Source organism: Mesorhizobium sp. WSM4848 (genome assembly GCF_055811375.1).
This window is the reverse complement of record NZ_JBVVPX010000001.1, coordinates 309954-419606: the sequence shown is the minus strand read 5'-3', so window position 1 is coordinate 419606 and position 109653 is coordinate 309954. Positions and strand designations below refer to the sequence as shown.

The 109653-nt window shown below is 62.5% G+C and carries 114 protein-coding genes and 5 pseudogenes (1 of these 119 cut by a window edge); 66 read left to right on the top strand and 53 right to left on the bottom strand.

Going from position 1 to position 109653, the window contains the following annotated elements:
- From AC0L16_RS02040 to AC0L16_RS02010, 7 genes are all read left to right on the top strand, one after another.
- Positions 1–134, top strand: partial view of an SDR family NAD(P)-dependent oxidoreductase gene (locus AC0L16_RS02040; RefSeq protein ID WP_473618680.1) — the final stretch only. 757 nt of this gene lie to the left of the window's left edge; only the last 134 of its 891 coding nucleotides appear in the window; its start codon lies off the left edge, out of view; it ends in the stop codon at positions 132–134.
- A 258-nt stretch (positions 135–392) separates the two neighbouring features.
- The gene (locus AC0L16_RS02035) at positions 393–1577 is read left to right on the top strand and encodes a cell wall hydrolase (protein ID WP_473618679.1); all 1185 of its coding nucleotides are present in this window, start codon (positions 393–395) and stop codon (positions 1575–1577) included.
- 242 nt (positions 1578–1819) lie between these two features.
- A complete protein-coding gene (locus AC0L16_RS02030) occupies positions 1820–2218 on the top strand; it encodes an AtpZ/AtpI family protein (RefSeq protein WP_023799399.1) in 399 nt (132 codons plus the stop codon).
- Between the two features lie 69 nt (positions 2219–2287).
- Positions 2288–3046, top strand: coding sequence for a F0F1 ATP synthase subunit A (locus AC0L16_RS02025; protein ID WP_077381387.1), 759 nt, complete (start codon positions 2288–2290; stop codon positions 3044–3046).
- Between the two features lie 82 nt (positions 3047–3128).
- Entirely contained in the window at positions 3129–3353 is a 225-nt protein-coding gene (locus AC0L16_RS02020) for a F0F1 ATP synthase subunit C (protein WP_023799397.1), read from the top strand.
- 77 nt (positions 3354–3430) lie between these two features.
- Positions 3431–4030: a F0F1 ATP synthase subunit B gene (locus tag AC0L16_RS02015; protein ID WP_473618677.1), complete on the top strand. Its 600-nt coding sequence runs from the start codon at positions 3431–3433 to the stop codon at positions 4028–4030.
- Between the two features lie 10 nt (positions 4031–4040).
- Positions 4041–4532 (top strand): F0F1 ATP synthase subunit B, encoded by a 492-nt coding sequence (locus tag AC0L16_RS02010; protein WP_473618676.1) that lies wholly within the window; start codon positions 4041–4043, stop codon positions 4530–4532.
- Positions 4533–4777: 245 nt separating this feature from the next.
- On the opposite strand, the gene AC0L16_RS02005 is transcribed toward AC0L16_RS02010, so the two are convergent.
- Together AC0L16_RS02005 and AC0L16_RS02000 are read right to left on the bottom strand one after the other, a co-directional pair.
- Positions 4778–5473 (bottom strand): ribonuclease HII, encoded by a 696-nt coding sequence (locus AC0L16_RS02005; RefSeq protein WP_473618675.1) that lies wholly within the window; start codon positions 5471–5473, stop codon positions 4778–4780.
- A gap of 156 nt (positions 5474–5629) precedes the next feature.
- Positions 5630–6784 (bottom strand): PA0069 family radical SAM protein, encoded by a 1155-nt coding sequence (locus AC0L16_RS02000; RefSeq protein ID WP_473618674.1) that lies wholly within the window; start codon positions 6782–6784, stop codon positions 5630–5632.
- Positions 6785–6934: 150 nt separating this feature from the next.
- On the opposite strand from AC0L16_RS02000, the gene AC0L16_RS01995 reads away from it, so the two are divergent.
- The 5 genes from AC0L16_RS01995 (at position 6935) to AC0L16_RS01975 (ending at position 11303) form a co-directional block, all read left to right on the top strand.
- Positions 6935–7441 carry a glycosyltransferase gene (locus AC0L16_RS01995; RefSeq protein WP_473618673.1) on the top strand — a complete coding sequence of 169 codons (507 nt, stop codon included), beginning with the start codon at positions 6935–6937 and terminating at the stop codon, positions 7439–7441.
- Positions 7442–7547: 106 nt separating this feature from the next.
- A complete protein-coding gene (locus AC0L16_RS01990; protein WP_473618671.1) occupies positions 7548–7817 on the top strand; it encodes a type II toxin-antitoxin system Phd/YefM family antitoxin in 270 nt (89 codons plus the stop codon).
- 298 nt (positions 7818–8115) lie between these two features.
- Positions 8116–9051, top strand: a complete 936-nt coding sequence (locus AC0L16_RS01985; RefSeq protein WP_473618670.1) for a cyclase family protein — start codon at positions 8116–8118, stop codon at positions 9049–9051.
- Between the two features lie 192 nt (positions 9052–9243).
- Complete coding sequence (locus AC0L16_RS01980; RefSeq protein WP_473618669.1) at positions 9244–10071, top strand: MBL fold metallo-hydrolase; 828 nt, start codon at positions 9244–9246, stop codon at positions 10069–10071.
- 257 nt (positions 10072–10328) lie between these two features.
- On the top strand, positions 10329–11303 hold the full coding sequence (locus tag AC0L16_RS01975; protein WP_473618667.1) for a phytanoyl-CoA dioxygenase family protein: 975 nt from the start codon (positions 10329–10331) through the stop codon (positions 11301–11303).
- Positions 11304–11348: 45 nt separating this feature from the next.
- On the opposite strand, the gene moaB is transcribed toward AC0L16_RS01975, so the two are convergent.
- The 6 genes from moaB to AC0L16_RS01945 form a co-directional block, all read right to left on the bottom strand.
- The gene (gene moaB / locus AC0L16_RS01970; RefSeq protein ID WP_473618666.1) at positions 11349–11906 is read right to left on the bottom strand and encodes a molybdenum cofactor biosynthesis protein B; all 558 of its coding nucleotides are present in this window, start codon (positions 11904–11906) and stop codon (positions 11349–11351) included.
- Entirely contained in the window at positions 11893–12795 is a 903-nt protein-coding gene (locus AC0L16_RS01965; RefSeq protein ID WP_473618782.1) for a 4-(cytidine 5'-diphospho)-2-C-methyl-D-erythritol kinase, read from the bottom strand. The genes moaB and AC0L16_RS01965 overlap by 14 nt, the downstream gene beginning before the upstream one ends.
- A gap of 25 nt (positions 12796–12820) precedes the next feature.
- Positions 12821–13006 (bottom strand): hypothetical protein, encoded by a 186-nt coding sequence (locus AC0L16_RS01960; protein WP_077381693.1) that lies wholly within the window; start codon positions 13004–13006, stop codon positions 12821–12823.
- Positions 13007–13088: 82 nt separating this feature from the next.
- A complete protein-coding gene (locus tag AC0L16_RS01955) occupies positions 13089–13955 on the bottom strand; it encodes a S49 family peptidase (RefSeq protein ID WP_473618665.1) in 867 nt (288 codons plus the stop codon).
- An 85-nt stretch (positions 13956–14040) separates the two neighbouring features.
- Entirely contained in the window at positions 14041–14841 is an 801-nt protein-coding gene (locus AC0L16_RS01950; RefSeq protein ID WP_473618663.1) for a tRNA1(Val) (adenine(37)-N6)-methyltransferase, read from the bottom strand.
- Positions 14841–15065 (bottom strand): putative signal transducing protein, encoded by a 225-nt coding sequence (locus AC0L16_RS01945; protein ID WP_023799382.1) that lies wholly within the window; start codon positions 15063–15065, stop codon positions 14841–14843. Before AC0L16_RS01945 ends, AC0L16_RS01950 begins: the two co-directional genes overlap by 1 nt.
- Positions 15066–15227: 162 nt before the next feature.
- Here AC0L16_RS01945 and AC0L16_RS01940 point away from each other — a divergent pair, with 162 nt between their 5' ends.
- Positions 15228–16244 carry a polyprenyl synthetase family protein gene (locus tag AC0L16_RS01940; protein WP_077381375.1) on the top strand — a complete coding sequence of 339 codons (1017 nt, stop codon included), beginning with the start codon at positions 15228–15230 and terminating at the stop codon, positions 16242–16244.
- A 137-nt stretch (positions 16245–16381) separates the two neighbouring features.
- Here AC0L16_RS01940 and AC0L16_RS01935 read toward each other — a convergent pair whose 3' ends face one another.
- Complete coding sequence (locus AC0L16_RS01935) at positions 16382–16903, bottom strand: helix-turn-helix transcriptional regulator (RefSeq protein ID WP_473618662.1); 522 nt, start codon at positions 16901–16903, stop codon at positions 16382–16384.
- A gap of 151 nt (positions 16904–17054) precedes the next feature.
- Positions 17055–17390, bottom strand: a complete 336-nt coding sequence (locus AC0L16_RS01930; protein ID WP_473618661.1) for a hypothetical protein — start codon at positions 17388–17390, stop codon at positions 17055–17057.
- A gap of 419 nt (positions 17391–17809) precedes the next feature.
- Here AC0L16_RS01930 and AC0L16_RS01925 point away from each other — a divergent pair, with 419 nt between their 5' ends.
- A complete protein-coding gene (locus tag AC0L16_RS01925) occupies positions 17810–19585 on the top strand; it encodes a tetratricopeptide repeat protein (protein WP_473618781.1) in 1776 nt (591 codons plus the stop codon).
- A gap of 66 nt (positions 19586–19651) precedes the next feature.
- Here AC0L16_RS01925 and AC0L16_RS01920 read toward each other — a convergent pair whose 3' ends face one another.
- The gene (locus tag AC0L16_RS01920) at positions 19652–21487 is read right to left on the bottom strand and encodes a patatin-like phospholipase family protein (protein ID WP_473618660.1); all 1836 of its coding nucleotides are present in this window, start codon (positions 21485–21487) and stop codon (positions 19652–19654) included.
- Between the two features lie 423 nt (positions 21488–21910).
- Between AC0L16_RS01920 and AC0L16_RS01915 the strand changes: the two genes are divergently transcribed.
- Positions 21911–22963, top strand: coding sequence for a glycine--tRNA ligase subunit alpha (locus AC0L16_RS01915; protein ID WP_473618658.1), 1053 nt, complete (start codon positions 21911–21913; stop codon positions 22961–22963).
- Positions 22964–23372: 409 nt separating this feature from the next.
- Entirely contained in the window at positions 23373–25838 is a 2466-nt protein-coding gene (glyS, locus tag AC0L16_RS01910) for a glycine--tRNA ligase subunit beta (RefSeq protein ID WP_473618657.1), read from the top strand.
- 42 nt (positions 25839–25880) lie between these two features.
- Here the strand turns inward: glyS and AC0L16_RS01905 are convergent, their stop codons facing one another.
- Positions 25881–26336: a hypothetical protein gene (locus AC0L16_RS01905; protein WP_473618655.1), complete on the bottom strand. Its 456-nt coding sequence runs from the start codon at positions 26334–26336 to the stop codon at positions 25881–25883.
- Positions 26337–26510: 174 nt separating this feature from the next.
- Between AC0L16_RS01905 and AC0L16_RS01900 the strand changes: the two genes are divergently transcribed.
- The 3 genes from AC0L16_RS01900 to AC0L16_RS01890 all read left to right on the top strand — a co-directional run bounded on the left by AC0L16_RS01900 (position 26511) and on the right by AC0L16_RS01890 (position 29676).
- Positions 26511–27482, top strand: a complete 972-nt coding sequence (locus tag AC0L16_RS01900; protein WP_473618654.1) for an L-threonylcarbamoyladenylate synthase — start codon at positions 26511–26513, stop codon at positions 27480–27482.
- Between the two features lie 10 nt (positions 27483–27492).
- A complete protein-coding gene (locus tag AC0L16_RS01895) occupies positions 27493–28923 on the top strand; it encodes an FAD-binding oxidoreductase (RefSeq protein WP_473618653.1) in 1431 nt (476 codons plus the stop codon).
- A 183-nt stretch (positions 28924–29106) separates the two neighbouring features.
- Positions 29107–29676, top strand: coding sequence for a DUF6101 family protein (locus AC0L16_RS01890; RefSeq protein ID WP_473618651.1), 570 nt, complete (start codon positions 29107–29109; stop codon positions 29674–29676).
- Between the two features lie 204 nt (positions 29677–29880).
- Here AC0L16_RS01890 and ubiA read toward each other — a convergent pair whose 3' ends face one another.
- From ubiA to AC0L16_RS01875, 3 genes are read right to left on the bottom strand one after another with little or no spacing between them, the layout of a single operon-like run.
- Positions 29881–30864 (bottom strand): 4-hydroxybenzoate octaprenyltransferase, encoded by a 984-nt coding sequence (gene ubiA, locus AC0L16_RS01885; RefSeq protein ID WP_473618650.1) that lies wholly within the window; start codon positions 30862–30864, stop codon positions 29881–29883.
- A gap of 49 nt (positions 30865–30913) precedes the next feature.
- A complete protein-coding gene (locus AC0L16_RS01880; protein WP_473618649.1) occupies positions 30914–31288 on the bottom strand; it encodes a PIN domain-containing protein in 375 nt (124 codons plus the stop codon).
- Entirely contained in the window at positions 31288–31500 is a 213-nt protein-coding gene (locus tag AC0L16_RS01875; RefSeq protein WP_202364017.1) for an AbrB/MazE/SpoVT family DNA-binding domain-containing protein, read from the bottom strand. Before AC0L16_RS01875 ends, AC0L16_RS01880 begins: the two co-directional genes overlap by 1 nt.
- A gap of 175 nt (positions 31501–31675) precedes the next feature.
- On the opposite strand from AC0L16_RS01875, the gene purD reads away from it, so the two are divergent.
- Entirely contained in the window at positions 31676–32953 is a 1278-nt protein-coding gene (gene purD / locus AC0L16_RS01870; protein WP_077381368.1) for a phosphoribosylamine--glycine ligase, read from the top strand.
- Positions 32954–32977: 24 nt separating this feature from the next.
- On the opposite strand, the gene AC0L16_RS01865 is transcribed toward purD, so the two are convergent.
- Both AC0L16_RS01865 and AC0L16_RS01860 read right to left on the bottom strand, forming a co-directional pair.
- Positions 32978–34081, bottom strand: coding sequence for a glycoside hydrolase family 25 protein (locus AC0L16_RS01865; protein WP_077381367.1), 1104 nt, complete (start codon positions 34079–34081; stop codon positions 32978–32980).
- 166 nt (positions 34082–34247) lie between these two features.
- The gene (locus tag AC0L16_RS01860) at positions 34248–34478 is read right to left on the bottom strand and encodes a hypothetical protein (protein WP_473618647.1); all 231 of its coding nucleotides are present in this window, start codon (positions 34476–34478) and stop codon (positions 34248–34250) included.
- A gap of 204 nt (positions 34479–34682) precedes the next feature.
- Between AC0L16_RS01860 and AC0L16_RS01855 the strand changes: the two genes are divergently transcribed.
- Positions 34683–36452, top strand: coding sequence for an acyl-CoA dehydrogenase (locus AC0L16_RS01855; protein WP_473618646.1), 1770 nt, complete (start codon positions 34683–34685; stop codon positions 36450–36452).
- Between the two features lie 44 nt (positions 36453–36496).
- A complete protein-coding gene (locus AC0L16_RS01850; protein WP_077381365.1) occupies positions 36497–37249 on the top strand; it encodes a crotonase/enoyl-CoA hydratase family protein in 753 nt (250 codons plus the stop codon).
- A gap of 54 nt (positions 37250–37303) precedes the next feature.
- Here AC0L16_RS01850 and AC0L16_RS01845 read toward each other — a convergent pair whose 3' ends face one another.
- On the bottom strand, positions 37304–37543 hold the full coding sequence (locus tag AC0L16_RS01845) for a CopG family ribbon-helix-helix protein (protein ID WP_077381364.1): 240 nt from the start codon (positions 37541–37543) through the stop codon (positions 37304–37306).
- A 103-nt stretch (positions 37544–37646) separates the two neighbouring features.
- Positions 37647–38264: a pyridoxamine 5'-phosphate oxidase gene (pdxH, locus tag AC0L16_RS01840; protein WP_023799362.1), complete on the bottom strand. Its 618-nt coding sequence runs from the start codon at positions 38262–38264 to the stop codon at positions 37647–37649.
- A 40-nt stretch (positions 38265–38304) separates the two neighbouring features.
- On the opposite strand from pdxH, the gene AC0L16_RS01835 reads away from it, so the two are divergent.
- The 5 genes and pseudogenes from AC0L16_RS01835 (at position 38305) to AC0L16_RS01815 (ending at position 41862) form a co-directional block, all read left to right on the top strand.
- Positions 38305–38781 (top strand): RT0821/Lpp0805 family surface protein, encoded by a 477-nt coding sequence (locus tag AC0L16_RS01835; protein WP_473618644.1) that lies wholly within the window; start codon positions 38305–38307, stop codon positions 38779–38781.
- Between the two features lie 99 nt (positions 38782–38880).
- Positions 38881–39801, top strand: a complete 921-nt coding sequence (locus tag AC0L16_RS01830; RefSeq protein WP_473618642.1) for a DnaJ C-terminal domain-containing protein — start codon at positions 38881–38883, stop codon at positions 39799–39801.
- 29 nt (positions 39802–39830) lie between these two features.
- Positions 39831–40184, top strand: a pseudogene (locus tag AC0L16_RS01825) (DUF1194 domain-containing protein); the annotation flags it as partial.
- Between the two features lie 224 nt (positions 40185–40408).
- On the top strand, positions 40409–41227 hold the full coding sequence (gene fabI, locus AC0L16_RS01820) for an enoyl-ACP reductase FabI (protein WP_077381357.1): 819 nt from the start codon (positions 40409–40411) through the stop codon (positions 41225–41227).
- Between the two features lie 47 nt (positions 41228–41274).
- A complete protein-coding gene (locus AC0L16_RS01815) occupies positions 41275–41862 on the top strand; it encodes a histidine phosphatase family protein (RefSeq protein ID WP_473618641.1) in 588 nt (195 codons plus the stop codon).
- Positions 41863–42672: 810 nt separating this feature from the next.
- Here AC0L16_RS01815 and AC0L16_RS01810 read toward each other — a convergent pair.
- The gene (locus tag AC0L16_RS01810) at positions 42673–42936 is read right to left on the bottom strand and encodes a DUF1344 domain-containing protein (protein ID WP_031254973.1); all 264 of its coding nucleotides are present in this window, start codon (positions 42934–42936) and stop codon (positions 42673–42675) included.
- 104 nt (positions 42937–43040) lie between these two features.
- The gene (locus tag AC0L16_RS01805; RefSeq protein ID WP_473618639.1) at positions 43041–43229 is read right to left on the bottom strand and encodes a hypothetical protein; all 189 of its coding nucleotides are present in this window, start codon (positions 43227–43229) and stop codon (positions 43041–43043) included.
- Between AC0L16_RS01805 and aroC the strand changes: the two genes are divergently transcribed.
- Together aroC and ribB are read left to right on the top strand one after the other, a co-directional pair.
- The gene (gene aroC, locus AC0L16_RS01800; protein WP_473618637.1) at positions 43228–44352 is read left to right on the top strand and encodes a chorismate synthase; all 1125 of its coding nucleotides are present in this window, start codon (positions 43228–43230) and stop codon (positions 44350–44352) included. The two genes, AC0L16_RS01805 and aroC, sit on opposite strands and share 2 nt — an antisense overlap.
- Before the next feature lie 105 nt (positions 44353–44457).
- Positions 44458–45558 carry a 3,4-dihydroxy-2-butanone-4-phosphate synthase gene (gene ribB, locus AC0L16_RS01795; protein ID WP_473618636.1) on the top strand — a complete coding sequence of 367 codons (1101 nt, stop codon included), beginning with the start codon at positions 44458–44460 and terminating at the stop codon, positions 45556–45558.
- Positions 45559–45722: 164 nt separating this feature from the next.
- On the opposite strand, the pseudogene AC0L16_RS01790 reads toward ribB, so the two are convergent.
- Positions 45723–46945: pseudogene (locus tag AC0L16_RS01790) on the bottom strand (MFS transporter).
- 119 nt (positions 46946–47064) lie between these two features.
- Between AC0L16_RS01790 and AC0L16_RS01785 the strand changes: the two are divergent.
- The 6 genes from AC0L16_RS01785 (at position 47065) to dxs (ending at position 52459) form a co-directional block, all read left to right on the top strand.
- Positions 47065–47709 (top strand): TetR/AcrR family transcriptional regulator, encoded by a 645-nt coding sequence (locus AC0L16_RS01785; RefSeq protein ID WP_473618635.1) that lies wholly within the window; start codon positions 47065–47067, stop codon positions 47707–47709.
- Positions 47710–47922: 213 nt separating this feature from the next.
- The gene (locus tag AC0L16_RS01780; protein WP_473618780.1) at positions 47923–48849 is read left to right on the top strand and encodes a histone deacetylase family protein; all 927 of its coding nucleotides are present in this window, start codon (positions 47923–47925) and stop codon (positions 48847–48849) included.
- Between the two features lie 3 nt (positions 48850–48852).
- Positions 48853–49104, top strand: coding sequence for an exodeoxyribonuclease VII small subunit (locus AC0L16_RS01775; RefSeq protein WP_023799340.1), 252 nt, complete (start codon positions 48853–48855; stop codon positions 49102–49104).
- Between the two features lie 110 nt (positions 49105–49214).
- Positions 49215–49481 (top strand): DUF2277 domain-containing protein, encoded by a 267-nt coding sequence (locus AC0L16_RS01770; RefSeq protein ID WP_202364001.1) that lies wholly within the window; start codon positions 49215–49217, stop codon positions 49479–49481.
- 10 nt (positions 49482–49491) lie between these two features.
- Positions 49492–50412: a pirin family protein gene (locus AC0L16_RS01765; RefSeq protein WP_473618634.1), complete on the top strand. Its 921-nt coding sequence runs from the start codon at positions 49492–49494 to the stop codon at positions 50410–50412.
- Positions 50413–50545: 133 nt separating this feature from the next.
- Positions 50546–52459 (top strand): 1-deoxy-D-xylulose-5-phosphate synthase, encoded by a 1914-nt coding sequence (gene dxs / locus AC0L16_RS01760; RefSeq protein ID WP_473618632.1) that lies wholly within the window; start codon positions 50546–50548, stop codon positions 52457–52459.
- A 162-nt stretch (positions 52460–52621) separates the two neighbouring features.
- Here dxs and AC0L16_RS01755 read toward each other — a convergent pair whose 3' ends face one another.
- The 9 genes from AC0L16_RS01755 to AC0L16_RS01715 all read right to left on the bottom strand — a co-directional run bounded on the left by AC0L16_RS01755 (position 52622) and on the right by AC0L16_RS01715 (position 60951).
- Positions 52622–52999, bottom strand: a complete 378-nt coding sequence (locus AC0L16_RS01755; protein ID WP_473618631.1) for a DUF3307 domain-containing protein — start codon at positions 52997–52999, stop codon at positions 52622–52624.
- Between the two features lie 28 nt (positions 53000–53027).
- On the bottom strand, positions 53028–54920 hold the full coding sequence (locus AC0L16_RS01750; protein WP_473618629.1) for an adenylate/guanylate cyclase domain-containing protein: 1893 nt from the start codon (positions 54918–54920) through the stop codon (positions 53028–53030).
- The gene (locus AC0L16_RS01745) at positions 54868–56148 is read right to left on the bottom strand and encodes an NAD(P)/FAD-dependent oxidoreductase (protein ID WP_473618778.1); all 1281 of its coding nucleotides are present in this window, start codon (positions 56146–56148) and stop codon (positions 54868–54870) included. The genes AC0L16_RS01750 and AC0L16_RS01745 overlap by 53 nt, the downstream gene beginning before the upstream one ends.
- A gap of 30 nt (positions 56149–56178) precedes the next feature.
- Complete coding sequence (locus AC0L16_RS01740; RefSeq protein ID WP_473618777.1) at positions 56179–56634, bottom strand: DoxX family protein; 456 nt, start codon at positions 56632–56634, stop codon at positions 56179–56181.
- Positions 56635–56671: 37 nt separating this feature from the next.
- Positions 56672–57448 carry an HvfC/BufC family peptide modification chaperone gene (locus AC0L16_RS01735; RefSeq protein ID WP_473618628.1) on the bottom strand — a complete coding sequence of 259 codons (777 nt, stop codon included), beginning with the start codon at positions 57446–57448 and terminating at the stop codon, positions 56672–56674.
- The gene (gene bufB / locus AC0L16_RS01730) at positions 57435–58463 is read right to left on the bottom strand and encodes an MNIO family bufferin maturase (RefSeq protein ID WP_473618627.1); all 1029 of its coding nucleotides are present in this window, start codon (positions 58461–58463) and stop codon (positions 57435–57437) included. The genes AC0L16_RS01735 and bufB overlap by 14 nt, the downstream gene beginning before the upstream one ends.
- A 32-nt stretch (positions 58464–58495) precedes the next feature.
- Positions 58496–58765, bottom strand: a complete 270-nt coding sequence (locus tag AC0L16_RS01725) for a BufA1 family periplasmic bufferin-type metallophore (protein WP_473618626.1) — start codon at positions 58763–58765, stop codon at positions 58496–58498.
- Positions 58766–58984: 219 nt separating this feature from the next.
- Complete coding sequence (locus tag AC0L16_RS01720) at positions 58985–60070, bottom strand: patatin-like phospholipase family protein (protein ID WP_473618625.1); 1086 nt, start codon at positions 60068–60070, stop codon at positions 58985–58987.
- Between the two features lie 50 nt (positions 60071–60120).
- Positions 60121–60951 (bottom strand): 3-hydroxybutyrate dehydrogenase, encoded by an 831-nt coding sequence (locus AC0L16_RS01715; RefSeq protein WP_473618624.1) that lies wholly within the window; start codon positions 60949–60951, stop codon positions 60121–60123.
- Between the two features lie 147 nt (positions 60952–61098).
- Between AC0L16_RS01715 and AC0L16_RS01710 the strand changes: the two genes are divergently transcribed.
- The 5 genes from AC0L16_RS01710 to AC0L16_RS01690 all read left to right on the top strand — a co-directional run bounded on the left by AC0L16_RS01710 (position 61099) and on the right by AC0L16_RS01690 (position 64673).
- Positions 61099–62013, top strand: coding sequence for a LysR family transcriptional regulator (locus AC0L16_RS01710; RefSeq protein WP_473618622.1), 915 nt, complete (start codon positions 61099–61101; stop codon positions 62011–62013).
- A gap of 201 nt (positions 62014–62214) precedes the next feature.
- Complete coding sequence (locus AC0L16_RS01705) at positions 62215–62715, top strand: cupin domain-containing protein (protein ID WP_473618621.1); 501 nt, start codon at positions 62215–62217, stop codon at positions 62713–62715.
- Between the two features lie 92 nt (positions 62716–62807).
- Entirely contained in the window at positions 62808–64010 is a 1203-nt protein-coding gene (locus tag AC0L16_RS01700; protein WP_473618776.1) for an MFS transporter, read from the top strand.
- 49 nt (positions 64011–64059) lie between these two features.
- Positions 64060–64191: a hypothetical protein gene (locus AC0L16_RS01695; RefSeq protein ID WP_473618620.1), complete on the top strand. Its 132-nt coding sequence runs from the start codon at positions 64060–64062 to the stop codon at positions 64189–64191.
- Positions 64188–64673 (top strand): DUF302 domain-containing protein, encoded by a 486-nt coding sequence (locus tag AC0L16_RS01690; protein ID WP_128183694.1) that lies wholly within the window; start codon positions 64188–64190, stop codon positions 64671–64673. Before AC0L16_RS01695 ends, AC0L16_RS01690 begins: the two co-directional genes overlap by 4 nt.
- Before the next feature lie 164 nt (positions 64674–64837).
- On the opposite strand, the gene AC0L16_RS01685 is transcribed toward AC0L16_RS01690, so the two are convergent.
- Positions 64838–65776, bottom strand: a complete 939-nt coding sequence (locus tag AC0L16_RS01685; protein WP_473618618.1) for a LysR family transcriptional regulator — start codon at positions 65774–65776, stop codon at positions 64838–64840.
- 146 nt (positions 65777–65922) lie between these two features.
- Between AC0L16_RS01685 and AC0L16_RS01680 the strand changes: the two genes are divergently transcribed.
- Complete coding sequence (locus tag AC0L16_RS01680; RefSeq protein WP_473618617.1) at positions 65923–66315, top strand: transketolase C-terminal domain-containing protein; 393 nt, start codon at positions 65923–65925, stop codon at positions 66313–66315.
- A 528-nt stretch (positions 66316–66843) separates the two neighbouring features.
- On the opposite strand, the pseudogene AC0L16_RS01675 reads toward AC0L16_RS01680, so the two are convergent.
- Positions 66844–68744: pseudogene (locus tag AC0L16_RS01675) on the bottom strand (TPR end-of-group domain-containing protein).
- Between the two features lie 351 nt (positions 68745–69095).
- A complete protein-coding gene (locus AC0L16_RS01670) occupies positions 69096–69497 on the bottom strand; it encodes a GFA family protein (protein ID WP_473618616.1) in 402 nt (133 codons plus the stop codon).
- Positions 69498–69668: 171 nt separating this feature from the next.
- Here AC0L16_RS01670 and AC0L16_RS01665 point away from each other — a divergent pair, with 171 nt between their 5' ends.
- The 4 genes from AC0L16_RS01665 to AC0L16_RS01650 all read left to right on the top strand — a co-directional run bounded on the left by AC0L16_RS01665 (position 69669) and on the right by AC0L16_RS01650 (position 72650).
- A complete protein-coding gene (locus AC0L16_RS01665) occupies positions 69669–70457 on the top strand; it encodes a TlyA family RNA methyltransferase (RefSeq protein WP_292593940.1) in 789 nt (262 codons plus the stop codon).
- Complete coding sequence (locus AC0L16_RS01660) at positions 70454–71695, top strand: class I SAM-dependent RNA methyltransferase (RefSeq protein WP_473618614.1); 1242 nt, start codon at positions 70454–70456, stop codon at positions 71693–71695. Before AC0L16_RS01665 ends, AC0L16_RS01660 begins: the two co-directional genes overlap by 4 nt.
- Before the next feature lie 84 nt (positions 71696–71779).
- The gene (locus AC0L16_RS01655; protein ID WP_027152353.1) at positions 71780–72151 is read left to right on the top strand and encodes an antitoxin Xre/MbcA/ParS toxin-binding domain-containing protein; all 372 of its coding nucleotides are present in this window, start codon (positions 71780–71782) and stop codon (positions 72149–72151) included.
- On the top strand, positions 72117–72650 hold the full coding sequence (locus AC0L16_RS01650) for an RES family NAD+ phosphorylase (protein WP_473618774.1): 534 nt from the start codon (positions 72117–72119) through the stop codon (positions 72648–72650). The genes AC0L16_RS01655 and AC0L16_RS01650 overlap by 35 nt, the downstream gene beginning before the upstream one ends.
- Positions 72651–72749: 99 nt before the next feature.
- Here AC0L16_RS01650 and AC0L16_RS01645 read toward each other — a convergent pair whose 3' ends face one another.
- The 3 genes from AC0L16_RS01645 to AC0L16_RS01635 all read right to left on the bottom strand — a co-directional run bounded on the left by AC0L16_RS01645 (position 72750) and on the right by AC0L16_RS01635 (position 75207).
- The gene (locus AC0L16_RS01645) at positions 72750–72971 is read right to left on the bottom strand and encodes an AbrB/MazE/SpoVT family DNA-binding domain-containing protein (RefSeq protein WP_473618613.1); all 222 of its coding nucleotides are present in this window, start codon (positions 72969–72971) and stop codon (positions 72750–72752) included.
- A complete protein-coding gene (tldD, locus tag AC0L16_RS01640; protein WP_473618612.1) occupies positions 72952–74364 on the bottom strand; it encodes a metalloprotease TldD in 1413 nt (470 codons plus the stop codon). Before tldD ends, AC0L16_RS01645 begins: the two co-directional genes overlap by 20 nt.
- Before the next feature lie 237 nt (positions 74365–74601).
- Positions 74602–75207 (bottom strand): invasion associated locus B family protein, encoded by a 606-nt coding sequence (locus AC0L16_RS01635; protein ID WP_473618611.1) that lies wholly within the window; start codon positions 75205–75207, stop codon positions 74602–74604.
- A gap of 374 nt (positions 75208–75581) precedes the next feature.
- Between AC0L16_RS01635 and coxB the strand changes: the two genes are divergently transcribed.
- From coxB to AC0L16_RS01575, 12 genes are all read left to right on the top strand, one after another.
- A complete protein-coding gene (gene coxB / locus AC0L16_RS01630) occupies positions 75582–76460 on the top strand; it encodes a cytochrome c oxidase subunit II (RefSeq protein WP_473618610.1) in 879 nt (292 codons plus the stop codon).
- 37 nt (positions 76461–76497) lie between these two features.
- Positions 76498–78147 carry a cytochrome c oxidase subunit I gene (gene ctaD / locus AC0L16_RS01625; RefSeq protein WP_128172054.1) on the top strand — a complete coding sequence of 550 codons (1650 nt, stop codon included), beginning with the start codon at positions 76498–76500 and terminating at the stop codon, positions 78145–78147.
- Between the two features lie 74 nt (positions 78148–78221).
- Entirely contained in the window at positions 78222–79166 is a 945-nt protein-coding gene (locus AC0L16_RS01620; protein WP_473618609.1) for a heme o synthase, read from the top strand.
- A gap of 2 nt (positions 79167–79168) precedes the next feature.
- Positions 79169–79330: a hypothetical protein gene (locus AC0L16_RS01615; RefSeq protein WP_077381685.1), complete on the top strand. Its 162-nt coding sequence runs from the start codon at positions 79169–79171 to the stop codon at positions 79328–79330.
- An 8-nt stretch (positions 79331–79338) separates the two neighbouring features.
- A complete protein-coding gene (locus AC0L16_RS01610; protein ID WP_473618607.1) occupies positions 79339–79980 on the top strand; it encodes a cytochrome c oxidase assembly protein in 642 nt (213 codons plus the stop codon).
- A 1-nt stretch (position 79981) separates the two neighbouring features.
- Positions 79982–80863: a cytochrome c oxidase subunit 3 gene (locus tag AC0L16_RS01605; RefSeq protein WP_473618606.1), complete on the top strand. Its 882-nt coding sequence runs from the start codon at positions 79982–79984 to the stop codon at positions 80861–80863.
- Between the two features lie 82 nt (positions 80864–80945).
- Positions 80946–81332 carry a DUF983 domain-containing protein gene (locus AC0L16_RS01600; RefSeq protein ID WP_473618604.1) on the top strand — a complete coding sequence of 129 codons (387 nt, stop codon included), beginning with the start codon at positions 80946–80948 and terminating at the stop codon, positions 81330–81332.
- Positions 81329–82126: an SURF1 family protein gene (locus AC0L16_RS01595; protein WP_473618603.1), complete on the top strand. Its 798-nt coding sequence runs from the start codon at positions 81329–81331 to the stop codon at positions 82124–82126. The genes AC0L16_RS01600 and AC0L16_RS01595 overlap by 4 nt, the downstream gene beginning before the upstream one ends.
- A 265-nt stretch (positions 82127–82391) precedes the next feature.
- Positions 82392–83402 carry a 4-hydroxy-3-methylbut-2-enyl diphosphate reductase gene (gene ispH / locus AC0L16_RS01590; RefSeq protein ID WP_287217497.1) on the top strand — a complete coding sequence of 337 codons (1011 nt, stop codon included), beginning with the start codon at positions 82392–82394 and terminating at the stop codon, positions 83400–83402.
- A gap of 5 nt (positions 83403–83407) precedes the next feature.
- Positions 83408–84370 carry a homoserine kinase gene (locus tag AC0L16_RS01585; RefSeq protein WP_473618601.1) on the top strand — a complete coding sequence of 321 codons (963 nt, stop codon included), beginning with the start codon at positions 83408–83410 and terminating at the stop codon, positions 84368–84370.
- Positions 84367–84894 carry a ribonuclease HI gene (gene rnhA / locus AC0L16_RS01580; protein ID WP_473618600.1) on the top strand — a complete coding sequence of 176 codons (528 nt, stop codon included), beginning with the start codon at positions 84367–84369 and terminating at the stop codon, positions 84892–84894. Before AC0L16_RS01585 ends, rnhA begins: the two co-directional genes overlap by 4 nt.
- Positions 84895–84934: 40 nt before the next feature.
- The gene (locus AC0L16_RS01575) at positions 84935–85528 is read left to right on the top strand and encodes a histidine phosphatase family protein (protein ID WP_473618599.1); all 594 of its coding nucleotides are present in this window, start codon (positions 84935–84937) and stop codon (positions 85526–85528) included.
- A gap of 5 nt (positions 85529–85533) precedes the next feature.
- On the opposite strand, the gene AC0L16_RS01570 is transcribed toward AC0L16_RS01575, so the two are convergent.
- The 3 genes from AC0L16_RS01570 to AC0L16_RS01560 form a co-directional block, all read right to left on the bottom strand.
- Complete coding sequence (locus AC0L16_RS01570; RefSeq protein WP_473618773.1) at positions 85534–86013, bottom strand: DUF2938 domain-containing protein; 480 nt, start codon at positions 86011–86013, stop codon at positions 85534–85536.
- A gap of 90 nt (positions 86014–86103) precedes the next feature.
- Positions 86104–86604 carry a redoxin family protein gene (locus AC0L16_RS01565; protein WP_473618598.1) on the bottom strand — a complete coding sequence of 167 codons (501 nt, stop codon included), beginning with the start codon at positions 86602–86604 and terminating at the stop codon, positions 86104–86106.
- Between the two features lie 122 nt (positions 86605–86726).
- Positions 86727–87533 carry a protein-disulfide reductase DsbD domain-containing protein gene (locus AC0L16_RS01560; RefSeq protein ID WP_473618597.1) on the bottom strand — a complete coding sequence of 269 codons (807 nt, stop codon included), beginning with the start codon at positions 87531–87533 and terminating at the stop codon, positions 86727–86729.
- Positions 87534–87702: 169 nt separating this feature from the next.
- Between AC0L16_RS01560 and AC0L16_RS01555 the strand changes: the two genes are divergently transcribed.
- Positions 87703–88311: a YqgE/AlgH family protein gene (locus AC0L16_RS01555; protein ID WP_023799312.1), complete on the top strand. Its 609-nt coding sequence runs from the start codon at positions 87703–87705 to the stop codon at positions 88309–88311.
- 152 nt (positions 88312–88463) lie between these two features.
- Here AC0L16_RS01555 and AC0L16_RS01550 read toward each other — a convergent pair whose 3' ends face one another.
- The 3 genes and pseudogenes from AC0L16_RS01550 to AC0L16_RS01540 all read right to left on the bottom strand — a co-directional run bounded on the left by AC0L16_RS01550 (position 88464) and on the right by AC0L16_RS01540 (position 91688).
- On the bottom strand, positions 88464–89489 hold the full coding sequence (locus AC0L16_RS01550) for a transglycosylase SLT domain-containing protein (protein WP_473618596.1): 1026 nt from the start codon (positions 89487–89489) through the stop codon (positions 88464–88466).
- 441 nt (positions 89490–89930) lie between these two features.
- A pseudogene (locus AC0L16_RS01545) lies at positions 89931–90634 on the bottom strand (class I SAM-dependent methyltransferase); the annotation flags it as partial.
- Between the two features lie 502 nt (positions 90635–91136).
- Positions 91137–91688 (bottom strand): nuclear transport factor 2 family protein, encoded by a 552-nt coding sequence (locus tag AC0L16_RS01540; protein ID WP_473618594.1) that lies wholly within the window; start codon positions 91686–91688, stop codon positions 91137–91139.
- A 109-nt stretch (positions 91689–91797) separates the two neighbouring features.
- Here AC0L16_RS01540 and AC0L16_RS01535 point away from each other — a divergent pair.
- Positions 91798–91908: pseudogene (locus AC0L16_RS01535) on the top strand (LysR family transcriptional regulator); the annotation flags it as partial.
- Positions 91909–91948: 40 nt separating this feature from the next.
- On the opposite strand, the gene AC0L16_RS01530 reads toward AC0L16_RS01535, so the two are convergent.
- Positions 91949–92827, bottom strand: coding sequence for a LysR family transcriptional regulator (locus AC0L16_RS01530; protein WP_473618593.1), 879 nt, complete (start codon positions 92825–92827; stop codon positions 91949–91951).
- A gap of 82 nt (positions 92828–92909) precedes the next feature.
- Here AC0L16_RS01530 and AC0L16_RS01525 point away from each other — a divergent pair, with 82 nt between their 5' ends.
- Together AC0L16_RS01525 and AC0L16_RS01520 are read left to right on the top strand one after the other, a co-directional pair.
- Positions 92910–93242 (top strand): DUF4242 domain-containing protein, encoded by a 333-nt coding sequence (locus tag AC0L16_RS01525; RefSeq protein ID WP_353843503.1) that lies wholly within the window; start codon positions 92910–92912, stop codon positions 93240–93242.
- Between the two features lie 145 nt (positions 93243–93387).
- Entirely contained in the window at positions 93388–94416 is a 1029-nt protein-coding gene (locus AC0L16_RS01520) for an oxygenase MpaB family protein (RefSeq protein ID WP_473618592.1), read from the top strand.
- A gap of 154 nt (positions 94417–94570) precedes the next feature.
- Here AC0L16_RS01520 and AC0L16_RS01515 read toward each other — a convergent pair whose 3' ends face one another.
- The 5 genes from AC0L16_RS01515 to thrC all read right to left on the bottom strand — a co-directional run bounded on the left by AC0L16_RS01515 (position 94571) and on the right by thrC (position 101462).
- The gene (locus AC0L16_RS01515) at positions 94571–94978 is read right to left on the bottom strand and encodes a DoxX family protein (RefSeq protein WP_473618590.1); all 408 of its coding nucleotides are present in this window, start codon (positions 94976–94978) and stop codon (positions 94571–94573) included.
- A 276-nt stretch (positions 94979–95254) separates the two neighbouring features.
- On the bottom strand, positions 95255–98143 hold the full coding sequence (locus AC0L16_RS01510) for an EAL domain-containing protein (RefSeq protein ID WP_473618588.1): 2889 nt from the start codon (positions 98141–98143) through the stop codon (positions 95255–95257).
- 2 nt (positions 98144–98145) lie between these two features.
- On the bottom strand, positions 98146–98742 hold the full coding sequence (locus tag AC0L16_RS01505; RefSeq protein ID WP_023799303.1) for a GNAT family N-acetyltransferase: 597 nt from the start codon (positions 98740–98742) through the stop codon (positions 98146–98148).
- A gap of 15 nt (positions 98743–98757) precedes the next feature.
- The gene (locus tag AC0L16_RS01500) at positions 98758–100050 is read right to left on the bottom strand and encodes a M16 family metallopeptidase (protein WP_473618587.1); all 1293 of its coding nucleotides are present in this window, start codon (positions 100048–100050) and stop codon (positions 98758–98760) included.
- 14 nt (positions 100051–100064) lie between these two features.
- Positions 100065–101462 carry a threonine synthase gene (thrC, locus tag AC0L16_RS01495; protein WP_473618586.1) on the bottom strand — a complete coding sequence of 466 codons (1398 nt, stop codon included), beginning with the start codon at positions 101460–101462 and terminating at the stop codon, positions 100065–100067.
- Between the two features lie 127 nt (positions 101463–101589).
- On the opposite strand from thrC, the gene AC0L16_RS01490 reads away from it, so the two are divergent.
- On the top strand, positions 101590–102264 hold the full coding sequence (locus AC0L16_RS01490; RefSeq protein ID WP_473618772.1) for a hypothetical protein: 675 nt from the start codon (positions 101590–101592) through the stop codon (positions 102262–102264).
- A gap of 137 nt (positions 102265–102401) precedes the next feature.
- On the opposite strand, the gene AC0L16_RS01485 is transcribed toward AC0L16_RS01490, so the two are convergent.
- Positions 102402–103091: an HAD family hydrolase gene (locus tag AC0L16_RS01485; RefSeq protein ID WP_473618585.1), complete on the bottom strand. Its 690-nt coding sequence runs from the start codon at positions 103089–103091 to the stop codon at positions 102402–102404.
- A gap of 177 nt (positions 103092–103268) precedes the next feature.
- Between AC0L16_RS01485 and AC0L16_RS01480 the strand changes: the two genes are divergently transcribed.
- A complete protein-coding gene (locus AC0L16_RS01480; protein WP_473618584.1) occupies positions 103269–104402 on the top strand; it encodes a DNA methyltransferase in 1134 nt (377 codons plus the stop codon).
- A gap of 6 nt (positions 104403–104408) precedes the next feature.
- Here the strand turns inward: AC0L16_RS01480 and AC0L16_RS01475 are convergent, their stop codons facing one another.
- The 3 genes from AC0L16_RS01475 to mutY are packed head-to-tail and all read right to left on the bottom strand — an operon-like array spanning position 104409 to position 106592.
- On the bottom strand, positions 104409–104789 hold the full coding sequence (locus AC0L16_RS01475) for a hypothetical protein (protein WP_473618583.1): 381 nt from the start codon (positions 104787–104789) through the stop codon (positions 104409–104411).
- A 9-nt stretch (positions 104790–104798) separates the two neighbouring features.
- Positions 104799–105410, bottom strand: a complete 612-nt coding sequence (locus AC0L16_RS01470; RefSeq protein ID WP_473618582.1) for an HAD family hydrolase — start codon at positions 105408–105410, stop codon at positions 104799–104801.
- 45 nt (positions 105411–105455) lie between these two features.
- Positions 105456–106592, bottom strand: coding sequence for an A/G-specific adenine glycosylase (gene mutY, locus AC0L16_RS01465; protein WP_473618581.1), 1137 nt, complete (start codon positions 106590–106592; stop codon positions 105456–105458).
- Positions 106593–106647: 55 nt separating this feature from the next.
- Between mutY and AC0L16_RS01460 the strand changes: the two genes are divergently transcribed.
- The 3 genes from AC0L16_RS01460 to AC0L16_RS01450 form a co-directional block, all read left to right on the top strand.
- A complete protein-coding gene (locus tag AC0L16_RS01460) occupies positions 106648–107148 on the top strand; it encodes a DUF721 domain-containing protein (protein WP_091595941.1) in 501 nt (166 codons plus the stop codon).
- Between the two features lie 130 nt (positions 107149–107278).
- Positions 107279–108025, top strand: coding sequence for a DsbA family protein (locus AC0L16_RS01455; RefSeq protein WP_473618580.1), 747 nt, complete (start codon positions 107279–107281; stop codon positions 108023–108025).
- 117 nt (positions 108026–108142) lie between these two features.
- Positions 108143–109653: AAA family ATPase (locus AC0L16_RS01450; RefSeq protein ID WP_473618579.1), on the top strand; the 1511-nt coding region annotated here is incomplete at its 3' end.

Sequence of the window (109653 nt, the reverse complement as noted above, 5' to 3'; positions counted from 1 at the left end):
TGCTGCCCCTGGTCGGCCGGCTGCAACGCAGCGGCAATGATCAATGTCCTTGCGGTTCAGGTATGAAGTTCAAGAAATGCTGCGGTACCCGCCAGATCCAGCTGCGCCGGGGGCCTCGGGGAATTACCCCCTGACCGGACCAGCACGCCACCGAAAAACCTTATTGAAGCAAGAGACCGCTCGCCGACGGCGGGCCGTTAAGCATGTTCGTGGCATAGAGGAGGCTCCTCCATCTCTGAACAGCGCTCTGCGGAGTGGTTATTGCGACCGTTGGAGCCGTTCCAACAAAGCCTTTGAAATGATTGGCGCTGTCGAGCTCCGTTAACGCCCCATCAAGGTTAATGCATCATCGTGCCTCTCCAGTGGGGTCCGTTGCGTTTCTGGAGAGTTCCGTGCATCGACGTGTTTTGAAGCGGCTTGTCGCTTTCGCCGGTGAGAAAAGACGTTCCTTTCTGTCTCCTCTGGTCATTGGACTTGGCATCTGGGTCGGCTTTCCCAATGTCATCGCCTACCAGGACATGACGAGCCTGGTCTCCAGCCTCAAGGCGCCGAGCGCCCGCTGGAACGCCTATGTCGAGAAATCCGTCGCCGGCTCGGTCCATGCCGCCGAAATGCCTTTCCTCGATTCCGACACCACCGGCTCGATCTCGGGTTCCGGCGTCCGCTTGCCCGGCATCGGCGCCGTGTCGTTTCGCGGCAAGGGCAGCGTGGCCAGCACGACGCCCGACGAAGACCGCGTCATGCGCGCCGACAAGAAGGGCCGCATCATCATCGTCTCGCCGGTCGCGCCGCCGAAGAACTTCAATGCCGGCTCGGTGTTTGAGCGCACCTCCTCGCTGCTTCGCCCGAGCATGGACAGCGGCCTGAAAATGGCTTTCGCCAGGCCCGAGATCAAAGGCAAGGAGATCCAGATTGCCGCCGCGTTTCATAGGCGCGTCGACAAGAAGCCGGATCCCGGCGTGCCGGCCATGCTGGCCGCGCTGGTCAACAACGACCGCCCCGACGTCCTGGCGACGGCCTACGCAGCGGCCGCGCCTGACTATGCCCAGGCTTCGCCCTTCGAGGCCTTGCTTCAGGACGAGAAGCCGAACGATGGCCGCTTCATTCCGCCGGTGGCCAAGGGCGATCATTCGTGGATGCAAGTTCCGCTGCCGGCGAGCGTCTTCTCCAAAGCGGAACAGACTTGCCTCGCCAACGGCATCTATTTCGAGGCGCGCGGTGAATCGGTGCGCGGTCAGGCCGCCGTCGCCCAGGTCATCCTCAATCGCGTTCGCAATCCGGCCTATCCGAACTCGATCTGCGGCGTCGTCTATCAGAACGACAAATGGTTCAACCGTTGCCAGTTTTCCTTCGCTTGCGACGGCAGGAAGAAGCGCATCCAGAGTCCCGCCCACTACAAGACCGCGCAGGACATCGCCATGGCGGTCACTGCCGGCAAGATCTTCATCCCGGAAGTCGGATCGTCGACCCATTACTACGCCAACTACGTCAACCCGGGTTGGGCGCGGACGATGAAAAAAATGACCAGGATCGGCCTGCACATCTTCTATCGCACTTATGGCGGCGGCTGGAGCTGAGCGCTCCGGCAAGGCCCCGGGCGCGGCCGATCGAAGACCCGTCGCCGCAGGGATTCGGCCGCGGCACGCCAGCGGCGGTAGCGGGCACGATGTCGCACCCTGGCAAGCTCTTGATTTTCATGGGAAAAATACTTAACGCTGAAGTCCTGCCCGTGGCTTGACGGGCGCGGACCCTCTAACTATGTTGCCGGCGACTTAATAGCGGACGGACGGTGACGATCTGACCGGGCAAGGGGGTTGCGATGGCCGACAAGAATGGGCCAGACGGAACCGGAGAAACCGGCCGCGGCAAACAGCGTCAAGCCGATATCCGCGACGACGATCTTGAGCGCCGCCGGCGCGACCTTGAAGCATCGCTTGCGACAAGGCGGCCGGACCGGCTCGAGGGGAAAGACGACGCGAAAGCGGGCAGTGCGGCCGGATATGGCCAGGCGCTCAAGCTATCCAGCGAGTTCATCGCCGGGATAGTGGTTGGTGCTGGTCTTGGCTGGATCATCGACCGTGTGGCGGGGACATCGCCATGGGGTCTGATCGTTTTTCTCCTGCTCGGTTTTGGCGCCGGCGTGCTCAATGTCCTGCGCTCCGCGGGACTTATGGCGGAATTCGGACAGGGCGACAAAGCCCGCGATCCGAAAGAATGACTTGAGCGCCGCTTGCCGGCGCAGTGAACAGGACACTAAAGCCGCGCGCGGCTTTGATGGGGATTTAAAGTGGCTGCTGACAAGGTCGATCCGATCCACCAGTTCCATATCAACAAGCTGATTCCGATCGAGATCGGCGGCTACGACCTGTCGTTCACCAATTCGGCGCTGTTCATGGTCGCGACCGTCGCCGTTGCCTCGGCGTTCCTCTATCTCAGCACCTCGAGCCGCAGCCTCGTTCCCAGCCGTCTTCAGTCGGTCTCGGAAATGGCCTACGAATTCGTCGGCAACATGCTGAGGGACGCAGCCGGAACCCAAGGCATGAAGTTCTTTCCCTTGGTATTTTCGCTGTTCATGTTCGTGCTCGTTGCCAATCTGCTCGGTCTTTTTCCGTATTTCTTCACCGTCACAAGCCACATCATCGTCACCTTCGGCCTTGCCGCGCTGGTGATCGGAACCGTCGTCGTCTACGGCTTCATGAAGCATGGCCTTGGTTTCCTAAAACTGTTCGTGCCGCATGGCGTGCCGGTTTACCTGCTGCCGCTGGTGGTGCTGATCGAGGTGATCTCCTTCGTATCGCGCCCGGTCAGCCTCTCGGTTCGTCTGTTCGCCAACATGCTGGCCGGCCACATCACGCTAAAAGTGTTCTCGGGCTTCGTGGTGAGCTTGAGCGCGCTTGGCACACTCGGCATTGCCGGATCGGTCTTGCCGCTGGCGATGGCCGTGGCGCTGACGGCATTGGAATTGCTGGTCGCCTTCCTGCAGGCCTACGTCTTTGCCGTGCTGACCTGCATGTATCTGAACGATGCCCTGCATCCCGGGCACTGACCCAGTTGACCCAAGAGTTTCCGGCCCTGCTGCCGGGATAGAAAATCGCAACTGAATTTTTAGATCCAAAGGAGTTGAACACATGGAAGCAGAAGCAGCAAAGTTCATCGGCGCCGGCATCGCATGCCTCGGCATGGGTGGCGCCGGTATTGGCCTTGGCAACATCTTCGGCAGCTATCTGGCGGGCGCATTGCGTAATCCGTCGGCCGCGGATGGCCAGTTCGGCCGCCTGATCTTCGGCTTCGCCGTGACTGAAGCGCTGGGCATCTTCTCCCTGCTCATCGCACTTTTGGCCCTGTTCGGCTGAGCCCCTGTTCGGCTATCATTGGGAATTGGAAGGGCTGGCCGCAAATCGGCGGCAGGCCTGACATCAGGGGATAGTCCATGTTCGTGACATCTGCCTTTGCGCAAGAGTCCGCGCCCACGGTCGAAGGCGGCCATACCGGCACGGAAGGCGATACGCATTCCGGCACCGGTGTGCCTGCCGAGGCGCACGGCGTGTTCCCGCCATTCGATCCGGCGACATTCCCGTCGCAGCTTGTGTGGCTGGCGATCACCTTCGGGCTGTTCTACCTGTTCCTGAAGAAGGTGGTGATGCCGCGTGTTGGCGGCATCATCGATGTCCGCAACGACCGCATCACCCAGGACCTCGACCATGCCGCCAGGCTGAAGGGCGAGGCCGATGCCGCCGTTGCCGCCTATGAGCAGGAATTGGCGGAGGCCAAGACCAAGGCCAATGCGATCGGCCAGCAGGCCAACGATGCCGCCAAGGCGGAAGCCGAGGCAGCCCGCAAGAAGGTCGAGGCAGCGCTTGACCAGAAGCTTGGCGAAGCCGAGGCTCGCATTTCGACCATCAAGGCCAATGCCATGAAGGAAGTCGGCACGATCGCCGAGGACACGGCTTCGGCAATCGTCGAGGCGCTTGTCGGCGGCAAGGCCAGCAAGGCCGAGATCGCGGCAGCCGTCAAATCCGTGGCCCGGTGAGGAGCGCATCATGGACGCCACATCACTCGCGACGCTTTGGGCCACCGTTGCCCTCGTCATTTTTCTCGCCATCGCCGTCTACGTCAAGGTGCCTAAGCTGATCGCCAAGGCGCTCGACGCCCGCGCCGACAAGATCAGCAACGAGCTTGAAGAAGCGCGCCGGCTGCGCGAGGAGGCCCAGCAACTGCTCGGCCAATACCAGCGCAAGCGCAAGGAAGCCGAGCAGGAGGCCGCCGACATCGTCGCCGCCGCCAAGCGCGAGGCGGACATGCTGGCTGCCGAGGCGCACAAGAAGACCGAGGACTATGTCGCCCGGCGCACCGCGCTTGCCGAACAGAAGATCGGTCAGGCAGAGCGCGAGGCGATCGGCGAAGTGCGCGCCAGTGCCGTCGATATCGCCGTCGAAGCCGCCCGCACGCTGCTCGCCGCCAAGATTGACGCCAAGGCGGGCGCCGACCTGTTCCAGGCCTCGCTTCAGGACGTCAAATCCAGGCTGAATTGAAGGCAACAATGGTCGTGTAATCGAAGCCGCCGGGCAACCTGGCGGCTTTTTTGTTAGGCGAAAGCGGCTGAGCGGGTAATCTCCCCCTTGAGGGGGAGATGTCGCCGAAGGCGACAGAGGGGGTCGCCTCGGCTGGCGCGACGCGATATCGGATAAAACGTCGAATGAAAGAGGAGCTTGGCGCTACATGCGCGGTGACCCCCTCTGGCCTGCCGGCCATCTCCCCCTCAAGGGGGGAGAAGCGCTCAATCCAGACCCGAAAAACTCTCTTCGTCCGGCACCTCGGTGCCGCCAAGCCGGAACGGTGCGAAGGACGCGCGGTGCAGCCGCGCCACCGGTCCATGCACCTCGATCGCCGTGCGGTGGCGGACCGTGGCGTAGCCCATATGGAGCTCGAAACCGTAATGCGCATGATGGCTGCCGCAGCCGCACATCATGCGGTCGCGCATCACCTTGGCGACGATCGAGGCGGCGGCGATCGACTGCGAGCGCTGGTCGCCCTTGATCAGCGCTCTGCCTTCGCATGGCAGTCCGGGCGGCACGTCGCGGCCGTCGGCCAGGGCCAGTTTTGGCTGCACCGAGAGCCCGACCAAAGCGCGGCGCATCGCCTCGAGGCTGGCCTTGAGAATATTGCTGCCATCGATGCCTTCCGCGCTGACCGAGGCCATCGACACGGCAACAGCGGAGCCGAGGATTTTCAGGAACAGCGCCTCGCGCTGCAGGTGGCTGAGGCGCTTGGAATCGTCGAGACCGTCTGGAATGTTGGCGGGATCGAGCACTACCGCTGCCGCGACGACCGGCCCGGCAAGCGGGCCGCGCCCGGCCTCGTCCATTCCCGCCACCGGCCACAGGCCTTCGGCCATCGCCTTCGTCTCGAAGGAGAAATCGGGTCTCTCAACGATTTCGAAGAGAAGCGGAGAATCAGAACGCGCGCGAGCCATGTTGCGGCGAGGTTCGCATCGGCTCCGATTCTCCGCAAGCCCCTCCGGGTCGGGTGAGGCACCGGACCCGGAGGGCACCGTCTGCAAGCCCGGGGACAGGACAGGCCGGACGGGATTTTTTTCATCTGCCGCCGGCAGGGGCGGCAGACGATGTCTTCAAAGCAGCATCAGTTGATCGGTTGCCTTGGCTGCGGCGACGAACTGGTCGGTCCTGAGCGACCGCCGCTCGGCGTTGAGGCCAAGCCGTTTGGCGGCTATCTCGAAGCGTCGGCCGATCTGCCAGGCATAAGGGCCGGAGCCTTTCATGCGCTTGCCCCATTCCGAATCGTAATCCTTGCCGTCGCGCAACGAGCGGATCAGCGACATGACGTGACGGTAGCGGTCCGGATAATGACGCAGCAGCCAATCCTTGAAGATCGGCGCGACCTCTAGCGGCAGGCGCAGCAGGACGTAGCCGGCCTCGCGCGCTCCTGCCGCACGCGCCGAATCGAGGATGCGTTCCATCTCCTGATCGGTCAGGCCGGGGATGATAGGAGCGACCATGACCGAGGCCGGAATGCCGGCATCCGAAAGTTGCCTGATCGCCTCCAGCCGCTTGGTCGGCGTCGACGCGCGCGGCTCCATCGTTCTGGCCAGCATACGGTCGAGCGTCGTAACCGACAGCGCCACCTTGGCCAGACCGCGTTCGGCCATGCGCGACAGAATGTCGATGTCGCGCGTCACCAGCGCGGATTTGGTGACGATGCCGACCGGGTGGCCGCGCGCCTCCAGCACTTCGAGGATCTCGCGCATGATCCGGTACTGCTTCTCGACCGGCTGGTAGGGATCGGTGTTGGTGCCGATGGCAATGGTGCGCGGCTGGTAGCCGTCCTTCGACAGTTCCTTGTCGAGCAGCCGCGCCGCATCCGGCTTGGCGAACAGCTTCGATTCGAAATCCAGTCCCGGCGACAGGCCCATGAAGCTGTGCGTCGGCCGCGCGAAGCAATAGACGCAGCCATGTTCGCAGCCGCGATACGGGTTGATAGAACGGTCAAAGGAAATGTCGGGCGATTCGTTGCGGGTGATGATGGTGCGCGGCTTCTCGACCTGCACCTCGGTCTTGAACGGCGGCAGTTCCTCAAGCGAATTCCAGCCATCGTCGAACACATGCCGGCTGACCGGTTCGAATCGGCCGGATGGGTTGATGCCGGCGGACCGGCCACGATTGCGCTCCGGACGGATACGGACGCCGCTCTGCTCGATCATTGCATTGGCCATCTCGGCTCTTCCAGCCCCGAAGGCAGCAATGTCGGCACGGACGATCTGTTCCATTTTCGCCCTCTCCCAGGGACTGTCGGCTGGCTGTCGAATCGCTCTGTTCATGAAAATAATCCTATTTTATCTATTGGAACAAAGCAAGAACATTTTGATGGGCGACGCAAAATCTGGCGCTGCGTCCGGCTTTCCGCTATTCGGCTAACCATGCTCAGCGTTCTCATCCAGACCCTGAATGACGAGGAAAGACTTGCCCGCACGCTCGCCTCGCTGATCGGCGGTGCGGTCGAGGGCGTGGTGCGCGACGTCATCGTCTGCGACACCGGCTCGACCGACCAGACGCACCGCGTTGCCGAACATGCCGGCTGCCTTTATGTGGCGAGCGGCGGCATTGCAGCCGGCATCAGGCAGGCCAAGGGCGACTGGCTGCTGCTGCTGGAGCCGGGCGCGCGGTTGGGCGAGGGCTGGATCGACGAGGTCGTCGCCCACACCGCCAGGCAAACCATGCCGGCGCGGTTCTCGCGGGCGCGCGGTAGCCGCGTGCCGTTCCTGTCGCGGGTGTTTTCGGGAAATCGCGCACTGGCCGAAGGGCTGGTGATCAGCAAGCGTCAGGCCGCTTCCTTATCGAAAAACGCCCGCAGCGCCGAAGCCATCGCCCGCGGCCTTGCGACCAGGAGGCTCGACGCCGAAATCTGGGTCGCGCCGGTCAAGTGAGGGCCTCGCTCTTGCCGTAAGCGGGCGAGGGAAGGTCGGGTTGCCGACCTCCCGTATTGCGTAAAGCCCGTAAAGCCCGTATATTCCGGAACAAAGGAGCTCGCCGATGACCACCACCGTCACCGCCGCCGCCGTCTCGAAAAACTTTGGCGCTTATCAGGATGCCGCGGTCCGCGATCCGGTCATCATCACCAAGAACGGCCGCCCGCGCACCGTGCTGCTGGCCTACGAGGATTTTGTCCGGCTGTCGAAGCGCGACCGGCGGGTCGAGCTGACGGCGGAACTCAGCGCCGACGAAATCGCCGCGGTCGAAGCCTCTGAAATGGAGCCGGGTCTTGACCATCTCAATGACGAGCTCCCCGGCCAAAAGGCCTGACAGCAAAAAATGCTGCCGGCTGAAATCAAAATCGGCCACGTCTTTCGTTATTCTTATCTCTGGCATTGGCAACACCGCGAGGGGCGCGGGGGAGGTGAGCACGCCGCGCACTGCGTGACGGCGGCAGGCGCCGCGGTACGCCGGGCGTCTTCATCGGGGCGTCCCCGAGGCTGGAGGCGCGACCGAAGCTGCTGGCCTGGTGGAATCCGCATTGGCGCGATACTCCTGGGAGGAATCCACGTGCTTGTCGTCCTGCGGGAAACTCGCGATACTCGGCGATATTTCGGGGAGATCGCAGATGAATCTATTCAAATTCGTTCGTATCGCCTTGCTGGCAGTCGCTTGCTCAGTGCCGACGATCGCGGTGGCACAGGAGACGTCGCTTTGGTCGGTTTATGAGAACACGCTCAAATCCGCCAAGTACATCGATCTGACCCATGCCTTCGAGCCGGTGCAGCCGGTATGGCCGGGCTTCGCCAATGCCAGGTTCAAGCCGGCTGTCGCCGGGAAGGACATCGAGGGCTACGTCAAGGCCGGCGAAGAGTTCACTTACGAAAAGCATGGGTTCGTCGCGAGCGCCTACGAGTTGACGACGGACCAATATGGCACGCAGCTCGATCCGCCCTCCCACTGGAACCCGCTCGGCGCAACGATCAGCGACCTGCCGGCCACCTATGCCGTGCGGCCGCTCGTCGTCATCGACATCAGCGGCAAGGTGCGGACTGACGAAGGCTATCACCTCCAGGTCGCCGACATTGAGGAGTGGGAAAAGCAGCACGGCCGCATACCGGAAGGTTCAGTCGTCTTCGTGCGTTCGGATTGGTACAAGAAATGGTCCGATGTTGCCCGCTTCAACCAAAAACCGTTCCCAGGCGTCAGTTTGGACGCGCTGAAATTCATGCATCTGGAGCGGAAGATTCTGTTTCATGGTCATGAGCCGCTCGACACCGACACCACGCCCAATCTCGAAGGCGAACATTGGCTGCTTCACAACGATTTCACGCAGGCAGAAGGCGTCGCAAATCTCGACAAGGTGCCAGAGGCCGGTGCGTTGGTCACAATCGGCTTCGCCAAGCCGCTCGGGGGGGCAGGCGGATACGCGCGGTACATCGCGATTGCACCCGCCGACTGGACCGAGGGCGTCTCGGTCACCGAAGCGCCTGGTGCGCCGCTTTCCCGGCAAACCGCGCCGCTCAAGCGCGACGAGAACGGCGTCTTCCGTCCGGCGCCCTGATCGCTTGCGATAGCAATCGGGAGGCGGGCCATGGCGCGTCCCATTCCACGCGATTTGTGGCGCCAGTCTGGACAAAAGGTTCAGACGACCAGTCCCTCCGGCGCTCGCGAAAACGTGACTGTCCCGACGATAGCCACCACGATTGCTAGCGCTATCGTGGCATGTGCGCTAATCCTGCCACGGGAGACAGCTTTGCTCCGCCTGTCCGCCGCTGTTCTGCTGACTGTGGCTTTCTGGCCGTTCGCCGCTTCGGCCCGGGAAGAGCCGCCGCCGTCGAGATGCGTTGCGATCGCTGAAGCGCTGCCGTCGGCCACCTATGCCAGATTTACAGCGCCAAACGCGCAGACGTCTCGACTGGCCCAGGCTTTCGTCGACGGTGACGTTACGATCACCTATGCCGGCCATTCGACCTACGTCATCGAGACACCCGCCGGCGTCAGGATCGCCACTGACTTTTCTGGCGTCTATGGCGCTGACCCGCTGCCGCGCGTCGTGACCATGAACAAGGCCCACCGCACCCACTATTCGGACCATGTCGACCCCGGCATCGAATATGTGCTGCGCGGCTGGAATCCGGATGGCGGTCCGGCGCGCCACGCGCTTGTCGTCGACGATGTCTATATCCGCAACGTGCCGACGGATATCCGCAATGGCGGCGATCTCGGCAAGGACGGCAATTCCATCTTCATTTTCGAAGTGGCTGGACTCTGCATCGGCCATCTCGGCCATCTGCATCACCGGCTGGAGGACGCGCATTACGGCGCCATCGGCCGGCTCGATATCCTCATGGTCCCTATCGACGGCGGTATGACGCTGTCGCTCGACCGGATGACCGAAATCACCGCGCGGCTCTATTCCTCGATGATCCTGCCGATGCATCGCCATTCGACCCCGATCAGTGAGTTCACAGGCAGGATGGGCGACGATTTCGCGGTGGAATTCCTCTCCGGCCGATCGCTAACGGTCTCGCTGGAGACGCTGCCCGACCGGCCCACGATCATCATCCTCGACGGGGTTTGACCGCTTCGTCGCGGCCTTCCCCGCTGTGCGCGGCCTGTTCGTTCCACTTCGCTCAAAACACTAGCAGTCGCGAAACCACAGAACTTTAATGCTCTGTCAAGCTTGCCACAAAGATTGCGAAAGATCTTTTCATTGTGCATTGCACAAAATCTTACCGGGGATTACCATTCCTTTGATGCGGGCGAATGGTTCGGCTAACGCCAGAGCGGTGAGCGACCGACGCTTCGTCGATGCTGCCCTCGTAGCTGAGAATCCTGATGGCCCTTTCAAGTACTGACCAATCCGGTGCTGCAAGCCTCGAGTCGATCGCTCGAAGCGGCAGCCTGCTGCGCCGCATTGCCGTGCGGATTCCGACCTATCTGTCGGACCTTCGCGAGAACCCGGCATGGCTGCCGATGTTCATGCTGGCGCGCACCATGCCGGCGCGGCGGTTGCATTGGCGTGGCGCAAAACCGGTTCGACCGGCACAACAAGTCCAGGAAACGGTGTTCACCGGCATCGATCTTGATGCGGTGGTCGGAGCGCTCCGCTCGGACGGGCTCTTTTCCGGACTTGCGCTGCCGCAGGCGATCTACGAGGAGATTGCCAGCTTCGCGCAGCGCACGCCTTGCTTCGGCAATTTCGACCGTCGCCTGGAGTTCCTGCCGGCCGAGCATGCCGAGGCCGAAAAGCACTTCGGCCGCCCCCTGCTCAGCGGCCACTTTTTCGAGCGCATCCTCGACTGCAACGCCGCGCTTACCGTACAGCGCGACCCGCTGCTTCTCGACATCGCCGCCCGTTATCTCGGCAGCCAGGCGAAGCTGATCACCACGCGGGTCTGGTGGAGCTTTCCGACGAGCTCCGCCTCCGACGCCGAGAAGAACCTGGCGTCGCTTGGCAAGTACCACTTCGATCTCGACGATTGGCGGATGCTGAAATTCTTCTTCTATCTCAATCCGGTAGATGCCGAGACTGGCCCCCATGTCTATGTCCGCGGCAGCCACAACCGCCGCACCCTCAAGCACCAGTTGACGCTCCTCGTCGGCCATCCCGCGGAAGAGGTTTTGAATGTCTACGGCGCGCAGAGCCCGATTGCGCTGACCGGCGAGGCGGGTTTGGGCTTCGTCGAGGATCCCTTCGGTTTCCACATGGGCACCGTGCCGACACGCAAGCCGCGGCTGATGATGGAAGTCGGCTTCGGCGTATCGCCGCCATCGCGCCGGCGGTTCCACGGCGAGCCGGTTATTCGCTGACTTTGCGCTGATTCTGGTCCCGAAACAGCCTTTTGAGAACCTTGTCTAACTTGTCTTGGTGCCGCCGCGCCGCAGATGCTCGTCCAGGCGCGGCATGATCTCGACGAAGTTGCAGGGCATGTGCCGGTAGTCGAGCTGCGGCTTCAAAATGCCGTCCCAGGCGTCCTTGCAGGCGCCGGGCGAACCCGGCAGCACGAAGACGAAGGTCGCGTTGACGACGCCGCCGGTCGCCCGGCTCTGGATCGTCGAAGTGCCGATCTTGTCGTAGGAAATGCGGTGGAACACTTCGGAAAAGCCGTCCATGCGCTTTTCGAAGATCGGCTCCAGCGCCTCCGGCGTTACGTCGCGGCCGGTAAAGCCGGTGCCGCCGGTGGTGATGACGACATCGATCGCTTCGTCTTTCGACCAGCCCAGAACCTTGTCACGGATTTTCTCGCGGTCGTCGGCGACGATGTCGCGGGTGCCGAGAATATGGCCGGCCTCGACGATGCGGTCGGCCAGCGTCTGGCCGGATTTGTCGTCGGCAGGGCTGCGCGTATCGGAAACGGTCAGCACCGCGATGCGCACGGGAATGAAGGAACGGCTTTCGTCAATCCTGGCCATATGCGTCAGGCTCCGATGTCATGCTTCGCGTCGCGGCGACGAACCAGTCGGGATGGCGGCTGCGGATATCGACGGCGGCGCGCTGGGCGACATTGCCGGTCTCGAACAGCCCAAAACAGGTCGCACCGGAACCGGACATTCGCGCGAACCCCGCTCCGGCCTTGTTGAGCACCGAAAGTGCCTTGCCGATGGCAGGTTGGATCGCGCGCGCAACGGGCTCGAGATCGTTGCGGGTGATCTCCAGCCAATTACGGATGCTGTGGAAGTCGAGGCTGCGCGGCAGCGGCGGCAGTCCCTCATTGTCGCGATCAGAAAGCGCATTGAACACCTCGGCCGTGGAGATGGCAGTGCCAGGATTGACGAGAACCAGCCCGAGTGCGGGAAAGTCCGGCACGGCCGACAGTTCGTCACCGACGCCGTGCGCGATCAGCGGTTTTGCTATAAGGCACATGGGAACGTCGGCGCCCAGCGAGAGGCCGACCCGCGCCAGGTCGGCATCGTCGAGGTCCAGTCTCCATATCTCAACCAGCCCGCGCAGCGCCGTTGCGGCGTCGCTCGACCCGCCGCCGACGCCGGATGCGACCGGCAGGTTCTTTTCGAGCCTGATTGCGACCGGCGGCGTATACCGCGGACCAGCCTGTTTTCGCAGCGCATCGCGCGCTTTCACGACCAGATTGCTGTCGTCGAGCGGGACTGCGGAGGCATATCGGCCCGACACGAAAAACCCGTCGCTGTCGGCGAGCTCGATGTCAACCCGGTCGCCGAAGCGCGTGAACACCGCCAGGCTCTCGATCGTGTGATAGCCGTCGGCGCGCCTGCCGGTGACGTGCAGCGCAAGATTTATCTTGGCATGCGCATGTAATGCCAGGACCCTATTGCCGGAAGCCACTGTCTCAGGCACGAGGGGGATGATGTCAGTCCTTGGCCAGGCGGTATTCGCCGGTCTTCGGGTCCCTGACCAGCGTGCCCATTGTGCCGTTGGTAGCCTGCTTTTCGGTGCGCCGTATCTTGGCCGTCACGCGCTCGGCTTCCCTGACGAAGGAGCGATAGCCGAAATAGGCGAGCAGGCCGACTGCGATAAAGAAAATGATCTGTGGCATGTCAAACTCCTCCATCGCAAGGGCCGACTGCGGCGCCGGTCGGGCCGGTCAAGCTTTTAAGTTAAACGCTTTCGCCGGTTTTTCAAAGCCCGAAGCGCGCCCATAGCGCGCGCTCTTCCGCCGCATCGATCACGCCACTTGCGGCAGCAGCGGCGATCTCGGGCACCGAAAAGCCGCCTCTGCTTGAGCCGAACCAGCCGAAGCGGCCGAACAGGCCGCGCGGCGCCGTGATCAGCTTGAGCTGGGTTTTTGGCCCGAAACGGGTCCTCAGCACGCTGCGCATATCGCCGAGCGCATCGACAAGGCCGAGCTCCAACCCCTTCTTGCCGGTCCAGAACAGGCCGGTGAACAGGTCCGGGTCGTCCTTGAGCTTGGCCCCGCGCCGGTCCTTGACGAGGTCGATGAAGGTCTCGTGGACCTCGAGCTGCAGCGCCTTCAGCCGCTCGATATCTTCCTTCTTCTCTGGCTTGAACGGATCGAGCACCGCCTTGTTCTGGCCGGCCGTGTGGACGCGGCGCTCGACGCCGATCTTCTTCAACAACTCGGGAAAGCCGAACGAGGCCGACACCACGCCGATCGAACCGACGATAGACGACGGATCGGCAAAGATCTCGTCGCCGGCGACCGCGATCATGTAGCCGCCCGACGCCGCCACGTCCTCGACGAAGACCAGGACCTTTTTGTTCTTCTCGCTCGCCAGGTCGCGGATGCGTCTGAAGATCAGCCGCGACTGCACCGGCGAGCCGCCCGGCGAATTGATCGAAATGGCGACCGCGGGCGCGTCGAAGGAAAACGCCTTCTCAATAGAGCCGGCGGTGGACGCCAGCGACAGGCTCGGTCGGAGCGGGCCGCCGCCGGGCATGATGGTGCCATGCAGCCGGATGACGGGAATGGTGACGATGTCGGAGCGCCAGGATTTCGGCAGCAGACGGTTGAGAAAGCGTTTCACGGGGTCTCCGGTCAAATTGGCTTGATGGCATGTAGGGATTCGCCGGCCAACGGCAATGCCGCGACGCCGGGCCGGCCAAAAAGGCTCAGTCGCCGAACAGCGAAGCCATCCCGTTGTTGATCATCTCGGTCCGCTCCGTGGGGCCGTCACCGGATTGCGCGTGCAGCATCAGCGGGGGGCGGATCGACAGTTTTCCGCGTGCGCCGAGGATTGCCCTGACGACGATGCGGATCGCCGCTGCCTCGGGGCGGGGGTGGACGGCCAGCATCTCGGCGTCGCCGAAGCGGCCTGATATCGCATCGAGGATGGCGCCGAGCTGATCGGGCCTGGCAATCACGGCAAGACCGCCGCGCGGCCTGACCACAGCAGCCGCGCTTCGGATCCAGCTGTCGAACAGCCCGTCCTCCATCACATGCGCCGCCTTCCTGAGCGGGTCGGGCGTGGCTCGATCCTCGGCGGCATTGAAGGGCGGGTTCATGATGACGAAATCGAAGGAATTGTCGGCAAGCCCAGTGGCGGTTCGCGCCTGGCCCGACAGCGCGACGTCGGCGGCGAGCACCGAGGCGCGGTCGTTAAGATGCGCATTGCCGGGGTGAGCAAGCGTCGTTGCGGCGAAGGCCGCCATTTCCGGAGACCGTTCGATGAGCATGGCCTCGGCATCAGGACAGCGCGACAGCACGGCCAGGCCTGCGGCGCCAGCACCTGCGCCGAAATCGGCAAGGCGTCCGGCGAAGGAGGACGGCACGGCAGCCGCCAGCATCATGGCGTCCATGCCGGCGCGATGGCCTGCCTGTTTCGGCTGCACCAGCCAGAACCGCCCGCGATGGAAAGCATCGACGGTATGGGCCGGCGTCTCCTGGACAAGTGTGGCGCGCACAGCTGGCATTACTTCTGGCGCATCTCGTTGGCGATGCCGGCATCCGTCAGGATGCGCCGCGCCGCATCGGCCTGGTCGGCTTCGACCATGATGCGCCTGGGCAAGATGCCGATCGAACCGTCGAGCACGCTCATGTTCTGGTCGGCGACGAAACAGCCAATGCCGGCATCGCGCATCAGCGATTCGACAAAGGAGATGATCACGGCGTCGTTGGTGCGGATAAGCTCTATCATCGGAAGAAACTCGCAGGTTGCAGCCTCTATGTAAACGTGGGTGGCTTCCGTCGCCACCTCGACCGCGCCAAATCGCCTCTTGCCGTGCCTGTGGGTAGCGCCCTAGAGTCTGCGGCGGTATCGGGGTGCCGTCGTGCGCGTGACATAAGACGGGAGTTTGTCGTGGGTGTCGTTCTCAACATCGAAAACGGGAAGCGGGAAGCCGCGTCCATTAAGGATCTCATCGACCTGACTTCGGCCGATATGGGGCGCGTCAACAAATTGATCCTGTCGAAGGCCGGTTCCGACGTCGAGATGATCCCGGAGATTGCCAACCACCTGATCTCTTCGGGTGGCAAGCGGCTGAGGCCGATGTTGACGCTCGCCTCAGCGCAGATGTTCGGCTATTCCGGCGAGGGCCATGTCAAGCTCGCCACATCAGTCGAGTTCATGCACACCGCCACGCTCCTCCACGACGATGTCGTCGACGAGAGCGGCATGCGGCGCGGCAAGAAGACCGCCCGCATGATCTGGGGCAACCAGGCGAGCGTGCTGGTCGGCGATTTCCTGCTCGGCCAGGCTTTCCGCATGATGGTCGATGTCGGTTCGCTGGAAGCGCTCGACATCCTGTCCAGCGCCGCCTCGATCATTGCCGAGGGCGAGGTGATGCAGCTCGCGGCCGCCAAGAACCTCGAAACCACGGAGGATGAGCATTTCGCGGTGATCAAGGCCAAGACCGCTGCCCTGTTCTCGGCCGCCGCCGAGGTCGGTCCGGTTATCGCCCAGGCGACGCGAAACGATCGCGCTGCGCTGCGCTCCTATGGCATGAATCTCGGCCTTGCCTTCCAACTGATCGACGATGCACTGGATTATGGCGGCACCAGCAAGGATCTGGGCAAGAATGTCGGCGACGACTTTCGCGAAGGCAAGGTGACGCTGCCGGTGATCCTCGCCTACCGGCGCGGCACCAAGGCCGAACGCAGCTTCTGGAAGCGCGCCATCGAGGACAATGTCACCGATGACGCCGGGCTGGAAAAGGCGATCGGGTTGATGACCCGCCACGGCGCAATCGCCGACACCATCGGGCGCGCCGGCCATTTCGGCGAGATCGCCCGCGACGCGCTGGCGCCGCTCGAAGCGACGCCGCAGAAATCGGCGCTGCTCGACGTCATCGATTTCTGCATCAGCCGGGTGAACTGAAGGCCGGCACGGGCGCCTGCCCGTGATTTAGGTCTTCCCGGAATTGCGGCGGTGAAATCATGCACGTTCCGCAGCAGCATGGTTAGCAAGTAGGGCAGGGCTCTGTGACGGTCAGCGCGCCCGGCAAACTGTCGAGGTCATGAAAATGACCACGCACTCTTTAGCAGCGCCACGAGCTCGCTCTGACGGCTGGTTTCGGTTTTCCGGAAGATGCGCTCGAGATAGGTGCGGGCCGATTTGACGGCGATGCCGATTTCCATGGCCGCCTCCTGCACCGAATGGCCGGAGGCCAGTTCGACGGCGAGCCGGGCTTCCGCCGGCGTCAGGTCGAACAGGCCTGAAAGGACATTGGGCGACGGAACAGTGGCGCCGGTACCGACCGTGGTTGCGACACCGAGTGCATCCGCACCCGAAAAAATATCCTGCGCGGCGCGACGCAGCGGCAACAGCTGAACGACCAGCGCGGGCCGCCCCTTGATGGCCGCAACCGGGATGGACCGCACGACCCGGTTATCCCGGTTCTGCGCGATGGCCTGCTGGAAAAGCGCGTTTGCAGTTTGATCGGCAATCGCGAAGCCGCCATGGGCTGTGGGAAGGAAGACATCCGCCATGTCTCCGAAAAGCGGATTGGCCGTCAGCACACGGCCCGATCCACTCATGCCCGATCCACTCATGCCAGATCCCGGAGAATGGATACGGCGGTCCTGGCCCGTTCCAGGCCCAGGCGCCCGGCGACAATTCCGGCCCGTGCGAGGTGCGGACGCAGTCCGTTCAACAGACCGATTGCGGCCTGGTCATAACGCCCGTCCTTCAGCCAGCGCTGGAAGACAAAAAGGACAAGCTCGCCGCCAGGCATGGGATGGCTGTGCATAGATGCGGCCCGATGCCAAACGCGGTGGCACTTTTGCGAACGGGATCGCGCTCGATCTCCTGGCAGATGATGAAATTATCGACCCGCACAAAGCTTGCTGGCTGCGCGGCGCACATGCGCCTCACACTCTCGGAGAACCGCCAAGCATCCCCCTTCATGAACGCGTCGAGCAAGGGCTGGAGATGCGTTTCGGTGATGGCGCGGATCGGCGAATGATCGCTGACTACAAAAATCGCGCCGTTTGCCGAGCGGGAGATCGCGCTTGCCGCCGCCAATACCTCCGGCCACAGCTCGGCCGCGAACCGCTTCGTAGATAAGATCGACAATGGCGAAGGCCTGCTGGTCCTGCGGCATTTCCAGCATCGGCATCTCCCTGGGCGAAGCAACAGCATCCATCTGCACGGTTCCACGCATCATTCCGCTGTGGAAACTTTCGCCGCCCGCCGCTTACGGATCGCTTACGGCATCGCGGCGCCGGTGCTGCAGCAGGACAGGCCGGCGGCGCGTCAGGCCGGCAAAGCGCGGTCGACGGTCGCAGTTGGGCGCATTTTCGCGTGGTTTTTGATAGCATTACCCGATTGTGAATTCGGGCCGGGTTGAAGCCTCACCGCAAAAAGGCCATGCTTTGCTTGGAAAAGATCGAGTCTACGGCGATCCCGCTGACGCGGGCATGGCTTTGACTGAAAGGGATACGATGCGGCAAGGATCTGCGCGCTGGCTGACAGGGCTGGCAATTGTGACGGGCATGGCGGTCTCCGGTCTGCCCGCCTATGCCAAAGAGACCACCGAGCCGGTCAATATCACGTCGTTCTCGGGGGCCTATCTTGCCGCGCGGGTCGCCGAAGGCGACAATGATCTCGACAGCGCCATCGCCTACTACAAGCAGGCGCTCGCCTTCGCTCCCGGTGACACCTCGTTGCAGCAAAGCCTGATGCTGTCGCTGATCGCGCAGGGGCGCTTCGAAGAATCCCTGGTCTATGCCGACAAGCTCAAGACGGTTCCCGACGTCGAGCGGTTCTCGCGCCTGGCGCTGGCCGTCGGTTCCTTTCACAAGAAGGACTTTTCCAAGGCCGAATATTGGCTCAAACTTTCGCTCGAATCCGATCTCGACCGGCTGATCTCCGGCGTCATGACCGGCTGGGCCAAGCAGGGCGCCGGCGACCCCGGCGAGGCCATGGCCTCTATCGACAGACTGCAGGGCCCGGACTGGTTCGGCCTCTTCAAATCCTTCCATCGCGCGCTTATCGCCGATGCCTCGGGCCTGCCCGAAAGGGCGGATGCGATCTACGCCGCCACCTTGCAGGACACCGCGACCGGCGCCGCCGCGCCCGAAACCTGGATGCGCAATGCGCAGGCCTATGCCTCCTTCCTTGCCCGCAAGGGCGACAAGGACAAGGCGCTGTCCGTGCTCGATCAGGCCGACGCATTTGCACCCGGCAAGGTCGAGATATCGGCGCTTCGCGACAGGATCACCAAGGGCGAGAAGATCGAACCCTTCGTTGCCGGCCCGTCCGACGGCGCCTCGGAAATTCTGCTCGATCTCGCCACCGCGCTCAATCGCGGCGGCGGCGAGCCGTTCGTCCGCCTCTATCTGCAATATGCCCTGGCACTGAGGCCCGACAGCGACGCGGCCCTCGTCCAGCTCGCCGCCGTCTCCGAGCAGTTGAAGGACGGCGAGGGCGCCATCGCCTTCTATCGCCGCATCCCGGCCGGTTCGCCGCTGAAGACGCTTTCGGAACTGCAGCTCGGCCTCAACCTTGCAGATCTCGACCGCTATGACGAGGCCATCGCCCATCTGAAGGCCCTCGTCGAAGCGCGTCCCGACGACATGCGCGCCTATCAGGCGCTCGGTGGCGTCTATGCCTCGAAGGAGGATTTCCGCTCCGCGGCCGATCTCTATGACAAGGCGGGGGCGATGCTGAAGGCCCCGACCCGGGCCGACTGGAACATTTTCTACCAGCGCGGCATCGCCTATGAGAGACTGAAGGAGTGGCCGAAGGCCGAGCCGAATTTCCGCAAGGCGCTGGAATTGTTCCCCGACCAGCCGCAGGTTCTGAACTATCTTGGCTATTCCTGGGTGGACATGAACATCAACCTCGAGGAAGGCCTTCAGATGATCCAGAAGGCCGTCGAGCTCAGGCCGAGCGACGGCTACATCGTCGATTCGCTGGGCTGGGCCTATTTCCGGCTTGGCCGGTTCGACGATGCGGTGCGCGAATTGGAACGTGCCGTTTCGTTGAAGCCGGAAGATCCGGTGCTCAACGATCACCTGGGCGATGCCTATTGGCGCGTCGGCCGCAAATTGGAAGCCACCTTCCAGTGGAACCAGGCCCGCGACCTGAAGCCGGATCCCGGCGTGCTCGCCGCCTTGCAGCAGAAACTGCTGAAGGGCCTGCCGCCGATTGAATCCAACACGGCGCAGGAAACCCCGAAGGTCAAGCCCGAACCGGCGCCCGCTCCGAAGGGCTGAATACTTCTGAATTCGATTATGCGGGCTCGTCGCCGCTGTCGCTAAGGGTCTGGACTATAAGCCATGCTAATCGTGCGCGGTGCCGAGCACCGCTCGGAGCCCTGAGTCGTTCTGGCGGAGATGTTCCTCGATCCATCGGGTCGTACGGTCGTAGGCATCCGAAAACAACTCGGAATGCCGACTCCAATCCATGAAGCTGATCGTGTTCGGAACCTCGGGACAGACCAAGATATCCGCTTCGCCGACGGCAATGTCCTGTGGCCGGTGTGCCAGCATGCTCATGTCAATGACCTGAAGGATGCTGGGAATCCGAGGCAAGCGGGCACGACCGAAAGGGTTCAGCAAGGCCAATGCCAGTTCGGAAGCTCCGGGGATGCGGTCATAGTCTATGTCGTATTTCTGCGGTGCACTCGACCCGAAGGTAACGATGACATTGGGTCCGGTCTTGAGCTCCGTCATCTGCTCCAGCGGCAAATTGTTCATGATAGCGCCGTCCACCAGCATATCGCCGTCATCTGTAAAGAACGGCGGCAGGACCCCCGGGATGGAGCCGGACGCCCGAACGGCGTGCCAGAGCTTTCCACGACGGTGGACATGGGGCTGACGGCTGCTCAGATTGGTCGAAAGCGCAAAGAACGGAAGCCAAAGATCCTCGATCAGAACGTCGCCGTATTCCAGCCGAAGGGCCCGATCAAACGCTTTGTGATCCAGAAGCGCGAAATGCGGCAAGGTGGGACGGCGAAACGCCCGGCTCTTGATAAATATGTTGTGGGTGCCTCGGTCGATCTGGTCGGCATCCAAGCCTCTTGCGAAGCCGGCCATCATCGCCGCTCCGGAACTTGTCCCGCCGAGATAGTCGAAGCAAGCGCCCGCCTCAACGAAAGCCTTGTAGACGCCTAAATGAGCGCTGCCGAGGGACCCACCCCCTGCCGCCACGAAGCCCAATGCCTTGCCCGAAATAAATCGGACCAGGCGCTGGAAATCAGACCCGTCGTCCAACGCAACATGATGATGCTGGTCAACATAGGGTCGCTCATCGAGCCATGCAGAGGTACCGGAGACCGCAGCCGAGCGATTGTCGTGAACTAGGACAAGCCGACTGGTCGATGGCGGATGGATCGATAGCGTCAGTTCCTCAGAAGGGTTCAGGCGAGGCGAGCAGGACGCGTTGGCCAGCAACAGGACGGTATCGGCCTGGCGAATGCAGACCTGGGTCCATTCATTAGGTTCCTCATCGGCAACATAGACGATGAATTGGGCTTCCGCCTCCAGTTCGTTCAACCAGTTAAGGATCCGCTGGTCGTCGATCGGAAGACCTGGGAACTTCGCTTGGATGTCAAGCCGGGAAACGAACCGAGCGCGCGTGGCCGCGCCGAACGCTTGCCGCAGGTGCTGGATGAGCAGCGGTGAGATGCGACTTCCGCCGGCTGCAATGATCGCAAGCGTTCGGATCTTGGCAGGTTCCTTGAGACGCGACGAACTCCGAGATTGGGTGGCAAATCGGCGCGCCAGAAATACCGTGACCGCCTCTCTCAGGCTCGGCAATGTCTCGGCCGCCTTCTCGAAATGATTGCGACCGATTTCAAGGACGATCGAATCGCGCGCTGCAAGGACAGTGGCCGTGCGGGGTAGTCCCGCGAAGAAACCGATTTCACCGATGAGTTCACCGTGTGCGATCTCGGCGACCGAGCCAGTCGAATCTCCTTTGTGTACCGTAAAGCGTCCAGACAGCACGATGAAAAACCTGTCCGACGCATCGCCTTCGCGAACCAGAACCTCACCGCGTCTCAGGACCCGACGGTCGGATTCGGCAGCCAAAGCCTCGAGCGCCAGCAACGACGCCCGATCGAACATCAATGTTGCCGACAATAAACTCGCTGCAAGAGAATCGACGGAGGACATCTGAGCCATCCCTTGGGAATCCATGACTTTTGTCTCCTAGATGGTGCTGGACGCCTCTAGCGAATGATACCACATATCAGAGCCGCCGAATGGCTGAGGCGCGGCACTGACCGCTGGGCGCTCTCATCTCTCGCTCCCAGCAAGGGCCACGATCAGGCCGCCACGCCGCTCTCGGCGTCCGTCTTTTGGGCCGAAATTCACTTGAGCCCACATCGCGAACCTGCTCGCTTGCCTGCCTGCTATTTTGTTTGCGAGCGCAATCTCGTCGTGCGGACAATTGGGGACCCACAGATTCACCACTTGCGCCGTATGTCACGCGTTAACTCACCCGATTGCCCTGGCTGCGGCCGGCCCCTTGCCTTGACGCTTGCCGGTGGGCGCTCTAGGGAGGGCCGCATCCCCGCCTTTCCCGTCGAGGCCGCCGTGACCATTGATATCCCAGCCCATATGCATCCCAGCCGCTCGTTCCAGGGGCTGATCCTAGCTTTGCATAACTACTGGGCGGACTATGGCTGTGTCGTTCTCCAGCCCTATGACATGGAAGTCGGCGCCGGCACGTTCCACCCGGCGACGACACTGCGCGCGCTCGGGCCAAAGCGCTGGAACGCGGCCTATGTTCAGCCTTCGCGCCGGCCCAAGGACGGGCGGTACGGCGAAAATCCGAACCGGCTGCAGCACTATTACCAGTACCAGGTGATCCTGAAGCCGAACCCACCTAATCTGCAGGAACTGTATCTCGGCTCGCTGGCGGCCATCGGCGTCGATCCGCTTCTGCATGACATCCGCTTCGTCGAGGACGACTGGGAAAGCCCGACGCTCGGCGCTTGGGGGCTGGGCTGGGAGTGCTGGTGCGACGGCATGGAAGTGTCGCAGTTCACCTATTTCCAGCAGGTCTGCGGCATCGAATGCGCGCCGGTGGCGGGCGAGCTCACCTACGGGCTGGAGCGGCTGGCCATGTATGTGCAGGGCGTCGACAATGTCTACGACCTCAACTTCAACGGCCGCGACGGCGCCGACAAGGTGACCTATGGCGAGGTCTTCCTGCAGGCCGAGCAGGAATATTCGCGGCACAATTTCGAATTCGCCAACACCGCGATGCTGCTTCGGCATTTCGAGGACGCCGAGGCCGAGTGCAAGGCGCTACTCGATGCCGGCGCGCCCTTCTCCCCCCTCGAGGGGGAGATGCCCGCGAAGCGGGCAGAGGGGGTTGCCACAGAAGGCACCGCAAGTAAGGTCCCAGCGACCCCTCCCGGCCAGACTTCGTCCGGCCACCCCCGCAAGGGGGAGGGGAACCACCGCCTGGTGTTTCCCGCCTACGACCAGTGCATCAAGGCCAGCCACGTCTTCAACCTGCTCGACGCACGCGGCGTGATTTCGGTTACCGAGCGGCAGAGCTACATCTTGCGGGTTCGCAATCTGGCGAAAGCCTGCGGCGAGGCGTTCTTGCTGACGCAGGCAGGTGGACTGGCGGCTTAGCTCCAGAGGCAATTTGGGATTTCGACTGAAGCGCCGATTGGCAGTACGCCTTGGCCGCTGGAGCCAGCCATCGTCCGCAGCGCTTGTCTGACGCCAGGCATCGTGAACGTGCCATGAGCCTGCGCCGCGAAACAGGCGCTGAGCGCGAGGATCTGCAGGAATGTCGATGCCGTCTTCATGGTCGTTCAGCCAATAGTTCTCTGCCTGAGCGTTGGTCGCTTCAGCGCTGCGTTCGGTTCATGGAGATCTTTGACCCAAGGACGGATGCCCCCGCTCTGGCCCGACAGGCAGAGGAATATTTTTGGCAATCGTCGGTAGATGCGCCGGGGCCGATTGCATGAGGGAAGGGTGACAGCGGCCAGCCGAGTTGCTATGCCGCCTGGACCATCTTGCCGCGTGAGCACAATTTATGCCCGACCTGCTTTTAGAACTCCGTTCGGAAGAGATTCCCGCGCGTATGCAGCGCAAGGCGGCGGGCGACCTGAAGAAGATGATGACGGACGGTTTGGTCGAGGCCGGGCTAACCTATGAGGCGGCGCGCGAATATTGGACGCCGCGCCGGCTGGCGCTCGACATTCGCGGCGTGACCGCGCGCTCGAAGGACATAAGCGACGAGATCAAGGGACCCTCGACCAAGGCGCCCGAACAGGCGGTCCAGGGTTTTCTGCGCAAGGCCGGTCTTTCCTCGATCGCCGAGGCGCATATCCACGCCGATCCGAAGAAGGGCGACTTCTATGTCGCCCATATCTCCAAGCCGGGCCGGGCGGCGGAAGCAATCATCGCCGAACTGGTGCCGGGCATCATCCGCGACTTTCCATGGCCGAAATCGATGCGCTGGGGGCCGGCCTCGGCGAAACCGGGATCCTTGCGCTGGGTGCGGCCGCTGCAGTCCATCCTCTGCACCTTCGGCCCGGAGACCGAGGAGCCGGCGGTCGTCGATTTTGAGATCGACGGTATCCGCTCGGGCAACGTTACCTACGGCCATCGTTTTCACGCGCCGAGCGCCATGAGCGTGCGCCGTTTCGACGACTATGCCGCCAAGCTGGAGGCGGCGAAGGTCGTGCTCGACGCCGACCGGCGCAAGCAGATCATTCTTTCCGACGCCAGGAATCTCGCCTTCGCCAGCGGGCTCGACCTTGTCGAGGACGAGGGGCTGCTTGAGGAAGTGTCAGGCCTGGTCGAATGGCCGGTCGTGCTGATGGGCGCGTTCGAGCAGGACTTTCTCGCCATTCCGGCCGAGGTGATCCGGCTGACCATCCGCGCCAACCAGAAGTGTTTTGTGACGCGACCGCAGGGAACTGGTGAAGAGCTTTCCAACAACTTCATCTTGACCGCCAATATCGAGGCCAGCGACGGCGGCAAGGAGATCGCCCATGGCAACGGCAAGGTGGTGCGCGCCCGCCTCTCCGACGCGCTCTATTTCTGGAAGACCGACCAGAACGACCTGCCTGATCTCGACCAGTTGCAGGCATCGGCGGAAAAGTTCGGGCTCGATCTCAAGAAGCCGCTCGACCAGCGCATGGCCCGCCTCGACCATCTCGGCGTCACCTTCCATGCCAAGCTCGGCACGCAAGGTGAGCGGGTAGAGCGCATTGCGCGGCTGGCTGAGGAATTGGCGCCGATCGTGGCGAGCGCAATCTCCCCCCTTGAGGGGGAGATGCCAAGTGGTGGCAAAGAGGGCAGGCCAGAGGGGGTCGTCTCGCGTGGATCGCCGGCATCCTCTGTCCGCGATACGGCGTCGCGTCTGGACGTGCCGACCCCCTCTGTCGCCTTCGGCGACATCTCCCCCTCAAGGAGGGAGATTACCGCGCTCGCACGTCGCGCTGTCGTCCTGGCCAAGGCCGACCTCACCACCGAGGTGGTCGGCGAGTTCCCGGAACTGCAGGGAGCCATGGGCCGCAAATACGCGCTGCTGCAGGGCGATCATCCCTCGGTCGCAGCCGCCATCGAGGAGCACTACAAGCCGCAGGGCCCGTCCGACCGCGTGCCGACCGACCCGGTATCGGTGGCGGTGGCGCTCGCCGACAAGCTCGACACGCTGGTCGGGTTCTGGGCGATCGACGAAAAGCCGACCGGGTCAAAGGACCCCTATGCGCTGAGGAGGGCGGCGCTGGGGGTGATCAGGATTTTGGTCGAGAATCGTGTCCGGCTTGCGCTGACATCTCTCTTCGACCGCGCTTACCAGATGGCGAACTATCTTGCGTCCGGACCGGCCTTTAGCGCCGATCTCCTCGCCTTCTTCCACGACCGCCTAAAAGTCTATCTCCGCGACCAGGGCGCGCGGCATGATTTGATCGACGCGGTGCTGGCAAGTGGCGCTGCCCCCTCATCCGGCCCTTCGGGCCACCTTCTCCCCGCTGGGGAGAAGAGGCTGGCACCAGCGTTGGCGACCTCTTCTCCCCTCGGGGAGAAGGTGGCCGCAGAGCGGCCGGATGAGGGGGCTTCGCCGTCCAACGACGATCTCCTGCAAATCGTCCGTCGTGTCAAAGCCCTAGGCACGTTCCTCGACACCGAGGACGGCAGGAATCTGCTTGCCGGCACCAAGCGCGCGGCCAACATCCTGGCCGCCGAAGAGAAGAAGAAAACGACGATCGCCGAAAATGTTGAGCCGGCTCTGTTCCGGGAAGATGCCGAGAAATCGCTGTTTGCCGCGGTGAATCAGGCCGAGAAGGAAGCCGGCCAAGCGATTCACAACGAAGACTTTTCCGCCGCCATGCTGGCGCTTAGCGCGTTGCGTGAACCGGTTGATTCATTCTTCGAACGCGTTCTTGTGAATGATGAGGACCAGGCCGTGCGCGCCAACCGCCTGGCGTTGCTGGCGCGCATCCGGGCAGCGACCGACCAGGTCGCGGATTTCTCGAAAATTGCCGGCTGAGGCTTGGCAAATTAGGCGAGCGTCGTCCTGACCGGCGAACTTCTATCTGGCCTGGTCGATTTCGGGGATGGGCGTTGGTTGCGGTGTTGCGGGCTCAGGCGGCCTGTTCGTTGTCGTTATTTTTTTGTCGGATTTGGTGGCCGTCCCGGGCGCTGCGGCAGCAGTTGCCGCGGCCGGTGCGGGGCTGGGCGCCGGTGTTGCGAAGGCGTCACCGACGATGCCGCCGCGAATGATCATCGGGCTTTGCATGAAATCATGCTTGGGCTTGGGCTGGGGGATCGCAGAAACTTTTTCATAGGTGACATCGGGCACTGGTTCGCCCAGCGCCACGATCGATGGCGTCGAGGAGCTGCCAGCCACCTTCACCGGTTCAGGCGCGGCGAGCCTGACGACGGACGGCGTCGAGGATGGTGCACCGGGAACAACGAAGGACGAAGCCTGTGCTGTGCCCGCCGCCAGAGTAAGACCAAGCGCTCCCAGGATACGCACCCAGATCATGATAGCTCCCCTTGCCCAACAAGCCGGCACCATAGCGTCCGGAAATTGATGCGGGCTTGCCAGGTAAGCTGGCATTTTAGCGATTGGCAATTCGCTTCCGCCCGGACTTGCCCCGTGAACGTTCCCGTATTACGCACCACATTCGTGAGGTCCCGCATCTGTCAGGTGATGAGAGTGGCTGAGATACTTGCCGCCGGCGAGGCGATGGAGCGGGCGCTGGCGCTGCTCGAAGGCGGCGATGTCGTCGCCATTCCGACCGAAACCGTCTACGGTCTGGCCGCCGATGCCACCAATGGCGTTGGCGTGGCGCGCATCTTCGAGGTCAAGGGCCGGCCGCGCTTCAATCCGCTGATCGCCCATGTCGCCGATCTGGCGATGGCTGAGCGCATCGCGCTGTTCGATCCCGTTTCGAAAAGGCTGGCGCAGACATTCTGGCCGGGACCGCTGACGCTGGTGCTGCCGCAGCGGCCCGGCAACGGCATTCATCCGCTGGTCACCGCCGGGCTCGATACGATCGCGCTGCGCATGCCGAAAGGCTTTGGCGGCCAACTGATCGCCAGGCTCGGACGCCCGCTTGCAGCGCCCAGCGCCAATTCCTCAGGCAGGATCAGCGCGACGACGGCCGAGGCAGTGGCCGCCGATCTCGGTGCAAAAATCAAGCTGGTGGTCGATAGCGGCGCGACGTCGGTTGGGGTCGAATCGACAATCGTGAAGATAGAGGGCGGAACACTGCGGCTGCTGCGGCCCGGCGGCTTTGCCGCCGAAGAGATCGAAGCGGCCGCCGGCATGAAGCTGCGGCGCGGCGCGGCGGGCATCGAGGCGCCGGGCATGCTCGCCTCGCATTACGCGCCGGGCGCTGCGGTGCGGGTCAACGCCGCAAAAGTCGCAAAGGGCGAAGCCTTGCTGGCGTTCGGCCCGCGCCGCGCCGAAGGCTGGCAAGGCGCCGCCGCCTTGCGCAACCTGTCCGAGACCGGCGACCTGCGCGAGGCAGCAAGCAACCTCTTTGCCCATATGCAGGATCTCGATCGCAGCGGCGCCAAGACAATCGCTGTCGAGCCGATCCCCTCCGACGGGCTGGGCGAGGCGATCAATGACCGGCTTTCGCGCGCCGCCGCCCCTCGTGACAAGATCGATGGAGCACCATAGTTTCCCATCCATGAACGACATCTCAAGGGGTATCGACCCCGGCCTCATCGACCGCTTTGCGGCAATCGTCGGCGACAAATATGCGCTTCGCGACCAGCAGGATATCGTGCCTTATCTCACGGAGCGACGCGGCCTCTGGCATGGCCGGACGGCGCTGGTGCTAAGGCCCGGCAGCGTCGACGAGGTCAGCCGCATCATGCAGCTGGCGACCGAGACGGGAACTCCGGTCGTGCCGCAAAGCGGCAACACCGGGCTGGTCGGCGCGCAGGTGCCGGACACGTCCGGCCGCCAGATCGTGCTGTCGCTGTCGCGGCTGAACCGCATCCGCGAGATCGACCTCCTGTCCAACACGGTCACCGTCGAGGCCGGGGTCATTCTCCAGACGCTGCAGGAAGCGGCCGATGCCGCCGACCGGCTGTTTCCGCTGTCGCTTGCCGCGCAAGGCTCCTGCCAGATCGGCGGCAATCTCTCTTCCAACGCCGGCGGCACCGGCGTTCTCGCTTATGGCAATGCGCGTGAGCTGTGCCTCGGCGTCGAAGTGGTGCTGCCGACCGGTGAGGTATTCGACGATCTGCGCAAGCTGAAGAAGGACAACACCGGTTACGATCTGAAGGGCCTGTTCATCGGTGCGGAAGGCACGCTCGGCGTCATCACCGCCGCCGTGCTCAAGCTTTTCCCAAAGCCCAAGGGGCGCGAGGTGGCCTTTGCCGGCCTGTCGTCACCTGAGGCGGCACTGTCCTTGTTCAGCCTGGCGATGGATCGCGCCGGTGCGGCGCTCACTGCTTTCGAACTGATCGGCCAGAGGCCTTATGACTTCACGCTTCTGCACGCGCCAGGCGTCGTGCGGCCGCTGTCCGGCGATTGGCCATGGTATGTGCTGATGCAGATCTCTTCGGGTCGCTCGGCGGAGGATGCCAGGGCCCTCATCGAGGAGGTGCTCTCAGCCGGCCTCGAGCAGGAGATCGTCGGCGATGCGGTGATTGCGGCGAGCATCGCGCAGGGCGATGCCTTCTGGAATTTCCGCGAGCTGCTGCCCGAGGCGCAGAAGCCCGAAGGCGCCTCGATCAAGCACGACATCTCTGTGCCGGTGGCGGCCATCCCGCAATTCATCGAAGAGGCGGTCGGCGCCGTTCAATCGGTCAGCCCCGGTGCGCGCGAGGTGTGTTTCGGCCACATGGGCGACGGCAATCTCCACTACAACATCTCCCGGCCGATCGGCGGCGATGACGAAGCATTTCTCGGGCTCTATCACGCCATGAACAAGGCCGTGCACGATGTGGTGCGCAGCCTTCACGGCTCGATCTCGGCCGAGCACGGCATTGGCCAGCTGAAGCGGGATGAATTGATCGCGACAGCGCCGCCGATGGCGATCGAGCTGATGCGCAGGGTGAAGACGGCCTTCGACCCGGCCGGCATCATGAATCCCGGTAAGGTTATCTGATCCTTTCGCCGCCTTGTGAATGGTCGCATTCCGATAACCATCCCCTCGAGATCAGCAAAATTTAACCGACTTTCTTAAGCGCTGCGATAAGAAGCCCGCGCTAATGTTTCCCGACAACGAGGCTGGAAAAACCGGCCCGGAGAACCGGAAGACGGCTCTCAGGAGAGACAGGAAAGGCACGATATGAACACTGGACTGAAGCCAGTCTGGGCCGGGCGCAATATGCGCCTCGACCCATTCCGCCTGCCGCAGGTGGTGAGCTACGCGACGCGCGACGACTATGGCGACGTCACCTTCACCATCGACCACCGTGGCGCCGTCATTCGCCGCGTGCTGGAGATGAGCGGCCTGCCGGCGTTCATCGCCCTGCCCGCCAACGCGTTTCGTGGCGTGGCAGCCCGCGCAATGGAGGATCCGGACGGCAATGTCACGGTGACGCTGGAGCTTCTGCACAATGATCCGATGCTGTCGGTGCCGCTGCTGGTGGCCGACGATCTCGAGGATGTCGCCGCCGACTGGCGCGCCTGGGCCGATGCCTACCGTCTGCCGATGCTTCTGATCGAATCCGACGGCATCGCCCGCACCCTGGAGGAATCGCTTGGCGACGCTATCAAGACATTGCCCGCGCAGGACCGCCGCAGGGGTCGGCTTTCGACCAAGCGTCGTCCGCGTTTTCTCGCCCGTCGCAGGGCAGGCGCCCTTGGCCTCAGGCTGGTGATCGGCGGCCAGGAGATCATTTCGCGCGACGAATAGTGCGAGCGCTCTCCCTTCTCCCCTTGTCGGAGAAGGTGGCCGAGCGAAGCTCGGTCGGATGAGGGTGTTCCAGGGAACGCCGACGCCTCATTTCTTCCAAACACCCTCAACCGTCTTGTCGCTTCGCGACAATCTACCGCCCGGGGCGAGTCACGGGCCTCGCCCGCCCTTCAGACTCCACAAGGGGAGAAGGAAAAAAAGCCGCTAAACCAGCGGCTTCAGCGCCACCCATAACGCGCCGCCGATCAGGCCGAGGAAGATCAGCCAGCCGACCTGGTTGTTCGACCTGAACAGAAGCATGCACTGGTCGGGATCGTCGATGTCGAGCACTGCGATTTGCCGCGCCATATGGGCGCCGGCGGCGACCAGGCCGGCCAGCGCCGGTACCGGCGCCTGCGCTGCCGCGAAGGCGACGGCGAAGCAGACCAGCGCTCCGCCATAAAACCCGACGAGCCAGGTCTTGGTGTTGTCGCCGAACAGGCGAGCGGTCGAGCGCACGCCGACGATGGCGTCGTCTTCCTTGTCCTGATGTGCATAGATCGTGTCGTAGCCGATCACCCACAGGATCGAGCCGATATAGAGCATGACGGCCGGGCCATCGAGATCGCCGAACTCGACCGCCCATCCCATCAGTGCACCCCAGGAAAAGGCAAGGCCGAGAACCAGTTGCGGCCAGTTGGTAAATCGCTTCATGAACGGGTAGATGGCGACGACGGCGAGCGAGCCGATGCCGAGCAGGACGGCAAAGCTGTTGAACTGCACAAGCACGGCGAGTCCAACCAGCGCCTGGATCACGAGAAACGCCCAGGCCTGCCGGCGCGTGACCTTTCCCGCCGGCAGTGGCCGCGAGCGCGTCCGTTCCACCTGGTTGTCGATGTCCTGGTCGACCAGGTCGTTGTAGGTGCAGCCGGCGCCGCGCATGGCGACGGCGCCGATCAGGAACAGCACGAGATACCATGGCGCCGGCAGCAGCGAGAGCAAGGGATCAGTAGGGCGTGGATAGGCACTCGCGGCAAGGGCTGCCGACCACCAGCACGGCCACAGCAGCAACTGCCAGCCGATCGGCCGATCCCACCGGGCAAGCTGCGCATGGGGCCACAGCCAGCGTGGCAGAATGCGGTAGACCCAGTGGCCGCTCGGCGCATCGGCGACGCGGCCCTGGGCTGTTTTCGACTGGATGGGTTCCATCGTGCTGAAGTGGCAGCAGCGACGGAAAGCGTCAAGCCTCGTCCGCGACCTAGATCTTTTCGATGAGGGTCACGACTGGCAGGCTCTCGAAATGCTTGTCACAAGTCAGGAGCGTCGCGTCATGCGCCCGAGCGGTCGCGAAAATGATCGCATCTGCGGCCGCCAATTTGTGCTTCCGGCAGGCTTCGGCGGCTGCTAGGGCGATCTCCGTGTCAAGCGGGACCACCTTACAGACCTGCGTAAAGGCGATGGTCTGATCGGCTTTGTTTTCGCCTACTTCGCGAGTGAGCCATTTTGCGAGTTCCAACTGTACCATGGTCGGAACGAGCCAGTCGGCTCGCTCGGGCAGATGCTCGGCCACCTGCTCTCCAGTCGTGGAGCCTATCAGCCATTCGATCCAAGCCGAGGTATCGACGAGCACCATCAGACACGGTCCGACCGGTCGCGATATTCCGTCGCCGAAGCGCCCTTCGCCAGTCCCTTCAGCGCTTCCCGCTTCGGCACAGGGACGAGTAGCACGCCCGTTCCCTTCGGGATGAAGGCAAAGGTCAAACCCGCTTCCCAATGCTGGGCGGTCCGGATCGCCTTGGGAATCGATATCTGAAACTTCGAGGACAGGGTTGCAGTCTCCGACATTTCATACCCTCACTTGATCGATACACAAAACGTAAGACGCAATTGGGGCCAATGCAAGGTGCAGTCGGAGCCCACGTTCCCGTGCGCAATTGCCGTCGAAGCACCCAAATGTCTTGACCCATCGTACGGGGCGCAATAGCGCAGTCCTGATCGTGGAATGGCAAGGGACTTGGGCATGCGCGTATTGTTGATCGGCTCCGGCGGCCGCGAACATGCCTTGGCCTGGAAGATCGCGGCCTCGCCGCTGCTGACGAAGCTTTACGCGGCGCCCGGCAACCCGGGCATCGGCGGCGAAGCCGAACTGGTGACGCTCGACATTGCCGATCATGCGGCAGTGGCCCGGTTCTGCACGGAGAAAAAGATCGACCTCGTCGTGGTGGGGCCGGAAGGGCCGCTGGTCGCCGGCATTGCCGACGACCTTCGCGCTGAAAACATTCGCGTCTTCGGCCCGTCCAGGGCGGCGGCGCGGCTGGAAGGCTCCAAGGGTTTCACCAAGGATCTCTGCGCGAAATACGCCATCCCGACCGCCGCCTATGGCCGTTTCGGCGATCTGGCGTCGGCCAGGGCCTATGTCGAAAGGATGGGCGCGCCGATCGTCATCAAGGCCGACGGCCTCGCCGCCGGCAAGGGCGTTACCGTCGCCATTAATTTGGCCGAGGCGCTGGCAGCGCTCGATGCCTGTTTCGACGGGTCCTTCGGACAGGCCGGCGCGGAGGTGGTGGTCGAGGAATTTCTCACCGGCGAGGAGGCGAGCTTCTTTTGCCTGTGCGACGGCGTCACCGCGCTGCCATTCGGCACCGCGCAGGACCACAAGCGCCTCAGTGACGGCGACGTCGGCCCGAACACCGGCGGCATGGGCGCCTATTCGCCGGCCCCGGTGATGACGCCGGAGATGATCGACCGCACCATGCGCGAGATCGTCGAGCCGACCATGCGCGGCATGGCCGAGCTTGGCGCGCCGTTTTCGGGCGTGCTGTTTGCCGGGCTGATGATATCAGACAACGGGCCGAAGCTGATCGAATACAACACCCGTTTCGGCGACCCGGAATGCCAGGTGCTGATGATGCGGCTGAAGGACGATCTCCTGGTCCTGCTCAACGCTGCCGCCGACGGCCAGCTTGCACATACCTCAGTGCGCTGGCGCAACGAGGCGGCGCTCACCGTGGTGATGGCGGCCAAGGGTTACCCCGGCACGCCGGAAAAGGGCTCGGTCATCCGCGGCGTCGAACAGGCCGCGGGCGATGGCGTCGAGATCTTTCATGCCGGCACCGCCATCGACAGCGGCGCGCTGGTCGCCAATGGCGGCCGTGTGCTCGGTGTCACGGCGACCGGCGGCACGGTCGGCGAGGCGCAGCGACAAGCCTACGCCGCGCTCGACCGGATCGATTGGCCGCAAGGTTTTTGCCGCCGCGACATCGGCTGGCAGGCCGTGGCCCGCGAGCAGGCGCGCTGACGTACAAGATTATCCGGGGCAAGATTAGCGGGGGGTACGATCCAACTCGGTCGACGCAGTGCTGACCGGATCGGTGGGCACGGCTTCAACGGCCGATGCGGAGGGCTTTTCCTTTCGCAGCCACCCCAGATAATCGGCGATCCGGCGCGGAAGACGCAGCGCTGTCCCCACGGCAGGCATTTGCAAGCTGCCGCGGAACTTGGCCCAGCCCGCGCTGAACATGGCGACCATTTCGGTGAAGCTCGGCGGCGGCGCCACGGTCGCATAGGTAAGGGTGACATTGCCCGCAAGGCCGGCCGCCCGCGAGAGAGGCAGCGGTATCGAGGCGAGGTAATCCGGCTGCGCGTCGATCAGGCCGCCGAACGGCCATTGCGCGCGCAAGGCGGCGGCATCCATCGGTGCGACATTGACATCGATGTCGTTCGGCGTGCCTGCCACCCGATAGGGGCAGCGGAACCGGCCGCAATTGGCCTTTGCCGAAAACTGCCAGAGTGCGTAGCCTTGCCAGTTGCCCATCGGAAAATGCACGCCGATGTCGGGCTTGTAGCGCGCATACCAGAGCGGCAGCCGCGACAGCAGCCGGTATTTGTACTTGTTGTCGGCGATGTGCTTGGCGGTCTTGCCGTTGGTATAGAGCACCGGAAAACGGCCAATCCGCCGATGCACATGGCGCACGAATTCCTCTGCATCCTCGAGCGACATCCATTTCGTCGGGTCGTCTTCCTCGATGTCGAGGGCAAGCAGGTCGTCCGGACCAGGTTTCGCGAAATTGATGAAATTATTGGCCTGTCCCACCGGGTTGCCGGGTCGGGCGAGGTGATAAGCGCCCCATTTCAGGCCGAGCGCCTTGGCCACCACCTTGCGCGTCTGAAACAGTTCCTGTGCCACCGCATGGCGCTTCCACAGCGCCTTGCAGAGCCGCGTCGCGGTCTCGTCGCCGAAACAGAAATACGCTGGCGGCATCCCGTCGGACGCCTTGTTGATGAAGCCGACGATGCGCTTGTCGGTGGAAAGCTCGGTCCAATCGATGGGATTGTATTCGTAGGCGTCGATCACCAGCGCCCGGTCGGTATTCTTCCAGGGCTCGGAGAAGTCCGAGGCTTGTGCCGGCGCCAACGCCATTGTCATCGCGGTCGCGACGAGGAGTCCTGGGCGGCGAAGAGGGTGCGCCGGCGGCTTCAAACAGCAGATCCTTGCTGGCCAAAGCCTGATCCTGAACCGCCATGGTTAAGGAAATGCTTTCGGCGGCCCGCGGCGACCGCCGCAATCGTGCCGGGGATGGCTTTGCTGGTCATCAACGCAGGGCGAGAGGGTGGAACGGGTCGGGCGCCGGCGCTTGCGGCAGCGTTCCCTCAGCCTTGCGCTTGCGGTGATGGGCCAGCGAGCATTGCGGCGAACACAGAATGCCGCGATCCGACCAATAGGCGGCGCCGTCGTCGATCTTGCCCCGATGCTGCCAAAAACCTGCCGCTCGATAGGGCAGGCCGCACTCGATGCAGCGATAAGCGTCAGGTCTGGCGAGCACGGGCGGTCCAATCCAGTTGATCCGTCGCCGGTCGAACTGCCCGGCTTTTGCCGAATTTAACCTGTGCTGCAGCAATTGCAAAATCTGCGTGACAAAATTTGACGTTTACGTAAAAAGAAGGCGGGGGAGGCGACCCAAAAGCGGATGGTCTTGTGCCGGCACGGATCTTAAGTTGACATGCCGGACGGAGGAGGAGCGAGCGCCATGTACCGGGCACCAGTCGAGGACATCGCCTTCACGCTGAAGCATGTGGCCGGCTTGAAGCCGGCGCTTGACGCCGGCACCTTTGGCGACCTAGGCGAAGACCTCGTCGACGCCATTCTGGCGGAAGCCGGCCGCTTTGCCAGCGAAGAGGTCGCGCCGCTCTACAAGATCGGCGATGAACAAGGCGCGGTGCTGAGCGGCGCTGCCGTCACCATGCCGCCCGGCTGGAAGGAACTTTATCGCCGCTGGATCGACGGCGGCTGGAACGCGCTGTCAGCGCCGGAGGAGTTCGGCGGCCAGGCGCTGCCGACGATGCTGGGCGTCGCCGCGCTCGAAATGTGGAACTCCGCCGCCATGGCCTTCGGTATCGGCCCGACGCTGACAATGGGCGCGGTCGTAGCGCTCGACAAGCATGCCTCACCGGCGCTGAAGGTCAAATTCCTGGAAAAACTCGTCTCAGGCGAATGGATGGGCACGATGAACCTGACCGAGCCGCAGGCGGGCTCGGATCTGAATGCCTTGCGCGCCCGCGCCGAGCCGGCCGGCGACGGCACCTACCGCATCTTCGGCCAGAAGATTTTCATCACCTATGGCGAGCACGATTTCACCGACAACATCATCCATCTGGTGCTGGCGCGGCTGCCGGACGCGCCGGCCGGCACGCGCGGCCTCTCGCTGTTTCTGGTGCCGAAATTCCTTGTCGGCGACGATGGCGCGCTTGGCGCACGCAACGACGTCTTCTGCTCCGGGCTGGAGCACAAATTGGGCATCCACGCCTCGCCCACCTGCACCATGATCTATGGCGACGGTTTCGAAGGGATCACCCCCGGCGCGAACGGCTGGCTCATCGGCGAGGAAAACAAGGGCCTCGCCTGCATGTTCGCCATGATGAACAATGCCCGGCTCGCCGTCGGCATGCAGGGCGTTGCGGTCGCCGAAACGGCCACGCAGAAGGCGCTCGCCTACGCCAATGACCGCCGGCAAGGCAAGGCCGCGAGCTATAACGGCAACGGCATGGCGCCGATCGTCCATCACCCCGACGTGCAGCGCAATCTCCTGACCATGAAGGCGCTGACCCAGATTGCGCGCGCCATCAGCTATTCTTGCGCGCACGCCATTGACCACGCGCGCGTATCCGTCGGCGATGAAGCCATCCATTGGCAGGAGCGCGCCAATCTGCTGACGCCGCTGGCCAAGGCCTTTTCCACCGATGTCGGCGTCGAGGTCGCCTCGCTCGGGCTGCAGGTGCATGGCGGCATGGGATACATCGAGGAGACGGGTGCGGCAGCACTTTATCGCGACGCGCGCATCGCGCCGATCTACGAAGGCACCAATGGCATCCAGGCGATAGACCTGGTGGCGCGCAAGCTGCCGCTTGGCGGCGGCGAGCATGTGCATAATTACATCGCCGAACTGAAGGCCGTCGCCAATCAAGCGCGGACCTCGAACCTTCAAGGTTTTGGCCGCACCGCCGATGGCCTCGACCAGGCGCTCGACGATCTCAGCCAGGCGACGCGATTCCTGCAACGGCTGCTCGCCGACGGCCGCTCGGACGCGGCGCTGGCCGGCGCGACGCCTTATCTGAGGCTGATCTCGTTGGCGGCGGGCGGCGCCTATCTGGCGCGCGGCGCGCTTGCCGACCAAAGCCGCATCGCCGTTTGCCGCTTCTTCGCCGAAAACCTGCTTGGCGAGGCGGGCGCGCTGAAGGAGCGTGTCATCGGCGGCGCCGACAGCCTTGCCGCTGCCGGCCAGACACTGATTTCTGCCTGACAGCCACCAGGTCGACGTTTCACGACGTTCACAAAGGATCACCCATGACAGACCACATCCTCGTCGAGCGCCAGGGCGCCATCCAGATCATCCGCATGAACCGACCGGACAAGAAGAACGCCTTGACGCGGGCCATGTATGCGAAAATGTCCAAAGCCCTTGCCGAGGGCGATGCCGATCCGGCGATCCGCGTCCATGTCTTCCTCGGTGTTCCAGGCGCCTTCTCGTCCGGCAACGACCTTGCCGATTTCATGGTCGTCGCCACCGGCGGCGAGGGCGGCACCGAAGTCTGGGATTTCCTGATGGCGCTGGCGAGGACGGAAAAGCCGATGATCTCCGGCGTCGACGGCATCGCGGTCGGCATCGGCACCACGCTCAACCTGCACTGCGACCTGACCTTCGCCACGCCGCGCACACTATTCCGCACGCCCTTCGTCGATCTCGGACTGGTCCCCGAGGCCGGGTCGAGCCTGCTTGCGCCGCAGATTCTCGGCCGGCAAGGCGCCTTCGCGCTGCTTGGTTTGGGCGAAGGTTTTTCGGCCGAGCGGGCGAAAGCGGCCGGACTGATCTACGCGGTGGTCGAGGAGAACGAACTCGAATCCGCCGTGCTTGCCGCCGCAAGCCAGATCGCGGCCAAGCCACCGCAGGCGCTGAAGATCGCGCGTGACCTGATGCGCGGCTCGCGTGAAGACCTCGTTGACCGCATCAGCCAGGAAAGCGAGCATTTCCGCGCGCGGCTCAAGTCCGAGGAGGCCCGCGCCGCCTTGATGGCCTTCATGACCAGGAAGAAGGGATAGCTGGGCTATTAGCTCGCGTGAAGATCTTGTCGCCCGTATCGACCAGGAAAGCGATCATTTCCGCGACTTGACGTATTTTCCGACAACAGCGGCTATATCACGGCCATTGGCAAAATCGCCGCGCTTGGCTTCGGCCAACCCGGCCTCTATCTCGGCGAGTTGCCATTCCTCACGGGCTACGAAGTCCTCAATGGCCTGCGCGGCCATATAGGAGCGCGAGCGGTCGACCTTTTCGGCAAGCTGGTCATGCCTGGTTGCAGTTTCGTCCGGGACGCGCACGGTAAAAGCCGCCATGAAAATAACCCTCATTTGCGGCTCACCATAATTATTGGTGAACCAGGGTGGTTCGGCAGGGATTGCCCAGGCTCCTTTGGTGAAGCCGCTAACGGACCACCCATCAGGGATAAAGCCTTGTCTTGTCCCAGCCGCCCTCAGCGTTGCGCGAGAAGACAATGCGGTCGTGCAGCCGGAAAGGCCGGTCGTGCCAGAACTCGATGGTCTGCGGCACGATGCGAAAACCCGACCAGTGTTTCGGCCGTGGGATCTCGCCGATCGCATGGCGCGCGGTGTATTCGGCAACGGCCTTTTCCAGTGCGAAGCGGCTCTCCAGCGGCCGCGACTGTTTCGACGCCCAGGCGCCGATGCGGCTGCCGCGCGGACGCGTCGCGTAATACGCGTCCGCTTCCGCCTCGGTAACGATCTCCACCGGCCCGCGCGCGCGCACCTGCCGGCGCAGCGATTTCCAGTGAAAGCACATCGCCGCCTTCATGCTGCCAAGAATCTCGCGGCCTTTGGCACTCTCGAAATTCGTGTAGAACACAAATCCGCTTTCATCGAACCCTTTGAGCAGCACCATCCGCACGTTCGGCATGCCCTCGGCATCGACGGTCGCCAGCGCCACGCTGTTGGGATCGTTGATCTCACTCTTCGTCGCGTCGTCGAGCCATGCGGCAAACAGGCGGAATGGCTCGGCAGCCTCGGCAAAGTCACCGCTTGTTAACTCAGTTTCGCTCATAGTTTTTCCAATTCTATTGCCGGCCGGGGGAGATTGCCGATTGTCGCGCATCGCGCAACTTTTTGACAGCAGGCAATGGAGCCTTATTGCTTCGGCCAATGCACAGGTTGCCGTCAAGGGAGCAGCGATCGTGCTGGTCGCCTTGCCGCTTGCCGCCTGCGGTGGCGGCGGCTTCAGTTTGGAGCAGGCGGAGGTCGACCGTACGATCCTCACCAGCAGCACGCCTGCCTCTGGCTTGCCGATCGACCAGGATCGCGCCTCGGACCAGGTGACGATCCGCAATGCGGTGTCTTCAGCCGATATCCAGGAACTTGGCGGGCAGGCCGTTCCCTGGGCGAATTCCGATACCGGTTCGCGCGGCTCGATCACCGAACTGGCGGAGTCCAGGGACAACGGCCAGCTTTGCCGCCGCTTCACCGCCTCACGTGAAAGCTTCGACGGCGTCGCCCTGTTCAGGGGCGAGGTGTGCCTGGCCGGCGCCGGCGCCTGGCGGATGCAGGACTTCAAGGCGCTCTGATTTTCCGTCATCATGTGACCGTAAGCTACTGGAATTTCTTCCTATGCGAGCGCATATAGATGGCAATCGTGGACTCACTCCTTCTCCAGGACAGGAAGCATGCGCGACCCCTATGAGGTGCTGGGCGTTGCCAAGAACGCATCGGCCAAGGATATAAAATCGGCGTACCGCAAACTCGCCAAGGAGTATCATCCGGACCAGAATCCGGATCCCAAGGCGAAGGAGCGGTTTGCCGCGGCCAACCAGGCCTACGAAATCGTCGGCGACGAGAAGAACCGTGCGGCTTTCGATCGCGGTGAGATCGATGCCGAGGGCAAGCCGCGCTTTCAAGGCTTCGAGGGCGCCGCCGGCGGCGCCGATCCGTTCGCCGGTTTTCGCCGGCAGCAAGGGCCGGGCGGCTCGCGTTTCGAGTTTCGCTCAGGCCGTCCGAGCGGCGATCCGTTCGACGGCAGCAGCGACATCTTCAGCCAGATTTTCGGCGAGACCTTCTCTCGCGGCGCCGGCATGGGCGCCGGCCGGCAGGCGCCGTCCGGCGCCGACCTGAACGTGACACTCGACATCACCATCGAAGAAGCGGCGACTGCGGAGAAGGTAACGGCGATGTTCCCCGACGGGCGCAAGGTCGCCGTCAAGCTGCCAGCCTATGTCGAGGATGGCCAGACCATCCGGCTGAAAGGCCAAGGCGAGCAAGGGCCGGGGCAACCGGGCGATGCGCTGGTCAAGATCCGCTTCCGGCGGCATCCGCGCTACCGCGTCGAAGGCCGCGACCTCCACGCCGACCTGCCGGTTGCGCTGGCCGATGCCGTGCTGGGTGCCAAGGTGGCGGTCGAAACGCCGACCGGCAGGGTTGCAGTCAATGTTCCCGCCTGGTCGAGCTCGGACAAGGTCCTGCGGCTGAAGGGCAGGGGCCTGCCGGAAAAAGTCGGCGGTCACGGCGATCTTTACGCGCATGTGCGGCTGATGCTGCCCGAGGGCGGAGACAGCGATCTTGAAGCGTTGATGCGCAACCGCAGACGCTAGCTTGGCGCGTCAAAGGCGCACGCCGCAAACGCTCAGACATATCGGAGGCGATTGACTTTGCTTCGCTCCTGTTGACGTCATCGCCGCACGCGACGGCACGCGCTGTCATGAACATCTGCGCCAACGGAACCGACAATTTCGACGGCGGAACAGAATCCTCGCGAGACGCGGCGCTGGCGCAAGGCTTCACGATCAACGGATTGGTCCTGGGGCAGGATGCGGAACTTGCACAATATTTCCGCTCCAGCGTGATCGGAGGTCCCGGAGCGTTCGCCATGGACATCCCGGATGCGAAAGACGCCGGTGAATTCATGACGAGGAAACTTGTTCGCGACCTGTTGGCCTCCGCGCCGGCAGATGCGGCTCGTTTTAGGGTCGAGTGACCGCTTCGATGCACAACTACTCTTGCAGAACTGCTGCATGGCATGGCGTGCCGTCTTTTCGTCAATTCTCGCGTGAGCACGCCACAAGCGCTTCGCCCAGGCGATCGATACTCCAGGTCGGAAGGTCAGCCGGGCGGGCACTGTCCGTTTTGAGCGCTTGAAGGGGCTCTGTGCCTGTGCGATAGCCACTTCACGAAGCAGCAAATCTTGCGGAGAGCGCTCACATGGCGGGTGGACAAGGCATTATGGCCGGCAAGCGCGGGCTTGTCCTGGGCGTCGCAAACAATCGGTCGATCGCCTATGGCATCGCCAAGGCCTGCGTCGACCATGGCGCCGAGATCGCGCTGACCTATCAGGGCGAGGCGTTCAAGAAGCGCGTCGAGCCGCTGGCGGCGGAGCTCAACGCCCATGTCGCCGGCCATTGCGATGTGACCGATCCGACAACGCTCGATGCGGTCTTCGACGACATCGCCAAGCATTGGGGCAAGCTCGATTTCCTCGTCCACGCCATCGCCTTTTCCGACAAGGACGAGCTGACAGGCCGATATGTCGAGACGACGCGCGACAATTTCCTGCGCACGATGGACATTTCGGTGTTTTCCTTCACCACCATCGCCAAGCGCGCCGAGGCGCTGATGACCGATGGCGGCTCGCTGCTGACGTTGACTTATTACGGTGCGGAAAAAGTGATGCCGCACTACAACGTCATGGGTGTTGCCAAGGCAGCGCTCGAAGCCAGCGTGCGCTATCTGGCCGTCGACCTCGGCGCCAAGAAAATCCGCGTCAACGCCATCTCCGCCGGTCCGATCAAGACGCTGGCAGCCTCCGGCATCGGCGATTTTCGCTACATCTTGAAGTGGAACGAATACAATTCGCCGCTAAAGCAGACGGTGACGCAAGAGGAAGTCGGCGATTCAGCGGTCTATTTCCTTTCAAACCTTTCACGCGGCGTCACCGGCGAGATCCACCATGTCGATTCCGGCTACCATGTCGTCGGCATGAAGGCGGTCGACGCGCCTGATATTTCGACCGTCAAGGAATAGTCGAATATACCCTCCCGCCTGCTCTCGGCCGCTCTCCGGATGACCTAATGTATCCGCTCGTCTACATCGCGCGCCATGGCCAGACGGTGTGGAACGCCGAGTCCCGGCTGCAAGGACAGGCCGACACCGATCTCAATCCGCTCGGCCGCGAGCAGGCCACCCGCAATGGACGTCGACTGGCCGAATTCGTGCATAACCCCGAAGATTTCGATTTTGTCGCCAGCCCGATGCGGCGAACGCGTGAGACCATGGAACGCATTCGCATGGCGATGGGGCTCGATCCCCAAGCTTACCGCACCGATCCCCGCCTTGTCGAAATGAGTTTCGGCGACTGGCAGGGTTTCACCTTTCCCGAACTTGAGGCCCGGCATCTCGGCTCGGCTAGGGAGAGGCGCTTCGACAAGTGGAATTTCCTGCCGCCCGGCGAGGGCGCCGAAAGCTATCAAATGCTGCTCGAACGGGTAAAGCCGTGGTTCGACGCGCTGGACCGCCGGACGGTCTGCGTGAGCCATGGTGGCGTCGTGCGCGCCCTGTTCCGCATGGTGCTGGGAATGCCCGAGAAAGAAGCCGCAAGGCTGAATGTGCCGCACGATCGCTTGCTCAGGCTGGAGGGCCGACGCCTGGAGTGGCTCTGAGGCGAGCGGGCTGACCCCTGCCGAGGCGAGACTGGCTTGCCGGGTTTCATCGGACACAGAGTTGAATGCCGTCGCGGATGAGTTGGGTTCACTAACGAAACCGCCAGGAATCAGCTGAAAGCCGTCTTCGCCAAATCCGAGACCCATCGCCAGCCGGAGCTGGTCGCGTTAAATAGCCAGCACCGCCCAAAATGAATGACCGCAAGTCGCACTGCTAAAGCTTTGGCGTGGTGAGCACACGGGCCTGTGCAAGGCCGACGCTATGTTGAACCGCTGCGATTCCGACGTCAAACCACTTGCCGGGCAGTGCGAAAATTCAACGGCGCTCGGTTGCGCCGTCGCGTCAAGCTTTGCGCTCCCGCGGCGTCTGGCCGCCATTTCGCTAAACAGCCAATCGCGGAATCACGCCCCAGGCATTGCTGCAAATGCTGGGCGATCCCGACAAGGAGAAGGCCAAGCGGGTTCTTCAGGCAATGTACAAGATGAGGAAGATCATCATCGCGGACCTCAAGCGCGCCTACCGGGGCTGACAACCCACGCCACCTCGGCCGTCACCTGCGAGGGAGTGACCGGCATCCTGGTTCGCGAGCTCGCGCCGCGCGACGAGATCGTGCTGGCGAATGCCATCCTGATCTCAATCAACAATTCGCTGCGCCGGCTCAGCACCGATCATGTCGATCTTATCAGATTCATTGCAGGGACCGGATACGCCCGTCGAGAAGACCCTACGCGGCGAAGGCTGGCTACGCTCGCTATCTCGGCGCTTCTTCGATGTCCGCATGGCACTTTGCCAAGTCAGCCGAAGAGGCTCTATTCGGTTGAATCGCTATCCGGCAATTGCATGTCGGTGATGATGTTCTCGCCGTTTGTCTCGTCGTAGGCGATCACGATGTCCATGCCGGGTTTCAGCGCTTCGAGATCGGTTTCGGCGTTCAGCTTGTAGGATTTGCCGTCGTCGAGTGTCAGTGTCAACGTCTCCTTGTCGATCTCTTTGATCAGGCCTTCGGTTTGGCCGGCAAAGGCGGCGGTGGAAATCAGCAACATGGCGGCAACGGCGCCGATCGGGATACGCATAATCGTCCTCTTATCATTGCGCCGGTTCGGTGGCGGCGGGTGTTCAACAGACGGTGTTCAACAGACGGGTCGAGGGAAGCAGAAACCAACCGAATGTGTCAAAACTAAATCCGCCAGATCACAGTTTGACCGCTGCGGAAAACGCCAATAGAACGCAGCTGCAGCGCCGCGCGTCCTGACGCGGAAACGACGCTGTGGCGCTTTTGAATTTGCGCATGATCCTTCCCGAAAATCGCTCCGGTTTTCGGGGTCATGCGCTTAGCCGGCTCGATGCCGGCAGGGCTGGTTTTCATGTCTCACAACACGTTTGGTCATCTTTTCCGCGTCACCACCTGGGGCGAAAGCCATGGCCCAGCGCTCGGCTGCGTGGTCGACGGCTGTCCGCCCGGCATCTGCTTCACGCGCGCCGAGGTCCAGGCCGAACTCGACAAGCGCCGCCCGGGTCAATCGCGTTTTGTGACGCAGCGTCGCGAACCCGACGAGGTCAAGATCCTGTCCGGCTTCATCCTCGATGACGACGGCGAGACCATGATCACCACCGGCACACCGGTGTCGATGCTGATCGAGAACGTCGACCAGCGCTCCAAGGACTATGGCGAGATCGCCCGCCAATACCGGCCGGGTCATGCCGATTATGCCTACGACGCCAAATACGGCCTGCGCGATCATCGCGGTGGCGGCCGTTCTTCGGCCCGCGAGACGGCGGCGCGGGTGGCGGCCGGAGCCTTGGCCCGCAAGGTCGTGCCCGGCATGATCCTGCGCGGCGCGCTGGTGTCGATGGGCGAAAAGTCGATCGACCGCGCCAACTGGAACTGGAATTTCGTTGGCGACGCCGAAAATCCATTCTTCACGCCCGATCCGGCATCGGTCGCCGTCTTCGCCGCGTATCTTGACGGCATCCGCAAGGCGGGTTCCTCGGTCGGCGCGGTAATTGAGATCGTGGCCGATGGCGTTCCGGCAGGCCTGGGCGCGCCGATCTACGCCAAGCTCGACCAGGACATTGCCTCGGGCTTGATGTCGATCAATGCCGTCAAGGGTGTCGAGATCGGCAACGGCTTCGAGGCCGCCCGCATCACCGGCGAAGAAAATGCCGACGAGATGCGTATCGGCAATGACGGCAAACCGATCTTCCTGTCCAACAACGCGGGCGGCATCCTCGGCGGCATCTCGACCGGCCAGACAATTGTCGCGCGCTTCGCCGTCAAGCCGACCTCGTCGATCCTGACCCCGCGGAAGTCGATCGACAAGGACGGCAACGACGTCGAGATCATGACCAAGGGCCGGCACGATCCGTGCGTCGGCATCCGCGCCGTGCCGATCGGCGAGGCGATGGTTGCCTGCGCGATCGCCGATCACTATCTGCGTCATCGGGGACAGACAGGGAGAGGAGAGGGCAGTAGGGCAGTAGGGCAGTAGGGCAGTATGTTATCCCGCCGAAGCAGCCAATTTTTTCCTTTTCCCTAATCCCTTACTGCCTTACTGCCCTACTGCCCTATTCCCCTGCGAACGAAGCGAGCGTCCATGCCTTACGACCAGAAGAAGATCGTCGAAGCCCTGCGCGCCTTCGAACGCGGCGAGATTGTCGTCGTCATGGACGATGACGGGCGCGAGAACGAGGGCGACCTGATCGTCGCCGCCGTCCATTGCACGCCGGAAAAGATGGCGTTCATCGTCCGCAACACATCCGGCATCGTCTGCACGCCGATGCCGCGCGACGAGGCCAAGCGCCTCAACCTGTCGCCGATGGTCGCCGACAATGACTCGGCCCACACCACCGCCTTCACCGTCAGCGTCGATTTCAAGCACGGCACCACGACGGGCATTTCGGCTGACGACCGCACATTGACCGTGCGCAATCTTGCCAACGGCAATGTCGGCGCCTCCGATTTCGTCCGCCCCGGCCACATCTTTCCGCTGATTGCGCGCGAAGGCGGTGTACTGATGCGTTCGGGCCATACCGAAGCCGCGGTCGATTTGTGCAAGCTTGCCGGCCTGCCGCCGGTCGGTGTAATTTCCGAGCTGGTCAATGATGACGGCACCGTGATGCGCGGCCCGCAGGTGCAGGCCTTCGCCGAAAAGAACGGTTTGAAGCAGGTTTCGGTCGCCGACCTCATCGCCTATCGCCAGCGCAAGGAAACGCTGGTTGAGCGTGTCGCCTGTTCGGAGATCGACACGCCCGGCGGCAAGGCGCAGGTGTTCACCTACACGCTGCCGTGGGACTCGATGCACCATGTAGCGATCGTCTTCGGCGACATCCGCGACGGCGAGGAGGTGCCGGTGCGGCTGCATTCCGAGGATGTCGTGACTGACGTCTTCGGCACCAGCCACAGGCTGGACGGCATCATGAAATCGATGGGCGAGCGTCGGCGCGGCGTCATCGTCTATCTTCGCGAAGGTTCCGTCGGCGTCGCCCATCAGGAGCGCAACCGGCCGGCCGCCGGCGACCGCGAGGACCATGAAGAGGCGCGCCGCCGCGAGAGCGAGTGGCGCGAGATCGGCCTTGGCGCGCAAATCTTGAAGGATCTGGGCATTTCCTCGATCAACCTGATCGCCTCGCGCGAACGGCACTATGTCGGCCTCGAAGGTTTTGGCATCCACATCGCCAAGACCGAAATTCTCTAGGGCATGTCGCCCAAAAGTGCGCAGCGGTTTTGGGACAACGACATGCATAAAAACAAGAACTTAAAGCGCGTCGCATGAACCCCCTCAGACGCGACGCGCTTTAGGGCTGGTTTAGCGGATCGTCGGCATGCGTCCGGTCCCGCTTGGGACCGGACGCATGAAGTCTATTCGGCAGGAACCGCGGCGGCGTCGCGCGCGGAGATGTCACTATCGCCCGTGGCAAGGCTGCGCATTCCGAGCAGCACGGTGACCAGCGCGATTGTGCCCGCCGCCACCGATACCAGGAACCCGCTCTGTGCACCGAAGGCGTCCACCACCCATCCGGCGGCGAAGGAGCCGAGCGCCATGCCGATGCCTATGCCGGTCATGACCCAGGTCACGCCCTCGGTCAGCATTGCCTCCGGCACGCGCCGCTCGATCAGGCCGAATGCCGTGATGAAGGTCGGCGAGATCGCCACACCGCTAACCAAGACAGCCAGCGCCAGAAGCGGCACCGTGTCTGCGACTAGCACCGGCAGCGTGGTGAGCGCGATGATGGCGACCGCGACGGCAAGCTGAATTTGCAGCGGCGTTTTCAGGTTCAGTACGCCGAGGACGATGCCGACGACGAACGATCCGAGGGCGTAGACGCCGATAACGAGGCTGGCAGCGCCCGGCTGGCCGAGCTCCTTGGTGAACGCCACGGTGCTAACCTCCGTGGTCGCGAAGGTCGCGCCAATGAAGATCAGGGCGAATCTATGATTTGGACCGGCCGCAGGCGGATTGCCGACCCGCGCGAACCCTGGTCGACCGGTCGCACGCGCGGCTCGGTCGAGCGCTGCAGGATGAGGGCTGTCGAGCCGAAGGCGAGAAACAATGTGCTCGCCAACATACCCGCTTCCGGGAAATGCGCGACACTCAGGCCAACCGATAGCGAAGCCCCGGCGATGTAGACCAACTCGTCCGCCGCCGACTCGAAGGCGAACGCTGTGTTCATTTCGGGGCGATCCCGGAAGAGCTCTGTCCAGCGCGCGCGCACCATCGCCGGGATGCTGGGCATCGCGGCGGCCAGCAGCGCTGATACGAACAGTGTCCATATCGGCAAGTCCTGATTGGCCGCCGCAATCAGCACCACGAAAGCGAGCACGGAAATAACAGTGGTGGGCGCCACAACCCGCGCCTGGCCGAGGCGGTCCACCAGTCGCGATATCTGCGGCGCGACAAAAGCATTGGCCAGCGCATATGTCGCGGAGACGGCGCCGGCCAGCCAGTACTCGCCGTGCGTCTGCGACAGCATCGCGACGATTCCGATTGGAGCCATGGCCATCGGCATCCGGGCGACGAAGCCGGCTGCGGCTAAGCCCTTGGCTCCCCTGGCCTTGAAGATTTCGCGATAGGGATTGGCCATGAGAACACTCCTGGATTTTTAAGGCCGAGCCACTTATATACGTGGCGTATGCAAATCACATAATGACATACGGAGCGTATGTCAAATTATATACGAGACGTATGTGAAGGAATAGGCTAATGGGGCACAAACCACGCAAGGAGATGATCGCCGAGACCCGCGCCAAACTGGTCGCGGCGGCGCGCCATGCCTTTGGCAGTGTTGGTTATGCCGAGGCCTCGATGGACGACTTCACCGCATCGGCCGGGCTGACGCGCGGCGCGCTTTATCATCACTTCGGCGACAAAAAGGGCCTTCTCCAGGCGGTCATCGCCGAGATCGACGCGGAGATGTTGGCCCGGTTGAAAATCGTTTCGGCCAGGGCGGACACTCTCTGGCAGGGCTTTGTCGACGAATGCACAGCCTATATCGAGATGGCGCTGGAGCCGGAGATCCAGCGTATTGTCCTTCGCGACGGACCGGCGGTGCTCGGCGATCCTTCGCAATGGCCGAGCCAGAACGAATGCATCCGCTCGATGAGCGAGAACCTTCAAAAGCTGAGGGACGAGGGAACCATCGTTACCGTTGATCCCGAAGCCGCAGCAAGGCTGGTCAGCGGCGCCTCGCTACATGCCGCGCAGTGGATCGCAAATTCGGAAAATCCAGAAGCGACGTCGAAAAAGGCGGTGAAGGCGTTCAACATGCTTTTGGAGGGGCTGCTCAGGCAAGGCCGCAGGATTGGCCGTCCACAAGCACCGGCTGAGGTGGACAAATCGCCGGCCTGAGCCTGCATCGACACCACCAAAGGCAAGGCGCGACCTCGAATGGGACGGCCAAAGCGCGCTTCAAAATTCGGGCAGTTCAAGGAGAAGGCGCTGGTCTCGGTCGGTGGCTCGCGCCGGACCCAACCAGCACCCAATTTCTAAACCCTGTTGAACGTCGGCCTTTGGCGATTCCAAAACATGGTCAAAGCCGCCGCGCGCGCCTATATCGGGGGCATGGTCACAAGGCTTTATACCCACCCGATCTTTCTCGAGCATATAACGCCGCCCGGTCATCCGGAGCGGCCGGACCGCCTGCGCGCCATCGAACGCGCGCTCGACGACGAGGCCTTTGCGGCCCTCGATCGTGCCGAGGCGCCCGAAGGCGACGAGGCCACCATCCTCTACGCACACCCGCAGGAATTCGTCGAGCGGGTCCGCGCTATGATTCCGGACACCGGTACCGCTCGTGTCGACGCCGACACCACCGCCAGCCCGAAAAGCTGGCAGGCGGCCGTCACGGCGATCGGCGCTGCCAACGCCGCCGTCGACGATGTCTTTCGGGGCGACGTGACCAATGTCTTTGTCGCCGCCCGGCCGCCCGGCCACCACGCCGAAAAGACCACGTCCATGGGTTTTTGCCTGTTCAACACCGCGGCGATCGCGGCGCGCCACGCGCAAAGGCAGCACCAGGCCGAACGCGTTGCCATCGTCGATTGGGACGTGCACCACGGCAATGGCACGCAGGATATTTTCTGGGACGATCCGTCGGTGCTCTATTGCTCGACGCACCAGATGCCGCTCTATCCCGGAACTGGAGCCGTGAGCGAAACCGGCGTCGGCAACATCGTCAACGCGCCGCTGGCGCCGCAGACCGGCAGCGAGGTTTTTCGCGACGCTTTCCTGTCGCGGATCTTGCCGGCGCTCGACAATTTCGCGCCCGACCTCATCATCATTTCGGCCGGCTTCGACGCGCACCACCGCGATCCGCTGGCCGAGATCAATCTGACCGAGGACGATTTCGATTGGGCAACCGGCCAGTTGATGCAACGCGCCGGTCGCCATAGCGACAACCGGCTCGTCAGCCTGCTCGAGGGCGGCTACGATCTGCAGGGATTGGCATTTTCGGTCGCCGCCCATGTCGGGCGACTGATGAAAGGATAGACGATGGCTGGTGAGAGCAACGAAGACGTCAAGGCGATGAGCTTCGAGCAGGCGCTCGACGCGCTGGAGAAAATCGTCGATGATCTGGAGCGCGGCGACGTGCCGCTCGACCAGTCGATCCGCATCTATGAGCGCGGCGAGGCGCTGAAGCTCCATTGCGACCGGCTGCTCAAGGCGGCCGAGGACAAGGTCGAGAAGATCAGGCTTTCGCGCGACGGCAAGCCGGTGGGGACAGAGCCGCTGGACGCGGAGTAAGGCGCGGTCCCGAACGACAATTTCGCCGTGCGGCTTTTCGACATGATCATGATTGAGGATAATACTCATCCCGCTTGAAACGGCTCCAGGACGAGAGGAGATTGCGAACGATGTGCAGAAACATCAAGACACTGTTCAATTTCGATCCGCCGGCAACCGATGACGAGGTCCGCGATGCCGCGCTCCAGTTTGTCCGCAAGCTGAGCGGAACGACGCGGCCGTCGAAACAGAACCAGCATGCGTTCGACCACGCCGTCGAGGCCATAGCCGCGTCTGCGCGCGAATTGCTGGACAGCCTCGAGACGACACAGCATCCGCGCAATCGCGAAGAGGTGGCGGCCAAGGCGAAAGCCAGGTCTGCACTCCGCTTCGCTTGAGGAAGACCGCATGAGCTTCTTCCCCGGAAACGACCCTCTGCCCGGTGACGCCTTCGCCAGCGACCAGATCGAGCTGATGGTTATTCCGAACGCCAAGGACATTGGCGGCTTTCAGGTTCGCCGTGCCTTGCCGACCGCCAAGCGTCGGCTGGTCGGTCCCTTCATCTTCTTCGATCGCATGGGACCGGCGATTTTGCGAGCCGGCCAGGCGCTCGATGTCCGCCCGCATCCCCATATCGGCCTGTCGACGGTCACTTACCTGTTCGACGGCAAGATCAGGCATCGCGATTCGCTCGGCACCGAAATGGTCATCCAGCCCGGTGACGTGAATTTGATGACCGCCGGTCGCGGCATCGTCCATTCCGAGCGTACGCCGCAGGAACTGCGCGGTGCGCCGATGTCGGTTTCCGGCCTGCAGACATGGCTGGCGCTGCCGGACGATAAAGAGGAGGTCGAGCCGATCTTCGAGAATACGGCGGCCGTGCGTCTGCCCGGGATCGACGCCGAAGGGGTCAGCGGACGCGTTGTCATTGGCGCGTTTTCCGGGTTGCGGTCACCGGTCGTGACCGCTTCGGACACGCTCTATGCAGACCTCAGCCTGGCGCGCGGCGCCAGCGTGAAAATCCCTGCCGATGCCGAGGAGCGCGCGATCTATACGTTGGAAGGCGAGGTTTCGATCTCCGGTGACCGCTTTCCGGCAGAGCGGCTGCTGGTGTTCCGGCCCGGTGACGAGATCGTCGTGTCGTCGGAGGGTGGAGCGCATTTTATGCTGTTCGGCGGTGCCTCGCTCGGCTCCAAGCGCTACATCTGGTGGAATTTCGTGTCTTCGTCGAAGGAACGCATCGAACAGGCGAAAGAAGAGTGGAAGACAGGCCGCTTCGATATCGTTCCGGGGGATGAAGAAGAGTTCATTCCTCTGCCGGACAATTAGAGCGCCGCGCGCGGTTTTGGACACGCAAAGGAAACCTTAACACTTTGAATCTGAGCCGCGTCACTCGCACGCATTTACATTCGCCGGCCAGCGGCCTATTTCGCACGTGAATAAAAAGCAGGCCCTAGCACCAGTGAACGCAAAGCTCCATACGCCCCTTCTCGACAAGGTCCGCATACCGGCCGACCTCAGGACGCTTGACGAACGTGATCTGCCGCAATTGGCATTGGAGCTTCGCACGGAGTTGATCGACGCCGTGTCCCACACCGGCGGACATCTCGGTGCTGGCCTTGGCGTGGTCGAACTGACGGTGGCATTGCATTATGTGTTCAACACGCCAGACGACCGGCTGATCTGGGATGTCGGTCACCAGGCCTATCCGCACAAGATCCTGACCGGCCGCCGCGACCGTATCCGCACGCTGCGGCAAGAGGGCGGCCTGTCCGGCTTCACCCAGCGCGCCGAGAGCGAATACGATCCGTTCGGCGCCGCCCACTCCTCGACCTCGATTTCCGCCGGCCTCGGCATGGCAATGGCACGCGATCTCTCCGGGGGCCGCAACAATGTCATTGCCGTTATCGGCGACGGCGCCATGTCGGCCGGCATGGCCTATGAGGCGATGAACAATGCCGGCGCGCTCGATGCCCGGCTGATCGTCATCCTTAACGACAACGACATGTCGATCGCTCCGCCGACCGGCGCGATGAGCGCCTATCTGGCCCGCCTGGCGTCGGGCAAGGCCTATCTGGGCTTGCGCGATTTCGGCAAGAAGCTGACCTCCTATCTCGGCGAGCGCGCCGATCGCGCCATCAAGCGGGCGGTCGAGCATGCGCGCGGCTATGTCACCGGGGGCACGCTGTTCGAGGAAATGGGTTTTTATCACATCGGCCCGATCGACGGTCACAATCTCGAGCACCTGATCCCGGTGCTGAAGAACGTCCGCGACAATGCCGACGGTCCGGTGCTGATCCACGTCGTGACCCAGAAGGGCAAGGGCTATGGACCGGCCGAGGCGGCCGCCGACAAATATCACGGCGTCAACAAATTCGACGTCATCACCGGCGCGCAGGCCAAGGCGCCGGCCAACGCGCCGAGCTACACGAAAGTCTTTGCCGAAAGCCTGGTCCAGGAAGGCCGCGAAGATGATCGCATCGTCGCCATCACCGCCGCCATGCCGAACGGCACCGGCCTCGACCTCTTCGGCGAGGTGTTCCCGTCGAGGACCTTCGATGTCGGTATCGCCGAGCAGCACGCGGTGACTTTTGCCGCCGGCCTTGCCACCGAAGGCTTCAAGCCTTTCGCGGCGATCTATTCGACCTTCCTGCAGCGCGCCTACGACCAGGTCGTCCACGACGTGGCGATCCAGAAACTGCCGGTGCGCTTTCCGATCGATCGCGCCGGCTTCGTCGGGGCCGACGGGGCGACCCATTGCGGCGCTTTCGACACGACTTTTTTGGCGACGCTGCCCGGTTTCGTCGTCATGGCCGCGGCGGACGAGGCGGAACTGCGACACATGGTGCGCACGGCGGCAAGCTACGATGAAGGCCCCATCGCCTTCCGCTATCCGCGCGGCAACGGCGTCGGCGTCGACCTGCCGGAGCGTGGCTCGGTTCTGGAAATCGGCAAGGGCCGTATCGTCAGGGAGGGCACCAAGGTTGCGCTGCTTTCCTTCGGCACGCGGCTGCAGGATTGCCTGGCTGCGGCCGAGGAGCTCGGCGCGGCAGGGCTTTCCACCACGGTCGCCGATGCTCGTTTCGCCAAGCCGCTCGACGAGGACCTGATCCGACGGCTGGCGCGCTCGCATGAGGTGCTGGTAACAGTGGAAGAGGGCGCGGTCGGTGGCTTCGCCAGCCATGTGCTGCAATTCCTGGCCCATGAAGGGCTGCTGGAAAACGGCCTGAAGGTACGCCCGCTTGTGTTGCCCGATACTTTTGTCGATCACGCCAAGCCCGAAAAGATGTATGCCGACGCCGGGCTTGATGCCGCCGGTATCGTGCGCACCGTCTTCGTGGCGCTGGGACACACCGCCAGCGCGCAAAGCGCCTGAACCAAAATCTCAAAGGCCTGCACCAGTTTGCCGACCAGCGGTCGTAACTGACTGTTTGCGTTGTCATTTGACATTCGCCTACGGTGTCTCTGGTCTCGCGGCGAAAGCTCGTGCCGCCGCATCAATGTTCGGTCCTCGTTGTCCCGCCTCAAATTCCCCTCTCTAAGCGAGCGCAGCGAAGATCAGGCCGACATAGGTAAGCTGGTGCAAGAACTGGTCAGCTCCATGCATGGCCCAGAATGTCCGCGTGTCGGGGCCAGCATGGCTGCGCCCGGACAGCCCGGCTTTGGTGTAGTCTGTCGCGTAGTGGACCGTGAATTCCGCGGCAGAAAGCAGGACGATTGCGGTGGGTTCGAGCCCGGCGATGAGAAGGGCCGGCAAAGAGCCGAGCGCATGCAAGCCCGCGTGGACATAGCCGCCGGCGCGGCGCAGATCGCCCTTTCCGCCCATCATCCAGCCGGGCTGGAGCAGATAGTCGGCGATGAAGTGCTTTAGCTGGAGGCAGAAAAGCATTGCGAGCGTCAAAGTCATCATTTCCATGACCATACTCCATGGCCGCAGCGGTTTTTCAGGTTGCGAGCGTGTGTATCAGGACCGGGAGTGCCTTCCCGCGAACATTCGTGATGCCAAGTGGCTGCGCGGCGATCTGGCCGCTTGTCTGCGCAAGCGTCATGTCGCTGAGCACGACTTCGACGCCGTGTTCCTTGGCGACGCCAACGAGACGGCTTGCCAGGTTGACCGTATCGCCGATGGCCGTATAGCTCAGCCGTTCGGCCGATCCGACATTGCCGACAATCGCGGTGCCGGTATTGATGCCAATTCGCACCCGTATGTCGCTGTGGTCCGGCGAAACGGCGGGCAGCGCATGCATCGCGGCCCGGATCGCGGCTGCAGCGCTGCATGCGCGGCGTGCGTGATCCGGCACGGCTGTCGGTGCGTTCCAGATGGCCATAACGGCGTCGCCAATGAACTTGTCGACGGTGCCTCCCTCGGAATGAATGGCTTCGACTGCAAGCGTGAGAAAATTGGTGAGATGCGGCTGGACATCGGGCCCGAGCCGCTCGGTGAGTTCGGTGAAGCCCGGCAGATCGGCAAACATCACGGTCACTTCCACGAGCCTGCCGCCGGGCGCAGGCTCAAGCCCTCCCGCGACGAGGGGCCGGACGACGTCGAGCGGCATGTACTTGGCGAAAGCCGACAAGCCGCCCGCCATGCGCTTCAGCGCTTCCGAGAAATCATTGAGTTCGGCCAGGAATGTCGGAACATGCCGCACCTGGTCGAGCGAGAACCGTTCGATCTCACGGAGCTGCGCGGCAAGCTGGCGGATTGGCCTGGCGAAAAGCAGGTTCGAAAAGAGCACGGCAGTGGCCGCTGCCAGCACGATGAGCCCGGCGACCACCAGCAGCACCCGACGCGTGTTACGGTCGATCTCTTCTGCGAAGGAGGAGCGCGGTATCGCGGTCAGGAGCCGCCATTGTTCGAAGGGGAGCGCAAACGAGGAGACGTAGACCGGGCCGATCTCGCCACCATCAACCAGCGTGCGAAATTCGTTCCCTTTCATCATCGAAATGGCGTCGCCCACCGCGGCGGCAAGCGCATCGCTCTTTGGAAAATCGCGAAGATGAGCAGGCATAGGACCGCCGGGCGCATCCGATGCAGCCAGTACTTTGTCGCTACCGCCCAGCACGAACGTCTTGCCGTGACCTGATACTTGCAGACCACTCAGCGCCTGCGACAAATTGGCGAAACTCACGGCCACCATGACCACGCCCTGGTACCTGCCATAGAGCTCGACCCGCTTTGAAACAACCACCGAGGGCTCGAAGCCATTGGGCAGGACGTCGATCACGCTCCAGACAGGTTCCGTCGAGTCCATCGCCCGGCGATACCAGGGCGCACCGAGCGCTAGGTAAGCGGTCTCGCCATTGATGCGTTCTTCGAACATCACATCGCCGGGGATGGGATGATAGATATCACGACGCAACGGGCGCGGCTTCCCCGGCATGCCCGGGCCGATTTCGACCATCTCGATCTTGCCGCCGGCCGCCGCGTGCGAGCCGAAAAACCGTCCGTCGGGGAAGCCGAATCCGATCCAGCCGATCGCGCGCTGTTCACGCAGCAGCGACAGGAACAGGAATTCGCGTCTGACCTCGTCATCGGCCTTGATCGTGCCTTGGAACAGGATCGAGCGGATGATCTCGGCCGTGCCTGCCACGACGGCCAGCGTTGATGTCAATTCGCCGCGGACAGAATCGGCACTCTGGGCGCCAAGGCTGGCGACGATCATCTCGACATTGCGGGTTGCCGTGCGCTCCCAGATGACATGCACCGATGCAGCCGTCGACATGACCGCCATGAGCAGCAGCGCCGTCATCGCCCGCCCAAGCGCTATGCGCGGCAGGCGGCGCCTACCGGTCGCGGCGTTCGGTGATGAGGCGCGCGTTGCGGTCAAATGTTGCATAGGCCCAAGCCCAATCGAGGAAGACAACGGTGCGGTTGCGGAAATCGACAAGGAACCACAGATGCGCGAAGCTCCAGAGCAGCCAGGCTAGGAAACCGCTCAGTTGGATGGGTCCCAAATCCGCGACGGCGGCCTTGCGGCCGATTGTGGCGAGATTTCCGTAGTCGGCGTAGCGGAAAGGTTCTGCCATCCGCCCCGCAAGTCGCGCCTTGATGAGGTCTGCCACATAGCGGCCCATTTGCTTCGCGGCAGGGGCGACGCCCGGAACCGGCCGGTCGTCCTTGCCCTTTACCGAAGCGGTATCACCGATGACATAGACGCCTTCGCGGCCAGGCACATGCAGATGTCCGTCGACAACGACGCGGCCGGCGCGATCGGCCGCGACGTCCAGCCATTTCGCCGCCCTTGAGGCCATAACGCCGGCAGCCCAGAGCACACAGGCTGAAGCGACGCGTTGCCCATCCGCGAGCGCGACGCCATTGTCGTCGCACTCCGTAACCGCGGCGCCGAGCTTGACCTCGACGCCAAGCTTTTCGAGCTGCGATTTGGCCGATTGCGAGAGCTTCTCCGGAAATGCGGTGAGCAGCCGTTCGTCGGCCTCGACAAGCACAACCCTTGCGGTCGAGGAATCGATGTTGCGGAAATCGCGAACGATCGCTTTGCGCGCGAGTTCGACGCCGGTGGGTCCGCCGCCCACAACCACAAAGGTAAGGAGTTTTTCTCGAAGAGCCGGATCGTCGGTCACTTCTGCCTTTTCGAACGCGGTCAATATGCGGGCGCGAATTTCTGTGGCGTCGCCTATGGTCTTGAGGCCAGGAGCATTTGCTTCCCAGGCGTCGTGACCGAAATAGGCGTGGCGGGCGCCGGTGGCGATGATCAGGTAGTCGTAGGGAATTCGCCTGCTGCCGGTCAGCACAGTCCGCGCAGCGGTGTCGACGCCCTCCACCTTTTCCATCAGGACGGTTGCATTCTTCTGGCTGGCGAGGACGCGCCGGATCGGCATGGCGATCTGCGCCGGAGATAGGCCGGCCGTCGCCACCTGATAAAGCAGCGGCTGGAACAGATGATAATTGCGGCGGTCGACGACAGAGATATCAACCGGCGCGTTGCGCAACCCGAGCGCTGCGTTGAGGCCGCCGAAGCCCGCGCCGAGAATGACGACCTGCGGCCGGCGCGGTGGAAGCGCATCTGTTTTGGCCGGCGTCGCTTCCAACTCTGCCAACATCATCACTTCTTCTCTGGATTGCCGCAGCATTGTTCACGCTCCGCGACCGAAATAGCCGTCGACCAGATAGTCCAACGATATGACGCCTGCGCCGCGAGCCAAAATGAGCAGCAGCAGCGAACTCCACATGAGGTGTTCGCCCCAGTGTCCCGGATAGACGAAGATCTGGATCACCGCGACTACCCCGAGCAGCATCAGCGCGCCGAGGCGCGAGAACAGGCCGAGGAAAAGCAATGCGGCGCCGATGATTTCGGCGGCTGTCGCGAGCGGGGCCGCCAGCGCCGGGTCGATCAGCGGCAGATTATATTCAAACGCGAAAAGCTGTAGCGTTACCGGCCAGGAAGCGAGCTTGGTCTGCGCCGATTGCCAGAACACGTGGGCGACCGCGACGCGACCCGCCAGCTGAACGAGAGAAAGGGGTATGCTACCCGCCAGGTTCAGAGCCCTGCGGTAGGCGACGGCTAGGCTGCGGCCACTGGTTGAAGGCATTTCGCGGGTCACGCTCATTGGTCTCTCCATATTTCGTTTACTGCGGGTGGTCGAAGCCGATGCCGGTCACCAAGCCTTCGCCGAACAGGCTGACGAGGGCGCCGAGGACATCGAACATCGGTTCGTGCGTGAGGGCGTGTGAAACGGCCCTCTCCAGGCCGAGGCCCTTTTTCAGAGAATGGCGGAACGAGAACTGGGCGCTCGTGAGGCGCGCGAAGCGTACATTGTCGCCGTGCCTCCAGAGCGCGATGCGCTCGGCTTTTCGCTGCCAGACGTCAGCTTGATCCGGAACGCCACCGTTCTGATGCGCCGACCAGATCGACAGTACCGGCCAATGCGACATAACGAGGCGCAAGGATGGCTGGAGCATCAGTTCGAGGGTCGAGCTCGAGGCTTCGCCATCCAGTGCCGCCAGGTTCAGCGCCGGCAGTGATGCCGCATCAAGCGCCTCGGCGATCGCCCATTCAAGCCGCGCCGTTTCCGCGACGAAGGGCATTTCAGCCAGTCCTTGGAAGGTCCCGAGGAAGCGCGGGAAGTCGGAGCCGTAGCGCACCAGCCTTGGCTCGCCGGGGGGATGCTGACGAATGAACTCGCTTGCGGCATAGCGGAAGAACCGCTCGTCGACCATGCGAACGACGACGGGGAATACGGCCATCAGCGTCGCTGTCAGCGAGGCGCGGGTATTGTTCTCATAAATGCGCAGCCGTCGGCATGGATCGGCGCGGCCCGCTGAAACGAGCGACGAAAGGCCGAATTGCGGGTTGCCAAGCACGGACTGCGCGATGATGTTCTGCAGATGTTCAAGCGGCAGCATGGCGGCTCCTCCTGACGTCACGGTCAGCAGCGAGGCGCGCGGGCTTGATCGCATCGAAAGCGGCAAGCACCGGCATCTGACCGCGCGGTGCATCGCGTTCGAACGGAACGACGATGCCTGGAGCGGACTGCTTCGGCGCGGAAACAGGAAGGGAATCCTGCCGCTTGCGGAAGGCGATCGAAGCGGCAAGCATATCCGCCCACATGGCTTCGCCCAGCAGCACGTCGAGCACGGGCACGTCGGTATCCCATTCGATCAGCGTGGGGCGTGGGCCGAATTTCTCGATCGCGCCGGCATAGAGTGACCACACGGCGGGCGGCACGCGCGAGCCGTGGTCGTCGATCAGGACGGTGTCATCGCCAACGTCGTTGACGGCATGGCCTGCCAGATGGATCTCGCCGATCGCCTCGGCAGGCAGCACCTCGATGAACGCAGCCGCGTCGAAGTCGAGATTGTGGGCGGAAACGTAGACGTTGTTCACGTCGAGAAGCAGGCCGCATCCCGTGCGCTTCACAAGCTCGGCCAAGAACTCGGCCTCTGTCATCGTCGAACCGCTGAACTCGATATAGGCAGAGAGATTTTCAATCAGGATGCGGCGCTTCAGAGTGTCCTGAACGAGCTTGATATTGTTGGCGACGATCGCGAGCGCTGCTTCGTCGTAACGGAGCGGCAAAAGGTCGTTGAGGTAGGCTCCATCGGCGCCGCTCCAGGCGAGGTGTTCGGAAACAAGATCGGGTTCGAAGCGCACGCATACCTTGCGCATGCGTTCCAGATGGTCGCGGTCGACGCCGGAAGCGCTGCCGAGAGACAGCCCTACGCCGTGCACAGAAAGGGGGTAGGTTTCACGCAGTTTTTCGAGCGCGGCGACGGCAGCTGAACCGCCCATGTAGTTTTCGGCATGAACCTCCAACCAACCCGCCGACGGGCGGCGGCTAAGCATTTCAGCAATGTGCGGCGAGCGAAGACCGATGCCCGCAGCTTGCGGAATTGGGAGGGTGGGAAGCTTATTGGGCATCAGTCGTCTCCATTGGGTTGCGTGGGAGTGGATCAGGCCTTGGGTTCGGTGCTGCCGCTGGCAAGCTTTCCGCAAGTGCCGGCCGGCACATAGATCCATGCGTCGGACTGGTTGTCGGCCGTAGAGGTCCCGGCGCAAGAATGCGTGGCGGTCTGGCAATCGTTCTGGCCGGCCTTGACGACGCCGTAGCACTTTTCGAACGAGTACTCCGGCTGAGCGGCCGGACCGGCGAAGGCAGCGCTGGCGGCGAGCGTGGTAGCCGCGGCCAAAGCCGAGCCGATGAGCGATTTGGTATTGATCATGATTTTCCGTCTCCTGGGTTTGTGTTTGGTTCAGACCGGCGATCAGCCCGTCTGAAGCCACTCTCTTCGATCGCAGCCATCAACTGAAATGCTGTCTTGGCATGGTTTCGATAGACGCGCTGTATGCGCCGGCTGCATGAAAAGAGCCCTCCGGGAGGGTTGCCGGAGGGCTCAGCAAACCGGCATCCAGAGGGGGATAATGCCGGCCGGGAGTTGTTGTCAGAGATAGCGTTCGTGGATGTCCACCGTCGAACGCTGTCCGATGTGGTTATAGTTGGCTTCGAGCCATTCCTCGGCGCGTTCACGGCCGCGGTCGCGAAGATCCGTAAGCAAGCCCCAATCGGCATTGAGCTTGCTGGAGACGCCAAGCTTTTTCATGGTCTCGTCGTCCGAAATGCCGTGGACGAAGATGCGCTTGAGGTCGAGCGTCTGGCCAGCCTCCGAGTCGATCAGTTGCGTGACGAAGGCGATCGCCCGCATTTCCCGCAAAAGCGAAGAGTTGAAGCTTATCTCATTGATGCGATTAAGGATATCCGTCGCCGAGCGCGGCAGTTCGGCGCGTTCTATAGGATTGATGTGTACGATCAGCACGTCCGGCGTGTCGCAGGAATAGATCAGCGGGAAGATTGCCGGATTTCCCATGTAACCGCCGTCCCAATAGGCCTCGCCGTCGATCTCGACGGCTTGGAACAGGAACGGCAGGCATGCCGACGCCATGATGGCGTCGATCGACAGCTCGTCATTGGAGAAAACCTTGACCTTCCCGGTCCGCACATTGGTCGCGCAGATGTTGAGTTTCAGCGGACAGCGCGACATGCGGACGGCATCGAGATCGATAGACTGCTCGAGAACGTTTTTCAGCGGATTGAAATTCAAGGGATTGAACTGATAGGGCGACATCAACCGCGTCACCATGTCGAGCATCAGGAAGGCCGGGGAGTATTCGAGCGAACGCGACCCGGCCATCTTGTCAAGCAGGCTCGGCTGCAAAGGGCTGAAGGCCGCCGCGTGGCTGACGCGGCGCCAGAAATTCGCAAGCGCCTTCTGCGCGCCGCGCCGTCCGCCTTCGGCGAGCCCGTAGGCAAGCACCGCCGCGTTCATAGCCCCGGCGCTGGTGGCGACTGCCCCCTCGAAGGACAAGTTCTCCTCGTCAAGGAGCCGATCGATGACACCCCATGTGAAGGCGCCGTGCGCGCCTCCGCCCTGAAGCGCGAGGTTGATCGTCCGCTTCCCGCGGACCACGCTGGCCGCGGCCGGTTCCGATTGGCTGGAGGCAAGCTTCACAACCTCGGCATGAGTGTTCACCGGTACCCTCCTCGCGTAAAATTGCAGACGTTTTGACGATGACGGTGCGCTCAGTGCGCAGTCCAGCCGCCGTCGATCGGCAAGGCTGTCCCGGTGATCGAAGCTGCGCAGTCACTGCAGAGAAATACCGCAAGCGCTCCCATCTCTTCCACAGTCGCAAAGCGCCTGGTCGGCTGGTTCTTCAGAAAGATGTCGCGGATAACGGCGTCGCGGGCGATGTTGTGCGACTTCGCCTGATCCTCGATTTGTTTCTCGACGAGCGGCGTCCAGACATAGCCTGGACAGATCGCGTTCGAAGTCACGCCGTACTCGGCGCCCTCGAGAGCGACCACCTTCGTCAACCCGACCATGCCGTGCTTGGCTGCGACATAGGCTGATTTGAAAGGCGAGGCGATCAGCCCATGGGCGGAAGCGATGTTGATGATGCGGCCATAGCCGCGACCCTTCATCGGCTCGAAGGTCGCCTGGATCAGATGGAAAGCCGAACTCAGGTTGATCGCCAGGATCGAGTCCCATTTGGCGACGGGAAATTCGCTGACGGGCGCAACATGCTGTATGCCCGCGTTGTTGATCACGATGTCGATCTGGCCGAAGCGTGCAACGGCCCGTTCCACCATCACGTGGATAGCGTCGCGGTTCGACATGTCGGCGTTGTCGTAAGCGACGTCGACGTCATTTTCCTCGGCCAAGGCGGCACGCTGCGTTTCGATTTCCACCGGATCCCCGAACCCGTTCAGCATGACGGCAGCACCGTTCTTCGCCAGGGCGCGGGCGATGCCGAGGCCGATGCCGCTGGTCGAGCCGGTCACGATCGCCGTCCGGCCTTCCAGGGGGCGGCGCATTGCAAGCGTATCGGTTTCAGGTTTGCTGACGTCGAGCATTTCGGTCTCCGTTGATGTGCCGCAACGCTGCGGCTGTTCTGCGGGACCTTGAGCGATGCGCGCTCAACAATAAAATGCCGCTGTGCTATCAAATCCATGCGTCCATTGCATTGGCTGGAGAAGGTTCGGGCGCGCTAGGGGATTGGCATGGACATCCACCACATCCGATATTTCCTCGCCGTCTGCGATACGCGGAACTTCACGCGCGGCGCCGAGAAATGCAACGTCACCCAGCCGGCGCTCAGCCGCGCGATCCAGCAGCTCGAGGACGAGGTCGGCGGCCTTTTGTTCCGGCGCGAGCGCAATCTGACCCACATCACCGATCTTGGCGCGCTGCTTCGGCCGCGCTTCCAACAGATCCTCGATGAACTGAGCGGCGTGCATCAGGAAGCCTCGCGCTTCCTTTGTCTCAAGGACGCGCATCTGAAGGTCGGCATCATGTGCACGATCGGCCCGCGCCGCTTCACCGGTTTGCTCACGGATTTCAACATGCGCCACAAGGGAATTCAGTTGCAGTTGGTTGAAGGGGTACCAAGCCGGCTCTCACAACTGCTCGAGGCGGGCGAGATCGACGTCGCAATCATGTCGTCGAGCGAAAACTTCCCGGAACGCTTCGACGTGACGCCACTCTTTCGCGAACGCTTCATGCTGGCGTTCCCGACCGGCCATCGGCTGACGCAGCACGAAACCGTGCCAATCAGCGCGATCGACGGCGAGATCTATCTAAGACGCGTCAACTGCGAGTATTGGGACCATCTCTCTCATCTTTGCGTCGAGCGCGGAGTGAAGCTTCGCATCTCCTATTCCAGCGAGCGAGAGGACTGGATCCAGAACATGGTTGCCGGAGGGCTCGGCATCTGTTTCCTCCCCGAATACACCGCCGTGATTCCAGGGCTGCAGGTGCGGCCGGTGACAGAGCCGGAGGTGACCCGCGATGTGTGCCTCGTCACTGTCGCCGGCCGCCGCTTCTCGCCCGCGGTGTCGACATTTGTCGGTGCGGTCAAATCCTATGGCTGGGCAGAGGGCGCATCACCGGTTTCGATGCGCCGTTCCGCCGCGTAATCGAAACTCCGTCGACTACGCAGGATTACGCCTGCGGTTCGGGTGCGAGCCGGTACGACTGCGCCCAGGCTCACGCGATAGCTTCAGGCTATGGAATTCAGAAGTACCCGGCATTTCTCTTGGCAGCCGTGCTCGCCCAATCTCCACATCACGCCCCGCATGAATTCCCATTGCCGGGCTCGATAAAAGGAGAGCCGCAAAATGTTTTTGAAAGTCATAGCACCTCGCAACCCGATCAAACTTGTTCTTGCGTTCGGCCTGCTCGCTTCGGCCGCGGCTTTCGCTGTAGCACCTGCCCACGCCGGCGAATGCCCGGTCGACCAGGTCGCCACCAATGCCGTGCAGTCGATGCCGAGCGCGCCGGAAGGTGTCACCGACGAGGTCATCAGCACGATCGACCTCAGCACGAAGGGCGACGCCTGGAAGGGCAATAGGTTCCGTCTGCGCAAGCTCGTCGTGCAGCCCGGCGGCGTCGTGCCGTGGCACGACCACTCCACGCGTCCGGCAAATATCCTGGTCGCCGAGGGCGCGATCAGCGAATACAGCAACACCTGCAAGGTGGCGATCGAGCACAAGGCCGGCGAAGCCACCGCCGAGTTCGGCCAGCTCGCGCATTGGTGGAAGAACAACGGTTCGGTTCCTGCCGTGCTCTATTCGGCCGACATCCTGCCGCCGGACATGGACGCCCACGACGCGATGTAACCGGACCGCAGCGTCCCGCTAATTGACCCTCAACCTCCATCGGCGTTCCCGGTCCCCTTCGGGAGCGTCGAACCATGCACGGAAAAATTCCGATGGCCAGCTATGACGAAGCCGTTGCCTCGAGGCTCCGCAGGGTGTCGACGGACAGCCTGCGTTTCGGCATCATTGCCTTGATCGCATTTCTGACGCTCGTCGACCTTTTCGCCGCGCAGGCGATCCTTCCCTCGCTCGTCGTCAAATTCAGCGTCAGCCGCGCGACGATGGGTTTCGCGGTGAACGCCAGCACCTTTGGAATGGCGATCGCCGGCGTCGCGGTGGCGCTACTCGGCCGCAACATCGACCGGCGCAACGGGATATGGTTCAGCCTTGTCGTGCTCGCCATACCGACTGCGCTACTTTCGATGACCGACAGCATCGCAATATTTGCCCTCCTGCGCGTCCTGCAGGGCCTGTGCATGTCGGCGGCCTTCACGCTGACGATCGCCTACCTCGCCGAGCATTTCTCACCCGGCCAGGCGGCAGGCGCGCTCGCCGCCTACGTCACCGGAAACGTCGCCAGCAACTTCTTCGGCCGCATCCTTTCGGCGGCTGTTGCCGACGGCTTTGGCATCTCCATCAACTTCCTGACCTTCGCTGCCCTAAATATTGCCGGCGCGTTGCTGGTCTGGCTGACTCTGAAGAAGACCGACCGCATGATGCGAATTGACGCCGACCACCCTCCCGTTGGTGGCGCCTGGAAAGCCCACTTTAAGAACCGAGAACTGCGCGGCAGCTTCGCGATCGGCTTCCTGATCCTGTTCGTCTTCATCGGCACGTTTACCTATGTGAATTTCCAACTGGCCGCAGCACCGCTGGCCCTGTCGCCGATGGCGCTTGGTCTCGTTTATTTCGTATTTCTGCCGTCGATGCTGACAACCCCGCTCGCCGGCCGCGTGGCAAGGCGGTTCGGCCCGGCCAGCGGCATCGTCCTGACGCTCGGGATTGCCGTCGCCGGCCTTCTGGCGCTGCTCACTCCAAATCTGCCGATCGTTCTTGCGGGCATGGCGCTGATCGCCATCGGAACATTCTTGGCGCAGGCGATCACGACTGGCCATGTCAGCCGCGTCGCCGCCCGCGACAAGGCCGCTGCGAGCGGTATCTATCTTGCTTCATACTATTCCGGCGGGTTGGTCGGCAGCTTTGTCCTCGGCCAGGTCTATGACCGGCTCGGCTGGACCGCTTGCGTTGTTGTTCTCGTCGCCGCCCTGATCGCGGCAACGATAATCGCCCGCCCGCTGACGGCGCCACGCGTCTGATCCCGCTTCACCTCGACGTTTACCGCCGCTCATGAGCGGCGGCATTTCCATGGAACCTGCCAGCCATACGCTCCACTCATCAATTCAGGCATCGAACGGCATTATCAATCCGCCGAGCCTTTCCGCATCCTTCTTCCAGCCGGTCATCGGACCGGCTTCACTCACGGAGAAAGAAAAATGATCAATTCAGTCAAATCGACCCTCGCGGCGACGGCGCTTGTCCTGACGCTTGCCACCCCGGGGTTTCTGGCCCAGGCGAATGCTGAGACGGCGTCCGACGGCGTCGTCACAGTCAAGAGCGGCTATTCGGTTGCAGAGACCGTGTCGCGGATCAAGAAGGATGTCGCCGACAAGGGCATCACGTTGTTCGGTGTCATCGACCAGGCCAAGCTCGGCAACGCCGCCGGCAATGTCGTCAGGCCGTCGCGGCTCATCATGTTCGGCAACCCGGCACTCGGCACGACCTTCATCACCGCGAATCCGAAAGCTGGCCTCGACTGGCCGGTGCGCGTCGTCGTTTACCAGACGGCTGATGGCTCGGTCTACGCGGCCTACACCGACTTCGACTACATCGCCAGGCGCCACGGCATCGAAAGCCGCACCAAGGAATTCAAGATGGCGACGGAAGTGATCCAGTCCGTCACCTCCAGCATCGAGAAATGACCTTGAAGCGGGGCCGGCCTGCCGGCCAGATGTCCGGCCCCGAAAATTTTGCGCCGCCACGGCTTTAGTTCCTATGAGACGTGACACCCTCGTACCCAAGCATCAGACCGAGACGGCGTAGCCATCTCGCGGTTGGCGATGAGGGTCCACATTGCTGCGGTGAATTAAAGGACGCCTGAATCTTGGACGAACCCATCCGTTTGCTTTGGGCTTTTCCCACCGCATCCAACGGATCCCGAAATGAGCGCTTGCTCCCTGGCAGGTTCCCCTCCTACGACTTCGAAGAAGGCGCGGACCCGAGCGGTAGTCTTCAGGTCCGAATGCGTGACCATCCACAGTTCGCGGACAAGTTCCGGGATGGGTTCGGGGGTCACCCGCACCAGACCCGGGTTCGAGATCGCCGAGATAGCAGGGCAGGACAGCCAGCCCATGCCCAAGCGCGCCGCCACAAGTTGGTTGACGACGCTGTTGGTCCGGTAAACCAAACTCGCCGCGTCCAGACGTGCGGCCATCCAGTCGGCCACGTTGATCCCGCTGACCCTCTCCTCCCAGCCGATGAAAGGGCGGGATTCCAGCCGCCCAGCGTCAGCGCCATCCGCCAGTTCAGGCGTACCATGAACAGTCCAGGCGACATCGGCGAGCTTCCGTCCAAAAAGGTCGCCTTCCTTCGGCCGGTTGACCCGAACTGCGATGTCGGCCTCCCGGCGTGAGAGACTGAGCACTCTTTTGTCGATAACCAGTTCGATCGCGATCCCCGGATGCGCCTCGCGGAACCGGTCGACATGTTTCGTCAACAAGCTGAACGCGAGGGTCTCCGAAGACGTAACCCGCAGGCTCCGGTCACGGCCAAGGATTTCCCGGTCGAGTGCGGCAGTTTCGGTTTCCATGCGCTCCGCTACAGCCGCGGCGCGCTCGCCGGCAGCAGTCGCGGCATAGACGCCGCCAAGCAGACGTTCGAAAAGCCGGACGCTAAGGACATCCTCGAGCGAGTTCAGCCGTCGGAACGCTGTCGAATGGTTTACGCCGAGTTCCTGCGCGGCCTCGGTGAGAGAGCCGCGGCGGGGCATCGCGAGCACGAGGCGGGGGCTGTTCCAATCATCCATGGCGGTCTCCCAGCTACTTGCAAAGATGCAAGCTCAGCTTCCATACACGCCGCTACCCGCGCGGCAACGGCTCGGCGTCGACCTGCCGGAGCGTGGCTCGGTTCTCGAAATCGGCAAGGGCCGTATCGTCAGGGAGGGCACCAAGGTTGCGCTGCTTTCCTTCGGCACGCGGCTGCAGGACTGCCTGGCTTGCGGCCGAGGAGCTCGGCGCGGCAGGGCTTTCCACCACGGTCGCCGATGCTCGTTTCGCCAAGCCGCTCGACGAGGATCTGATCCGGCGGCTGGCGCGCTCGCATGAGGTTCTGGTAACGGTGGAAGAGGGCGCGGTCGGCGGCTTCGCCAGCCATCTGCTGCAATTCCTGGCCCATGAAGGACTGCTGGAAAACGGCCTGAAGGTACGCCCGCTTGTGTTGCCCGACACTTTTGTCGATCACGCCAAGCCCGAAAAGATGTACGCCGACGCCGGGCTTGATGCCGCCGGCATCGTGCGCACCGTCTTCGTGGCGCTGGGACACACCGCCAGCGCGCAAAGCGCCTGAATCAAAATCTCAACGGCTTGACTCAATTTGCCGACGGGCGGTCGTAACCGACCGTTTGCGTTGTCATTTGGCATTCGCCTACGGTGCCTCTTGGCACCGGGTCTCGCGGCCAATCTTCTAGAAGCAGGGTGAAATCCTGACGCTTGCTACCGCGTGTGAAGAGCAGAAATGCGTGGTTTCGTGCCGTTCGATTGTCGACTGGAAATGAGCGACCAGCGCCATTTCTTGACATTCCCGGCGATACTCCGAAGCGGACCTTCACGTAAGGGCTAGAGTCGACCCGTTACGGAAGTCGAGGTAGCCGCTCGCCCGCATTCACAGCACTCAGTCAATCCCTCAGCCCAATGCTTCTGCGCAGGTCAGCTATTGTCCGGCAATCGCAAGCCGCCGCCCACCTCCACGCCGCGTTTCCGGCGTTCGAGAAGCGAGCACCATGCCGAGCACGATCGCCTTTGCCAGTATCAATATCGCCTTGAGTATTTTCGTCCCTCATCGTCGAGCTGTCCGGGTGGCTGATGGCGACGTAGGTTAGCTTTCGTTTTCTGGCCGATGCCCGGTCTGTATGAACGGTCCGGTTGGCAGTCCAACTTGCATCAGCAGCGCCTGAAAACGCGGATGGTCGTAGACATTCTTGAAATCGCTGTCGATCAGCCAGCGAGCGGTTGCTTGGGGCGCGTTGACGGCCCAGCGCTGGAGCAAGTCGAGGGCCTGCTCGCTTTCGCCCAACAGCGAATAGTCGCATGCGGCGTTGAATTGCGTCAGCGGATCGTCCGGGGCGATGGTTAAGCCGCGAGACACCCATTCGAGCGCGCGCGCTCTTTCGCCGAGTCGGACCAGCGCACCGGCCCCAAGACTGGCCGCCAGCGGGATGTCGGGATGTGCGGCGAGCGCGCGTTCGGCTCGCTCAACGCCAATCAGTGCGGTCCGTCTGGCTTCTTCGTCACGCCCAAGGTCAGCATAAGTCTGCGAAAGGATGAGCCACTCCTTGTAATCATCCGGCGAGAGCGCAACACAGTGTTCGTCCATCCGTGCCGATGTCTCAAGGTCGCCCCGATCGCGCGCGGCAAAGCAGTAGAAATAGTAAGCTTCATAGAGGCTTGGGGCCAGTTCGATCGCCCGCTCGAATTCGGCGACGGCTTCGGGGTAGCGATCCTTGTAGTGGAGCGCCATCCCGTAGGAGGTGTGCGCTTCCGCCAGATTGGGGTCCAGCTCAAGCGCCTTCAGGCTCGCCACGTGAATATCGTTCACAGTCGTGTCTTCATGCTGGTTGATATAGAGAAACCAGGCGCAATCGGCGAGGCCGGCATAGGCGCGCGCATAGCTCGGGTCCAGCTCCGCCGCCTTCCTGAACATGCGTTGTGCAAGCAACACATGCTGCTGGGTATGTAGATGATAGAGATGGCGGCCCCGGAGATAGTAGTTATAGGCGTCGATGTTTTGCGTCGGTGCTTCGATCGCCTTCTTTTCATGCGGCAGCAGGTTGACCTTCAGCTGCTCGACGATCTTCTTCGTGATCTCGTCCTGCATGGAGAAGATTTCCGTCAGGTCGCGGTCGTGGCGATCGGCCCAGAGGTGCGTGCCGTCCTTCGCGTCGATGAGCTGTGCATTGACGCGCACGCGCTGGCCAGCCTTTCGAACGCTGCCTTCGAGAATGTAGGCGACGTTGAAGCGCCTACCCACCTCCTGCACGTCGGCGTGCTTGCCCTTGTAGGTGAACACCGAGTTGCGCGCGATGACGGATAGCGCCGAGACCTTCGACAGATCGGTGATGATGTCCTCGGTGATGCCGTCGACAAAGTATTCCTGTTCAGGATCGCCGCTCATGTTGGCGAACGGAAGCACCGCGATCGAGAGCTTCGCCTTTGCGAAGGTCGCGGAACTCGAGGAGAGTGTGGCGATCCGCCTGCTGGTCGGTAGATCGAGCATTACGTCGAAGACACGAACCGGGGATCGATGTTCTTCAGGGTCTGCTCGCCCCTATCCTCGAATGCGAGGTCGAGCTTGTTGCCGATGTGGTCACGGACAGTGCCCGAGACAGCAACGCCACCCGGCTTGGCAATGCCCTCGATACGCGCCGCAACGTTCACGCCGTCGCCGTAGATGTCGTTTTCGTCGACGATAATGTCACCGAGATTGACGCCGATGCGGAACTCGATCCGCTGGTCCTGTGGCACGTCGACGTTGCGCTCGCGCATCTTACGCTGGATGTCTGTCGCGCACGCGACCGCGTTCACCACGCTCGGGAATTCCACCAGGATGCCGTCGCCGGTCAGCTTGACGATGCGCCCTCGGTGCTCGGCAATCTTCGCTTCGACAAGCTCTTCCCGATGAGCCTTCAACGCCGTAAGTGTGCCGGCCTCATTGGCGCCCATAAGGCGGCTGTAGCCGACCACGTCCGCAGCGAGGATAGCAGCCAAACGGCGTTCCATGCTTCTCCGCCTTGACGCTCAAACAGCACGCACCTTACCACGCGGCGGCCGCTTGTGGAGCAGCGACCTAGGGGAACGCACTCCATTTAGCTTGCGATCACGAACTTCCGAGTTGGGTCCACCAGTACTGGTTGCCGCGAATGTCGGCTATTGGGTAGCAAAATGGGTTGATGAAGGTCGGCTTGGGGTCACGAATGCTGGTTCCGGCCAATGTCCGCTTCCAAGAAGAGAATTCGACTCCGGAAGGTCTCGAAAGGGTCATGGGCGTGAATTTGGCCGGTCGCGAACGAACCACCGCCAAGGGTCATCTTTCGCCCTTCCGCACCGGTGCTGAGTGTCAGATTTTTCCACCTAGAACCACATATCGCGCACGCAGCGACCATCGCGCGGCAGGTCCTCGAACGTGTGGAGACCATCGAAATGGTCGATTGGCAGGTCGGCGACGGCGTCAGGCGGCGCGAGCCTCACATTGACGGCGATTCGAGTGCGACCGGCGGCACTGGAGCGCAAACCACGCCAGGTCAGAACGCAGGCGCATGTCGGACAGAACAGAATCTCGAGCGACGGGTCATCCTTTCCGGAGCGCCTATAAGCACTTGTCGGTCCCGCAAGACGGATGCGTTCGTCAACATAATCGTAAGCCCACAGCGCGCCATAGCGGCGGCAAAGCGTGCAGTTGCAGGCTGTGATCGAGCCGGGATCGCCCTCCAAAGTCCAGCGGGCCGCGCCACAATGGCAGGTTCCGGTCAGCATTCGTCCTCCTAATCTTTTGGCAGCAACACGAGCATTGTTCCCAACATTGTGCCGGACCCGGTGCGATATTCAACAAATTGTGGGCGTGGCCTGATTCGCTCGCCGCTTTCGCAAGATGTTCGTTGTCCCGAACATCCTTGCCTTCGTGACAGGCTTTCGCCATGAAGGCCGATGACTTTACCAGCCAGCACACGCCAGCGGCTCGACGAACTCCTCGTCGCGCGCGGCCTGTTCCCCAGCCGCTCTCGCGCCCGCGACGCGATCGAGCGCGGCACCGTGAAGGTTGACGGCGTCATCGCCCGCAAGCCCGGCCAGACCGTCCGGGCTGATTGCCTCATAGAAGTCGATGATCCGGCGCAGGGCTATGTGTCGCGTGCTGCGCTGAAGCTGATCGCCGGGCTCGACTATTTCGGCCTCGATCCAGCCGGCAGTGAAGCGCTCGACGTCGGCGCCTCGACCGGAGGCTTCACTCAGGTCTTACTCGGGCGCGGCGCGGCGCATGTCACGGCGATCGATGTCGGGCATGGCCAGATACATCCGGACATCGCTGGCGATCCGCGTGTGACGGTCATCGAGGGATTGAACGCGCGTGATCTTTCCGCCGCCGATCTTGCCGATCGCATTCCGGATTTTATCGTCTCCGATGTCAGCTTCATCTCGCTGAAACTGGCGCTGCCGCCGGCGCTCGCCATTGCCAGGAGCGGCGCCAAAGCAATATTTCTGGTCAAGCCGCAATTCGAGGCGGGCCGCGAGGCGATCGGCAAGGGCGGCTTGCTGAAAGACCCATACGATGCCGCGCGGATTGCCGGCCTGCTGCAGGATTGGCTGGACGGCGTCCCCGGCTGGCGCTCGCTCGGACTGCACCTGTCGCCGATCGAAGGCGGCGACGGCAACCGCGAGTTCCTGCTCGCCGGGATCAAGGACGCCGGTATCGAGAACAGGGGGATCGGAGGCCGATGAACGCTCGCTTCACGATCACACGGCTGGGCTCCCAGGGCGACGGCGTCGCCGAGACCGAAACCGGCGAGCTTTTCATTCCGTTCACGCTGCCCGGTGAAACCGTCGCCGCCGCGCGTGAAAGGGATCGCGCCACGCTGATATCGGTGGTGGAGGCTTCGCCGCTTCGCATCGACCCTGCCTGTCGGCATTTCACCGAATGCGGCGGCTGTGCCATCCAGCATCTTGAGGCCGAAGCTTATCATCGGTGGAAGCGCGACAAGGTTGCGCATGCGCTCAACAGCAAGGGCATCACTTGCGACATTGACGCGCTGGTGCCGTGCGCGCCGCAGACGCGTCGGCGCGTCGTGTTCACCGCCCGGCGCAGCGAGGCCGGTATGCTGCTCGGTTTCGTTCGGGCGCTGTCGTCCGAGATCATTTCCATCGAGGAATGCCCGATCTCGCTGCCCGAGATCGTCGCAAAGTTAGGCGCTCTGAAAGCACTTGCTGAATTGGTTTGCGCAACGACGAAATCGTTCCGCATGACGGTCACGGCGACCGCTTCCGGCCTCGATGTCGCGGTTCACGAGTCCGGCAAGCTTGGCGAAAACCAACGCCGGGTGGCCTCCAATTTCGTCATCGCTCAGGGGCTGGCCAGGCTTTCGATCGATGGCGAGATCATCATCGAGCCTAAAAAGCCGGTGGTGCTGTTCGGCAGCGTCGCAGTCGCGGTGCCGCCGGGCGCCTTCCTGCAGGCTACCGAAGCCGCCGAGCAGGCGATGGCCGACATCGTCGGCCGGCACCTCGCGCGCGCCAAAAAAATCGCCGATCTCTTCGCCGGCTGCGGCAGCTTTGCGCTGCGTCTCGCCGCCAAGTCGGAAGTCCATGCGGTGGAGGGGGATGCGGCAGCGCTTTCGGCGCTCGACCGGGCATTCCGTTTCGCCAGCGGTCTGAAGCGCGTTACCAGCGAACGCCGCGACCTGTTTCGGCGGCCGCTCACATTCAAGGAGTTGAATGCCTTCGATGGCGTTGTGTTCGATCCGCCCCGCGCCGGCGCCGAAGACCAGTCGAAACAGATTGCCCGTTCCGACGTGCCGCTGGTCGCCGCGGTTTCCTGCAATCCGGTTACGCTGGCGCGCGACTTGCGCATCCTCGTTGACGGCGGCTACGCCCTGAAAAGCGTGACGCCGATCGACCAGTTCCTGTGGTCGCCGCATGTCGAGGCCGTCGCGCTTCTTGAGAAGCCGAAGCGACGGCGGTAACGGTCCGCATTTGTTGAGCTTGAATTTCGCGCAAAATGGGCCTATTTTGATCGTGACCTGTTCAAAATGTGCTGGGAACCTGTTATGAATACCGCAGCTCTCGATATCAGAGCATCGCGCTTTGGCGACGAGCGGACGCCATTTCTTTCGGCAAGACGGGTGGCTGAACTGCTGGGCGTCAATCTGACCGAACTGGCGGGCCTGATCGGCGTCGCGCGCAACACGCTTGCCGCCAAGACCGGCGCGCGCAAGGTCGACGCAGCATTGAGTCCGATTGTCCGTATCCTTGCAATGGCAGGCGAGATGGCCGGCGATGAACAGCGTGCGGCGATCTGGTTCAAGCATCAGCCGATTCCCGGCTGGGCGGGAAAGACCGCCTACGATCTCGTTCGAGAGGGCAAGACGGACAAGGTGCTTGCCTATCTGGAGGCAGTCCGCTCCGGCATCTATGCCTGAAAACAGACTGAGCCTATGGCGCGCCTTCGTGCCGCGCTGGGCGCATCTGCCGCTTTCCGGCGAAGGAGCAGCCCGCTTTGGCGGTCGCTGGAATCCAGTGGGCGCCCCAACGATCTACGCCGCGGGCGAATTGTCCACTGCTTGGGCGGAGTACAATCAGGGCTTTGTCCAACATCCGGCGCTGATTGCGCAACTCGCACTTTCAGGCGCGTGGCTGGCCGACCTGACGGACGCTGACGTGCTGACCAAGCTCGGCGTGACAACAGACATTCATCGATGTGAATGGCGTGATATCATGGATCAAGGCCTGATGCCTGAGACGCACACGCTGAGAGATCGCCTGATTGCCGATGGGCAGCATGGCGTGATCTACCCCTCCTTCATGTCGCCCGGCGGCACATGCGTCGCGCTGTGGCGATGGAATGAGAGCAACGCACCCCGCCTGAAGGTTAGCGATCCCGACCATCGCTTGCCGAAAACGGCTGCTTCATGGCTTTAATGCATGTCGCGCAAAAGTGTGCAGCGGTTTTGCGATAACGACATGCATAAAACAACAACCTAAAGCGCGTCGCATGAGGCCGGTCAAACGCGACGCGCTTTAGGGTAGTTCGAACCGGCCGCGCCGCCGCGCTTCGGCCAGCACACCCGCGTCCATTTCTTCCAACGTCTTCGGCCTGTCTCTATGGGGCAGGAATCCAAACGCGTCTTCTGGGCGTGTCTCGGCGAAGACTGGCGCAGGCTTCAGTAGCACGCCCTCCGGAGTATCTTCGACCAGAAGACGTGTGCCGGCGTCCCTTCTATCAAACCCGCGTTCCGCCAACCGTCATCTGGTTCATCCTGAGGTGCGGCTGGCCGACGCCGACCGGCACGCCCTGGCCGGCCTTGCCGCACATGCCGATGCCGGTGTCGAGCTTCATGTCGTTGCCGATCATCGAAACCCGATGCATGGCATCCGGCCCATTGCCGATCAGCATGGCGCCCTTGATCGGCTGCGTCACCTTGCCGTCCTCGATCATGTAGGCCTCGGTGCAGCCGAACACGAATTTGCCCGAGGTGATGTCGACCTGGCCGCCGCCGAAGGAGACGGCATAGATGCCGTTCCTGACCGAGGCGATGATTTCGTCCGGCTCCATGTCGCCTGACGTCATGTAGGTGTTGGTCATGCGCGGCATTGGCTGGTGCGCGTAGCCTTCGCGCCGTCCGTTGCCGGTGGCGTTCATGCCCATCAGCCGGGCGTTCTGGCGGTCCTGCATGTAGCCGACAAGCTTGCCGTCGTCGATCAGCACATTGCGGGCCGACGGCGTGCCTTCATCGTCGACGGTCAGCGAGCCGCGCCGCTCGGCCATGGTGCCGTCGTCGACGACCGTGACACCCTTGGCGGCCACCTGCTGGCCCATCAGCCCGGCGAAGGCCGATGTCTTCTTGCGGTTGAAGTCGCCTTCCAGCCCGTGGCCGACGGCCTCGTGCAGCATGACGCCCGGCCAGCCGCTGGACAGCACGATGTCGAACGTGCCGGCCGGCGCCGGGATGGCCTCGAGGTTGACCAGCGCTTGCCGCAGCGCTTCCTTGGCGGCGTGCTTCCAGCTCTCCTCGACCAGGAATTCGCCAAACCCTTTGCGTCCGCCCATGCCGTAGGAGCCGCTCTCCTGTCGGTCGCCGTCGCCGACCACCACCGACACATTGATCCTGACCAGCGGGCGGATGTCGCGCACCATCTGGCCGTCGGCACGCACGATCTCGACATGCTGCCAGGAGGCGGCGAGCGACGCCGTCACCTGTCGCACGCGCGGATCCTCGGCTCGCAGCCACGCATCGATTTCCTGAAGGAGCTTGGCCTTGGCCTCGAAGGAGGGCGAGGGGATCGGGTTGTCGTCGCCATAGAGATGGCGGTTGGTACGGGCGGGAGCCGCAGCAAGCGTGCCGGAATAGCCGCTCTTGACTGTTGACACGGCGTCGGCCGCGCGCAGCAGCGACGCTTCCGACAGATCGCTGGAATGCGCGTAGCCACTCGCTTCGCCGGCGACCGCGCGCAGGCCAAAGCCTTGGTCTGTGTTGAAATTGGCGGTCTTCAGCCGGCCATTGTCGAACATCAGCGCTTCGCTCTCGCTGTATTCGAGGAACAACTCGCCGTCGTCGGCGCCGTTGATGGTCTCGGCGACGATCTGCTTGATGCGATCGTCGGAAATGTCGAATTGGCCGATCAGGCTGTTCATGGCGCGGTCCGTCCGTGGAAAGAAATTGTCCTCACGATGTAGGCGCGAAGGTGCGTCCAGACAATCGGCAATGACCATTGTCTGTGCATGACCCCAAAAATCGGAATCGATTTTCGGAAAGGATCATGCGCAAAATCAAAGTGCTACAGCGTCCTTTGCGCGTCCTTGGACGCGCCGCGCTGTCGCCAAAGCCAGTCACAATCTCTTCTCGTTGGTAGGGACTTTAGGATTTTGGTCTCAAGGCAGGGCGGCGAAACCGTCGGCGAAACCCTTGAGCTCAACCGGGATGCCAATGCCTTCCTCCGGCGTCTGGAAGACGATGAAGGTGGCTGACGTTCCGGTCTTCAGCGTGTCGAGCAGTGGCTTTTCGAGAATGACCTCGGCATAGCAGCCGTCCTGAAAGCAGCGCACGAAATAGGCCCGGCCGATGTCCTTGCCGTCGACATTGAGGCCGAGCCCGTTGGGCAACAGTACGCCGAGCGGCGCCAGCACGCGCAGGATTTCGGCCTTGTTGTCGGCAGTGCGCAGCACGACGACGGAAAGCCCCATCTCGGGACGGTCTTCGGCGACGACGTTCTGCATCATCACGCATTGTTCCGATGTGGCGCCGGCCGGCGTGTCGCAGATGATCGACCATGCGCCATGCGTCGTTCGCACCTTGCCGGTTGGCTGCGCGGCATTGGCCTGGCTGACGCCAAACGAGGCAACATAGGACAGGCCAATCCCAGACAAGCCGACGCTAGACACGGCGGCGAGAAGGATGGCCTTCGCCAAGCTTCTCGAAAGCCCAAGTCTCGAATGCCCAAGTCTCGAATGCCCAAGTCTCGAAAGCCAAGAGTTCATGACGGCTCCATTGCGAATCACGGCACTTTAAGCCGCGCCAAGGGCAAGTAAAGGATGAGACCACTGCCGGCCCGCCTCGACCAAGGCAATTGTGCGCTTTTCCGTGCCAAATTCGCCCGAATTGCGACGGCCCGGCGCATTTTGGCGGGACACTCCGCTGCTCGGGCATTCGCGGGTCCGCCACCGCCGCGACCGCCGCACAAGGCGCAGCCGCGCTTGCGCGCAAAAATGCCGCACGGTTTCCCCCGCTCCTTTCTTGCAGAGGCAAATAGAGTATGGTTTGAACCAGCCTCGGGACTTTCCGGGATTCCCGTCCCGGCGTTGTTCGATATCCTTGCGGTCCGATCGCGAGGAACTGGGAGATAATGACGGCAATGAGAAAATTCCTAGCAGGCGCCAAACTCCTGGCAAGCGCTGCCGCCACACTGTTCACCGGTGCATCCGCCCATGCGGCCCAGCCTGCGCCCTGGGAGATGAGCTTCCAGCCCGCAGCCACCGACATGATGCGGCAGATCGCCCGGTTCGAGCACTATACGCTGTGGTTCATCGTGCCGATCACCCTCTTTGTGCTCTTTCTCATCGCCTATTGCATCCTGAAGTTTCGCGCGAGCGTCAACCCTACCCCGTCGCGCACCAGCCATAACACGCTGATCGAGGTGATCTGGACGGTCGGGCCGGTCGTCGTCCTGCTCTTGCTCGCCATCCCCTCGTTCCAGCTCTTGACTGCGCAATACACGCCGCCGGAGGAAGCCAAGCTGACCGTCAAGGCGACGGGAAACCAGTGGAACTGGGATTACGAATACCAGACCGAAAACACGCTTTCCTTCAACTCGGCGATCCTGGCGGATACTGACCGCGCGGCGGCTGGCAAGGAGGATCGGGCCGCCTATCCGCGCCTGCTTGCCGTCGACAACGAGATGGTGGTGCCGGTCAACACCATGACCCGGGTGCTGGTGACGGCGGCGGACGTGATCCACGCCTTTGCCATGCCGGCCTTCGGCATCAAGACCGACGCGGTTCCGGGTCGCATCAACGAGATCTGGTTCAAGGCGGAAAAGGAAGGCCTCTATTACGGCCAGTGCTCGGAGCTCTGCGGCAAGGACCACGCCTACATGCCGATCGCGATCCGCGTCGTCTCCGACGCCCAGTACAAGACCTGGCTGGCAGCAGCCGGCACCGACCTTCCCGGCGCCAACAAGGCGCTGATGGCCGAGGTCGACGGCAAAGACAAGGTAGCGGCCGCCGGCAACTGATGCCGCGACCAGAAAAGATCAGGGAACGGAGCCGAACATGGCAGACGCTGCAGCTCACGACCACGACCACAAGCCGTATCATGGCTGGGTGCGGTGGGTGTATTCGACCAACCACAAGGATATCGGCACACTCTACCTGATCTTCGCGATCATGGCGGGCTGCGTCGGCGGTGCCCTTTCGGTCGTCATGCGTATGGAACTGCAGGAGCCTGGGATCCAGATTTTCACCGGCCTGGCGCAGATGGTCTACGGCTTGAACGCCGACGCCGCGCTCGACGGCGGCAAGAACATGTACAATGCCTTCACCACCGCCCATGCGCTGATCATGATCTTCTTCATGGTCATGCCGGCGTTGATCGGCGGCTTCGCCAACTGGATGGTGCCGATCATGATCGGCGCGCCCGACATGGCATTCCCGCGCATGAATAACGTCTCGTTCTGGTTGCTGCCACCGGCTTTCATCCTGCTGATCATCTCGGCCTTCGTGCCGAGCGCGCCTGGCGCCTACGGCGTCGGCGGCGGCTGGACGATCTATCCGCCGTTATCGACCTCGGGCCAGCCCGGACCGGCGATGGATCTTGCGATCCTGTCGCTGCACATCGCCGGCGCCTCATCGATCCTCGGCGCCATCAATTTCATCACCACCATCTTCAACATGCGCGCGCCTGGCATGACGCTGCACAAGATGCCGCTGTTCGCCTGGTCGGTGCTGATCACCGCTTTCCTGCTGCTGTTGTCGCTTCCGGTTCTCGCCGGCGGCATCACCATGCTTTTGACCGATCGCAATTTTGGCACCACCTTCTTCGCGCCCGATGGCGGCGGCGACCCGATCCTGTTCCAGCACCTGTTCTGGTTTTTCGGCCATCCGGAAGTCTACATCCTGATCCTGCCGGGCTTCGGCATCGTCAGCCACATCGTCTCGACCTTCTCCAAGAAGCCTATCTTCGGCTATCTCGGCATGGCCTATGCCATGGTCGCGATCGGTGCGGTCGGCTTCATCGTCTGGGCGCACCACATGTACACGACCGGCCTGTCGCTCGACACGCAGCGCTATTTCGTCTTCGCCACCATGGTTATCGCGGTGCCGACGGGCGTGAAGATATTCTCGTGGATCGCCACCATGTGGGGCGGGTCGATTTCGCTCAAGACCCCGATGCTGTGGGCGATTGGCTTCATCTTCCTGTTCACCGTCGGCGGCGTCACCGGCGTCCAGCTTGCCAATGCCGGTCTCGACCGCCCGCTGCACGACACCTACTACGTGGTCGCGCATTTCCACTATGTGCTGTCGCTGGGCGCGGTCTTTGCCATCTTCGCCGGCTGGTACTACTGGTTCCCGAAGATGACCGGCTACATGTACTCGCCTGTCATCGCCAACACCCACTTCTGGGTCACTTTCGTCGGCGTCAACCTTGTCTTCTTCCCGCAGCATTTCCTCGGCCTCTCCGGCATGCCGCGCCGCTACATCGACTATCCGGATGCGTTTGCCGGCTGGAACATGGTGTCGTCCTACGGCTCGTATATTTCGGCCGTCGGCGTGGTCATCTTCCTTTATGGCGTGTTCGAGGCCTTCCAGAAGAAGCGGGTGGCCGGCGCCAATCCATGGGGCGAGGGTGCGACGACGCTCGAATGGCAGCTGCCTTCGCCGCCGCCCTTCCACCAGTGGGAACAACTGCCGAAGATCAAATAGGCTTCTGCCTGGGAATTCGGAACCGCTGGTTCGCCGGCGGTTTTGGCCAACGGAATGATGGACTTTAAGTACGCATGGCCCTTGTCGACGACACCTTGACTGACGAAGCGGGCTTTCGCATGTCGGAAGCGACGGCGGGCGATTTCTTCGCCCTGTTGAAGCCGCGCGTCATGTCGCTGGTGGTGTTCACCGCCTTTGTCGGCCTGGTCGCGGCACCTGTGACCATCAATCCGCTTCTGGCGGTGATCGCTATTCTGGCCATTGCCATTGGTGCTGGCGCGTCCGGCGCGCTCAACATGTGGTATGACGCCGACATCGATGCGGTGATGACCAGGACCGCCAGCCGTCCGGTGCCGGCCGGCCGCGTCCGGCCCGGTGAGGCGCTGAGTTTCGGCCTGGTGCTGTCGGTGCTGTCGGTGATGACGCTCGGCGTGCTGGTCAATTGGTTGTCGGCCATACTCTTGGCCTTCACCATCTTCTTCTATGCCGTCGTCTACACGATGTGGCTGAAGCGCTGGACGCCGCAGAACATCGTCATCGGCGGTGCCGCCGGCGCCATTCCGCCGGTAATCGGCTGGACCGCGGTGACCGGAACTGTCAGCCTGGAAAGCGTCGTCCTGTTCCTCATCATCTTTTTATGGACGCCGCCGCATTTCTGGGCGCTCGCCCTCTTCAAGTCGGAGGACTATGCCAGGGCCGGCATCCCGATGATGCCGAATGTCGCCGGCCAGGCTTCGACCCGACGCCAGATCTTTGCCTACGCGCTGATCCTTGCCCCGGTTGGCGTGCTGCCATGGATGCTCGGTTTCACCACGCCCGCCTACGGCGTCTTTGCGGTGCTGCTTGGTGCCGGCTTCGTCTGGTATGCGTGGCAGGTGCTGCGGATGGCCGAGGACGACCATGTGATGAAGCCGGCCAAGGCATTGTTCGGGTATTCACTGCTCTACCTCTTTGCCATTTTCGCTGTCTACCTTGCTGACTGCGTTGTCGGGCGCGTGCTGACCATGGGCGGAGCATGACCATGGCCGACAAGAAGCTTGAACTCGTCACGCTGACGGAGCGCCAGCAGAAGGCCCGGCGCAACCGCTCGGTGGCCATCGGCCTGGCACTGGCGGTGCTTGTCGTCATCTTCTATATCGCGACCGTCGTGAAGTTCGGTCACAACCTCACCGGAACGATGTGAGGCTCAAGATGAACCGCCAAACAGTGACCGATCCTCAAAAGAAGAACACCAACCGCATCGTCGCCGGCGTCTGCATCGCCTTTTTCGGCGGCATGATCGGCATGGCCTATGCCGCGGTGCCGCTCTACGCGATGTTCTGCGAGGCGACCGGTTACGGCGGCACCGTGAAACGCGCAACGCAGCAATATGCCGACCGCGTGCTCGACCGCGATATCACCATCCGTTTCGACGCCAACACATCCGGCGTGCCCTGGCAGTTTGAGCCGGTCGCCCGGTCGGTCACCATCAAGATAGGCGAGACGGCCCAGGCGCATTATAGCGCCACCAACAAGTTCGTCCGCGCCACCACCGGCCGCGCGACCTTCAACGTGCAGCCGGAACTTGCGGGATCCTACTTCAACAAGGTCGAGTGTTTCTGCTTCACCGACACGACGCTGAAGCCTGGCGAGACGCTGGACATGCCGGTCGTGTTCTATGTAGATCCCGACATCGTCAACGCGCCGGAGCTGAAGGACCTGAAGACCATTACCCTGTCCTACACGATGTTCCCGGTCGAGAAGAACGAGAACAACAAGCCGGTGGCGTCATCAGTGCCGGCCGAAGGCACAAGCAACAAAGTTTCACACACCGAAGGAGGCCTCGGGGGTTGATATGGCAGACGCGCACGCAAAACCACAACATGACTACCATCTCGTCGACCCGAGCCCGTGGCCGTTCCTAGGCTCGGTCGGCGCGCTGGTCACCGCGATCGGCGGCGTCTGTTACATGCAGTATCTCAAGGGCGGCGATTTCCCGATTTTCGGCTTCAACATCGCCAATCCGTGGCTGTTCTTCATCGGCCTTTTAATCGTCCTCTACACCATGTACGCTTGGTGGTCGGACACCATCAAGGAAGCGCACGAAGGCCACCACACGCGTGTCGTGTCGCTGCATCTGCGCTACGGCATGATCATGTTCATCGCTTCCGAGGTGATGTTCTTCGTCGCCTGGTTCTGGGCTTTCTTCGACGCCAGCCTGTTTCCCGGCGAGGCACAGCAATATGCCCGCGCCGCCTTCACCGGCGGTGTCTGGCCGCCGAAGGGCGTTGAGGTCCTCGACCCCTTCCACCTGCCGCTCTACAACACCGTCATCCTGCTTCTGTCGGGCACTACGGTCACCTGGGCGCACCATGCGCTGCTTCATGGCGACCGCAAGGGGCTGATCAACGGCCTGGTGCTGACGGTCGGTCTCGGCATCCTGTTCACCATGGTGCAGGCCTACGAATACATGCACGCGCCGTTCGGCTTCAGGGATTCGATCTACGGCGCCACTTTCTTCATGGCGACCGGCTTCCACGGCTTCCACGTCATCATCGGCACCATCTTCCTGCTGGTCTGCCTGGTCCGCGCGATGAAGGGCGACTTCACGCCCAAGCACCATTTCGGCTTCGAGGCCGCCGCCTGGTACTGGCACTTCGTCGACGTGGTCTGGCTGTTCCTGTTCACGTCGATCTATGTCTGGGCCTCGAGCGGCGCGGTCATCGAAGGCCACTGAAATCTTCCTGAGGAAATCGATGAGGCGGCTGCGGCGACGTGGCCGCCTTATCTTTTGCGGTGAAGGGCACTAAAGTGTCGGAATGAGCGACGACAAGGCGATCTGGCCAGCAATCGATCCGATTTCGGCTGGCCTGTACGGCCGCTGCCCGCGCTGCGGCGAGGGACGGCTGTTTTCCGGCTTCCTCACCGTCGGCAAACGCTGCGCCAATTGCGGCCTCGACTATTCCTACGCCGATGCCGGCGACGGTCCGGCGGTGTTCGTCATCCTGATCGTCGGCTTCATCGTCGTCGGGCTGGCGCTGTGGATGGAGGTGACGCTGAATCCGCCGCTCTGGCTACATTTCTTGCTGTGGATACCACTGACGCTGGTGCTTTGCCTGGGCGCGCTCAGGCTGATCAAGGGTGTGCTCCTGACGCTGCAATACCGCAACAAGGCGGCAGAGGGCAGGCTGGACCTCGGCGAATGAGCACGACGTCCGCTTCGATCGCGGGCCGTTCGCGGCAGAAGACGGCATTGCTGCTTGGCCTCGGCCTCATGCTGTTCTTCATCTTGCTGGCGCTCGGCACCTGGCAGGTCCAGCGCCTGTACTGGAAAGAGAGTCTTCTCCAGACAATCGATCGGCGCACGCACTCAGCGCCCGTGCCGTTGGCCGAGGTCGAAAAGCGGTTTGCCGCCGGCGGCGATGTGGATTACACGCCGGTGACGGCATCAGGCACGTTCCTGAATCAAGGCGAGCGACATTTCTTCGCGACCTGGGAAGGCCAGTCCGGTTTCGATGTCTTCACGCCCTTGCATCTGGAGGAGGGCCGCTTCGTTCTGATCAATCGCGGCTTCGTGCCATACGATCTCAAGGACGCGGCCAAGCGCCCGCAAAGCCAGGGTGCGGGCCAGGTGACGGTGACGGGGCTCGCCCGCAATCCGCTGCCGGCAAAACCCTCGATGATGCTTCCCGACAATGATCCGCAGAAAAACATCTTCTACTGGAAGGATCGCGACGCCATGGCGGCGAGCGCCGGTCTGCCGGCCGGCGCGGGGCTGGTGCCATTCTTTATCGACGCGGACGCCACGCCGAACCCGGGTGGGTTGCCGATCGGCGGCGTGACAATCATCGACCTGCCGAACAGCCATTTGCAATATGCCGTAACCTGGTACGGCCTTGCCGCTGCCCTTGCCGGCGTCCTCATCTTCCGGCTTCGCCGCCCGGCGAAAGACGCATCGGCCCGAAAATCGGAATCGATTTTCGGAAAGCACGATGCGTAGATTGAATGTGTCGGAGCAATTCCAGGAAAAGTGTGAAACGGTTTTCCCGGGAAAAGCGCGTAGCGCTTTCCCTCGCGGAATTGCGTTAAAACAAAGAGGTAGAGCCGTTCTACGAACGGCTCTACAGCGTACTTTGTGCGTCCAAATGGGCGCACGTCGCTCTAATGATCGCCACCGGCGCCCTTGACAGGGCAGGGGTGCGCACCTCATTTCGCGCCTTGAGTTCAAGACTTGAGTTCACGCTACGACCAACCGGCCGGGAATCATGCTTCACACGACCACAAAGCCACCGCTGACGATAAGGCTCTGCCAGCCGCGGGGTTTCTGCGCCGGCGTCGACCGCGCCATCCAGATCGTCGTGCTGGCGCTGAAGAAATACGGCGCGCCGGTCTATGTTCGCCACGAGATCGTGCACAATCGCTACGTTGTCGAGGGGCTGCAAAGCCTCGGAGCGGTGTTCATCGAGGAGCTCTCCGAGATACCGGCTGAGCATCGTCAGAGCCCGGTCGTCTTTTCGGCGCATGGCGTGCCGAAGTCGGTGCCGGCGGACGCCCAGGCGCGCAATCTCTTCTATCTCGATGCCACCTGCCCGCTGGTGTCGAAGGTCCACAAGCAGGCGATGCGCCATCAGCGACTCGGCCGCCATGTGCTTCTGATCGGCCATGCCGGCCATCCGGAAGTGATCGGCACGATGGGGCAGTTGCCGGACGGCGCCGTCACCTTGATCGAGACCGAAGCCGACGCCGCGAATTTGGTGCCCGCCGACCCGCAGGCGCTCGGTTTCGTCACCCAGACGACGCTTTCGGTCGAGGACACCGCCGGCATCATTCGGGTGCTTAAGGATCGTTTTCCCGATTTGCATGCGGCGGCAGCGGAATCGATCTGCTACGCCACCACCAATCGCCAGGAAGCGGTAAAGGAGACCGCCGCGGGTGCCGATCTCTTCCTGATCGTCGGCGCTCCCAACTCCTCAAATTCGCGGCGTCTCGTCGAAGTGGCCGAACGCGCCGGCGCCTCGATGTCGCTTCTGGTGCAGCGCGCCTCCGAGATCCCATGGACCGACATCGCCGGCATCTCGACGCTCGGTCTGTCGGCAGGTGCATCGGCGCCGGAAATCATCGTCGACGAGATCATCGACGCGTTCCGGCAGCGCTTCGACGTAACCATCGAGCTGGCGGTGACGGCGACGGAAACCGAGGATTTTCCGGTGATGCGGGTGCTGCGCGACGTCGAGCTAACGGCCGCCGACATGGCTTTCGTCAACGGGGCCGCGTAAGGTTCATGGCGGTCTACACCGACGTCAACGAAGGCGAGCTCGGCGCGTTCCTAAAGGCCTATCCAGTCGGCGATCTCCTGTCCTACAAGGGTATCGCCGAAGGCACCGAGAACTCGAATTTCCTGCTGCACACGACCAGTGGGTCCTACATCCTGACGCTCTACGAAAAGCGCGTCGACAAGGCCGACCTGCCGTTCTTCCTCGGCCTTATGAGCCACCTCGCCAGGAAGGGCATTTCCTGTCCGCTTCCGGTGACCGCGCATGATGGCGACGTCATCGGAACACTTGCCGGCCGGCCGGCGGTCATCATCACCTTCCTCGAAGGCGTTTCGCTGCGGCGGCCGACATCAGCGCATTGCGGCGAGGTCGGCAAGGCGCTGGCGGCGCTGCATCTGGCCGGCGCCGACTTTCCGATGACCCGTCCGAATGCCCTTGCCATCGATGGCTGGCGCAAGCTGTGGAGCGCCTCTCGCCTTCGCGCCGACGCGGTCGAGCCGGGACTGGCGGCCGAGGTCGATGCCGACTTCGCCGATTTCGAGCGGAACTGGCCGAACGGCCTGCCGGAAGGCATCATCCATGCCGATCTTTTCCCGGACAATGTCTTCTTCCTCGGCGAGAAACTGTCGGGGCTGATCGACTTCTATTTCGCTTGCAATGATCTCTACGCCTATGATGTCGCGACCTGCCTCAATGCCTGGTGCTTCGAGAAGGATTTTTCCTTCAACCTGACCAAGGGCACGGCGCTGCTTGCCGGCTACCAAAGCGTGCGGCCGTTGAGCGGCGAAGAGAAAGCTGCGTTGCCGATGCTGGCGCGCGGCTCGGCGTTGCGTTTCATGCTGACCCGGCTTTACGACTGGCTGACCATTGCCAACGGCGGGCTGGTCGTGAAACGCGACCCGACCGAATATATCAGGCGCATGCGTTTCCACCGGGCGATCAAATCTCCTTCCGAATACGGACTGACATGACCAAGCGCGTCGAAATCTTCACCGATGGTGCCTGTTCGGGCAATCCGGGGCCTGGCGGCTGGGGGGCTGTCCTGCGCTTCAAAGGCGTCACGAAGGAACTGTCGGGCGGCGAGGCTGCCACCACCAACAACCGCATGGAACTTTTGGCCGCCATCTCGGCGCTCAATGCGCTAAAAGAACCCTGTGCGGTCGATCTTTATACCGACAGCAACTATGTCAAGGACGGCATTTTCAGCTGGATCGACGGCTGGAAGCGCAACGGCTGGAAGACCGCCGCCAGGCAACCGGTGAAGAATGCCGAACTGTGGCAGGCGCTCGACGAGGCGCGCAATCGTCACCAGGTGATCTGGCATTGGGTCAAGGGCCACGCCGGCCACCCGGAGAACGAGCGTGCCGACGAACTGGCGCGGCTCGGCATGGCGCCGTTCAAAAAAGGCCCCGTCAAGACCGCGACGCCGAAGCCAGGTCCGCAGGCGAAGCAGCCGGCGATCGCAAAGCCACGGCGCTCGACCCAGAGTTATTGAATTCCCGCTGTGGGTCCGCTCTCTGGCAGGAAGACCTATCATGCCGATCGCATACTACATCACGCATCCCCAGGTTCGGATCGATGCCAATGTTCCAGTGCCAGAGTGGGGACTATCCGACATCGGGCGAGCGAGAACGTCTGCAATGCTCGATCAGCCGTGGGTTCGGTCGATCCGGCGTATCGTGTCATCGGGTGAACGCAAGGCGATAGAAACCGCCGAGATAATCGGAAGGCATCTCCGCCTTGAGGTCGAGGTGAGGGAACGGATGCATGAGAATGACCGATCGGCAACCGGTTTCCTACCGCCTGCGGAGTTCGAAGCGGTCGCGGACCAATTCTTCGCCAATCCATACAGCAGCATTCGCGGATGGGAGCGGGCAATCGATGCTCAGCATCGTATTCTGAGCGAGGTAGACACTGTGCTCGGCACAGATGACGCCGCCGACGTTGCTTTCGTGGGCCACGGAGGTGTCGGAACGCTTCTGCTGCTTTCTCTCGGCGGTCGGGAGATCAGCCGCGAGGCGGATCAGCCAGCGGGCGGCGGGAACTATTTCGCGTACGATATCCGCGCGCGTCGTGTTGTCCACGGATGGCGGCCGATCGACAGGCTGGCGCAGCACCGCGACGATTAATTTCGCTACCGGATCAACATCGCTGTGCCGAAAAGTCCGAGCGCGAACACAGTATGCGAGACGAGGTTGAGGGCGCGGATCTGCATCGGGTTGGGGCGCTTTGACGCGGCCCAGCCGGCGCCCATGCCGGGCGCCAGCAGGAACCAGCCGGCGCCTACAGTGACGATGCCGAGGATGAAGGCCGGCAGGAAGGTCGGTGCGGCCAGCCACGCCGCTCCCGCCAAAACGGCCAGAACGATGCCGTAGACGATGCCGACAAAATAGTGGAAGGCCCAGCCGAGCGCCGATTCATGCGCATAGGGTGCTGCCGCGCCGATATCGTCATGGAAGACCTTGCCGTCCCTCAGGTGCCAGACCCAGCGACCAACCAGTCCCCAGTTCGGCCGCGGCTGAGCAAAAACCGTGTTCAGGAAAATCGCCCAGAGGTCCATGAGCGCCGTGGCGCCGATGCCGATCGCGACAGCGCGCCAGAAGTGGTCAAACATCATTGAGGTCCCCCAAAAGCAGGTAATTCCCGACGCGCAGCTTTCGAAACAAGCGTGATCGTCAGGCCAAAGGAGCGTGAAAACCTTGGCCTATGCTGTCGCCAAAACGGAAAGCTGTCCGAGAATGTGAGCAGCACCGGATTCATCGACCCCAGGCTTTGTCTCGACATTGAGCGCGGTGACCTTGCCGTCGTCGACGATCATCGAAAACCGCTTCGAGCGCAGCCCCATGCCACCGCCGGAAAGGTCGGCGTCGAGACCGATCGACTTGACGAAATCGCCATTGCCGTCGGCAAGATAGAGGATCTTGCCTTCACCGCCGCTGAAGCGGGCCCAGGCGCCCATCACGTGGACATCGTTGACGGCGACGACGGCGATGGTGTCGACGCCGCGCGCCAGGATGGCGTCGTAATTGTCCAGATAGCCGGGCAGATGGTTGTTGGAGCAGGTCGGCGTGAAAGCGCCGGGAACGGCGAACAGCACCACCTTCTTGCCCGAGAAAATCTCGGCCGTCGTGATCGCTTTTGCGCCGTCGGCAGTCATCGTCTTGAAGGTCGCTTGGGGCAGCTTGTCGCCAACGGCAATCATCATCGTCGTCCTCGTTTTGACAAATGGAAGGGAGTATCCCTGCGATAGCGAATTCAGCCGTTTCCCGCAACTGTCGGGGCGGCCGGAGCAAGGGATGTTCGACCTGAACATCCTTTTGCTCGGGATCAAGGGAACGGCAGCAGGCCTTCGACGGCGCCGGCCGCAGTTGTCAGCGTGTAGTAAAGTCCGCCATCCGTCGGCGTCGTCGTCGGCCTGTCGAGGATCGGCACGGCAAACACCAGCTTGCCGTCCTTTTCGCTGCGGGCCGGCACGCCGAACATGTAGTCCCGCTCACCGGCGACGAAGAAATCCGCTGTTTCGGGATTGCCCGGAAAGCTCGCCTCGACAATCAGTGTCTCGCGGTCGCCCGGCAGGATATTGACGCCGAAATCGGGTCTTGCGGGAGCAGGCAGCGTTGCAAGGGCCGCCTTCACCAAGGCGGCGTCTTCGACATTCTCCGGATCGGAGCCCGGATCGATGGTCAGCTTTGTTTGCACCGGGATGCAGATCGTCTCACAAATTCCGAGAAAGATATCGGCATCGATGACGGCCGGCTCGTTCGGCGCCGACAGCGTGAACGTTACCGGCAGTGAAACCGGATGGTCATAGCCGGCCCATTTGCCGGAGCCGTCGTCGTGGCGCTGGGGTGGCGGAAACGAAAACGTCGCGCTGGCAATGTTGGTGCTGGCCGAGATATCGATTTGCGGCGGCACGCCCGCGTCGCCCGGATCGCGCCAGTAGGTTTTCCAGCCAGGCTTGAGCGCAATATCGAGGACGCCATGGATGCGTCCGGCTGTGTCGGGCCTGCCGCTGGTCACAAGGCGTACTTTGCCGCCTTCGCTATCGTACCAGATCGACGAGGATGCTGCGGCGGGAAGGCCGCTCCCACATCCAACAGCGGCGCTGAGCGCAAGGACTTTCAAGCTTTGCATGGTGGTGATTTGAGCGTCCGTTCATGGCTGCGCAATGACTTCATGGCGTCGCTGCTATCATATTTGCGTGACCTCGGGCACAGCTTTGCGTGCCTTGGATGCACAACTGCGGCCAAATCGCGCGCGGCGCATCTTTTCGGCGCTCCAGAAACGCGTTACGCTCCCCCTCATGGACTTGTTGCGCCACAAGAAGATGGCTGCGGGACGCGGCTTTCTCGATGACCAGTTCCTGATTGCCATGCCCGGCATGAAGGACGACCGCTTCACGCGCTCCGTCATCTATATTTGCGCGCACAGCGACGAAGGCGCGATGGGCCTGGTCATCAACCAGACACAGCAGATGCTGTTTCCGGATCTGCTCGTGCAACTCGGCATCATGAACGAACAGGAAGCGATCCGCTTGCCCGCGCAGGCCCGCGACTTCGTCGTCCGCAACGGCGGACCGGTGGACCGCAGCCGGGGCTTCGTCCTGCATTCGGGCGACTACCGCGTGGAATCGTCGCTTGCCGTCTCCGACGACATTTGCCTGACCGCGACCGTCGACATATTGCGCGCCATTTCGTCGGGCCGTGGGCCTCGGCATGCGCTGATGGCGCTCGGCTATTCGGGCTGGGGCGCCGGTCAGCTGGAAAGCGAAATCGCCGAGAACGGTTGGCTGACCTGCCCGGCAAATGCGGAGCTTCTGTTCGATACCGACATCGAGCGCAAATACGACCGGATACTCGCTTCGATCGGTATCGACCTCGCGCATCTCAGCCTGGCCGCCGGTCACGCCTAATGCATGTCGCGCAAAAGCATGCCCTCGGGCTTGACCCGAGGGTGTGCAGCGGTTTTGCGATAGCGACATGCATAAAACAACAACCTAAAGCGCGTCGCGTGAGGCCGATCAAACGCGACGCGCTTTAGAGGTGAAAACCGATACCTGGCTTGTTACCGTCGCACTGCCGTCGCCAGCCGTTTGCCCAGATCGTAGACGAGATTCTCGAAACCCGACGTCCAGGACAGGTCAGCCTCCTTCACGCGCGTTTCGACATCGCTGTATTTGCCGATACGGGCTTCCAGGAAGGAGCGCAGGCGCTGGTGAAACTGGCCGACGGTGAGCTGTTTTCCCTCGGCCTTGAAGATCGCAGTATTGAAGCGTGCCGCCTTGGGGAAGATTTTGCTGGCCGTGGCATTGGGCTTCTCATCGGCATTCGACAGAAGCGCTGCTGCCCCGTTGGTGCCAAGGAAATGGGGGAGGTAGAGATCCTTTTCATCCATGGCCTTCTCAAGACGAGCTTCGATGCGTTGCTTGGCCGCGAGAAGGTTCTTGGCCGCAAGTGCCGCCGACAGATAGGGATCGCGCCTGAATTCAAGGATGCGCTGTTCTTCGGCCTTGTCCTCGACGAAATGGTATTCGCGTTTGCCCTCGGGGCGGGTCCGGATCAGTTCCGCTTCGTCGCCCAAGCCGAATTCTGCACCGTACTTCTTCACCGCCTCGAGCCATGTCTGGTCGAGGAATTGCATAAGACCAAGCGCCGACCCTTTAGACGGGCGATTGTTGATGTCGAAGGAGGATTCCTTCTCGGCGATCGCAAAAAGCGTATCGGCAGGAAATTGGGTGTCCTTGGCTGCACGAAGGATTTCGCTGGCGATGTGCTGCGACACCTTGTACTCGCCGAACTCGTGCATCGACATGCCGATGACGATCTGTTCCGCGCCTTCGGAAAGGATGGAGACGGTGCCCTTCAATGCCTGGGCCAGCGTGCGTTCCCCCTCGCGTCCAGAGGTCGATATGGTGTCTGGATCGATGATGTCGAACTCGGGCGCGGCCGAGGGGAAACTCAGAGCCGAGAACGGAACAGCAGTGGCAACCGCGGCTTCGGTCACGCCGTTGACCAGAACTCCCGAATAGACCGGCCATGGCATGGCTGCCACTGTCGCCGCCAGGCCAAGCCCCGCGATCCTTTTCGACAAAGGCCGGCCAACCGAAAGGATTACGGCTCCGCAAGCAAAGAATTCAAATGTTCTTTGGAGTGACGCCAGGTCCCCCTCCGTTCCTTGTCTAGCCGCCCAGATACTTTGGGGCAGGTCTATTTCCAACGTTGAGCCGTCAACGTCGAAAAAGACAAGAAGAACGGTCAGTGCTTCATTTAACTAGTCATGGATAATGGCGGCACAATGGCCACAGTGCGGCAAAATAATTCGAAATGTAAAACAAGCTGGTTTTAATCGAGGGCTGCGTAGCCGATGCGTTGCTTGTGAAGCCTCTCGATTGCGAGCAGAAATTTCCCTGAGCTGGTCTGCCCTCGACTGCAGCGGGGCAATCCTTTCGGTTCTCGAACGGCAGATTGTCAATGAGCAGCCATTCTCGGCACAATACTCGATCGAACGAGTTCTCCGTTGGTGAGAGATCATTTAGCCTTTGGCTGTCGCCAGATTGGTGCTGAGCTCGAAGGCCAGTCCCGACCCGATGGTGTATGGCTGCAGCACGGGCGCACTCTCGCTCACGATCGCCTCCACGACGCGCTTGCGTTCCTGATCACCCAATTCCTTGGCTAAGGAACTCATCCCGACCAGCGCCATCGTATTCAAATGCAGGAATGGTGCGCCTTCCCCGAAATGGATGGTGCGCGAAACAATCCTCGATCGGACCTCGTGGAAGCCGGCGTCTCGCAGCAGCGCCTCAAGTGGAGCCGCTGCCCCGAAGCTGTACCGTTGATCGGCGATGGCGCCCAGATGGCGCTCCGCGACGCGGCACAGTTCGCGAAACAACGGGATTTCGTCGTCCGGGCGCCACGTGGCGATTGCCAGCCTACCACCCTTCGTCAGCGCGCGACGCATCTGCGCCGTCGCCGCGGGTTTGTCAGGAATGAACTGCAGTCCTTGCTGGCAGACGACCACGTCGAACGTCTCCCCACCACGCAGAGGCAACTGGCCGGCATTGCCCTGGCGCCAGTCGATGGCTGTTCTTCCGCCCGCGCCACGGCCAGCATGTCCGCGCTGACGTCGACGCCGACGATATATCCGGCTTCACCGAGCCGCTCTCTCGCAACGCGCGCCACTATTCCTGTTCCACAAGCGATATCGAGTAGGCGATCGCCCGAAGACAATTCCAACTCGTCAAGAGCCATCTCGGCCCATGGACGGAAGATAGGGCCGACGAGCCACCGCTCGTAGATCTCTGGGAAACTTGCCTGGTTCATTGCGTAGCTGGGCAAGGTCATGATCGTCCTCCCTCAAATCTCCATCCGACCCATTGTGAGCCTTCACCCGCGCTAGATCCAACGGGACAACTACCCATCGCACCTGAACAATCTATGCGGCTTTCGGGCAGTCAGGCTCGCATAGGCGAAGCGGCCGAAGAGGGAGGGTCCGCGCCTGGCGTTCCGAGGATCCGCAAGGCGCGATCAGGCTCGGCAACGTGGCCCTGACTTCAGGCTTTGCTTTCAGCCGTTTTCAACGGTCTGTAGCGAGCAGGGCGCATGACTATGGCAGATCTACTCCACCGGCACCAGCAGGTGCTCGTAAGGCGCGTCGGGCCACATTTGGCGCAATAACCCCTTCAGCGGGCTTTGGACCAGCAGCCAGAGCGCTCCGTCGGGATGGCAAACACTCTTCGCATCACGCGGCTTCGCCGCGTGCAAGGGCCGCCGCCTGCTCCAGACTCACGCCGTTGACCAGGGGGTCAGCGTGCCGATGCACCAAGCGCCATTCCGCCTCTTCGCGGCGATAAACCAAGGTAACCCGCAGCGGCCAATCCTGGGCTGGCAGACCGCCGACCTCGACGTGCGGGCGTTCAATGATCGCGAGGACCACCATGTCGGCGGAACCATAGGCTTGAAGAAGTTCGTGCTCGAAGGTGCCGTTCTTGAAAAAGCGGCCCATCGCCTCGATCCGCTCGGCAGTCAGTTCAGAAGCCCGCGTCGGCTTTCCTCCGAATGGAGACATCAGCAGGAAGTTCTCGGTATGTGGGATCACCTCGTAGTACTTCGTTATCTCCCCGCGCATCAGCGCCGAATTTGCTTCCGCAGACCGCTCGACGAGATCGGCAACCGTCCGGTCTATCGTAGGCTCCCCAAGAGCCTGTGCCGAGGCTTTCGTTAATCTTGCAGTTTGTGACAATGCCACGCCAGCGCTTGCTGCGGCGAGAAGGGAACGTCGTGATACTGGCATGCGGGTGCTCCTGTATCTGTTTCCGATGCGAAGCGCGCCTAGCGCTGCTTCGCTTGCTCAGGAGATCGCACTTCCATGATGCTGAATCCAGTGATATGATTTCATCGACATGCTGAACAGAATTGAGCTATCCCGCGCAGACCTCAACCTCCTCGTTCTGTTTGAGATCGTGTTCGACGAGCGCCACGTGGGCCGGGCGGCCGAAAAGTTGAATCTGACGCATCTCAAATCAGCATAGCTCAAGCCTCAGCGATAAACACCTAGCCTGGCCAATTGAACGTCTGGGCAGCTCGGACCATTGCCGCCGTCGCCGGGCTATAGGGCCGGCCCGGAACGCTAGCCAGGGACACCGTGCGTGCCACCGCGGGTTCGATCAGCGGACGCTGCAAAAGTTCAGGCGATGTCACCGAATATTCAGGCATGAAGGCGAAGCCGATCCGCGCCAGCACCATTGATTGGATCCAATCCTCGCGCTCGGAACGAAAGCGGGCATAAAGGCTGACGCTTCTTTCCCGGCACGCACCCATCACCAGGTCCCGCATTTCGCAGGACAGACGATCGACATAGGGTTCTTGAGAGAGATCGACCAACTTGATTGCATTGAGGCTCGCAAGCCGGTGATCCGGCGCGAATACGACGACGTAACGCTCACTGTAGAGATCATGGACGCGGAACGCCGCTCCCAATCCCTCCAGCGGATTGAGAACGGCAACATCGAGATCGCCCTGCTCAAGCCTGTTTTTCAGTTCCTGAACGCTCGCCTCGCTGACTTCAAGTTCGACGCCATGATAGTCGCGCTGGAACTTTGCGAGGAACCGGGCGAGTTTCACATGGCCGATGGTCGACATGACGCCGAGGCGGATCGGCACCTGGTTGAGCAGCCTGAAATTGTCGGCAAGCGTTCTGGTTGCGTGGGCCTCCTGCATGATCTGCTGAAGATGCGGCAGAATGGAGCGCCCGAACTCACTCAGGAGGACGCGCTTTCCCTCGCGGTGGAACAAGGGCGCGCCAAGCTCATCCTCGAGCGTCTTGACCGCTTTGGTGAGCGCCGGTTGAGACACATTGCAATCGGTGGCGGCCTTGGTGAAGTTCAGCATCTTCGCGGCGGCAAGCACGTAGCGAACCTGAAACATCTCCATGGCGAGCCCTCCCGAGGCGGTTCCACGAAACGGCATTGTAATCCTTTCATCGATAACTGTCGGCTATCGATCGATAGAAAAAATGTCGTTCTCTTTCGCCCGCCGCTGCATTCAACTCCTGTGGTCACTGTTCACAGGAGGAGATCTGGAAATGACTGTTTACATGGTGGAACGCGATCTCAAGGGTATCAGCATGGAAGCTCTGGGAGATGCGCAGAAGGCGGCGATCAGCAAAGCCGCCGAGATGACCTCCAACGGCACCGACATCAGCTACCTGCGCTCGACCTTCGCACCGGAGGACGGGCGCTGCATGTGCCTGTTTGACGCTGCCTCCGATGTCGACGTGAAGCGTCTAAACGACGATGCGGGGCTGCCCTATCACAGAATCGTGCCGGCGCTCGATCTTACCCCATAAGGCCAGCGGCCGGGCTCGTGATGGCTATCCGGGCCCGGTGTTCTTGCAGAGTTGCGGCGCGCCAGTTTGATCTTTGGAACGACGGAAGGACCAAGACGTTCGTGCTGCATCCGCCAGCCACACGCGTTGCCAGGAGAGTCGGAGCATGTTTGGCAATTCGGGCACCATTCCTCTGCCTCGCCTGCTTGGGCGTCGTGTGGACACCCTTGCGCAGTCGTTCATGCGCCAGCGGCTCGGATCTCAGATGGACTTCTCGACCCCGCAGGGCGAGCCGGCGCTGTTGCCGCCCAACTCGGTGTCGTGGCGTATTTTCAAGAACCCGGTTGCGCTGTTCATCGGCGGGGTTACGGCGGTGCTGCTCGAATTGGCAGAGCCGCGGGTTCGCGACGCCATTTGGCAGCACAGCACATTCCGCTCCGACGCGCTCCGACGATTACAGCGCACTGGCCTCGCCGCCTTGGTCACGGTCTACGGTCCCCGGACCAGGGCCAAGGCCATGATTGAAGGTGTGGTCAGGATGCATGGGCGCGTTTCAGGCCGAACCAGCGAAGGTGAACCATATCACGCCACCGACCCGGAGTTGCTGGACTGGGTGCAAGCGACGGCCGGGTTTGGTTTCATGGAGGCCTATCACGTCTATGTGCATCGTCTGCATTTCTTTGAACGGGATGCGATGTCTGCCGAGGCTCGCCCCGTGGCGCTTCTCTATGGTGCGACCGGCGCGCCCACGTCGCAGGCCGAGCTTTACGTGCTGTTCGACGTGATGCGGCAAAGACTCGTCGCATCGCCGATCGTCCTGGAATTCCTGCAGATCATGGAAGACGTTCCCGCCTTGCCGGGAGTGGCTCGACCGCTTCAGCGGCCATTTCTGAAGGCGGCTGTCGAGATCCTGCCCCGCTGGGTCCGCAAGCGGTTGGCACTCGGCGACCGCTGGACGTTGAAGCCGTGGGAGCGTGCTTTTGTGAAGACGACGGCTGCAATCTGCGAGAGCATGGTGCTCCCTTCATCTCCGGCCGTCCAGTCGTGCCGTCGCCTCGGTCTTCCCGAGAACTATCTCTATCACCGACAGAAGGCACCCAGACACGAGCAGTACGGTCGCGATCATGCGGGTCATCAAGTTGATGTCCGCATAAGGGAAAGCGACTGGTTGAAAGTGCGGCAATGGCCGCCCTAAGAGAAGCCTGGGCGCGTATCTCGTGTTGGGGAATGTCCAGCGAAGGGTCTGAAAGCGACGATCGGCGGAGCCGAAGCTTCTTATCATTTCGACTTGGCAGGCTGTCGGACATGTTCCGCTGGAAGCCGCCCAGGAAGTTCCCTCGCGACCCTGTTCAGGGCGTCGCGAGGCCGGTCCCGCGACGGGCCGCATCGATGCTCCACGCGCCGCCGCCTGCGAAAAAGAAGTACAGGAAAATGAAACAGTAGAGGATCGACGAGTCGCCCTGGTTGACAACTGGAAAGAAGTTTTGCGGTGCATGCGCCATGAAATAGGCGACCGCCATGTTGCCGGACAGAAGGAACGCGACGGGCCGGGTGAAGAGTCCGAGCGCAAGCAGCGCGCCTCCGATCAGCTCGATCAATGCCTGAAACACAATAAGCCCGGACAGTTGCATCGGCTCGGGAGCGGGCGGAAAGTTGAAGAGTTTTTGAGTTCCGTGCTCCAGAAACAGCAGCGCCGACATGATCCTCATGACGCTTAACCACACCGGAGCCCAGGCAGAAATCTTATCGAAATTCATCGTCTGGCCTCCAACATGACCCGGTGATTCCGGCCAGCAGGCCGCATTATCGCCGGATATTGCTCTTCGCACCGATTTCGCGAACAGGGTATGATGCACAGCGCGAGCCGAAAACCAAGACTCCCAGTTCACAGTCGCGTGACATCCGGTCGTACTATTGATGGAGTGCCGAGCCGCGGGAACTGAGACCTTGCCGATGCGCTCCAGCGGGTGCCAATCGTCAGGCTCATGCCGCCGAAAATGGGCAGCGGTTTTGGGACAACGACATGAACAAGATCAAGCCCGGGTCAACGGATACTGTTCCTTCAGCGTCCTCAGCACCTGATCACCGGGCATCGGCGCGCCGAACATGAAGCTCTGCACATATTCGCAGCCCATCTGGCGCAGTTCGAGCGCGTCGCTTTCGTCCGAAATGCCCTCGGCCACGACCGAAAGGCCGAGTTCATGCGCCATGTTGACCATCGATTTGAGCAGCACCGCGCGTTTCGGTGTCGTGTCGTCGACAAAGCTCTTGTCGATTTTGATCGTGTCGAAGGGAAAGCGCGTCAGATAGGCCAGCGATGAATAGCCGGTGCCGAAATCGTCCAGCGACAGGCCGATGCCAAGCTTCTTCAGCTTGTTCAGCACATGGGCCGTCTGCTCGGGATTGTCCATCACCAGCGATTCGGTGAGCTCGAGCCGGAAGCAGCGCGGCTTCAGATTGGCCCGCGCGATCACCGAGCGAACGTCGCTGACCAGATCGCGGCGGATGAGCTGGCGGCTGGACAGGTTGACCGAAACCGACAGTGGCGCGTCGCCGATCTGCTTTTGCCATCCCGCCAGATCTTCGGCGGCCTGTTGCATGGCGAACAGGCCAAGCTGCACGATCAGGCCGCAGCTCTCGGCGACCGGAATGAAATCGCCCGGCGGGATCATGCCGCGACGCGGATGGTCCCAGCGCAAAAGCGCCTCGAAGCCGGCAACGCTGCCGTCTTCCAGCCGCACGATGGGCTGGTAGGCGAGTGTGAATTCGCGCCGTTCGATGGCGCGGCGCAGGTCGGACTCGAACTGCAGCCGGTCGGTGCCGACGGTGCGGAAGGCGGGTCGGAACGGCTCGATCCTGTCGCCGCCAAAGCGCTTGGCCTGGTGCATGGCAAGCTCGGCGTCCTTGACCATGTCCTCGGCCGAACTCTGCGCCGAGGTCCAGGTGACCAGACCGATCGAGGCGGTCAGCACGATCTCGCGCTTGGCAAAGGTAATCGGATTGTTGATCGCATGCTTGATGGCATCGGCAACGGCTGCGATGCGGGCCGGGTCCTGCTCGGAAAGCAGCATCAGCGCGAACTGGTCGCCGGCAAAGCGCGACAGCGAATCCTTGGGCTTGAGCAGCCGGTGCAGCCGGCGCGCAACAGTGAGCAGGATGGTATCGCCGGCCGAGATGCCGAGCCCGTCATTGACCTGCTTGAACCGGTCGATGTCGATGACGAAGACGGTCGGACGGACCTTCTCTTCCGTGCGCGCGATCGAGATGATCGCCTCCAGCCGGTTCATCAGCAATTCCCGGTTCGGCAAGCCGGTCAGATTGTCGTGCACGGCGTCGTGCAACAGCCTCTCCTCGGACTTCTTCTGCTCCGTCACGTCGACCATCGTGCCGACGCAGCGGATGACCTCGCCGTCCGATCCAATTACCGGCCGGGCGCGCAGCGAAAACCAGTGGTAGTGCCCGTCGGCGCCGCGCAGGCGGAAATCCTGCGACACCCGGCCGCGCCGATGCTCGAGCACCACGTCGAGCGTGGTGCGGAACGTGTCGCGGTCGTCGGCATGGAGCACCGGCAGCCAGTTGCGGGCAGCGCCGCCCAGGCTGTCGGGCGCAAGGCCAAGCTGGATGCTGACATCCGGCCTGGTGACGACGCGGTCGCGCATCACGTCCCAGTCCCACACCGTGTCGCCCGATCCGGCCACGGCCAGCGCCTGCCGTTCGAGATCGGAGAACAGGCCCTGATGCAGCGCGCCACCGGCAAAGGCGTGCTGCATGACGGTGAAGCCGATGAGCAGGATGATGAGGATCAGCCCGCCGCCCAGTGCCGGCTGGGCGATGTCGTTGTCGAGCATGCCGGTGATCGCCATCCACGACCCGCATAGCCACAACAGGACCATGACCCAACTGGGCACCAGCATGATGGCACGGTCGTAGCCGCGTATGCCGAGGGAGATGATCAGGCCGAGGCCGGTCAGCGCGGTGGCGGCGAAGGACAGCCTGGCGATGCCGGCGGCGACCGCCGGGTCGACGATTGCAACGCCGGCGATCAGCAGCAGCCCCAGGATCCAGACCAGCGCGCCGTAGCTGAAATGGCCGTGCCATCGGTTAAGGTTGAGATAGGCGAACAGAAACACTACGAAGGTCGCCGCAAGCGCCACCTCCGTTCCGGCCCGCCACATCTGCTCGTTGCCAGGCGATATTTCCAGGACCTTGTTGAGAAAGCCGAAGTCGATGCAGATATAGGCGAGCACCGCCCAAGCGAGTGCTGCGGTCGCCGGGAACATCGAGGTCCCCTTGACGACGAAAAGGATGGTCAGGAACAGCGCCAGGAGGCCGGCGATGCCGATGACGATGCCGCGAAACAGCGTGTAGGAATTGACCGAATCCTTGTAGGATTCCGGCTCCCAAAGATAGACCTGCGGCAGTTTGGGCGACGCCAGTTCGGCAATGAAGGTGATCACCGTTCCTGGGTTCAGCGTCACCCGGAACACGTCAGCGTCGGGGCTGCTCTGGCGGTCGAGCGCGAAGCCCTCGCTGGGCGTGATCGCCGCTATACGGGTCGAGCCGAGATCCGGCCAGAAGATACCGGAATTCACCAGCCGGAAATGCGGTGCGACGATCAGCCTGTCGAGTTGCTGGTCGGTGGTGTTGGCAAGCGCGAACACCGCCCAGTCGCCGGTCGAGCGCGCATCATTGGCCTCGACCTCGATGCGCCGCACGATGCCGTCCGGTCCCGGCGCAGTCGACACCTGAAAATTCTCGCCCTGGTTGCGGTAGATTTCGACGGCGCCCGAAAGGTCGAGCGCCACATCGTCGCGGGCAATCTTGATCGGTTCGACGGCGAAGGCCGAGGACGCCGCGCAGAGCACGACGATTGCCGTCAGCACAAAGGCGAACAACGACCCGATTCGCAGGAAATTCGTCAAAATCAGTCCTTCGTTTCCGCGCCCGGCGGATCGTCCTCGATCCGGGCGTAGAGGTAGTGGTCCTGCCAGATGCCGTTGATCCTGAGATAGGATCGGAGAAGTCCTTCGCGCCGGAATCCGGCTTTTTCAAGCACGCGGATCGACCGGGCATTGTCGGGAATACAGGCAGCTTCGATCCGGTGCAACCTCAGCGTATCGAAGGCGAAGCGCGTCACCACCTTGACCGCGTCGGTCATCAGGCCACGGCCGCTGTAGCGCTCGCCGATCCAGTAGCCGATATGGCCGCTTTGCGCGACGCCGTGGCGGATATTGCCGAGGGTGATTCCACCGACAAGCTTGCCGTTGCTTTTGTCGAAGATGAAGAAGGCTATGGCCGTTCCCTGCGCATAGTCTTCGCGATAGCGGCTGAGGCGATGCCGCCAGGCCGTGCGGTCGAGCTCGTCGGGGTTCCAGCGCGGCTCCCACGGCTCCAGGAAGGCGCGGCTTTCCCCGCGCAGCACCGACCATTCACGATAGTCGTTGGTCAGCGGCACGCGCAGCGTGACCCGGTCACCCTTCAGTGCCGGCAGGTCACGGCGAAAGAAAGGGAGCGCGAACATGACGCTTTGATGGACTTAGACGGCGAGCTTTCGGGCCGTGGTCTGCGTGCCCGAAAGCGATTCGAGGACCGCCTCATAGGGAGCAAGCGTACCCACCGGTCCGACGGCCGTCAGCGTCGGCTTGGTCGAAAACAGCCGTGACGACAGGTCAGTCAAGCGCTCGACCGTCAGCGCCGACAGCCGTTCCATCAGCTCTTCCTTGGCGATCGGCCGGCCGAACAGAAGCATTTGCCGGGCGATCTGCGAGGCGCGGCTGGCTGGGCTTTCGGCAGACATGATCAGGCCTGCACGGTACTGGGCGCGTGCCCGGTCGAGTTCCTCCTGCAGGATGTTCTCGCCGACCTTCTGCAACTCGCCGATGACCACCGGCACCAATTCGGCGATGTCGCTCTGCCCGGTCGCGGCATGGACGCCGAATATGCCAGTATCGGAAAAACCCCAGTGGAAGGCATAGACCGAATAGCACAGCCCGCGCTTTTCGCGGACCTCCTGGAAAAGACGCGACGACATGCCGCCGCCAAGGATCATCGACAGGACCTGCGAGGCGTAAAAGTCGCGTACATGATAGGCGCGGCCCTCGAACCCCAGCACGATCTGCGCGTCCATCAGGTCGCGGTCCTCGCGGAAATCGCCGCCGACATATTGCGCATATTGCGGCATGGTGTTGTCGGACTTGCTGCGGAAACCGCCGAGATGCTTCTCGACCTCGCGTACGAAATTGTCGTGCTTGATGTCGCCGGCGGCAACGATCACCATGCGCTCGGCGCCATATTGCCGTTCGATGAATTTGTGCAATTGCCTCGAGGTGAAGGATTTGACGGTTTCCGGCGTGCCGAGGATGGAGCGGCCGATCGTCTGGTGGCGGAACGCCGTCTCGGTGAAATGGTCGAAGACGACGTCGTCGGGTGTATCGTGTGCGGCGCCGATCTCCTGCAGGATCACATGCTGCTCGCGTTCCAACTCTTGCGGGTCGAACTCGGATTCCTGCAGGATGTCGGACAGGATATCGACGGCCAGGGGCACGTCGTCGCTCAGCACCCTGGCATAATAGGAGGTGGTCTCGACACTTGTGGCGGCATTGATCTCGCCGCCGACATCCTCGATTTCCGAGGCGATCTCGAAGGCGCTGCGCCTTCTGGTTCCCTTGAACGCCATGTGTTCAAGCAGGTGGGCCATTCCGTGCTCTTCGCTACGCTCATTGCGGGCGCCTGATTTGATCCAGGCGCCAAGAGCGACGGATTCGAGGCTTGGAAGGGTTTCGGTGGCGACTGTCAGGCCGTTCGACAGACGGCTTACCTCAACACCCATATAGCTGATACTCCCTAACTTGCCGCCCGCGTGTGGCGGCTAACATAATCTTCCACCATTTTCAGGTCGGATGGAAGTACCGTGTATTTTTCCTCTGAAGTCATCAACCCGCCTAGCCATGCGGGCAGGGCAGGCGACACGCCGCTGGACGCTTCGACGGCGGCCGGGAACTTTGCCGGATGGGCGGTGCCCAGCACCACCATCGGCACGGCATTGGTCGCCTTCGCAACCGCAACGTGCATGGCCGCGGCCGTGTGCGGGTCGAGCAGATAGTTGCTGGCTGCGAGCGTCGAGCGGATCGTGGCGGCGACTTCGTCCATGGTCGAGCGGCCGGCGTCGAATTCGGAGCGGATCCTGGCGATCTCGCCGGCTTCGATGGTGAAGGCACCGGACTGCTTGAGGCCGCTCATGTAGCGCCGCACGGTCGCGGCGTCGCGGCCGGCCGCCTCGAACAGCAAGCGCTCGAAATTCGAAGAGACCTGAATGTCCATCGACGGCGACGTGGTCGAAAAGACGCCTTTCGTGCGGTACTCGCCGCTCGACAGCGTGCGCGCCAGAATGTCGTTGTCGTTGGTAGCGATGATCAGCCGCTCGATCGGCAGCCCCATCTTCTTGGCGGCGTAGCCGGCGAAGATGTCGCCGAAATTGCCGGTCGGCACCGTGAACGAAATCGGCCGGTCGGGCGCGCCGAGCGACAGCGCCGATGAGAAGTAATAGACGATCTGGGCCATGATGCGGGCCCAGTTGATCGAATTGACGCCGGACAGCGATACTCGGTCGCGAAAGCCGTGATCGTTGAACATGTCCTTCACCAGGGCCTGACAATCGTCGAAATTGCCTTCGACCGCCAGCGCATGGACATTTGCGGCGATGGACGTCGTCATCTGCCGCTGCTGCACCGGCGAGACCCGGCCGTGCGGGAAAAGAACGAAGATGTCGGTGCGGTTGCGGCCGGCGAAGGCATCGATGGCGGCCCCGCCGGTATCGCCGGAGGTAGCGCCGACAATGCTGGCGCGCTGGCCGCGTTCGGCAAGCACATGGTCCATCAGCCGGGCGAGAAGCTGCATGGCGACGTCCTTGAAGGCAAGCGTCGGGCCATGGAAGAGTTCCAGAACGAACATGTTCGAGCCGGTCTGCACCAGCGGGCAGACCGCCTCGTGACGGAACGTCGCATAAGCTTCGCGCACCAGGCGCTCGAACACCGGCATCGCGATCTCGCCGCCGAGAAACGGCGACAGCACGCGGATGGCGAGGTCGGGATAGGCAAGGCCGCGCATGGCGCGGATCTCTGCCGCCGAAAACTGCGGCCAGATATCAGGCACATAAAGTCCGCCATCGCGCGCCAAGCCCGCCAGCACAGCGTCGGAAAATCCAAGCACGGGCGCTTCCCCGCGGGTGCTCACATATCGCATCGTCATGTTCCATTGCTGCCGGGCGGTATTGTCCGCGGCAAAGTGGTTAATTTCCGTATGTGCTCAGTCGCATTTTTGCCGCGCGGTTGATATACGTCACCCGCTTTGCGAGAGGGAAGTGCAGTTCATGGCGTTTCATACATTTAACGGTCGTTTTGTCGCGGGTCTGGCGCTCACCGGCTTTATGCTTACCGCCGCCGGCTGCCAATCAGGCGGCAGTAGCATGCTGGGCTTCGGAAAGAAGGACACGACACCGCCACCACCTCCAGACCCCAAGGTTCTCGCTAGCCAATTGCTGGCCTATTGTCCGAAAGTGACGCTGCGCGACGGCACCGCCTTCTTCAACACCTATGCCAAGGGCAGCCAAAAGCCCAAGAAAAAAGCCGCCGCCCAGGATGCAGAAGCTGCCGCGCTTGACGCGAGCGGCGACCAGCAGGACGATTCCGCCAAGATCGTCTATCAGGCCTCGATCACCGATGTGACCCGCGACTGCAACCGCGCCAACGGCTCGCTGACGATGAAGATCGCCGTCGCCGGCAAGGTCGTTCCGGGACCGATGTTCAGCCCTGGCACCATCACCATGCCGATCCGTATCGCTGTGATGCATGGCAAGGACGTCCTTTACTCGCAGCTTCACCAACATCAGGTCCAGGTTACCAATCCCTCGAGTGCCACCCAGTTCGTCTTCACCGATTCGAACGTTGTCGTTCCCGAGCCCACCGCGCGGGACTATCAGGTGTTCGCCGGCTATGACGAAGGGCCGCCGAAGAAGACCGACAAGAAGGTTGCCGCGGCCGAATAGAGCAATTCCAGGAAAAGTGTGAAACGGTTTTCCGTCCGGAATTGCGCAAAAAAAGAGATAGAGCGGTTCGGCGTTTCTGAAACGATGAACCGCTCTAGCCGCGGCTTTGGAGCTGCGCGTCCATTTGGACGCCTGCTTCACGCATCCGCCGACCATTCCGACAGGGCGGCGATCACGCTTTTCAGCTCCGTCCAGCGGCGGATGACCGTTTCGGCGCCGGCCTCGGTCAGCGCGTCGGCATGCCCGGGATAGCTGTGCGCCGCTCCGGTGAAGCCGATCACACGCATGCCGGCTGTCCTGGCGCCGGTCACGCCGTGCACGGAATCCTCGATGACGAAGGTGTTCGCCGGATCGGCCTGGAGCTTTGCCGCGGCAAAGAGAAACACGTCGGGCGCCGGCTTGGATTTCCCGCTTGGTGTTTCCAGCGAGGAAAAAATCCGGCCGCTGAAAAACGGCAGCAGATGCACCTTCTCCAGCATGAATTCGATCCGCTCGCTGCGCGAATTCGAGCAGATGCAGCGCGGCGCCGTCACCGCGGCCACCGCCTCGTGCACCCCGTCGACGGCGCGCACGTCGCTGCGCAGGCGGCGGTCGACCAGGTCTTCGGCGCGATCGATCAGCGAGGCCTGGAATGGGACGCGGGATTTTTCCTCGACCCGCATCATGATGTCCTTGAAGGTCAGCCCGGCATAGGTTTCGGAAATCTCCTCAGCCGATATCTCGTAACCGGCCGACGTCAAAAGCTCGGCTTCGATGCGCGCGGCGATGATTTCGGAATCGACGAGCACGCCGTCGCAATCGAAGATGACAAGGTCTGGCTGGGCCATCGCGATCCGGAAAGCGGGAGGGAGCAGGCTGAGACGTTTCAGGCCGGCGCGACATACACCAACAGGCCGGCCTTCGCAAACTGCCGCGGTCCGCACCCCCCAGGCCTTCACCGAATATTTACGCTGATCGGTAACCATAACAGGGAGTAAACAGTAACGCGTGCTTTGGGTGTCACAATGTCTGCCGTGCGTCTTCTCGACGAGCTTTCCCATGCTCCCCAGCAATCCGAATGGCTGGATACGATCCTGAAGGGCGATTGCGTCGCCGCACTCGACCGGCTGCCCGAAAAATCCATCGATGTGATCTTTGCCGACCCGCCCTACAATCTGCAGCTCGACGGCGATCTGCATCGTCCAGACCAGTCCAAGGTCGATGCCGTCGACGACGACTGGGACCAGTTCGCAAGTTTTGAGGTCTACGACGCCTTCACCCGGGCCTGGCTGCTGGCGGCGCGCCGCGTGCTGAAGCCCAACGGCACCATCTGGGTCATTGGCTCGTACCACAACATTTTCAGGGTCGGCGCCAAGATGCAGGATTTGGGGTACTGGATCCTCAACGATGTCGTCTGGCGCAAGACCAATCCGATGCCGAATTTCCGTGGCCGCCGCTTCCAGAACGCCCATGAGACGATGATCTGGGCCTCGCGCGATCAGAAGGGCAAGGGTTACACCTTCAACTACGAAGCGCTGAAGGCGTCGAACGACGACATCCAGATGCGTTCCGACTGGCTGTTTCCGATCTGCACCGGCAGCGAGCGCCTCAAGAACGAAAATGGCGACAAGCTGCATCCGACGCAGAAGCCCGAAGCGCTGCTCGCCCGCATCATGATGGCCTCGACGAAGCCCGGCGATATCGTGCTCGATCCCTTCTTCGGCTCCGGCACCACCGGCGCCGTGGCCAAGCGCCTCGGCCGCCATTTCGTCGGCATCGAGCGCGAGCAGGCCTATATCGACGCCGCCAACGAGCGCATCGATGCAGTCCGGCCGCTGGACGGCGCTGCCCTTACCGTGCTTACCGGAAAGCGCGCCGAGCCGCGCGTTGCTTTCGTCAGCCTCATCGACACCGGGCTGATGCTGCCGGGCGCCACGCTCTACGACGCCAAGAAGCGCTGGGCGGCCAGAGTGCGCGCCGACGGCACTGTGGCGGTCGGCGACAGCGCCGGATCGATCCACAAGATCGGCGCGGAGGTTCAGGGGCTGGATGCCTGCAACGGCTGGACCTTCTGGCACTATGAGCGCAGCGGCGGCCTGACCCCGATCGACGAGCTTCGCCGCATCGCCCGCCTCGGCATGGAGCGGGCAGGGGCCTGATAGCCGTCAGCCCCTTTCTTCCAGAATAATTTCGTTCAAATCGCCTTCGGCCATCAAGGTGAGCTGATTGTGAAAACGGGACAGTCCCGAATAGTCGGTGCGAAGCTGAATACGCGCAAATTCGACTGCATCGGCTTCTTCAGCGACCTCGATTCGAAATGCCAGATGCCCAACGCTATCCGTTGGGAAAACAGAGATGTTTAACAGGCCTGGCGACTTCAGCGAAAGCGTCGCTCGCTCAAGGGGGTATGCTTTCAGCGACGTCATGAATTCGCTTATTTCGTTGATTGTGAAATATACGACGCCACGGCCACGAAAGTTACCCTGCACGATATCAACATCGAGCATTGGCCAGTACGGGTCGTAGGTTAAGACAATCCTGCCCATACCGTATCGTCAGAGTTCGATGTCGTAACGCTTAAGGTCCGCCTCGAGCGTCTTTGCGTCAGTGAACAGCACCGACTGCCAGCCGGCCGCCTTGGCGCCGTCGACATTCTTCTGGCTGTCGTCGATGAACAGCGTGGCCGCGGGCTCGAGGCCGAACGCGGCGACGTGATGGTCGTAAATGCCGCGCTCCGGCTTGATCATGCCGATCTCGCCCGAAATGGTCACACCGCGCGGACGGTTGAGAAAGTCGAAACGCTGCCGGGCTTCGGCAAGCGTGTCGGCGGCGAAATTGGTCAGCATGGTGACGTCGTGGCCGCTCTCGATCAGCTTGTCCATGATCTGCACGCTGTCGTCATAAGCATGCGGCACCATCTCGTGCCAGAGGCGGCGGAAGTTGCGGATATTTTCGGCGTGGTCCGGGTGTTCGGCGATCAGCAGCGCCTCGGCTTCTTCCCAGGTGCGGCCGCGATCCTGCTCGATGTTCCAGTCATGCGTGCAGACATTGTCGAAGAACCACTTTCTCTCCTCAGCATCCGGAATGATACGGCTGAACGGCAGGTTCGGATCGTAGTGGATCAGCACTCTGCCGATGTCGAAAACGATGTGGCGGATCTCGGTCATTCTTGTCCTCGTTCAACGCAGTTCAGTGGGGGCGATGTGGGCGATTCAATGTGCGCGCTGCTTCTTCGTCGCGCCCGGTATCGCCGCTTCGATTACCTTTTTCATGACGGTGGGCAGTGCTTCGCCGGAAATTTCGTCGGCCAGCGACCAGAAATGACCCGCTGGGGCGGCGACATCGGTCATCGCTTTGAAGACGTCGAGTTCGAGCGCGAAATGGGTGAAGACATGGCCAATTTTCCCGGCTGGCCGCCAGTTGCCGGGGAAGGGCGCCGCCGCCGCTGTGGTGCCGCCGTCGATCCGCGCGGTCCAGCCGGTCGTCGGTACTTCGGTCATGCCGCCGAGCAGGCCTTTATCCGCACGTTTGCGCAAAAGAACGGCGCCGTCGTCACGTACGGCAACGAAGGCAGCCCCGCGCCGCAATGGTTTCTCACTCTTCGGCAGGCGGACAGGGAAGCGCTCGGGATCGCTTGAAACAGTGGCGCTGCAATCCTCCCGCAGCGGGCACAGCATGCAACGCGGTCGCCGTGGCGTGCAGATCGTCGCGCCAAGATCCATCATTGCCTGTGCGAAATCGCCAGGTCTGGTCGCTGGAACCATGCGCTCGACATAGGTGCGTATGTCCCCCTTGGCTTCGCTCAGCGGCGTGACGATCGAAAACAGCCGGGAAACCACCCGCTCGACATTGCCGTCGACGACCGCGGCGGGCTGGTCGAAGGCGATCGCCGCGATCGCAGCCGCCGTGTAGGCGCCGATGCCGGGCAGCTCTCTCAAGCCGGCTTGCGTATCCGGAAACCTGCCGCCTTGCCGCGCGACGAGATCGGCGCAGGCCTTGAGATTGCGCGCGCGGGAATAATAGCCGAGTCCGGCCCAGGCCTTCATGACATCTTCGGTCGGTGACCCGGCCAAAGCCTCGATGTCAGGCCATTTCTCGACAAAGGCCCGGAAATAGGATTTTACCGCTTCGACCGTGGTCTGCTGCAGCATGACTTCGGAAAGCCAGACCCGATAGGGATCGGGCCGTATGCCGCGTGCCAACTCGCGCGGCGCAATGCGCCACGGCAAGTCGCGGTGATGCGCGTCGTACCAGGCGAGCAGGCGGGACGCGATCTCGCCGCTGTCTCCGGATGCAGCTTTGCCGCTGTCTCCGGATGCGGTCTTGCGGGTCTGGTCGTGCGGTGCCATTGATCTAGGACTGGCCTAACCGATGCATGGTGAAGGTCGTGACTGGAGAACGCACATGGCAGGGAAAAGGCCCTTCGGCAATCCCGTTCCGGTGAGTGATCTCGCAACCCAGATCCTCGATCCGGTGCTGCGCAAGCGAGCCGGCATGTCGATCGGGCTCGTCCAGTCATGGGAGGAGATTGCCGGGCCACGGCTTGCCAGCCGTTCGCGCCCTGAAAAGATCCAGTGGCCGCGCCGCATGCATGAAGATGATCCGTTCGAGCCGGCGGTGCTGGTCATCGCCTGCGAAGGCATGGCGGCGCTTCATCTGCAGCACGAGACCGGCGAGATCATCAACCGGGTCAACGCCTTCCTCGGCTTCAACGCTATCGGCCGGATCAGAATCGTGCAAAAGCCGGTCACGGTTGACAAAGGGCGGCTTAAACCGAGCATCCGGCCGCTGACCGCGGCCGAGAAGGTGAAGCTGTCAGGCACTGTCGGAATGATCGAGGACGATGGGCTACGCGCCTCGCTGGAGCGGCTCGGCGCCACCATTCTCGGTCAAAAGAAAATATAATCTCGCGCTTTCGTGATCGCGTACCCAAGATTTGGCGATTGGAATGGGGACGGCGATGCCTTAATTCGCGCCAACTCTCGCCTTTTCTAGCCTTTGCATTGCAAAATCCAACCATTGTCAGGTGATTCGTATGCCCCGTCTTTTGTCCCGCAGAAACCTCCTGTCGTCGCTGGCCGCCATGCCGGCGGTGGCTCTACTCGCTGCCTGCAGCGACTCGGGCGAGAAAGCCGTGGCAGAGGATGTGAAGCCTGCGGCCCCCGCCGATGCGATGAAGCCAGCCGATCCGTCCAAGCCGGCGGCTCCGGCCGCGGCCAAGGCGCCTGAGGCCCAGGGCACGGTGGACATGGCTGCCTTGCTGAAGCCCGGCGCACTGCCCGACATCCAGCTCGGCAAGGACGACGCGAAGATCACCATCGTCGAATATGCCTCGATGACCTGCCCGCACTGCGCGCATTTCCATGAAACCACCCTCCCGGCGCTGAAGACGAAATACATCGATACCGGCAAGGCCCGACTTATCCTGCGCGAATTCCCCTTCGACCCCAGCGCCGAGGCCGGTTTCATGCTGGCGCGCTGCTCCAAGGACAATTATTTCCCGATGGTGGACGTTCTGTTCAGGCAGCAGGCGAACTGGGCAGGTGTCGCCAATACCAAGGACGCCCTGCTGCAAATCTCCAAGATGGCCGGTTTTACACAGGAGTCGTTCGAGGCCTGCTTGACGGACCAGAAACTTCTGGACGATGTGAGGTCGGTCCAGAAGCGCGGCGCCGATGAATTCAAGGTCGACTCGACGCCGACCTTCTTTATCAACGGGAAGACCTACAAGGGGGCGCTGTCGATTGAGGAAATCTCGGCCATTATCGACCCTCTGCTCTGACGTTTCGGCAGCGCCGAAGCGGCTGCGCTTCGGCGTGCGCGACTCTTTGTTGTGCCGCGGGTTCTTTTCGCAACACCGCGGAACACTTTTGCGGAACCCGCTTATGGGGCGGCGCGAATGAAGTTTTCGCGCCTCCGCCTGCTCGGTTTCAAGTCCTTCGTCGAACCCGGTGAGTTCGTCATCGAACGCGGCCTGACCGGCATCGTCGGGCCGAACGGCTGCGGCAAGTCCAACCTTGTCGAGGCGCTGCGCTGGGTGATGGGCGAAAGCTCGTACAAGAACATGCGCGCGTCCGGCATGGACGACGTCATCTTTTCCGGTTCCGGAACGCGTCCGGCCCGCAACACCGCCGAAGTCACGCTTTTCCTCGACAACAGCGACCGTAGCGCGCCCTCGGCCTTCAACGACGCGGACGAGTTGCAGGTTTCGCGTCGCATTGAGCGCGAGGCGGGTTCGCTCTACCGCATCAACGGCAAGGAAGCCCGCGCCAAGGACGTACAGCTGCTTTTCGCCGACCAATCCACCGGCGCCCGCTCGCCCTCGATGGTCGGGCAGGGCCGCATCGGCGAGTTGATCCAGGCCAAGCCGCAGGCGCGCCGTGCGCTGCTGGAAGAGGCGGCCGGCATTTCGGGCCTGCACACACGCCGCCACGAGGCCGAACTGCGTCTGAAGGCGGCCGAACAAAATTTGGAACGGCTGGACGATGTCGTCGGCGAGCTTGAAAGCCAGATCGAAAGCCTGAAGCGCCAGGCCCGCCAGGCCTCGCGCTTCAAGAACCTGTCGGCTGACATCCGCAAGGCTGAAGCGACGCTGCTGCATCTGCGCTGGACGCTGGCCAAGACGCAGGAAGGCGAGGCGCGCTCGGCGCTGGCGATCGCCACGGCACTGGTCGGCGACCGCGCCGCTGCCCAGATGGCTGCCGCCAGAGAGCAAGGGATCGGCGCCCATCGGTTGCCGGACCTGCGCGACGCGGAAGCCGCCGCCGCTGCCGCCTTCCAGCGCCTGTCGATCGCCAAGACGCAGATCGAGGAAGAAGCGGGCCGCATCCGCGCCCGCCAACTGGAGCTCGACCGCCGGCTCCAGCAACTCGACGGCGACATCGTCCGCGAGGAGCGGATGGTCCGCGACAATGCAGATATTCTTGAGCGCCTCGCCGCCGAAGAAGCCGCGCTCAACACCGAGAACGCCGGCGCCGCCGACCGCGAGGCCAGCACCCGCGCGGCGGTCGAACAGGCGGCGTCGACGCTTGCCGCCAGTGAAGCCAAACTCGCCGGGCTGACCGCCGAACGGGCGGAGGCCGCCGCCTCCCGCAACCAGATCGAACGAACGCTGCGCGACACCGCGGAGCGCCGCGACCGTTTCGCCCGCCAACTCGCCGATGTCGACCGGGAATTGTCCGATATCGCCTCCAGGGTCGCCGGCCTGGCCGATCCCGCCGAGAAGCAACTTCTGGTTGAACAGGCGCTGGCGCTGCTCGAGGAAACCGAAGCCGCGGCGATTGCCGCCGAACAGGCTGTCGCCGGGGCGCGCGCGGCGGGGGGGGGGGGGGGCCCCCCGGGTGGGGGGGGAAAAGGCGGGCGGGGGGGCCTCGCAAACCGCGGCCCCCCCCGGGCGAAAGATCCTATATG

Excerpts from the sequence above, each read along its gene's own strand:
- AC0L16_RS01805 (WP_473618639.1), bottom strand. The coding sequence starts at position 43,229 with ATGAAAACCAGCCCTGCCGGCATCGAGCCGGCTAAGCGCATGACCCCG.
- AC0L16_RS01660 (WP_473618614.1), top strand. The coding sequence starts at position 70,454 with ATGAACGCTCGCTTCACGATCACACGGCTGGGCTCCCAGGGCGACGGC.
- AC0L16_RS01735 (WP_473618628.1), bottom strand. The coding sequence starts at position 57,448 with ATGCTGCCGCTTGAACATCTGCAGAACATCATCGCGCAGTCCGTGCTT.
- AC0L16_RS01810 (WP_031254973.1), bottom strand. The coding sequence starts at position 42,936 with ATGCGTATCCCGATCGGCGCCGTTGCCGCCATGTTGCTGATTTCCACC.
- AC0L16_RS01575 (WP_473618599.1), top strand. The coding sequence starts at position 84,935 with ATGCCGATCGCATACTACATCACGCATCCCCAGGTTCGGATCGATGCC.
- fabI (WP_077381357.1), top strand. The coding sequence starts at position 40,409 with ATGGCGGGTGGACAAGGCATTATGGCCGGCAAGCGCGGGCTTGTCCTG.
- AC0L16_RS01635 (WP_473618611.1), bottom strand. The coding sequence starts at position 75,207 with ATGAACTCTTGGCTTTCGAGACTTGGGCATTCGAGACTTGGGCATTCG.
- AC0L16_RS01560 (WP_473618597.1), bottom strand. The coding sequence starts at position 87,533 with ATGCAAAGCTTGAAAGTCCTTGCGCTCAGCGCCGCTGTTGGATGTGGG.
- AC0L16_RS01455 (WP_473618580.1), top strand. The coding sequence starts at position 107,279 with ATGCCCCGTCTTTTGTCCCGCAGAAACCTCCTGTCGTCGCTGGCCGCC.
- AC0L16_RS01600 (WP_473618604.1), top strand. The coding sequence starts at position 80,946 with ATGAGCGACGACAAGGCGATCTGGCCAGCAATCGATCCGATTTCGGCT.
- AC0L16_RS01960 (WP_077381693.1), bottom strand. The coding sequence starts at position 13,006 with ATGCCACAGATCATTTTCTTTATCGCAGTCGGCCTGCTCGCCTATTTC.
- AC0L16_RS01540 (WP_473618594.1), bottom strand. The coding sequence starts at position 91,688 with ATGCCAGTATCACGACGTTCCCTTCTCGCCGCAGCAAGCGCTGGCGTG.
- AC0L16_RS01845 (WP_077381364.1), bottom strand. The coding sequence starts at position 37,543 with ATGGCGGCTTTTACCGTGCGCGTCCCGGACGAAACTGCAACCAGGCAT.
- AC0L16_RS01685 (WP_473618618.1), bottom strand. The coding sequence starts at position 65,776 with ATGGATGATTGGAACAGCCCCCGCCTCGTGCTCGCGATGCCCCGCCGC.
- AC0L16_RS02010 (WP_473618676.1), top strand. The coding sequence starts at position 4,041 with ATGGACGCCACATCACTCGCGACGCTTTGGGCCACCGTTGCCCTCGTC.
- AC0L16_RS01480 (WP_473618584.1), top strand. The coding sequence starts at position 103,269 with ATGTCTGCCGTGCGTCTTCTCGACGAGCTTTCCCATGCTCCCCAGCAA.
- AC0L16_RS01890 (WP_473618651.1), top strand. The coding sequence starts at position 29,107 with ATGAACACTGGACTGAAGCCAGTCTGGGCCGGGCGCAATATGCGCCTC.
- AC0L16_RS01875 (WP_202364017.1), bottom strand. The coding sequence starts at position 31,500 with ATGTCGGAGACTGCAACCCTGTCCTCGAAGTTTCAGATATCGATTCCC.
- AC0L16_RS01655 (WP_027152353.1), top strand. The coding sequence starts at position 71,780 with ATGAATACCGCAGCTCTCGATATCAGAGCATCGCGCTTTGGCGACGAG.
- AC0L16_RS01945 (WP_023799382.1), bottom strand. The coding sequence starts at position 15,065 with ATGATAGAGCTTATCCGCACCAACGACGCCGTGATCATCTCCTTTGTC.
- AC0L16_RS01950 (WP_473618663.1), bottom strand. The coding sequence starts at position 14,841 with ATGCCAGCTGTGCGCGCCACACTTGTCCAGGAGACGCCGGCCCATACC.
- AC0L16_RS01500 (WP_473618587.1), bottom strand. The coding sequence starts at position 100,050 with ATGGGTGTTGAGGTAAGCCGTCTGTCGAACGGCCTGACAGTCGCCACC.
- AC0L16_RS01895 (WP_473618653.1), top strand. The coding sequence starts at position 27,493 with ATGAACGACATCTCAAGGGGTATCGACCCCGGCCTCATCGACCGCTTT.
- AC0L16_RS01770 (WP_202364001.1), top strand. The coding sequence starts at position 49,215 with ATGTGCAGAAACATCAAGACACTGTTCAATTTCGATCCGCCGGCAACC.
- AC0L16_RS01925 (WP_473618781.1), top strand. The coding sequence starts at position 17,810 with ATGCGGCAAGGATCTGCGCGCTGGCTGACAGGGCTGGCAATTGTGACG.
- AC0L16_RS01850 (WP_077381365.1), top strand. The coding sequence starts at position 36,497 with ATGACAGACCACATCCTCGTCGAGCGCCAGGGCGCCATCCAGATCATC.
- AC0L16_RS01905 (WP_473618655.1), bottom strand. The coding sequence starts at position 26,336 with ATGATCTGGGTGCGTATCCTGGGAGCGCTTGGTCTTACTCTGGCGGCG.
- AC0L16_RS02030 (WP_023799399.1), top strand. The coding sequence starts at position 1,820 with ATGGCCGACAAGAATGGGCCAGACGGAACCGGAGAAACCGGCCGCGGC.
- AC0L16_RS01995 (WP_473618673.1), top strand. The coding sequence starts at position 6,935 with ATGCTCAGCGTTCTCATCCAGACCCTGAATGACGAGGAAAGACTTGCC.
- AC0L16_RS01775 (WP_023799340.1), top strand. The coding sequence starts at position 48,853 with ATGGCTGGTGAGAGCAACGAAGACGTCAAGGCGATGAGCTTCGAGCAG.
- AC0L16_RS01715 (WP_473618624.1), bottom strand. The coding sequence starts at position 60,951 with ATGCTCGACGTCAGCAAACCTGAAACCGATACGCTTGCAATGCGCCGC.
- AC0L16_RS01470 (WP_473618582.1), bottom strand. The coding sequence starts at position 105,410 with ATGACCGAGATCCGCCACATCGTTTTCGACATCGGCAGAGTGCTGATC.
- AC0L16_RS01605 (WP_473618606.1), top strand. The coding sequence starts at position 79,982 with ATGGCAGACGCGCACGCAAAACCACAACATGACTACCATCTCGTCGAC.
- AC0L16_RS01565 (WP_473618598.1), bottom strand. The coding sequence starts at position 86,604 with ATGATGATTGCCGTTGGCGACAAGCTGCCCCAAGCGACCTTCAAGACG.
- rnhA (WP_473618600.1), top strand. The coding sequence starts at position 84,367 with ATGACCAAGCGCGTCGAAATCTTCACCGATGGTGCCTGTTCGGGCAAT.
- AC0L16_RS01705 (WP_473618621.1), top strand. The coding sequence starts at position 62,215 with ATGTTTTTGAAAGTCATAGCACCTCGCAACCCGATCAAACTTGTTCTT.
- AC0L16_RS01830 (WP_473618642.1), top strand. The coding sequence starts at position 38,881 with ATGCGCGACCCCTATGAGGTGCTGGGCGTTGCCAAGAACGCATCGGCC.
- AC0L16_RS01555 (WP_023799312.1), top strand. The coding sequence starts at position 87,703 with ATGGACTTGTTGCGCCACAAGAAGATGGCTGCGGGACGCGGCTTTCTC.
- AC0L16_RS01490 (WP_473618772.1), top strand. The coding sequence starts at position 101,590 with ATGGCGTTTCATACATTTAACGGTCGTTTTGTCGCGGGTCTGGCGCTC.
- AC0L16_RS01740 (WP_473618777.1), bottom strand. The coding sequence starts at position 56,634 with ATGCCTTCAACCAGTGGCCGCAGCCTAGCCGTCGCCTACCGCAGGGCT.
- ctaD (WP_128172054.1), top strand. The coding sequence starts at position 76,498 with ATGGCAGACGCTGCAGCTCACGACCACGACCACAAGCCGTATCATGGC.
- AC0L16_RS02005 (WP_473618675.1), bottom strand. The coding sequence starts at position 5,473 with ATGGCTCGCGCGCGTTCTGATTCTCCGCTTCTCTTCGAAATCGTTGAG.
- AC0L16_RS01610 (WP_473618607.1), top strand. The coding sequence starts at position 79,339 with ATGAACCGCCAAACAGTGACCGATCCTCAAAAGAAGAACACCAACCGC.
- AC0L16_RS01780 (WP_473618780.1), top strand. The coding sequence starts at position 47,923 with ATGGTCACAAGGCTTTATACCCACCCGATCTTTCTCGAGCATATAACG.
- AC0L16_RS01750 (WP_473618629.1), bottom strand. The coding sequence starts at position 54,920 with ATGCAACATTTGACCGCAACGCGCGCCTCATCACCGAACGCCGCGACC.
- AC0L16_RS01460 (WP_091595941.1), top strand. The coding sequence starts at position 106,648 with ATGGCAGGGAAAAGGCCCTTCGGCAATCCCGTTCCGGTGAGTGATCTC.
- AC0L16_RS01880 (WP_473618649.1), bottom strand. The coding sequence starts at position 31,288 with ATGGTGCTCGTCGATACCTCGGCTTGGATCGAATGGCTGATAGGCTCC.
- AC0L16_RS01785 (WP_473618635.1), top strand. The coding sequence starts at position 47,065 with ATGGGGCACAAACCACGCAAGGAGATGATCGCCGAGACCCGCGCCAAA.
- AC0L16_RS01665 (WP_292593940.1), top strand. The coding sequence starts at position 69,669 with ATGACTTTACCAGCCAGCACACGCCAGCGGCTCGACGAACTCCTCGTC.
- AC0L16_RS01985 (WP_473618670.1), top strand. The coding sequence starts at position 8,116 with ATGAATCTATTCAAATTCGTTCGTATCGCCTTGCTGGCAGTCGCTTGC.
- AC0L16_RS01515 (WP_473618590.1), bottom strand. The coding sequence starts at position 94,978 with ATGAATTTCGATAAGATTTCTGCCTGGGCTCCGGTGTGGTTAAGCGTC.
- AC0L16_RS01475 (WP_473618583.1), bottom strand. The coding sequence starts at position 104,789 with ATGGGCAGGATTGTCTTAACCTACGACCCGTACTGGCCAATGCTCGAT.
- AC0L16_RS01670 (WP_473618616.1), bottom strand. The coding sequence starts at position 69,497 with ATGCTGACCGGAACCTGCCATTGTGGCGCGGCCCGCTGGACTTTGGAG.
- aroC (WP_473618637.1), top strand. The coding sequence starts at position 43,228 with ATGTCTCACAACACGTTTGGTCATCTTTTCCGCGTCACCACCTGGGGC.
- AC0L16_RS01855 (WP_473618646.1), top strand. The coding sequence starts at position 34,683 with ATGTACCGGGCACCAGTCGAGGACATCGCCTTCACGCTGAAGCATGTG.
- AC0L16_RS01745 (WP_473618778.1), bottom strand. The coding sequence starts at position 56,148 with ATGATGTTGGCAGAGTTGGAAGCGACGCCGGCCAAAACAGATGCGCTT.
- AC0L16_RS01990 (WP_473618671.1), top strand. The coding sequence starts at position 7,548 with ATGACCACCACCGTCACCGCCGCCGCCGTCTCGAAAAACTTTGGCGCT.
- moaB (WP_473618666.1), bottom strand. The coding sequence starts at position 11,906 with ATGGCCAGGATTGACGAAAGCCGTTCCTTCATTCCCGTGCGCATCGCG.
- AC0L16_RS02000 (WP_473618674.1), bottom strand. The coding sequence starts at position 6,784 with ATGGAACAGATCGTCCGTGCCGACATTGCTGCCTTCGGGGCTGGAAGA.
- AC0L16_RS02020 (WP_023799397.1), top strand. The coding sequence starts at position 3,129 with ATGGAAGCAGAAGCAGCAAAGTTCATCGGCGCCGGCATCGCATGCCTC.
- mutY (WP_473618581.1), bottom strand. The coding sequence starts at position 106,592 with ATGGCACCGCACGACCAGACCCGCAAGACCGCATCCGGAGACAGCGGC.
- AC0L16_RS01920 (WP_473618660.1), bottom strand. The coding sequence starts at position 21,487 with ATGTCCTCCGTCGATTCTCTTGCAGCGAGTTTATTGTCGGCAACATTG.
- AC0L16_RS01700 (WP_473618776.1), top strand. The coding sequence starts at position 62,808 with ATGGCCAGCTATGACGAAGCCGTTGCCTCGAGGCTCCGCAGGGTGTCG.
- tldD (WP_473618612.1), bottom strand. The coding sequence starts at position 74,364 with ATGAACAGCCTGATCGGCCAATTCGACATTTCCGACGATCGCATCAAG.
- bufB (WP_473618627.1), bottom strand. The coding sequence starts at position 58,463 with ATGCCCAATAAGCTTCCCACCCTCCCAATTCCGCAAGCTGCGGGCATC.
- AC0L16_RS01525 (WP_353843503.1), top strand. The coding sequence starts at position 92,910 with ATGTCGTTCTCTTTCGCCCGCCGCTGCATTCAACTCCTGTGGTCACTG.
- AC0L16_RS01935 (WP_473618662.1), bottom strand. The coding sequence starts at position 16,903 with ATGAGTGGATCGGGCCGTGTGCTGACGGCCAATCCGCTTTTCGGAGAC.
- AC0L16_RS01975 (WP_473618667.1), top strand. The coding sequence starts at position 10,329 with ATGGCCCTTTCAAGTACTGACCAATCCGGTGCTGCAAGCCTCGAGTCG.
- ispH (WP_287217497.1), top strand. The coding sequence starts at position 82,392 with ATGCTTCACACGACCACAAAGCCACCGCTGACGATAAGGCTCTGCCAG.
- AC0L16_RS01530 (WP_473618593.1), bottom strand. The coding sequence starts at position 92,827 with ATGGAGATGTTTCAGGTTCGCTACGTGCTTGCCGCCGCGAAGATGCTG.
- AC0L16_RS01570 (WP_473618773.1), bottom strand. The coding sequence starts at position 86,013 with ATGTTTGACCACTTCTGGCGCGCTGTCGCGATCGGCATCGGCGCCACG.
- AC0L16_RS01695 (WP_473618620.1), top strand. The coding sequence starts at position 64,060 with ATGGAACCTGCCAGCCATACGCTCCACTCATCAATTCAGGCATCGAAC.
- AC0L16_RS01755 (WP_473618631.1), bottom strand. The coding sequence starts at position 52,999 with ATGGAAATGATGACTTTGACGCTCGCAATGCTTTTCTGCCTCCAGCTA.
- purD (WP_077381368.1), top strand. The coding sequence starts at position 31,676 with ATGCGCGTATTGTTGATCGGCTCCGGCGGCCGCGAACATGCCTTGGCC.
- AC0L16_RS01485 (WP_473618585.1), bottom strand. The coding sequence starts at position 103,091 with ATGGCCCAGCCAGACCTTGTCATCTTCGATTGCGACGGCGTGCTCGTC.
- AC0L16_RS01505 (WP_023799303.1), bottom strand. The coding sequence starts at position 98,742 with ATGTTCGCGCTCCCTTTCTTTCGCCGTGACCTGCCGGCACTGAAGGGT.
- coxB (WP_473618610.1), top strand. The coding sequence starts at position 75,582 with ATGAGAAAATTCCTAGCAGGCGCCAAACTCCTGGCAAGCGCTGCCGCC.
- AC0L16_RS01595 (WP_473618603.1), top strand. The coding sequence starts at position 81,329 with ATGAGCACGACGTCCGCTTCGATCGCGGGCCGTTCGCGGCAGAAGACG.
- AC0L16_RS01815 (WP_473618641.1), top strand. The coding sequence starts at position 41,275 with ATGTATCCGCTCGTCTACATCGCGCGCCATGGCCAGACGGTGTGGAAC.
- AC0L16_RS01865 (WP_077381367.1), bottom strand. The coding sequence starts at position 34,081 with ATGACAATGGCGTTGGCGCCGGCACAAGCCTCGGACTTCTCCGAGCCC.
- AC0L16_RS01585 (WP_473618601.1), top strand. The coding sequence starts at position 83,408 with ATGGCGGTCTACACCGACGTCAACGAAGGCGAGCTCGGCGCGTTCCTA.
- glyS (WP_473618657.1), top strand. The coding sequence starts at position 23,373 with ATGCCCGACCTGCTTTTAGAACTCCGTTCGGAAGAGATTCCCGCGCGT.
- AC0L16_RS01765 (WP_473618634.1), top strand. The coding sequence starts at position 49,492 with ATGAGCTTCTTCCCCGGAAACGACCCTCTGCCCGGTGACGCCTTCGCC.
- AC0L16_RS01725 (WP_473618626.1), bottom strand. The coding sequence starts at position 58,765 with ATGATCAATACCAAATCGCTCATCGGCTCGGCTTTGGCCGCGGCTACC.
- ribB (WP_473618636.1), top strand. The coding sequence starts at position 44,458 with ATGCCTTACGACCAGAAGAAGATCGTCGAAGCCCTGCGCGCCTTCGAA.
- AC0L16_RS01620 (WP_473618609.1), top strand. The coding sequence starts at position 78,222 with ATGGCCCTTGTCGACGACACCTTGACTGACGAAGCGGGCTTTCGCATG.
- AC0L16_RS01520 (WP_473618592.1), top strand. The coding sequence starts at position 93,388 with ATGTTTGGCAATTCGGGCACCATTCCTCTGCCTCGCCTGCTTGGGCGT.
- AC0L16_RS02015 (WP_473618677.1), top strand. The coding sequence starts at position 3,431 with ATGTTCGTGACATCTGCCTTTGCGCAAGAGTCCGCGCCCACGGTCGAA.
- AC0L16_RS01615 (WP_077381685.1), top strand. The coding sequence starts at position 79,169 with ATGGCCGACAAGAAGCTTGAACTCGTCACGCTGACGGAGCGCCAGCAG.
- ubiA (WP_473618650.1), bottom strand. The coding sequence starts at position 30,864 with ATGGAACCCATCCAGTCGAAAACAGCCCAGGGCCGCGTCGCCGATGCG.
- pdxH (WP_023799362.1), bottom strand. The coding sequence starts at position 38,264 with ATGAGCGAAACTGAGTTAACAAGCGGTGACTTTGCCGAGGCTGCCGAG.
- AC0L16_RS01710 (WP_473618622.1), top strand. The coding sequence starts at position 61,099 with ATGGACATCCACCACATCCGATATTTCCTCGCCGTCTGCGATACGCGG.
- thrC (WP_473618586.1), bottom strand. The coding sequence starts at position 101,462 with ATGCGATATGTGAGCACCCGCGGGGAAGCGCCCGTGCTTGGATTTTCC.
- AC0L16_RS01690 (WP_128183694.1), top strand. The coding sequence starts at position 64,188 with ATGATCAATTCAGTCAAATCGACCCTCGCGGCGACGGCGCTTGTCCTG.